We start from the raw sequence: 111,217 nt of genomic DNA on the forward strand, positions 1-111,217 counted from the left end.
CGTTGCAAGATGATATCGAGACGCGCGACGACGGCACGCCGATCGGCTTCGACGTCAGCTACGATGCGGCTTCGGGTGTGACGGTCGCGGGCAAGCTGCCCAAAGGTCTTGACCTTGCGCAGATCGGCGAAGCGCTTGGCGTGGACGCTGTTGCAGGTGATCCGAGCGTGGGCATCGAAGGCGATCCAGTTGCTGCGCTTGGAATTCTTAGCAAGCTAAAGGGCTGGCTGCCAGAGCTCGAAAGCGCCAAGCTGACGTTGCACTCTGGCCCGCCTGCGATCACCGGCTTTGCGGCACCAGGCGTGAATGCGGCGCTGGTGCAACAAAGCATGGCGCAGGATTTCGAAAGCGATCTGGAACTGTCCCTTGCTGGGCTGGGTACGCTGCCGCAAAGCGGGCAAGAGCGGATTAACGCGGCCACGGGTCAGGCCGAGCGGTTCGAGTTTGGTGCGTGGCTGCCCAAGATCGTCTTCACCCCGTCGCTTTCTACATGTGGGGCGCAAACTGAAAAACTTCTGGCAACTACGAAGATCAATTTCCTCAGTGGCTCTGCCGATTTGGGGCCGCGGGCTGTGCGCGCTATCAATGCGATGGCGAGCGTGCTGGGCCGCTGCGTGCGAGATGCCGGTTTGATCGCAGAACTTGGCGGACATACGGACAACACGGGTTCGGGTAATTTCGAGTTGAGCGCCGCGCGCGCGCAGGCCGTGCGCAACGCGATGATTGCGCGCGGTATCGACGGTGCTGCGCTTAGCGCGGTGGGGTATGGCGCGAGCAAACCGATTGCGGACAATGCGAGCGAAGAAGGCCGCGCAGCAAATCGTAGGACCACAGTGCGCTGGGCGCAGCAGTAACAAGTTTGAAAGGAAGACATAATGTTTCGTGAATGGGGCTTTTTGATAAGTGAAATGGTCATCCTGATCATATTGGCTACGCTTTTGGGCTTGATGGTGGGATGGTTGGTTTGGGGACGACGCAGCGAAGCGGCGGTTGACACGGGCGAAGTGGCTCGCTTGCGCCGTGATCTGGAAGCGTGCCAAGCCAAACACACAGAAAAAGACGCGCGCATTGCCGCGTTAAAGGCTGAAGCGGCGAGAGCGATCGCACCCGCAGTGGCAGAAGCATCTGTGGATGCGGCATCGATCGATTACGACGGTGACGGTGTGATCGAGGGCGCAAATGAAGGCGTAAAGCCTGAAGCCCTGACCGAAGCGCGCGGCGGGGTTGCCGATGATCTCAAGCAAATCAAAGGGATCGGACCAAAGTTGGAGAAACTGTGCAACAGCTTGGGTTTCTATCATTTTGACCAGATCGCCAATTGGACCCCTGACGAAGAGGCCTGGGTTGACGCCAACCTTGAGGGTTTCAAAGGCCGCGTCAGCCGCGATACGTGGATCGCTCAGGCAAAGGTGCTTGCAACGGGTGAGGAGACAGAATTCTCCAAACGCGTTGAGGGCGGCGACGTTTACTAAAGCTACTGGCAATACTCTCTGCGCGGCAAGCCTCGCAGAGAGCGAAACGATTAGGTCGCTTGTTTGTGGGAAACCTCGAACGCGGCTTTTTGCGCATCTGACGCATCGCTCTGAAACTGATCACGCCACTCACTAAATGGCATGCCGTAAAAGGTGCTCCGCGCGTCTTCCTTGCTCATTTCGATGTCGCGTTCGTTCGCGGCCTCCTGATACCAGCGCGACAGGCAATTGCGGCAAAAGCCCGTCAGGTTCATCATGTCGATATTCTGAACATCCGTGCGTGCGGCGAGGTGGTCGCGCAAGCGGCGAAAGGCGGCGGCTTCCAGTTCCAGTTGTGTCTGTGCGTCCATGTCGGGCTCCTGTTTAGTGTTTTTTATAGGTTGGTCTGTGCCAGCGCCTTTTCAAGCAGCGGAGCCAGGCGTTTTGCCCAGAAAAGCTGCTGCGCTTCGGTTTCAATCAGATCATTGCGCAGCTCGATCAGCACATTCAGATGCCCGCTCGCCAGTGCATGCCTGTCTACCGCGTCGCCCGGCAAATGCCCTGCGTAGGGTTCGTTGTTACCGACCGTCAAATCGCCCTCCTGCGCAAGAAGCTGCATCAGAGGCGCGGCAAGGCGGGTGTCATGGGCATATAGCACGCCAATTTCCCAAGGCCGCTTGGGGCGTCCTCTTAATTGCGGCGTGAATGAATGGATCGACAGCAGCACAGGGCGCTCATGGCGCTGCATTAACGCGCCAAGAGCGGCGTGATAGGGGTGGTAGCAAGCCTGCATGCGCCGCTCCAGATCTGCTGCATCGGCGTTGCGATTGGCGGGAATGATCGTGCCGTCATAAAGCTTCATCAACAATGTTGGATCATTCGCGCCGCGATTGGGATCGATCACAAGGCGCGAGAAGTTCGAGCAGATCACAGGGCTGTCCAGCTGCGCGCCTAAAGCCTGTGCGAGTCCGCACGCGCCGATGTCATAGGCGATGTGCCGGTTCATATCGCTGGCTGCGATGCCCAGATCGCTGCCGTTGACGAAGGCCGGCACGGTGTTGGCTGCATGATCGCAGCTTACGACCCAGCGCCCCTTGCGTTGGTCGGTGAATTCAAAGAAAGGCTGGTATGTCACGTATCTGTTTCCTAGGTTTGCCGCAGCAATAGTGCAGTTGCCGCGCAATTGGAAATGCGCAATAAGCGACCGAGCGTGTTAGCGATAACATGAGATGCTTGCCGATCCGGCTGAACCGAGACGAGGACGAATTATGAGACGCAACCGCAATGTGAAAATCGTGGCCACGCTGGGGCCAGCCTCCAGCGATTACAAAATGATCCGCGCTTTGCATGAAGCGGGGGCCGATGTGTTCCGTCTCAACATGAGCCATGGCAGCCACGAGAAAATTGGCGAGCTGCATGCGATCATTCGCAAGGTTGAGGAAGATCTCGACAGTCCAATCGGCATTCTGGCAGACCTTCAGGGACCAAAGCTGCGTGTAGGCGAATTTGCCAAAGGCTCTGAAGAGTTGATCGTGGGTGCAGATTTCCGCCTTGATCTGGACGAGGCGGAGGGCGACTCCGCGCGTGTGCGCTTGCCCCATCCTGAAATTTTCGCAGCGCTGGAGCCGGGGGCGTCCCTTCTTGTGAACGACGGTAAAATCCGCCTCAAGGTCAAAGACTGCGGCGCTGATTTCGCCAATTGCAAAGTGATCATTGGTGGTACGATTTCCAACCGCAAGGGGGTGAACGTACCTGACGTGGTTCTGCCGCTTGCGGCTTTGTCAGAAAAAGACCTTGCCGATCTGGAATTCGTTTGCGAGCTGGGCGTTGATTGGCTCGCGCTGTCCTTTGTGCAGCGTGCCAAGGACGTGTGGGATGCGCGCGATCTGATCAAGGGGCGTGCGGCGGTTTTGTCCAAGATTGAAAAACCCTCTGCCGTTGCCAGCTTTGACGAAATTCTCGATGCCTCCGATGGCATCATGGTCGCGCGCGGTGATCTGGGTGTGGAACTGCCCGTGCAAAACGTGCCGCCGATCCAGAAGCGCCTTGTGCGCAAATGCCGTGCGGCAGCAAAACCGGTGATCGTGGCGACGCAAATGCTCGAGAGCATGATCGAAAGCCCGATGCCGACGCGCGCTGAGGTTTCGGACGTGGCGACGGCGATCTATGAAGGCGCGGATGCGATCATGCTGAGTGCGGAAAGTGCGGCAGGAGACTATCCCATCGAGGCGGTGACCACGATGGACAATGTCGCGCGCGAAGTGGAAAGCGATCCGACCTACACCGAAATCATCGAAGCCTCGCGCACCGCGAGCCGCACGACCGTCGCAGACGGCATCGTCGCCGCCGCGCGTGAAATTGCGGAAACTACTGAAATCAAGGCGATTTGCTGCTTTACCCAAAGCGGTACAACGGCGCTTCTTACTGCGCGCGAACGCCCGCGTGTGCCGATCATCGCCATGACCTCGCAGCGCCGCACTGCGCGACGGCTGGCGCTGACTTGGGGCACGTACTGCGTGATGACCGGTGAATTGGAACGCTTCAAAAGCGCTGTCGTTTCAGCGGCGCGCGCGGCGCGTTCCAGCGGATTGGCCATTGAAACGGATCAGATTGTCGTTACCGCGGGGGTCCCGTTCAATATTCCGGGCACGACAAACATCCTTAGGGTTGCGCCTTGCGAGGAAAGATTGATTTACGCCTCCGATCCAGAGTAGCCTTTGCAAAAGTACACGATCAAAGGGTGCCGTTATGAGTTACGATCTGGGTTTGGTGCTTGGCATGGTGATTGCGGGATTTGCGATACCCGCAATCGTTTCGGCGTTTTCGGATAGCCGGACGCCGCGCGCAGCATCCCTGATGGTGATGATCGGCGGTGGGCTGATTGCGTGGGCGGTCATGGGCAAACCGGGTGGCTACACGCTGGATCAAATCCCCGAAGTCTTTGTCAAAGTCACACGGGATTTGATTGGCTAACTTATCTCTTGCGGAATCCGCAGGCCTGTCCTAAACGGCCCTTTCTATACGTGCGTCCGGCCGAAAGTGGCATGCCGAGTGCGCGCGTTTCTACCGACCTTAAAAAGGAGACGGAAATGCCCAAGATGAAGACGAAGTCGAGCTGCAAAAAGCGGTTCAAAACAACGGCGAGCGGCCGTGTTGTGGCGGCACAAGCCGGCAAGCAGCACGGGATGATCAAGCGCTCTAACAAATTCCTTCGCAATGCACGTGGTACGACCACACTCGCGGCTGCTGACGAGAAAATCGTCAAGTCGATGATGCCCTACGCTCGTTAAGGAGATTTGAAAGATGTCACGCGTTAAAGGTGGTACAGTAACCCACGCCCGTCACCGTAAAGTCGTCAAAGCAGCCAAAGGCTACTATGGACGCCGTAAAAATACATTCAAAGTTGCAGCACAGGCCGTTGATAAAGCGAACCAGTACGCAACGCGCGACCGCAAGAATCGTAAGCGTAGCTTCCGTGCATTGTGGATTCAGCGGATCAACGCAGCTGTGCGTAGCCATGACGAGGCTCTGACATACAGCCGCTTCATCAATGGTTTGATGCTGGCCGGTATCGAAGTGGACCGTAAGGTTCTCTCCGATCTTGCAGTCAACGAGCCAGATGCGTTCACAGCGATTGTCGAGCAAGCGAAAGCAGCATTGGCCGCTTAAGTGAGTAGCGTTTGAAATTGTAAAAGGCCTCGAGCGATTGCTCGGGGCCTTTTTCGTTGCTCGTTTAGGCCTCTAGCCTTGAAGCATGCTGGCGCAAGCCGAGGTCGCATTGCGTCCGCCAATATGATGCGGGTTTTGAATAAGCATCCACATGACCGGTTGGCCAGGCGCTTGCGTGCGGCTGTACGAGCAGCCGTTCGGTGCGGTGTACCACTGGCCGGTCTGCGTAAATACAGGGTTCGGATTATAGAGCGTGTCTTGCGCAAGGGCAGGCAGGGCGCAAGGCAAGGACAAAGTGGCAGCAACGAGGATCGTTTTCATTGTGAAGTCTCCAGCAGGGATGACCCGGCAGCGGGCCTTGCGCCTATAAGTTGCTGAAACCGGACCTGCCCTGCGGCAGGATCGTGGCAAAATTGGGCAGAAAGCCGATGATTTTATTAAAGTGTGGTCCCAGTTAGCCTGCAGCGATCCTTGCACGCAAAGGGCCAAGCGGGTAACTCGGGGCAACTGAATACGCGAGGCCGCCCATGGATGATCTAAGAGAGAAATACGTCAGCTTGATCGCTGCCGCCGCTGATGAAACCACGCTGGAAGACTTGCGCGTGCAGGCGGTTGGTAAAAAGGGAGAAATCAGCCTGCAAATGCGCTCGCTTGGCAAGATGAGCGCTGAGGAGCGTCAGCTCGCAGGTCCAAAGCTGAATGCTTTGAAGGACGAAATCAACTCGGCGCTGGCTGCGAAGAAGACCGCGCTTGGCGATGCGGCGCTTGATGAGCGTTTGCGCGGTGAATGGCTCGACGTTACTTTGCCCGCGCGTCAGCGCGCTATGGGGTCTATTCATCCGATTTCGCAGGTGACGGAGGAAGTCACTGCAATCCTTGCCGATCTTGGTTTCTCCGTTGCTGAAGGTCCGCAGATTGAAAGCGATTGGTATAACTTTGATGCGTTGAACATCCCCGGCCATCACCCCGCGCGCGCGGAAATGGACACGTTCTATACGCACCGCGCAGAGGGCGACGAACGCCCCCCGCATGTCTTGCGCACGCACACATCCCCCGTGCAAATCCGCCATATGGAAGCGCATGGCGCGCCCTGCCGCATCATTTGCCCCGGCCGCGTGTACCGCGCGGATTATGATCAGACGCACACGCCCATGTTTAACCAAGTCGAGGGCCTCGCCATCGACAAGGACATCTCCATGGCGAACTTGAAATGGACGCTGGAGGAATTCTTCACCGCCTTCTTTGGCACGAACGTCAAAACCCGTTTCCGCGCCTCGCATTTCCCGTTCACTGAACCCTCCGCCGAGGTGGATATCCAGTGCCAGTGGAAAGACGGCTCTGTGGTTGTGGGCGAGGGGGATGATTGGCTTGAAGTCCTCGGCTCTGGCATGGTGCATCCCAAGGTGCTGCAAGCGGGCGGTATTGATCCGGCTGAGTGGCAGGGTTTTGCCTTCGGCATGGGGATCGACCGCATGGCGATGCTGAAATACGGCATCCCCGATCTGCGCGCGTTCTTTGATTCTGATTTGCGTTGGCTGCGCCACTACGGGTTCGCGAGCTTGGACCAGCCGAATTTGGCGGCGGGGCTATAATGGCCATTCCCCAAGCCTTTGAGGCCTTCATCGACGAAATGCGCGACGAGGCACCTAGCCTTGAGGTCATGCAGATGTTCGGCAAGCCCTGTGCAAAGCTGGGCGGGGGCAAACCTGTGTTGTCGTTCTATCAAGACTCCATGGTGTTCAAGCTGGGCGTCACCCGCGTCCAAGAGATTTTCGCGACCCACCTTGAGGCCGTGCCGTTTGACCCATCAGGCAAAGGCAGGCCGTTCAAGGATTGGGTACAGGTGCCCGAAGGCATCGACACAGATTGGCATGCGCTCGCCCGCGAAGCGCTCGGCCTTAAGTAACAGGAAGATACGACATGAAATTCACACTATCCTGGTTGAAAAAGCACCTCGAAACAGACGCGTCCTTGGATGACATTCTCTACGCTTTGACCGATCTGGGTCTGGAAGTGGAAGAGGTGAGCAACCCTGCCGATGCGCTCAAGGCGTTCACATTGGCGAAGGTAAAGTCAGCCGAGCAGCATCCCGACGCCGATCGTTTGCGCGTGTGCCAGGTGGAGACCAACGAAGGCTTGCAACAGATCGTATGCGGTGCGCCGAACGCGCGCGAGGGGATCACGGTGGTTCTGTGCAAGCCGGGCGACTATGTGCCGGGCATTGATGTGACGCTGTCCGTGGGCAACATTCGCGGCGTTGAAAGCCACGGAATGATGGCATCCGAGCGCGAGTTGGAACTGTCTGAAGAGCATGATGGTATTATCGAGCTGCCCTCTGGCGAGGTTGGTCAGACGTTTGTTGATTGGCTGGCTCAAAATGACCCGAGCAAGGTTGATCCCGTCATCGAAATCGCGATTACGCCGAACCGCCCTGATGCGCTTGGTGTTCGCGGGATCGCGCGTGACTTGGCCGCGCGTGGGCTTGGGACGCTCAAGGCTTGCGATGTTGAACCAGTCGCGGCTAGTTTTAAGGCTGATGTTGATGTAAGCATTGACGCGGATACGCTTGATGGTTGTCCTGTGTTTTGCGGTCGTGTGATCAAAGGTGTGAAGAACGGTCCGTCCCCCGCATGGATGCAAGACGCCTTGCGCGCGATTGGGCTGCGTCCGATTAGCTTCCTTGTCGATGTGACCAACTTTTTCACATATGATCAGAACCGTCCTTTGCATGTCTTCGACATGGATAAGGTCAAAGGCAATCTGCGCGTTCACCGCGCAGCGGGCGGCGAAACCTTGGTGGCGCTGGATGACAAGGAATACACGCTGCAAGCGGGACAGATGGTCATTTCCGACGATACCGGCCCTGAAAGCATTGCGGGTGTGATGGGTGGTCTGTCCACCGGTTGCACTGACGAGACGGTGAATGTCTTCGTGGAAAGCGCTTATTGGGATCCGATCCAGATTGCCTACACGGGGCGTGCGTTGAAGATCAATTCTGATGCGCGTTATCGCTTCGAGCGCGGCGTTGATCCTGCGTTTACGCCTGTTGGTTTGGAGCATGCGGTGCGCATGATCGTGGACCACGCAGGCGGCGAGGTCTCTGAGGTGATTGTCGCTGGCGAAGTGCCTGACGTGTCGCGAAGCTATAAGCTGGACACGGATCGGGTTCAGTCTTTGGTTGGCATGGATATTCCGGCGGAGCGTCAACGCGCAATTCTGGAAACGCTCGGCTTTGTGATGGACGGCGATATGGCGCAGGTCCCTAGCTGGCGTCCTGACGTTTTGGGCGAGGCGGATCTGGTCGAGGAAGTGGCACGCATTGAATCGCTGACGGGCCTTGTGGGCAAGCCGTTGCCGCGTCTGCACGATGGCGTCACCCGTGCGATCCTGTCGCCAATGCAACTGCGCGAGCGCACAGCACGGCGCACGGCGGCGGCGCTCGGGTATAATGAATGCGTGACATATAGCTTTATTGATCAGCCCTCTGCCGCGCTCTTTGGTGGTGGCACGGACGCGACGATGCTGGCCAATCCGATCAGCAGCGAAATGAGCCATATGCGTCCCGCTTTACTACCCGGTTTGCTGCAAGCCGCTGCACGTAATCAGGCGCGGGGTTTTGCGGATCAGGCTTTGTTCGAAGTAGGCACTGCGTTTCATGGCGGCGAGCCAGGCGAGCAGCACGTTCAGGTCTCTGGTTTGATCGTCGGGCGTACGGGTCCAAAGGATGTGCACGGTGCATCGCGCGCCGTGGATGTGTTTGACGTGAAAGCGGACGCCGAAGCTATTTTGGCCGCCATTGGTGCGCCTGCAAAGGCGCAAATTCTGCGCGGCGCTGAGGAATGGTGGCATCCGGGTCGTCATGGCAAGATTTGTCTTGGCCCGAAGAAAGTCATGGGCGTTTTTGGCGAAATCCATCCCAAGGTCTTGGCCACTATGAATGTGAAAGGCCCTGCGATGGGCTTTACGATCTGGCCTGCAGAGGTGCCTTTGCCGAAGAAGCAAACATCGACGCGCGCGGCCTTGGTCTTGCGTGATCTGCAAGCAGTCGAGCGCGACTTTGCCTTTGTCGTTGATGCAGATGTTGAGGCGCTGACCTTGGTCAACGCTGCGGCTGGTGCGGATAAGGCGCTGATTGATGGTGTTCGCGTGTTTGATGAGTTCATCGGCGGCTCGCTTGGTGAGGGGAAGAAGTCCATCGCGGTGACGGTGCGTTTGCAGCCCTTGGAAGCGACGTTGAAAGAGGCGGATATCGAAGCTGTGTCTGTCAAGATCATTGAAAAAGTGTCCAAGGCCACAGGCGGTGTTCTGCGGGGGTAGCCGATTTTTCTGCGAAAAATCAGGGCCTCCGGCGGCGATACTTTTAGAAAGAGGAAAACGTTATGGTAAATGTTTACTTGTCAGGTGAAATTCACACGGATTGGCGCGAGCAGATTATTGCTGCCTGCCAAGGGCTTGATGTGTCTTTCTCTGCGCCTGTAACGGACCACGGCGCGAGCGATGATTGCGGAGTGGCGATACTTGGGGCGGAGCCGAAGAAGTTTTGGCACGACAATAAGGGCGCAAAGGTAAATGCTATCCGCACCCGCAAGGGGATTACGGATGCGGATGTTGTGGTTGTGCGTTTTGGTGAGAAATACAAACAGTGGAATGCTGCGTTTGATGCGGGCTACGCCGCAGCGCTGGGTAAATCGCTGATTATTCTGCATCAAGACGAGCATCAGCATGCGCTTAAAGAAGTGGATGCTGCGGCCCTTGCCGTGTGCAAAGAGCCGCAACAGGTTGCTGAAATCCTGCGCTATGTCATGACAGGCACGTTGCCAGCCTAATCGCGTGCGGGGGTCACGAGGCCCTTTTGCACGGCGGGGCGTTCCAAGAAACGCTCTAGATAGGCGACTGCGTTTTTGTGATCAGCCCAACCTGTGATTTCACGTGTGCCATAGAAATCGAGTGCGCGCAGCCATGGGGCGATTGCGATGTCGGCGATGGAGTACTCTCCTGCGATCCAGTCTTGGCCCTCCAACTGCTTGTCCACGACAGCCAAAAGACGTTTCGATTCATTGATGTAGCGCTCGCGGGGGCGGGGGTCTTCAATTTCGGCACCCGCGAATTTATAGAAGAAACCAAGCTGACCAAGCATCGGGCCGAGGCCGCCCATCTGGAACATGAGCCACTGGGTCACACGTGCTTTGTCGACTGCGGTGGCACCGATCAGCTTTCCCGTCTTTTCCGCAAGATAGAGCAGGATTGCTCCGCTTTCGAATAGTGCCAAAGGCGCGCCGTCGGGCCCATCGGGGTCAATGATCGCGGGAATTTTGTTGTTCGGATTGAGCGACAGAAATTCGGGACTTTTCACGTCGGTATCTGACAGGGTCACCAGATGCGGCTCGTAGGGGATGCCCATTTCTTCCAAGGCGATGGAGGCCTTCACACCGTTGGGTGTTGGAAAGGAATAGAGTTGCAAGATAGATGGCTCTTGGGCGGGCCAGCGTCTGGTGACGTGGAATTGGCTTAGATCGGTCATATGAAAGCTCCTTTACGGCTAGGGGGAACCTAAGCGTCTTTTCCCATTAAAACAGTGACAAACATGTGCGATTTCGCGATAACGCGCGTGCGCAAATGCAATATAAAAACAAGCGCGCGTAGTAGGTTTAAGGAACTTAGGGGACTAATATGATTAAGGAATTCAAAGACTTCATCGCTAAAGGCAATGTCATGGACATGGCTGTCGGCATCATCATCGGCGCAGCGTTTACTGCGATTGTTACATCGCTTGTGGGCGATTTGATCAACCCGATTATCAGCCTGTTCATGGGCGGCGTTGATTTCGCGGGGCAGTATGTCTTGCTTGGTGATGGTGAATTTGCATCCATCGGCGAAGCAGAAGAAGCAGGCGCAGCCGTGTTTGCGTTTGGTCGCTTTATCATGGCGATCATCAATTTTGTGATCATCGCGTTTGTCGTATTCATGCTGGTGAAGGCTGTGAACAAGACAAAGAAAACGGAAGAAGCAAAACCGGCGGCACCTGCAGGTCCGACGGAGATGGACGTACTGATGGAAATCCGCGACGCGCTCAAGAAGTAAGCGTTTCGATTCCAGATCAAGGAAAGGGCGGCTCTGATCCAGAGGCCGCCCTTTTTCGTGTTATTTGATCACCAATTGAGGCGAGGTCACATCGATCCCCAGCGCCTTGCCGACAGCGAAATAAGTCAACTGACCTGCATGCACGTTCAAACCTTCAAGCAGATGGGGATCATCGGCGCAGGCCTTTTTCCAGCCCTTGTTCGCAATTGCGAGCATGAAGGGCATGGTGGCATTGCCAAGCGCGATGGTTGACGTGCGCGCGACAGCGCCGGGCATGTTCGCAACGCAGTAGTGCATGATGCCGTCGACATCATAGATCGGATCTTGGTGCGTCGTGGCTTTTGATGTCTCAAAGCAGCCGCCTTGATCGATTGCGACGTCCACGATGGCAGCCCCCGGTTTCATTGTCGAGAGTTGCTCGCGGGTGATCAGCTTGGGGGCGGCTGCGCCGGGGACCAGAACCGCGCCGATGACCAAATCCGCTTGGGCCACCCAATCAGCGGTATTTCCTTTGCTTGCAAAGCTGGTGTTGAACGCGCCGCCGTAAATATCGTCAAGATAACTCATCCGCGGTAAGGAGCGGTCCAGAACCATGACCTCGGCGCCCATGCCCGCCGCCACGCGTGCGGCTTGGGTTCCGACGACGCCGCCGCCAATAACCACGACACGGGCAGGGCCAACGCCCGGAACACCGCCCAAGAGAACGCCGCGCCCGCCATTGGCTTTTTGCAAGGTCCATGCTCCGACCTGCGGTGCGAGTTTGCCAGCAACTTCTGACATAGGGGCAAGCAAGGGCAGGCCCCCATTGCGATCCGTGACCGTCTCATAGGCGATGGCAGTACAGCCGGAGGCTATCAGGTCTTCGGTCTGCGCGCGATCGGGCGCGAGGTGCAGGTAGGTAAAGAGAACTTGACCTTCGCGCAGCATCTTTCGCTCGCCTGCCTGCGGCTCTTTCACTTTGACGATCATGTCGGCTTTTTCGAAAACTTCCTGCGCGCTTGCGGCCATGACGGCACCTGCCGCGATATAGTCCTCGTCGGAGAATCCCGAACCGATGCCAGCGCCGCTTTGGATAAGGACGTCATGACCATGTGCGACGGCCTCTTGCGCAGCATTCGGCGTCATACCGACGCGAAATTCCTGTGGTTTGATCTCTGTGGGGCACCCAATTTTCATGTCGCATTTCCTCCCTTGCGATTTTAAGGCACCCTCGCAAAAGGCCTGTGCAAGTGTTGTGAAATATCGCTCGCCTTTGAGAGGGATTCTGCAATAATCTTCGAAGAAGTTATAAATTTGAGCACGAAAAGAAGCGCAATGAGCCTTGATGCAACAGATAAGCGTATTTTGACGGCCCTGCAAAAGCGTGGTCGGATGTCTAATGCGGAACTTTCGGAAAAGGCGAATCTTTCGCCCTCGGCCTGCCATCGGCGTGTGCAGCGGCTTGAGGCCGATGGCTATATTCGCGACTATGTTGCGTTGCTTGATGCACGTAAAATGGGGGTCCCAACGACTGTTTTCGTGGAAATCACTCTGCGTGCGCAGGCAGATGATGTGCTGGATGCTTTTGAAAAATCGGTCTCGCGCATACCGGATGTGCTTGAATGCCACCTGATGGCGGGTACGGCGGACTACCTGCTTAAGGTTGTGGCTGAGAACACCGAGGACTTTGCACGTATCCATCGCCAGTATCTCGCGCGGCTTCCGGGCGTGGCGCAGATGCAAAGCTCATTTGCCCTGCGCACAGTGTTCAAGACGACGGCTCTGCCGATTTCTTGAACCTTCGCCAAATTCGCGTCACTTTTCCTTGCTAGCGCTCTTTCATTGATGGATCGAAAGAAGGATGACCAAATGATCGTGCGCAATTTGAAAGATGTCGAGCAAACGCCGCACTTTGTAAATTACGGAAATGGCACCAGTCATAGGTTGCTGACCTCAGCGGATGGCATGGGATTTACGGTGTGCCACACTGTTGTGAAGGCGGGAACGGAATCGCATCTTCAATATGTAAATCATTTGGAATCTTGTTATTGCATTGCTGGCGCTGGCGAGATCGAGACAGCCGCCGGGCAAATCTATCCGATTGAAGTGGGCACATTATATGCGCTCAATGAGCACGACAGACACTACATGCGGGCGAATTCGGGCGCTGATATGGTTCTGGTCAGCGTGTTTAGTCCGGCATTTTCGGGGACGGAAATTCACAACCTTAGCAGCGAATCCGCTTCTGGATATTAGGGATTTGGTGGCTTCGATCCGGGTCTGCAACGCGGCGGAATTGACACAGGCAGCTTGCTCCGAGCTTGCACCGTCTGGCCGGGTGCCGGCAAAACGCGTTAACTAAAGATGTATTGGGCGAAAAATGGATTACACAAAATGAACCGATTTCAGAGCGCCCTCAAAGCGGCCATCCTTGGTTCAATTTTTGCGATGCCTTTGCCTTTAAGCGCGCAAGAAATCGTGCAGCTTGGCTACGGACGTTTGATAAATAACGACTTTTTGGGCGACCTAAAGGATCGCGGCCAGACTGGTTCTTATGTGTCCAGTCGAATTTTTGGTAAAGCATGGGCGGCTCGCCTTCCGGCGCACGCAGGTGAAATTCTTGAATTTCGCCTTCAGGCTGATATCAAATCTCCCGATAATCTGGTCGCGCCGGCGGTCGGTGACCGCCCCTTTGCCGGATCGGTCAGCGCAGGACTTCATACGCACTATCAGCAGGCCGGTTATGAAATTGCCATGGGCGCAGAATTGGTCGCGACAGGACCTCAAACGCGGCTCGATCAGTTGCAGACAGCATTGCATGATGGCTTGGGAGTTTCCCCACCTTCGGGTGCGACGCGTTCGGCGCAAATCGGTGACAAGATACATCCTGGTGTAATTGTTGAAATGGGCCGTCCCTTCAGGCTTGGCGCGCGCAGCCAGGTACGTCCGTTCTTCGAGGCACGCGCCGGTGTGGAAACACTGGTTCGGGCGGGAATGGACTTTGAGATTGGAAAATTAGGCGGCTCCGATGTGATGGTGCGCGATGGCATTACCGGACAGCGCTACCGGACAATCTTATTGGGGGAGGGCGGTGTGTCCTTCATTGTGGGAGCTGATACGGCGATCGTTTCGCAAAGCGCCTACCTGCCGCTCAATCGCGGGTTCGCATTGACGGATCGACGTGATCGCGCGCGCGCGGGCGTGTATTGGCAAGGAAAGAACAGTCACGGATTTTTTGGCGTGACCTATCTTGGCCGCGAATACACTACGCAGGCAAGCGAGCAAGTCGTCGGTTCAATCCGCCTCGCTCTCAAATTCTGAGGCTTTCTAGCCACAATCCCTAGGTGCACGGTTTATAAAACTTCCCAGCCTTAACTTCGTTTGTTAACCTTTTGGTAATAATAAAAGAAGAACGAGGCAGAGCTAGAGTATGAAAACGGGCTTTAAGGGCACGTTTGTCATATCTTGGTCGCAAACAAAGTTAGATGGTATGGGGGCTGTTCCACTGCAGTCTCTGGATGTGGGTACGGCATGGGCCTGGACCGGGGACGCCATTCGCGTCGACGGGCCGGCGGAATTGTTGCGATTGGATGAGGCAGACGGCGATGCGAGTATTCGCAAACGCGCAGCGAAAATGGTGCGCAAACTTGTTGGCGCAGCGTTGACGGACGTAAAGAACTTGGACGACGTCGAGGTAGATCACCCGATCCGCGACAGCAGTTTCGTGGTGACGGATGGTGCGCAAAGCTACACGATCACGGTGATCGAAGTGGCGGGCAGTAAGGCACCTTTGTTGATGTTCCTTGATGAAATGCCGCCAAAAGATATTGATCTTTGGGTTGTGCATCACACGATTGATATTCGCAGTCATGATATGGTGTCGGTGTCCTCGGGCGGCGTGATTTGTTTCACGCCTGGCACGATGATTGAAACGCCTGATGGCGCATGCGCCGTCGAGGATTTGCGTGAAGGCGATCGTTTGCAAACCCGCGATAGCGGCGCGCAGGACATCCAGTGGATAGGTGCGCGGCGCATGACGGGCGCGCGTTTGTTTGCGATGCCAGAGCTGCGGCCCATTCGTATTCGTTCGGGCGCGTTCGGGCTCGAAACGCCGGACCAGGAATTTCTGGTTTCGCCCAATCACCGGATGTTGGTGCGCGGTGCTGTGGCACGTGATTTGTTCAATACGCCAGAGGTTTTGGTTGCTGCGAAGGATTTGGTGAACGGATCGACAGTGACGCGCGATACGCAGGTGAAGGAAGTGACTTATATTCATCTGATGTTGCCGAGTCATCAGATCGTGATCGCCAATGGTGTCGAGACGGAAAGTTTTCATCCGGCTTCAACTGCGCTCTCGACGATCCCGCAAGAGGATCGCGCGCGTTTGGCGCAGGTAAATGATCGCATCGAGGCGGACCCGAATTGTTACGGTGGCTATGCGCGGCGGATTTTGTCAAAATCCGAAGCCGCGATTTTGACACACGAAGCGGCATGAATTGGCGGCATGAATTGATTGTGCGCCCCAAGGGGCGCGCAGTTTTTATTCACCCCATGGGGGTGAACGGATTGAGGCTCTGCCTCAAACTCCGAAGTTTATTTTGAAAGATGAAGGATCATTTTTGGCTAATGAGAGCGCGCAGGATTTCCTTAGCGTTGTCTGAGGCCCAATCCGCATCACCGCGCAGGCGGGCGATTTCTTGACCATCGCGATCCAGGATCACGGTAATTGGCAGGCCAAGTACACCCATGTCGCGCGCGATTTTCTGTTTGGGGTCGCGGTGCAGGGGCAGGTTGTCGACGCCGATCTCTTTGAGAAACTTTTTCATGGCGGGTGGCGCATTGCGGCCTGTGGCGATGGTGACGACTTCGAAATTGTCGCCGCCGAGTTCCGTTTGCAACTCTGACAGCATCGGCATTTCCTTGCGGCACGGGGCGCACCATGTGGCCCAGAAGTTCAAAAGTATGATTTTCCCAGTGTGATCGGCAAGCGTCCCTTCGCTTCCATCGTCCTTTATGTAGGGTTGGGTAGAAGTTGCTTTCGCGTCTGAATGGAAGTTCAGCTTGCCCATATCGCCGCTGCGCATCGCAGCAATTTCGCTCAGATCGGCAGTAGCACCGTTTGCACACATCAAAAGAGCGGTATACATCAGCGCAGCAACTAGTTTTCTCATTTTCCCTCCAAGGGTAGGCATATGACCAAATCTTCTTCGAACCAGATGTGGGGCGGCCGTTTCGCTGCCGGACCCGATGCAATCATGGAGGCAATTAACGCCTCGATCGGGTTTGACAAGCGAATGGCGCGTCAGGACATCGACGGCTCTCGCGCGCACGCAAGCATGCTCGCGGCTCAAGGTATCATTACAGATACTGATGCTGGCGTCATTCGGGAAGGGCTGCTCACGGTCTTGTCAGAAATTGAAGCAGGAACCTTTGAGTATTCCGCCGCTTTGGAAGACATTCACATGAATGTGGAAGCGCGCCTTAAGGAAATTGTAGGAGAGCCTGCGGGTCGTTTGCATACGGCACGTTCGCGCAATGATCAGGTTGCGACGGATTTCAAGCTATGGGTGCGCGATCAGTTTGATGCTGCCGAAGGTGCGATCTTGTCTTTGATTGCTGGTTTACTGGAGCAGGCAGAGGCTGGCGCGGATTGGGTGATGCCCGGATTTACCCATTTGCAGACTGCGCAGCCGGTGACTTGGGGGCATCACATGATGGCCTATGTGGAAATGCTGGGCCGCGATTTGTCGCGTGTGCGCGATGCGCGCAAGCGGATGAACGAGTGTCCGTTGGGCGCCGCTGCGCTAGCGGGCACGTCTTTTCCGATTGACCGAGATGCAACGGCGCAGGCGCTTGGGTTTGATCGCCCATCGGCCAATTCACTGGACGCGGTGAGCGATCGTGATTTTGCTTTGGAATTTTTGAGCACTGCCAGCATGTCCGCGATGCACTTGAGCCGTTTGGCAGAAGAGTTGGTAATCTGGTCCTCTGCGCAGTTTCGTTTTGTGACGCTTTCGGACCGTTTTTCCACAGGCTCGTCGATCATGCCGCAAAAGAAGAACCCCGACGCAGCGGAGTTGATCCGCGCAAAGATCGGGCGGATTTTTGGTGCGAACACCGCCTTGATGATGGTGATGAAGGGGCTGCCGCTGGCCTATTCCAAGGACATGCAGGAAGACAAAGAACAGGTCTTCGATGCCGCTGACAACTGGATGTTGGCGCTGGCGGCGATGGACGGGATGGTGCGCGATATGACGGCGAACCGTGAGAGTTTGGCGGCGGCGGCGGGGTCCGGTTTCTCGACAGCGACGGATTTGGCGGATTGGTGTGTGCGCGCGCTCAACATGCCGTTTCGCGAGGCACATCACGTGACGGGGTCCTTGGTGGCCTTGGCGGAGAAAGAGGGCTGCGATTTGCCTGATTTGTTGCTGACACAGTTGCAATCGGTCCACGGCGGGATAACTGAAGATGTCTATTCGGTTCTGACGGTCGAGGCGTCGGTGGCGTCGCGGACATCATACGGTGGCACTGCGCCAAGCCAAGTGCGTGCGCAAGTTGCGCGCTGGCGCGAGACCCTCGCATGATGCGGTTTATCTGCCTGGTGAGCACGCTGGCGTTCCTGGCGTCTTGCGGCGCGGACGGGATGCCGAGCAAGCCGGAGCCCAAGGACGAAACGGCAGCGCCTGCTGCATCATAGTTAGGATACGCGATGTCACCTTTGCGCATGATCTACCTCGCCCTCGCGATCTGGGGGACAATCCATCCAATGTATTATTTCATCCAGTGGTTTCAGGCCGAGGGCTGGGACATCATGAGAATGGTTGATGCGTGGCATGTGAATACGGCCAGCTCAGGTTTGGTCTGGGATTTGACCATCGCGGCGGTCACGCTGACCATTTGGATCATTGCGGAAGTGGCAACGCGGCACAACTGGGGCGCACTGGTCGCTATCCCAGCGACGTTTTGCATCGGGGTGAGTTGCGGTTTGCCTCTATATCTATTTCTGCGCTCTAAACCCGTCAGCTAGGCCGATTGAGCGGTATTTTGGAAACAAACTCGTAAATTTGCAGGTATTTTCCCAATTTTGGCTGCTGTTTGCCCAAGTTTGGGCGCAATTGACGCCCAAATTCCTTTGCAGCAGGCAATTAACGCAGAGGAAAACCCCATGAGCAGCATCGACGCATCCCAGATTCATTCACAAAAAGCCCTTTTGGCAGCGCCTGAAAAGGCTACGATGCCTGCCTCCAAGATGATCGTCGAGGTCGCGCGCCAGTTTGGTGTCAGCCCGATCAAGCAAATGCGCGAGATGTTCAAGCTGGATCGAAAAGCCGGAATTTCTTTTGGCGAATACTACGCCGCGCAGCACTATCGCACGGATTTGACGGCTGAGGAGAAACTGCAATTCGTTGGTGAAAAGGGCAGCTATAAGTTGAACCTGCGGCTGTCCCCTGCGAAACTTGGCGATAAGCGTTCGTTTATCCGCGACAAGGTTTTGTATACTACGATGCTGAAAGGCATGGACCTGCCGACGACACAAACGCAGGCCGTCGCGCACGGTGAACGCGGGTTTGGCGCGATCAAGACATTGCGCACGCCTGCGGATGTGGCACGTTTCCTGACATCCGAAGCGGTTTATCCGGTTTTCGCCAAGCCATTGGAGGGTTCCAAATCAGTCGGCTCCGCGCTTTTGACGGGGTTCAACGCCGAAAAGGGCCTGATCGAAATGGGCAATGGCAAGGCCTTTGATATCGACGCATTCGCGGCGGAAGTGGTCAATGATTATCCCGAAGGCTTCACGTTCCAAAGCGCCGTGCAGCAGCATAAATCGGTGAGCGCGCTTGCGGGCCAGGCTGTCGGCACCATGCGGGTTGTGACCGTGATCGAGGATAGCGTGCCACGTGTGCTTTATGCGGTATGGAAAATCCCGTCCCCCAAGGCCATGTCGGATAATTTCTGGCAGTCCGGCTCAATGCTGGGCGCGGTCGATGCGGAAAATGGCAAGGTGAGCCATGCAATTACCGGCGCAGGACTTGATCGTGAGATCATCGAGCAGCATCCGGTGTCCGGCAAGAGCTTTGCAGGGTTCCAGGTGCCCCATTGGGACAAAGTGAAAGAGGTTGCGCAGCAAGGTCATAGCCTTTTCCCTGAATTCGGTGTGTTCGGCTGGGATATTGCGATTGGCGAGGATGGTCCGGTGATTATCGAATGCAACGCCAACCCATTCCACACGCTTTATCAATTGCCTCATGATCGCGGCATCAATAATCCTGATTTCGCGCCTGTGTTCGACAAGGTCGAAGCGCGTACGCAAGCGATCTTGGAAACCCGCACGGAGCAGATGAAGAAAATCCGCAAAGACCAGCGGATTTGACAGGGGCTCTGCCCCCGTCTCAGCAAAGCTGAGCCTCCCCCGAAGTTTATCTGGAAAGATGAAGGTGTAGGGTTGGTTATAAAGATTGTGCGCGCGCAGGATTGCCCTTATCCACGCGCGCATGGATCATTTTCTTTATCGCGACGGCGCGCTTTACGCCGAGGATGTGCCGCTGAGCGAGATCGCCGCAAGCGTGGGTACGCCGTTCTATGTTTACTCTACAGCGACGCTTGAGCGGCATTTCAAGCTATTTGATGACGCGCTCGAGGGCATAGACCATCTTGTGTGCTACGCTATGAAAGCGGCCTCCAATCAGGCGATTCTCAAGACACTGGCAGCGCTTGGCGCGGGGATGGATGTTGTGTCCGGCGGCGAATACGCGCGTGCGAAAGCCGCGGGTTTGACTGGTGATCGCATCGTGTTTTCAGGCATCGGCAAGACCCGCGACGAGGTGCGCATGGCGCTAACCGGGGGCATTCGCCAATTCAATGTGGAGAGCGAACCGGAGATGCAGGTCATTTCCGAGATCGCCACAGAGCTTGGCGCGATTGCACCGATCACCATCCGCGTGAACCCAGATGTGGACGCGAAAACCCATGCCAAGATCGCAACGGGCAAGTCCGAGAACAAGTTCGGTATTCCGATCAGCCGCGCGCGCGAAGTCTATGCGCTGGCGGCGTCGCTGCCAGGGCTCAAGGTGATTGGCATAGACGTACATATCGGCAGTCAATTGACTGATCTTGCACCGTTTGAAGCTGCTTACTTGAAGGTCGCGGAACTTACCGAGCAACTTCGCGCCGACGGTCATGAGATATCGCGCCTAGACCTTGGGGGCGGCCTTGGCATTCCTTATGAGCGCTCTAACGAGGCACCGCCGCTGCCAGCCGATTACGGCGCGCTCATCAAAAAATGCGTCGGCCATCTAGGCTGCGAGATCGAGATCGAGCCAGGGCGGCTCATTTCAGGCAATGCGGGCCTGATGGTCAGCGAAGTGATCTACGTTAAATCAGGTGAGGACCGTGAATTTCTCATTATTGACGGGGCAATGAACGATTTGATCCGCCCTGCGATGTATGATGCGTATCACGATATTGTCCCTGTCATCGAACCGGCTGCGGGCACGCTGAGACAGCCCTATGATATCGTTGGTCCGGTTTGTGAAAGCGGCGATACCTTTGCCAAAGGACGTGACATGCCACCGCTGAAAGCGGGTGATCTGGTCGCCTTCCGCTCGGCCGGGGCGTATGGCGCTGTGATGTCCTCGGAGTACAACACCCGCCCTCTCATTCCTGAAGTTTTGGTGAAAGGTGATCAATTCGCTGTCATTCGGGCGCGTCCGACCTTTGACGAAATGATAAATCGAGATACCATCCCTGAATGGCTTTGACGCGCATCCCGTGCGTCTAGGCTCGGAGCATGTGATGGCGAGTGACAAACCACGGCATTCCAAGACCCTCGCGCGATTGCGCGTGCCTTTGGCGTTAACCTGGCTTGGGATAAGCGCAGAGCGTGCGGCCCGGGCGCTTTGGCCGCTTTGGAGCCTGATCATCGCGGTGCTTGGCACGCTTATGTTGGGCCTGCACGACGCCTTTGCGATCGAAGCGGTTTGGGCGCTGGCGGTGATATCCTGCAGCGCTGGCGTCTATTTCCTGCTGCGCGGATTTCAGAAATTTCGCTTGCCAAGCCGTCTTGACGCGCTTGCGCGCCTTGACGCGAGCCTGCCCGGACGGCCTATTCAAGCGCTTATGGACAGTCAGGCGATCGGTCCGCAAGACGCAGCATCGGCAGCCGTTTGGCACGCCCATCAAGAGCGCATGGCGTCGCGCGCGTCCCTTGCAAGGGCGGTCAAGCCACAGGTGCGCCTTGCCTCGGGCGATCCGTTCGCGCTGCGCTATGTGGCGGCTTTGCTGCTTGGGGTCGCTTTGCTTTTTGGCTCGCTCTGGCGCGTGGCCACAGTTACGGACATTGCTCAGGGAAATACCGGTTTGGCTGGTGGTCCTGTCTGGGAGGGCTGGGTTGAACCACCCGCATATACAGGTAAGCCGAGCCTTTACTTGAGCGATCAAGAGGGCCGTTTCGAGGTGCCCGAAGGCAGCCGGATCAGTCTACGACTTTACGGTGAAATTGGTGCGTTGACGGTGGCGGAGACACTTTCTGGCCGTGTCGAGGAGACAGGCAGCGCCGCGGATCCCGAACAGAATTTCATAGCCAGCAAAAGCGGCACGCTTGAAGTTGCAGGCCCCAATGGGCGCATATGGCAAATTGCCGTCACCCCGGACAGCGTGCCGCGCGTCGAAGTGACGGGCGCGCCGGAACGCTCAGCCGAGGGGCTGATGAGCCTGCCGTTCGAGGCGTCGGACGACTACGATGTCATCGGCGGGCGGGCACAGATCACGCTTGATCTGGCGGCGGTGACGCGCCGCTACGGGCTAAGCGTTGATCCTGAACCGCAAGACGCGATCGAGCTTGATTTGCCCCTGCCGATTTCCGGCGATCGCAGTGATTTCGCAGAAACCCTGTTCGGTGATTTCTCCCGGCATCCTTTCGCCAATCTGCCGGTTTCGCTGAGTATGACGGTGGAGGATGCCAAAGGGCAGTCCTCTGCGCCGAATATCACCCATATGATTCTGCCGGGCCGGCGCTTTTTCGACCCGCTGGCAAGCGCGCTTATCGAGCAGCGCCAATGGCTTTTGTGGTCGGTTGAAAACGGCGTGCGCACTGCGCAAATGCTGCGTGCGATATCGCATCTCCCCGACGACATCTTTCGCGAGGAAACAGTGTACTTGCGACTGCGCGTGATTCTGCGGCGGATTGAAACGCAGATCGGTTTCGGCAGTTTTTCAGGGGAAGCACGCGACGAGGCGGCAGAAGCCCTTTGGGATCTGGCGCTTTTGGTTGAGGACGGCGACGTTCAGGATGCACTCGAGCGTATGCGCCGCGCGCAGGAACGTCTCTCCGAGGCGATGAAAAACGGGGCGAGTGATGATGAAATTGCGGAATTGATGGATGAACTGCGCCGCGCCAACGAAAATTATATCCAACAACTGCAGCGCGAAACCGCGCGAAATGGCGAAAACTCCGAACGGCCACCGGGTGCGCAGGACGATGCGATGCAGATGACACAAGACGATTTGCAGGCGATGATGGACCGCATTCAAGAACTGATGGAAGAGGGGCGCATGGCCGAGGCCGAGCAGGCCCTGCAAGAGCTTCAGGAAATGATGGAAAACATGCAGATTGCCGAGGGCCAGCAGGGCCAAGGGGAGCCATCGGAAGGCCAGCAGGCGATGGAAGGCCTTGCTGATACGCTGCGCGATCAACAGGGCCTGTCCGATCAGGCGTTTCGTGATTTGCAGGAGCAATTCAACCCGAATGCTCAGACTGGCGAGAACCAAGGCAATGAGGGCCGCAATGGTGGGCAGGGCCGGGGTCAATCCCATGACAATCGCTCCGGCGAGGGCCAAGGACAGGGCGAGGGGCAATCCGAGCAGGGCCAGGAAGGCCAACAAGCAGAGAATGGTGGTGCGGGTCTCGCGCAGCGACAAGAGGATTTGCGCGCAGAGCTAGAGCGTCAGCGTGGCTCATTGCCGGGCGCAGGCAGCGAAGCGGGTGACGCCGCGCGCGATGCGCTGCGGCGGGCCGAAGAGGCGATGCGCGGAGCGGGCGATGCGTTGCGGCGCGATGATCTGGCCGAGGCGATAGATCGTCAGGCCGAGGCGATGGATGCTTTGCGCGATGGCATGCGCAACCTTGGCGAGGCTTTGGCGGAGACGGAGCAGAACCAGGGCCAGCAAGGCACGGCAGAGGGTCGCCAAGGCGGCGAGCAGCGTGATCCGCTTGGGCGTAGCCCGGGCGCGAACGGGCAGGCCGGTACGGATGAGGGCTTGTTGCAGGGCGAGGATGTTTACCGCCGTGCGCGCGAATTACTTGATGAAATTCGCAAGCGCAGCGGCGAAAACGCACGCCCCGAAGGAGAGCGTGATTACTTGCGCAGGTTGTTGGATCGCTTCTAAATCAGAGACTTAGAGGTTTTCCGAAGCCATTTGATCAAGCCAGCTAAGGCCCTTTTGCAATGATGTGCCGAGCCAGTTGCGTGCGCCTTCGACAGCCGTAGTATACTGCGCGACGGCAGGTTCGGCGGTGGGCACCATGGCGCTGATCTTCGGACCGTAGACATAGGCTGCAAGCGCGATTGCGGCCAGAAGGGTCACTGTCAAAAAGCTGCGTCGAAAGCCACGCCCTTTTCGCTCCATGCGTGGCGCGGTGCCACGCAGGTCTGCATCGGCCGCCTCGGCGGGACGGCGACGCTCGCCCGAAGAGCGTAGGGTCGAGTTGATTTCTTCAATATCGGGCAGCAGATCGCGGCGCGATCCGGCAGCAGCAGTCGCGTTAGCGACGGCGACCTGCGCCGGAACCGGCTCACCGCGCATCCGTGCCATGCGTTCACGGGCTTCGCGGGCGCGCCGAGCGCTCTCATCCTCTGCAACAGCATCAAGGCCCAGATCCGGCTGGCTTTCCAACGGCGCGCCATGTTCTGCGGCGCGCGCTGCTGCCTCGAATTCGGCCTCTTCGCGTAAAAGCTCGGAGACGTGTGGATCAAGCTCACGCTTGGCCACTTTGGGCATGGATTGAGGTTCTTCGATAGGGTCGGGCTGCTCTTCTGGCTCCTGTTCAGGGGCTTCGACACGGGGCGCGTCGGGCGGCGGCGGTGCAACAGGCTCCACACTTGGCGCATCTCCCTCGTCCGCGAGGCCGTGATCATGATCGGGATGGTCTTGAAACCATGTGTTCGAGCAGGCCGAGCACTGCACATCACGACCTTCGGTCGGGATGACCTCGGTGGGCACCTCATATTGAGCCCCGCAATTCGGGCAAATCAAACGCATATTCTCACCCTACCTTATCGGCATAGTCCCAAGGCCTGCAAAGCCCATTGTTCGCATCACCTTATGACGACATGCTGCTATGGTAAATCCCATTCGCTCGCTTGCACGTCGCAGTGATTGAATCCACCTGCGCGCTCAGGCACAACGGGGAAACGCTTGCCGAAAAGGCGGGCAACAGGAAAGGTCGCTCTGTGATCGAGTTTGAGACAGTTGCCCATAGCTATAGTGGCGGAGAGCTTTTAAGCGATGTTTCGCTGCGCCTTGCGCCCGGGTCATTTCATTTTCTGACCGGACCTTCCGGTTCTGGCAAAACCACGTTCTTAAAGCTGTGCTACGGCGCTTTGGTGCCCACATCTGGCAGCGTGCGCCTGTTTGGCGAAGATGTGCGCACGATGAACCGCGATGATATCGCGCTGGCACGTCGCCGTGTCGGGGTGGTGCATCAAGATTGCCAGTTCCTTGATCATCTGAGTTTACGCGAAAATCTGGCGTTGCCCCTGACAGTCAGCGGGCAAGAAGCGCTGGATGATGACGCCAATCTCAAGGAACTGATGGGCTGGGTGGGTCTGACTGCGCGCGCCGAGGCGATGCCGCCGGAGCTTTCTGGTGGAGAGCGACAACGCGCCGCGCTTGCCCGCGCGATCATCATGTCACCCGAAGTGATTCTTGCGGACGAGCCGACGGGCAATGTGGATTGGGAAATGTCGCAGCGCCTTTTGACGCTGCTGATCGAGCTTAACCGCATGGGCAAGACGATCATGATCGCGACGCATGATCTGGGGCTAATTCGCGCTGCAAAGAATCAGGTGCAAGCGAGAGTGTTGCGCATTTCGGGTAGGCGGCTGCAACTTGCGGGGGCGGATTTGTGAGTGCGTTTCAATCCATACTGGACTTCGCCATCGGCGATGCGCAGGCCGAACGCGCAGTGCCGCCCACGGGTTTCACGGTTCGCCTGACCGTGTTTAGCGCGGGCGCCATGGCGTTTTTAGTGGTGTTTGCACTGGCGCTGTCACTTGCCGCTGGGCGGCTTGCCGATCGTTGGAGCGACGAGTTGGCGCGCAGCGCGACTGTGCGCATTTCCGCGCCGAGCGAGCAGATGGCGGCCCAAACCGAAGCCGCATTGAATGTGCTGCGCACCACGCAGGGCGTGCAATCGGCGCGCGCACTTAACTTGCAGGAACAGCGTGACTTGCTTGCACCCTGGTTCGGGCCAGAGCTCGCGCTGGAAACGCTGCCTTTGCCGCAGATGATCGAAGTGATCGAAACCGCCCAAGGTTTTGACGGGGACGGGCTGCGCCTGCGCCTTGCAGGGGAGGTTCCAGGCGCGGTTCTTGACAATCATGCACGTTGGCGCGCACCTTTGGTCGCTGCCGCAGGCTCGCTGCGCTTGCTGGGATGGCTGTCGATCCTGTTGATCGTGCTGGCCACTGGTGCGATGATTACGCTTGCGGCCAATGCTGCGCTTGCTGCGAACGCGCAGGTGATCGCAGTGATGCGCCTTGTGGGTGCTCGCGACAGCTATATCGCGCAAGCTTTTATGCGCCGCTTTACGCTGCGCGCGCTTGGGGGAGCTGGTGTAGGCACATTGCTTGGCGCGCTGGCGCTCATGCTGCTGCCAAGCGCTTCGCAGGAGGGCGGTTTTCTGACGGGGCTCGGGTTTCAAGGGGCGCATTGGCTTCTGCTTCTGCTAATCCCTGTTCTTGCGGGCGTCGTTGCCTTTATCGCCACGCGCCTTGCGGCGCGCAACACATTGCGGAGCCTGACATGAATGAAACGAAAAATCCGGTTCAATGGCTGCGCTCGCTGCTATTTGTCGGGCAAATCTATTTCATGATGCCGATTATTGGCCTCGCTTTTGCGCCTTGGGCGTTGTTCTCCAAGCGCGGCGCGCGCGCGTGTTGCAAGAGCTATAGCCGTTGGGTGTTCTGGACGGCCCGTTGGATGGTCGGCCTTAAGGTGGAAGTGCGCGGCACTCCGCCCTCCGAGCCGGGCTTGGTTGCGGCTAAACACCAGAGCTTTCTGGACATAATGATGATTTTCACGGCAATTCCATCCGGTAAATTCATCATGAAAAAGTCAATTTTATGGACGCCCGTCGTCGGACAATATGCCAAACTGTTGAACTGTATCGCCGTAGATCGCGGCAAGCGCGGGGCAGCGATCGAAAAAATGGTGTCCGATGTTAAAGCGGGCGCGCTCGAGCCGGGTCAATTGATTATTTACAGCCAAGGTACGCGCGTCGCGCCCGGGGCGATAAAGCCATATAAGGTGGGTACGGGCGTTTTATACGAGCAGTTGGGTCAGACCTGTTTTCCGGTCGCAACCAATGTTGGGGTGTTTTGGCCACGCACAGGGATCTACCGTAAACCGGGTGTGGCCGTGGTTGAGTTTCTGGAGCCGATCGAGCCGGGATTACCACGTGATAAGTTTATGGCCCTGCTGGAAGAGCGGGTGGAAACCCGCTCCAACGCCTTGATGCGTGAAGCGGGTTTCGAGATTTAGTACACTCAACTTTTGAAAAATTGAGCTTGGATCAAGCGTGGATCGCGCCGTCGCCACAGGCGAGGGCCGCTTCGCGCACAGCTTCCGAATAGGTCGGGTGGGCGTGGCATGTCATAGCAAGGTCCTCGGCAGAGGCTCCGAATTCCATCGCAACGCAGACCTCATGGATCAAATCGCCAGCGCTTGGGCCGATGATATGCGCACCCAAAATACGGTCCGTGTCCTTGTCTGCAAGAATCTTGACGAAACCGTCAGCGGCAAAATTCGCCTTAGCGCGGCCATTACCCATAAAGGAAAACTTGCCGGCCTTGTAATTTACGCCTGCTTCTTTCAATTCCTGCTCCGTCTTACCGACATTGGCGACTTCTGGATGCGTGTAAATCACGCCCGGAATAACGCCGTAATTCACATGGCCGTGTTTACCTGCGATCTGCGCGGCAGCGGCCATGCCCTCATCCTCGGCCTTGTGCGCTAGCATTGGACCAGAGATCGCATCGCCGATGGCGTAGATGCCTTTGACGTTGGTCTGCCAGTCCGCGCCTGTCTTGATCTGGCCGCGCTCGGACATCTCGACGCCGAGCGCTTCGAGGCCAAGACCGTCGGTGTAGGGGCGGCGGCCTGTCGCTACGAGAACCGTGTCCGCGTCGATCACATGCTCGCTGTCGTCCTTGCGCAGTTTGTAGGCGACTTTCGCTTTGGTTTTGGTGGTTTCCACGCCTTGCACGGCGGCCCCCATGATGAAGTTCAAGCCTTGTTTGGAAAGTATGCGCTGGAAGGTTTTTTGCACCTCGGCGTCCATACCTGGTGTGATGGCGTCAAGAAACTCGACGACGGTCACTTCGGAGCCGAGACGGGAATAGACCGAACCAAGCTCAAGACCGATCACGCCTGCGCCAATCACAACCATTTTTTTGGGGATTTTGCCTAGTTCCAGCGCACCTGTGGAGGTGACGACAATTTTCTCATCCACCTCGATGCCGGGCAGGGAGGATGGCTCTGAGCCGGAGGCTACGATAATGTTCTTGGCTGTGTGAACCTCGTCGCCGACTTTGACTTTGCCTGCCTCGGGAATGGAACCCCAGCCTTTGAGCCAGTCGATCTTGTTTTTCTTGAACAAGAATTCGATACCCTTGGTGTTACCCTCGATCACCTCGTCCTTATAGGTGAGCATTTGGGTCCAATCGACCGAGGGACTTTTGCCCTTGAGGCCCATTTTGGCAAAGTTATGCTCTGCCTCATGGAGCTGATGCGAAGCGTGCAGCAAGGCTTTGGAGGGTATGCAGCCAACATTGAGGCACGTACCGCCGAGCGTATCGCGCCCCTCTACGCAGGCTGTTTTCAGACCCAATTGCGCGCAACGAATGGCGCAGACATAGCCGCCGGGGCCGGAACCGATGATGATGACGTCATAGTCAGACATGATGTATCCTTTTGGTGAGAACGGGGAGGGGGCGTTGCCCCCGCCTCGGCAAGCCGAGACCCCCCAGAGTTTATAGGCAAGATGAAGTCAAAAGAGGGCGGCGAGCAGCATGATAACCGTTGCAAGCAGGCCGACTAACCAGATGAGCGAACGCCAGGGCGTTAGGGCGAAAACATAAGCGGGCACGTAGAGGATGCGTGCACCAAGATAGGTGAAGGCGCAGAGCATGGTAATCGCGCTGGTTTGATCCGAGTAAGTCACGACGAGCACGGCAATAGTGAACAGGATTAACCCCTCGAAGTGGTTGTTCATCGCACGTTGCAAGCGCCCTGCGGTGCCGGTGAGCTGGATGTGCTTGTCGCGCGGGCCGGCGGCTTTGTGCATGCCAACCTGGCGGATGGAGACTGCGGAGTAAGCGAAAAATTGCAAAACTTGCAGCAAGGCTGCGAGCGTGAGAGCGGTGAGTTCGGGTGTCATGCGGGTGTATCCCTTGCTTGTGGCTTGGACCATTTGCGGATTTGTTCAGGTGTCAGGAGCGCCGCGCTTCGGGCTGTGAGCCACGCTTTGCAGCGGGTTTCTGCGGCATTGATGTCTGGTTGTGCACGCAAACGGGCCATTTCGTTTTGCACGGCACCGAGATGGCGCTGGATGGATAGATTTTGGCGCGTATTCTGGTTTGCGATCTGATGCCAGCGCGATCCGAGCATGTATTTGTCGCTGCGCGTTGCCTGGCCATCGCCGCGATCATTCTTCATCAGAAAAACATCGCGCGACGGGACAGCGTAATGGTTGACGCAGGCGGCCTGAGGCTGGATCGAGCGATCAAACGGGCGGTATTTTGAACGCTCTGGCGTGTTCAATATGGTTGCATTCAAGCCTTTGCCCTCGACGCTGCGCACTTTGGTGTTGTCCTTTTTCGGCCCGATTGGACGATGATCGCTCGCGTGCTCGAAGTCGCGAAAGCGGAACATGGATTTGAACTTGCAGCGCTCGGGTATGGGGTGCTCTTCGGCGTAGGTGAAATGTTCAAGCACTGAGCCGGGCCAATGCTTGTGTCCGCTATCGCCAAACGCCCACCAAGGCAGCGCGATCACATCACCGCCACCCGCGCGCGCAAGCAAATCACTGATGTGGCCATCGCCAAGGCCGATATTGAGAAATTCATCCGCATCGATATGAGCGATCCATTCGATGTCCGTCGGGTCCAGATGGGCGAAAGCGGCGCGCATGCCGCTGTCTTGTGGCGCTGTTTCTGGTGGCACTGTATTGCGCAGGTGATCTATGGCACCAAATTGCGCAAGCCGGTCCAAAAGCGTATCGGACCCATCGGTGCAATCGTTCGAGCAGATCACGATCCGATCAAAGCCGATCACGCGGTGATAGGCGACCCATTCAACGATAAACAGCCCCTCGTTGCGCATGCAGGCGACAAGGGCGGCGTTTGCATAGTTGCTCATGGCACGGTCCCTCCGCATTTCGGGCAAGTCAGCGTATCGCTCTTTTCGCTAGCGCGCAGAAACGCACCTGTTTTGTGTAGCTTGCGATAGGGCGCTTTGTCCGGTGCACTGTTTGGACCGACCCCGACTACCCACCTGACCTCAGAGCGGAAACCGCACTTAGGGCAGGTGAGCGTTGCGGGCTTCAGGTAGGCCATTTGCGTCGATCAGAGATCCATGAGCAGGCGGCGGGGATCTTCCAGCGCCTCTTTGACGCGCACGAGGAAGGTGACCGCGCCTTTGCCATCGACGATGCGGTGATCGTAGGACAGTGCAAGATACATCATCGGGCGGATCACGACCTGGCCGTTAATGGCCATCGGGCGGTCCTGAATTTTGTGCATGCCGAGGATGCCGGACTGCGGCGGGTTCAGGATCGGCGAGGACATGAGCGAGCCGTAGACGCCGCCGTTGGAAATGGTGAAGGTGCCACCCTGCATTTCCGCCATCGACAGCTTACCGTCGCGCGCACGCTTGCCCTTTTCGGCAATCGCCTTTTCAATATCAGAGAATGACATTGCATCCGCGTCGCGGATCACAGGCACCACAAGGCCGGAGGGCGTACCTGCGGCGATGCCCATGTGCACGAAGTTCTTGTAAACCACATCAGTGCCGTCGATTTCCGCGTTCACCTCGGGCACTTCGCGCAGGGCATGGCAGCAAGCCTTGGTGAAGAAGGACATGAACCCGAGCTTGGTGCCGTGTTTCTTCTCGAAGAGGTCTTTGTACTCTTTGCGCAGCGCCATCACCTCGGTCATGTCAACCTCGTTATAGGTGGTGAGCATCGCGGCGGTGTTCTGGCTTTCCTTCAGGCGTTTGGCGATAGTTTGGCGCAGGCGCGTCATCTTTACACGCTCCTCGCGCGAGGCATCATCTGCGCTGACGGGTGCGCGCGGCGCGGCGACAGGTGCGACGGAGGCTGCGGGGACAGACGCGAGCGCCTTGGCTACGTCTTCCTTCATGATGCGGCCATCGCGGCCCGAGCCTGTAACGGCGTCGCGGCTGATGCCGGCTTCGGCCATCGCCTTTTTGGCGGAGGGCGCATCCTCGACGTCTTTGCCGCCTGTGGATACGACAGGGGCAGCAGCGGCTGGCGCGGTACCGGCTGGTGCGCTTGCGCCGCCAATTACGGCGAGCTTGGCCGACGCATCAACGGTGGAGCCTTCAGGTGCAGTGATTTCCGACAGTACACCTGCAGCGGGCGAGGGCACTTCGACGGATACTTTGTCGGTTTCCAGCTCGCAGAGCATTTCGTCCTGAGCGACGGTGTCGCCGACCTTTTTGAACCATGTGCTGACGGTCGCTTCGGTGACGGATTCGCCGAGCGTCGGAACCATGACATTGATGCTTTTGTCGCCTGCGGGCGCGGTGGCAGGCGCAGCTTTTGCTGGCGCTCCTCCCGCGCGGGAGCCCTCAACGATGGTGGCCAAAAGCGCATCGACGCCAACCGTGTCGCCCTCGGCTGCGACGATTTCGCCCATGACGCCAGCGGCGGTCGCCGGGACCTCGACAGTGACTTTGTCGGTTTCCAACTCGCAAAGCATTTCATCGACCGCCACGGCATCGCCGGGCTTTTTGAACCATGTTGCAACGGTGGCCTCGGTGACCGATTCGCCCAATGTGGGGACGCGAATTTCAGTGCTCATGGGTTATTTCCCTTCCAGTGTCAGCGCGTCGTCGATCAGCGCCGTTTGTTGTGCTTTGTGCATGCTTGCAAGGCCCGTCGCGGGCGATGCGGATGCCGAACGGCCCGCGAAAACGGGGCGCTGATGTTTCGCGTCGATGCGGCTAAGCACCCATTCTAGGTTCGGCTCCATGAAGGTCCAGCCGCCCTGATTCTTGGGCTCTTCCTGGCACCAGACCATTTCGGCGTTTTTGAAGCGCTCCAACTCGTTCACCGCGGAATTGGCGGGGAAGGGATAGAATTGCTCGAACCGCATCAGGTAGATATCGTCGATGCCGCGCGCGTCGCGCTCTTCGAGCAGGTCGTAGTAAACCTTGCCCGAGCACATCACGACGCGTTTGATCTTGTCGTCTGCGACCAGCTTGGTGTCCGAATTGCCGTATTGGGCATCGTCCCAGAGCACGCGGTGGAAGCTGGAACCGGTGGTGAATTCTTCAGCGCGGCTGACCGCCAGCTTGTGACGCAGCAAGGATTTGGGCGTCATCAAAATGAGTGGCTTACGGAAGCTGCGGTGCAACTGGCGGCGCAGAATGTGGAAATAGTTCGCAGGAGTCGTGCAGTTTGCGACGATCCAGTTGTCTTGGCCGCACATCTGCAAGAACCGCTCGAGGCGGGCAGAAGAGTGTTCGGGGCCTTGGCCCTCGTAGCCATGAGGCAACAGAACGACGAGGCCGGACATGCGCAGCCATTTGCTTTCGCCCGAGCTTATGAACTGGTCGAACATGATCTGTGCGCCGTTGGCGAAATCGCCGAATTGTGCTTCCCAAAGGGTAAGCGCATTGGGCTCGGCCATGGAATAGCCGTACTCGAACCCAAGCACCGCATATTCCGAGAGCATCGAGTCGATGACCTCGTAGCGCGCTTGCCCTTCGCGGATGGTGTTCAGGGGATAAAAACGCTCTTCGGTGTCTTGATTGATCAAGGCGGAGTGGCGCTGCGAAAAGGTTCCGCGAGCGCTGTCCTGACCCGAGAGGCGCACGGCCATTCCCTCAGTGAGTAGCGAGCCGAAGGCGATGGCTTCGCCTGTGGCCCAATCGAAACCCGTGCCGCTGTCGAACATCTTTTTCTTTGCGTCGAGCAAACGCCCGACAGTTTTGTGAAGCGGGAAGCCTTCTGGCGCACGCGTCAGCGCTGTTCCGACATCAGCCAGCGTTTCTGGCGAAATCGATGTTTCACCGCGCTGGTAATCTTCTTTGTTGCGATCCAGATGCGACCACTTGCCGTCAAGCCAATCGGCCTTGTTCGGCTTGTAATCCTTACCCGCTTCGAACTCATCATTCAGATGCGCCTGAAACGCGGTTTTCATGTCCTCGATCTCGCCCTCGGGGATCAGACCGTCTTTGATCAAACGCTCCGTGTAGAGGCTGAGGGTGGTCTTGTGGGTCTTGATCTTCTTATACATGACCGGATTGGTGAACATGGGCTCATCGCCCTCGTTGTGACCGAAGCGGCGGTAGCAAATGATGTCGATCACCACGTCCTTGTGGAACTTCTGGCGGAATTCGGTTGCGACTTTTGCCGCGTGAACAACCGCCTCGGGATCGTCGCCGTTGACGTGGAAAATCGGGCTTTCCACGACGAGCGCATTGTCCGTTGGATAGGGCGAGGAGCGCGAGAAATGTGGCGCGGTGGTGAAACCGATCTGGTTGTTCACCACGATGTGCATGGTGCCGCCGGTCTTATGACCACGCAGGCCGGAGAGCGCGAAACACTCGGCAACGACGCCTTGACCCGCGAAGGCCGCATCGCCGTGCAGCAGGATCGGCATGACCTTTGTACGCTCTGTATCGTTAAGCTGGTCCTGTTTGGCGCGCACCTTTCCGATGACGACGGGGTTTACAGCCTCTAGGTGAGAGGGGTTGGCCGTTAGCGACAAATGCACCGAGTTGCCGTCAAATTCACGGTCGGAACTGGCACCAAGGTGATATTTCACGTCGCCAGAGCCATCCACATCTTCGGGTTTGAAGCTGCCACCCTGAAATTCGTTGAAAATGGCGCGATATGGCTTGCTCATTACGTTGGCCAGAACCGATAGACGGCCACGATGTGGCATGCCGATCACGATGTCCTGCACACCCAAAGCGCCGCCGCGTTTGATGATTTGTTCCATCGCGGGGATCAGGCTTTCGCCGCCATCAAGGCCAAAACGCTTGGTGCCCATGTACTTGACGTGGAGAAATTTTTCGAAGCCCTCGGCCTCGACCATCTTGTTCAGGATCGCCTTGCGCCCCTCGCGCGAGAACTGGATTTCCTTGCCGAGGCCCTCGATGCGCTCTTTCAGCCAACTTGCTTCTTCGGGGTCGGAAATGTGCATGTATTGCAGAGCAAACGTGCCACAATAGGTGCGCTTTACGATATCCAAAATCTGCCGCATGGAGGCGATTTGCAGGCCCAGAACATTATCGATGAAGATCGGGCGGTCCATGTCGGCGTCGGTAAAACCGTAGGACTTAGCATCAAGCTCGGGGTGGCGCGAGGCTTCGCGCATGCCGAGCGGATCGAGGTCGGCGGCGAGGTGGCCGCGGATACGGTAGGCACGGATGATCATCAGCGCACGGATGGAATCGAGCACGGCGCGTTTGATCGCCTCGTCGCTGACCTCTACACCCGCGTTTGCTGCTTTGGCTTTGATCTTATCGCCCGCCGCCTTGGTTTCCACCTGCGCAGGCCACTGGCCATCAAGCGCCGCGGTCAGATCATCATTCGGCATAGGGGGCCAATCGGCGCGCGCCCAAGAGGGGCCCGCTGCCTCGGCCTTTACATCCAGATCAGCGTCGCCAAGCTGGGAGAAGAAGTCCTGCCACGCCGCATCGACCGCGTTCGGATCATTCGCATATTGCGCATATAGCTGCTCCAGATACTCGGCGTTATGGCCTTGCATGAAGGAGGAGGCGTGGAACTGGTCGTTTGGGCTTTGCTCGGTCATTCTGCTCTCCCGAAAGGGGCTTTTTCTGAATGCAGCCCTTGGCAGGGCCAAAATGTTTAAAGGGTTTGGGCCATTAGGCCCAAACCGATGATTGTGCGGACTTTACCCGATCGCTTCGATCACGGCTTCGCCCAGCGTCGCGGGGCTATCGGCCACCACAATTCCTGCGGAGCGCATTGCTTCGATCTTGTCCTCTGCGCCGCCTTTGCCGCCAGCGACAATCGCGCCAGCGTGGCCCATGCGGCGACCGGGAGGGGCGGTGCGGCCTGCGATGAATCCGGCAGTTGGTTTCCAACGGCCTTTCTTTTTCTCATCCGCAAGGAACTGCGCGGCTTCCTCTTCGGCAGAGCCGCCGATTTCACCGATCATGATGATCGACTGCGTCTCTGGATCGGCGAGGAACAGCTCCAGCACGTCGATATGCTCGGTTCCTTTGATTGGATCGCCTCCGATGCCGACCGCAGTGGACTGGCCAAGGCCTAGGTCTGTGGTTTGCTTGACCGCTTCATAGGTCAGAGTGCCGGAGCGCGAAACGACACCACAAGAGCCGCGTTTGTGGATGTGACCGGGCATAATGCCGATCTTGCACGCATCAGGTGTGATCACGCCGGGGCAGTTGGGGCCGATCAGGCGGCTTTTGCTACCCTCAAGGGCGCGCTTGACCTTCATCATGTCGAGCACAGGAATGCCCTCGGTGATGCAGATGATCAACTCCATCTCGGCGTCGATTGCCTCAAGGATTGAATCTGCCGCAAAGGGGGGCGGGACGTAGATCACGGAGGCGTTCGCTTCGGTAACGTGGCGCGCTTCGTGCACGGAGTTGAAGACGGGCAGGTCGAGGTGCGTTGTGCCGCCTTTGCCGGGGGTCACGCCGCCGACCATTTTCGTGCCGTATGCAATCGCTTGCTCGGAGTGGAACGTGCCTTGCGAGCCGGTGAGGCCCTGGCAAATTACTTTGGTGTTTTCGTCAACGAGAACTGCCATGGTGTGTGGTCCTTCTAGTGCAATCGTATTACCGCAAGACGGCTATTTTGTTTCAATGACGGCAAGGCGATACTGCGCCCCGCGTGTTGTGCTTTGATCCCGGGAGGTGAAGATCACGCGCTTGCGCACGCCCTCTTCGACCCAGACGTTTTCTGCGCCCTCGACCAGTGACGGGCTTGCAACCTTGGCGTTCGGAAACAGCCGTGGAAAGGCATTCGCGACGCGCTGCGTTTGACCCGTGCGCGCGATTGCCATAACGGCGCAGGCACGATGATCGTTTCGCTCGCGGATCAACACCGCAGGGCGGCGATCATCCACGATATATGCCCGGTACCCGCGTGCATTGGCACGGCGGGTGGGAACATAGCTCGCATTTCTGAGCGTTGGCTCAAATGCGCTGCCCGAATTCAAAGGATGCAGGCACATCTGCTCGAAGGTCGAAACGAAGGAGGTGGGGCTGCTTTTGGGGACGACATGCGCCGGGCGTATGTTCGACAACTCAACCTTGTCAGGCGCGCTGTCAAAGCATCCCGAAAGCGAAACGGTCATGAGGACCGCTCCGGCAATTCGTGTTCCTGGCGCAGGCCGTTGTATCACCCTTTGACCGCTTTCACGATCTTCTGCGCACCATCCTTGAGGTCGTCCGCCGCAATTACGTCAACGTCGGAATTGTTGATGATCGCTTTGCCTTCTTCCACATTCGTGCCCTCTAGGCGCACAACCAGCGGAACTTTCAGGCCGACTTCCTTAACCGCAGCGACAACGCCCTCGGCGATGACATCGCAGCGCATGATTCCGCCAAAGATGTTCACGAGGATGCCTTTGACCTGTGGATCAGAGGTGATGATCTTGAACGCTTCGGTCACCTTCTCTTTGGTCGCGCCGCCGCCTACGTCGAGGAAGTTGGCAGGCTCTGCGCCGTAAAGTTTGATGATGTCCATTGTCGCCATGGCAAGGCCCGCGCCGTTGACCATGCAGCCGATTTCACCGTCCAGCGCGATGTAGTTGAGATCGTACTTGGATGCTTCAAGCTCTTTGCTGTCTTCTTCGGTCTCATCGCGTAGAGCCATGATGTCGGCGTGGCGATAAAGTGCGTTGCCGTCAAAACCGACTTTCGCGTCGAGCACTTTGAGATCGCCAGAGCCTTCTAGAACGATCAGGGGGTTGATTTCCAACTGCTCCATATCTTTTTCAACGAAGGCTTGATAGAGTTGACCCATCAACGTGACGCACTGTTTGACCTGATGGCCTTTGAGGCCGAGTTCGAATGCGATGCGACGGCCATGGAACGCCTGATAACCTGTCGCCGGATCAACGGAAAAGCTGATAATTTTCTCGGGGGTCGAGGCTGCGACCTCTTCGATGTCCATGCCACCCTCTGTGGAGCACACGAACGAGATGCGCGATGTTTGGCGATCAACGAGAAGCGCGAGGTAGAGTTCCGCCTCGATGTCCGAGCCATCTTCAATATAGATGCGGTTGACCTGCTTGCCTGCCGGACCAGTTTGATGCGTGACTAATGTACGCCCAAGCATTTTTTTGGCTTCTTCGGCGGCTTCGGTCGCAGAGAATGCAAGGCGCACGCCGCCCTTTTCGCCTGCGTCGGCTTCCTTGAAGGAGCCCTTTCCGCGTCCACCCGCGTGGATCTGTGCTTTGACAACCCAGAGGGGACCGTCCAGTTCGCCAGCGGCTGTTTTGGCGTTTTCTGCCTTCAGAACGGCGCGGCCGTCTGAAACAGGCGCGCCATAGCTTTTGAGCAGCGCTTTGGCCTGGTATTCGTGGATGTTCATTAGAAACTGTCCCGTCTTGCTTCGATTACTAGCCCCTATAGTGTGTTTATTAAGGGCAGATTAAACGATAAAGTGACGCAGGCAGGATAATTCCGACATTTGTGATCACACATTTTAATCGTGTGATCACAAATCTTTGCGACGCAAGGTCATTTCTCTTGATTCGGGCGTTACTTGAACAAAATTGCAAATAGCATCGCGTTACCGTCCGTGAGCGTTTGAGGGCTCCGCCTTTGATACAGACGATAGGATTAAAAGGGGGGGGGGCAGGGTCGTGCCAAATGCTCGCCCCGCTCTGCCGTGTGGAAGTATCGATGCACTTGGCTCGCCTGACTGTGGCAAGGGGCGTGCGGTCTGTTTGTTCGAAATAAATCAGTGCAGTAAGAAAAGGGCTGAAATAGAATATTAAGGTGCGATATATCCGAAAAAAAACGCGCAAGCGAGGTGCTTGCGCGTCTGATTTGAAGCTCACTTGAAGGAAGCGATCACGCCAGCGAGGGATCAATTTCCTTGCATGCGGAAACGAGGCCTTTGACAGCATCGACAGATTTGTCAAACATCGCTTGCTCGTCCTTGTTCATGTTGATCGCGACCACGCGCTCGACGCCGCCAGCGCCGATCACTGTAGGAACGCCGACGTAGAAACCATCAAGGCCGTAAGCGCCGTCAACATAAGCAGCACAAGGCAGGACACGCTTTTGGTCTTTGAGGAAGGCTTCTGCCATTTCGATCGCGGACGTTGCTGGTGCGTAGAAGGCGGAGCCGGTCTTTAGCAGGCCAACGATCTCTGCGCCGCCATCGCGCGTGCGCTGGATGATCGCGTCGAGCTTGTCTTGTGTAGTCCAGCCCATGTCGACCAGATCAGGCAAAGGAATGCCCGCAACTGTCGAATAGCGCTCCAGTGGAACCATCGTGTCGCCGTGACCGCCCAGAACAAAGGCCGTGACGTCGCGCATGGAGACGTTGAATTCGACCGAAAGGAAATGACGGAAGCGCGCGCTATCCAGAACACCCGCCATGCCGCAGACTTTTTCATGGGGCAGGCCGGAAAATTCGCGCAGCGCCCAAACCATCGCATCAAGCGGGTTGGTGATGCAGATCACGAACGCGTCTGGCGCGTGATCGCGGATGCCTTCACCGACGGATTTCATCACTTTGAGGTTGATGCCAAGCAGGTCATCGCGGCTCATCCCGGGCTTGCGCGGAACGCCTGCAGTCACGATGCACACGTCTGCGCCTGCGATATCCTCATAGGATTGGGTGCCGGACATGATAGCATCAAAACCCTCGGAGGGGCCGGATTCCGCGATGTCGAGGGCTTTACCCTCAGGCGTACCTTCGGAAATGTCGAAGAGGACGATATCGCCCAGTTCTTTCAGCGCTGCGAGGTGAGCAAGCGTGCCACCGATTTGTCCTGCACCAATAAGGGCGATTTTAGGTCTGGCCATGGATCTCTCTCCGGTCCGATTGAATTTGGCGCATGGCTAGTGCGCTTTGCGCGCTGGCGCAAGTGTGCTGCACTGCGGCGCAGTTGTGTGCCGTGCTGGAAATGCGCGTTCAAGCAGGCTAAAGCCGTATCAAATCAGGCAAAATAAGAGACGACGCCGTGCTTTGGGATTTTTCCTTTTTCGCCATCGCAGTGCCTGCGGTGATCTTCGCGGGCATCTCCAAGGGGGGATTTGGCTCTGGTGCGGCCTTTGCATCTGCGTCGATTCTCGCGCTTGTGATGACGCCGGGACAGGCTTTGGCTTTGATGCTGCCGCTTTTGATGTTGATCGATGTGGCGACGCTTCGCCCGTTCTGGGGTAAATGGCACTGGCCCTCTGCGCGGTTGCTAATCTTGGGAGGTATTCCGGGGGTGCTGATCGGTGCGCTGCTCTACCGCGCGGTCGATGATGATGTGATCCGTTTTCTGATTGGCGCTATGTCAGTGCTTTTCGTGCTCTGGCAGATCGTGCAGCGGCGTGGCTGGATAAGCCTGTCCACGCGCGCATTATCAGACAAAGTAGGCTTTTTCGCAGGCACCGCAGCGGGGTTCACCAGTTTCGTCAGCCATGCAGGGGGGCCGCCCTCGGCGATCTATTTGCTCTCGCTCGGGCTAAGCAAGACGCAGTATCAGGCCAACACGGTCCTTGTGTTCTGGATCGTCAACCTGCTCAAAGCGGCGGCCTACGCCTTTCTGGGTATTTTCACGCTCGATCTATTGGAACTTAATCTTGTCCTTGCCCCCTTTGCCTTGCTGGGCGCGTGGATCGGGGTGAAAGCGCATTGTATGGTGCCCGAGCGCGTGTTCTTCGCCATCACCTATGTTTTGTTGAGCGTGACGGGCACCAAATTGATTTACGACGCAGTGAGTTAGGCGTCGTTGCCTTTGGCTGGCAGCACCTCTGCCAAGGTTTCGAAATTCTGCCCGGAGGCGACGAGGCAGGTCTGCCCGTTCGCCATGGTCACCGTGATCGTCCATGTGCCCGTTTCGCCGGCGGCGAATATTTCGACCACCGAATTATTTGCACCAAGGCCGATCGACTGGCGCGCTTCGCCGTATTTTTCGGCAAGGCGTTCCACCACCACGTCGCGAGGTGCGCAGTTGCGCGCGTTTTGCGCAAAGCCCGTGGTGGCAGCAAGGGCGAGAATGCCAAATCCCATTGCACCGATCATCATCCGCTTGTTCATAGGGTCATTCCTTCACATAACAGCGCGCTCTGGCCTGTCCGGCTTTGCCGGCATCACGCGCCTTCAGGTTCCTTTGCTCGGACGGTGCTTTTCCCGATGAGCAGGCGGCCTGCCGCTCGTCCCTCCCGTGGTGTCCGATGACGCAGACCTTGCAGCGCGAGCGGTAACTATAGGGTTAACCCCGCGCGCGTTGCGCGGCGGTGAATCGGATTTTAGCGATATTTGCTGCATCGCGGCATTTTACGCTTGAACAAAATGGCAATAAATGCCCATCTGCGCGCAACTTTATTACAAGGAGACGCTCATGGACATGCGCCAACGCCCCTACCGCTCGGTTCTTTATATTCCTGGTTCCAAACCGCGTGCGCTGGACAAGGCGCGTTCCTTGCCTGTGGATGCGATCATCTTCGATCTCGAAGATGCGGTGTCGCTTGAGGAAAAAGAGACGGCGCGCGACACCTTGAAGGCGGCGCTGGCGCAGGGTGGCTATGGCGCACGTTTCAAGATCGTGCGTATCAACGGGCTCGACACGAAATGGGGCGTGGCGGACGCGCAAGCGGTCATAAAAATGGATGCGGACGCTGTTTTATTGCCCAAGGTCGCAAGCCCCGCCGATCTTGACGCATTGGCAGCGATCACTGGTGATCTACCAATTTGGGCGATGATGGAAAGCCCGCGCGGCATGCTGAACGCGGCAGACATTGCCGCGCATCCCAAACTCGCGGGCATGGTCATGGGCACCAATGATCTAGCCAAGGAATTGCAAAGCCGCTTTCGCGCAGATCGCTTGCCGATGCTGACGTCGCTGCAGCTATGCCTGCTTGCCGCCAAAGCCGAAGGGCTGATCATTGTCGATGGCGTTTACAATGCCTTCAAGGACAACGAGGGCCTGAAGTTCGAATGCGCGCAAGGCCGCGATATGGGTTTCGACGGCAAAACCCTGATCCATCCTGCGCAAATCGAGGTGGCCAATACGGCCTTCGCGCCCAGCACTGAGGAAGTCGATCTCGCCAAGCGCCAGATCGCGGCCTTCGAGGAGGCGGAAGCAGGTGGTCAGGGCGTCGCGGTCGTGGACGGGCGCATCGTTGAAAATCTTCACGTTGCCACCGCACGTGAAACTCTGGCAAAAGCGACAGCAATAGACGCCCTTGCTGCGGAGTAAACAGCCATGACCCTACTGATCGCCGGACTTATCCTTTGGACCGTCACCCATTATTTCAAGCGCCTGATGCCTGCGCAGCGTGCCGCGATGGGTGCTAAGGGGCGAGGGCCGATTGCGATTTTGATTGTGGTGAGCCTGTTGATGATGATCTTCGGTTATCGCTGGGCAGAGTTCATCAGTGTTTGGTCGCCCCCGTCCTTTTTTACCCATATCAACAACCTGCTGATGTTAATTGCGTTCTTTGTCTTTGGAATGAGCGCCACGACGGGCCGTCTACGCGGCAAAATGCGCCATCCGATGCTTTTGGCCGTTAAAATCTGGGCCGTGGCGCATTTGCTGGTAAATGGCGATCTAGCCTCAATCATCCTGTTCGGTGGCATGCTCGCTTGGGCGGTCGGTTCGGTCATTCTGATCAACCGCTCTGAAGAGTGGAACCGTCCGGCACCCGGTGACGCCAAGAAGGACAAATTGCTTGTTATTATCACGCTGGTTACTTTCACGATTACCGCGCTGATCCACTACGCTTTGGGCGTTTCGCCCTTTGGAGGATAACCCATGAGCAAGATTTACCGCTTCCTTAGCGAAGATGATACATCCGCCTTTTGCCATAAGGTGTCCGATGCCTTGGCAAAGGGTTGGGAGCTTTACGGCTCGCCCACGCAAACGTTTGATCCTGTCAAAGGGATCATGCGGTGCGGGCAATCGGTGGTGAAAGACGTGGATGCAGACTACACGCCTGATATGAAACTGGGGGCGCAGTAATGCTCAAGACCAACGCGGGCCGCTTCTTCGAGGACTACAGCATTGGCGATGTGATCCATCATGCGGTGCCGCGCACGGTATCGGGCGGTGAACGCGCGCTTTATCATGCGCTGTATCCTGCGCGCCATGCTTTGTATTCCTCGGACGAGTTTGCCCGAGCGTCTGGTCTGCCTGAATCGCCAATAGATGATCTGGCGGCGTTCCATGTGGTTTTTGGCAAATCCGTGCCTGACATATCGCTCAATGCGGTTGCGAACCTCGGCTATGGCGAAGGACGCTGGCTCAAGCCTGTCTATGCAGGGGATACGCTGCGCTCGCGCTCTGAAGTGATTGGTCTCAAGCAAAATTCCAATGGCAAGACCGGCGTGGTCTATGTGCGCACGTCAGGACTGAACCAGCGCGATGAAGTTGTGATGGAGTTCGTGCGCTGGGTCATGGTGCGCAAACGTGATGTTGATGCGCCCGCGCCCGAGACGGTTGTTCCAGAGCTAAAAAACGTGCTCGAAATTGGCGATTTGACCATTCCCGAAGGTCTGGATTTCAGCAATTACGACACCACGCAATCGGGCGAGTCGCATCGCTGGAGCGATTATGCGATTGGCGAGACGATTGATCATGTGGACGGTGTGACGATCGAAGAAGCCGAACACATGATGGCCACGCGCCTGTGGCAGAATACGGCTAAGGTCCACTTCGATGCGACCCACCGCGATGACGGGCAGCGCTTGATTTACGGCGGGCACATCATCTCGATGGCGCGTGCGCTCTCGTTCAACGGGCTTGCCAATGCGCAGATGATCGTCGGCCTCAACGGCGGCGCGCATGCCAATCCGTGCTTTAGTGGGGATACGGTGCGCGCGTGGTCCGAAGTGCTGGACAAGGCCGACACAGATGCGCCCGGCATAGGCGCGATCCGTTTGCGGCTGGTGGCCTACAAGGGCGATGCCGCCTTCGAGACCAAGGGCGAGAATGGCAAATATTTGCCGCAGGTTCTGCTCGATCTCGATTACTGGGCTTTGATGCCGAAATGATGCACGCGGCGGGAGTCGCCTTGGCACTTTTTCCTGTTCCGGCTTTCACTGAAAACAACCTATTGGCGATTTTTTATCACGAGCTTGGCCATGCAGTGATCGATCAGATGCAAGTGCCGATCTTTGGGCAGGAAGAGGATGCGGCAGATACTTTGTCGATCCTGTTGATCGACGCGCTTTATGATAACGAGAGTGCAGAGGCGATGGCCTACGACAGCGCTGCGCTGTTTTGGGCTGAATCGCAAAGCACGCCTGCCTTTTGGGACACGCATGGGCCAGACGCGCAGCGGTTTTATAAGACGGTCTGTCTGTTTTACGGTGCGAACCCCGACGCGCGCGAAGCCTTTGCGCAAGAGTTGGACCTGCCCGTCGAGCGCGCAGAGACGTGCGAGGATGAATATGCGCTGGCAGTGGATAGCTGGAACGCAGTCTTGGACGAGATGAGTGAAAATGCCGGATTTAGCGGTGCATTGATCTTGCGCGCTCAGGGCGCGATGCCGGTGATCGCGCGCGAGATCACAGCGCTCAATATCGAGTTCAAATGGCCACGCGATATTGTGGTCAAGGTGATGCCCTGCGATGAAGCCAACGCGTTTTATGATCTTGAGGCGCAAAGCATTACGATGTGCAATGAGTTGACGGGATGGCTGTCTGGCATTGCTGAAGCGGAGGGCTGGAATTAGACGTGTGATCACAAGCGTCGGCGTGCGACTCTGCGCTTGCGCGAAACGCCCTTTTGGCCTCGCCGTTGAGGGGGGCTTTATAACGAATTCCATTTTGTGATCACGCGCCGCATATGTGTGATCACATACCTTGCAAAACTTTGCCCCTTGCGCCAAAAAACCGCGCCTGTGGGAGGCCCCATCAGGTGACAGCCAAGATTTTTGCGTTAGAACAAAGCCAAGTGAACCGAAAGGAACTGCATATGGCTGATGTGAACAGGGGCAATCGCCCGCTCTCGCCGCATCTATCGATCTACCGGCCCCAACTGACCTCCATGACTTCGATCCTGACGCGCATCACCGGCAATGCCATGCTGGTCGCGGCATTGCTGATTGTGTGGTGGTTTCTGGCTGCTGCAACTTCAGAGAGCTATTTTGCTGTCGCCAACGGATTCCTAACCAGCTGGTTCGGTGATCTGATCCTGTTCCTGTCGCTTTGGGGAATGTGGTATCACACGCTTGCAGGTGTGCGTCACCTGATCTGGGACAATGCCATCGGGCTTGATCTCGATACGGCTTACAAGTTGGGCTATGCCGTCATCGGTGGCTCGGTCTTGCTGACGCTCATCACCGTCATCATCATTTAAGGGAGCGCGAAACATGGCATTTTTAACGGACCGCAAACGCGCAACCGGAATGGGCAGCGCAAAAAGTGGCACCCATCACTTCTGGTCGATGAAAGTCAGCTCGGTTGCGCTGCTGTTCCTCGTACCAGTCTTCATCTTTACGTTTGGTGGTATTCTCGGGTCTACATACGCCGAGGTCACAGAATATTTCGCGCGGCCCTTCCCCGCGATCGTGGCGGCGCTTACGCTGCTTGTAGGCTTCAAACACTTCAACGATGGCGCACAAGTGCTGATCGAGGATTACGTGCATGGCCTTATGCAGAAAGTCCTGATCATTCTTCTTACATGCCTCAGCTACGGCGCAGCGGCGGTCGGCGTTTTCGCCATCGCCAAGTTGGCCCTATAATTTTTCGGAGCGTCCCAATGGCAGCTTATGAATATGAAACCCACGACTATGATGTTGTGGTGGTTGGCGCTGGCGGCGCTGGTTTGCGTGCAACGCTCGGCATGGCTGAACAAGGCCTGCGCACAGCGTGTATCACCAAGGTTTTCCCAACCCGTTCGCACACAGTTGCGGCGCAGGGCGGCATCGCGGCGTCCCTGAGCAACATGGGCCCCGATAACTGGCAGTGGCATATGTATGACACGGTCAAAGGCTCTGACTGGCTCGGTGACACAGACGCGATGGAATATCTTGCGCGTGAAGCCCCCAAAGCGGTTTACGAGCTAGAGCATTACGGCGTGCCATTCTCGCGCACTGAAGAGGGCAAGATTTATCAACGCCCATTTGGCGGTCATACTACAGAATTTGGCGAAGGCCCCGCTGTTCAGCGCACATGCGCCGCGGCAGACCGCACGGGTCACGCGATCCTGCACACGCTTTATGGTCAGTCCCTCAAGAATAACGCGGAATTCTACATCGAATACTTCGCAATTGATTTGATCATGTCCGATGATGGCGTCTGCCAAGGCGTTGTTTGCTGGAAACTCGACGATGGCACGATGCACGTCTTTAACGCCAAGACCGTTGTTCTGGCGACAGGCGGCTACGGACGCGCCTATTTCTCGGCTACCTCTGCGCACACTTGCACAGGGGATGGCGGCGGCATGGTCGCGCGGCAAGGCCTTGCGCTTCAGGATATGGAGTTCGTGCAATTTCACCCGACTGGCATCTACGGCTCAGGCTGCCTGATTACCGAGGGCGCGCGCGGGGAGGGTGGTTATCTCACCAACTCCGAGGGCGAGCGTTTCATGGAGCGTTATGCGCCCAATTACAAAGACCTCGCGCCGCGCGACTATGTCTCGCGTTGCATGACGATGGAAATCCGCGAAGGTCGCGGTGTTGGGGCGGGGGCGGATCACATTCACCTCAACCTCTCGCACCTGCCTGCCGAAGCCTTGGCGGAACGTCTTCCGGGTATCTCGGAAAGCGCAAAAGTCTTTGCCGGGGTGAACGTCAACAAAGAGCCAATTCCGGTTCTGCCGACGGTCCACTATAATATGGGCGGTATTCCAACGAACTACTTCGGTGAAGTTCTAAACCCCACCGCGAAAGACCCGAACGCGGTTGTTCCGGGCCTTATGGCCGTCGGCGAAGCCGGCTGTGCTTCGGTTCACGGCGCGAACCGTCTTGGTTCCAACTCGCTCATCGACCTTGTGGTCTTTGGCCGCGCCGCCGCGATCCGCGCAGGCAAGATCGTTGATCCCGAGGCTGCGAATGGATCCTTGAACCAATCCTCTGTTGATGCGGCCTTTGATCGCTTCGACGGGTTGCGTTATGCGGACGGCGGCACGACCACCGCCGAATTGCGCCTTGAAATGCAGAAAACCATGCAGGCCGACGCAGCTGTGTTCCGCACCGACAAAACCCTCAAAGAGGGCGTCGAGAAAATGACGAATGTTGCGGGCAAAGTTGCTGATCTGAAAGTCACGGATCGCTCACTTGTGTGGAACTCTGATCTGATGGAAACGCTGGAGTTGACGAACTTGATGCCGAATGCTTTGGCAACAATCGTTGGCGCTGAAGCGCGCAAGGAATCCCGCGGCGCGCACGCCCATGAGGATTACGCCGCGCGCGACGATGAAAATTGGCGCGTGCACACGATCTCCCGCGTGGATGGCAACAAGGTCGCGCTGAGCCATCGCCCCGTCGTGACCGACCCGCTGACGACAGAGGCGGATGGCGGCATCAACCTCGACAAGATTGCTCCGAAAGAGCGGACATTCTAATGCGTTTGATGGCTTTGCCTTTGATCCTTGCCCTTGGGGGATGCGCTGTCGCAAGTGATACCGCAGACACAGTTGCGCGCAAAAGCGCCAAGGGCGTGGTCAATGGTGTTGTGGCGCAGCAATTCCCTGGCGTGAACGCCGCGCCGATCACCGATTGTGTGATCGACAACGCGACCCGCTTCGAGATTTTTGACATCGCCAAAGCCGGCGCGACGGGTGTAACCCAGAGCACTGTCGAGGCCGTAACGACTATTGCGCAGCGCCCTGAAACGGTAAACTGCATTTCAAAAAACGGCCTCGGCCTGTTTCTATAAAGGAGTGAGAGCATGGTACAACTGACCCTCCCCAAGAATTCGCGCATGACGACTGGCAAGACATGGCCAAAGCCGAGCGGCGCGAACAATATCCGCAAATTCCAGATTTATCGCTGGAACCCGGATGACGGGAAAAACCCGTCAATCGACACCTATTGGGTCGATATGGACAATTGTGGTCCGATGGTTTTGGACGCGCTGATCAAGATCAAGAATGAGATTGATCCGACGCTGACCTTCCGACGCTCGTGCCGTGAAGGTATTTGCGGCTCCTGTGCGATGAATATTGACGGCATCAACACGCTAGCCTGCATCTATGGCATGGACGAGGTCAAAGGCGACGTTAAGATTTATCCGCTGCCGCATATGCCCGTAATCAAAGATTTGATCCCCGACCTGACACATTTCTACGCGCAGCACGCGTCGATCATGCCGTGGCTTGAGACGAAGACGAACCGCCCTGCGAAAGAGTGGAAGCAGTCCATCGGTGATCGCAAGAAACTCGATGGTCTCTATGAGTGCGTTATGTGCGCGTGTTGTTCCACGTCCTGCCCGAGCTATTGGTGGAACGGCGATCGCTATCTTGGACCTGCAGCGCTTTTGCACGCGTATCGCTGGATTATCGATAGCCGTGATGAGGCGACAGGCGAGCGTTTGGACGAGTTGGAAGACCCCTTCAAGCTCTACCGTTGCCACACGATTATGAACTGCGCGAAAACCTGCCCCAAAGGTCTTAACCCGGCGCTGGCCATCGCAGAAATCAAGAAAATGATGGTTGAACGCACGGTTTAAGCGCGTCCGACCTTCGAGGTAAATCTAACCCCGTTGCATCTGTTGCAGCGGGGTTTCTTTTTAGGATGAATGGGAATTGTGCAAAGCGCGTTTCAAAGCGATAGTTGCGCTAACCAACAAGGATTGCCAATGACACATGCCCCGAAAGACGCCGATGCGCGTCGCGCGATTACACCTGTGATCTGCTATCCTGTTGCGGGACTGCCAATGCCTGACCTCGCGCTCTATGCGCAGGCGCGCATCAGTGCAAAGAAAATTGGCGAGGTCTTCGCACCGGCACGCGATGCCGCTTGTTTTGAGGTGCCTGCGGGGAGTTTCTTTCGAATTTCCTGCCCGGAAGGGCCGCAGGTCGGTGACCTTAACATCTGGAACAAGAACGATCTGAGCGAGCGGTTTTACTCTGGCAAAACCCGCGCCTTTCACGGAACACACCTCAGTGCGGGTGAGAGTATGTGGAGCAGTTTCCCTTCACTGCGCCCGATGGCAGTGATCACCACCGACACGCTCGAATGGTACGGCATTGATGCGTTCGGTGGCTCAGTTCATGATGTGATTGGCACGCGCTGCGACCCCTACACGGGTAATCTGCTCTCGGGCACGCAGTACCATCATTGCTGCCATTCCAACCTGACCCGCGCGCTTGCGGATCATCTCGACATTCCCCTCAGAGAAGCTGAGCCGCATGTGCACGACGTGCTGAACGTGTTTATGTGTACGGGCTTTACGCGCGACACGGGGCAGTATTTCATGAAAGCCAGCCCCGTGCGGCAAGGCGATTATCTGGAATTTTTTGCCGAAATCGACCTGCTTGGCGCGCTGAGTGCGTGCCCCGGCGGTGATTGTTCGTCCGAGCACTCCAGCGATACGGCTGAATGCCACCCGCTGCTGATCGAAGTTTTCAAACCGCAATCTGGCACTCTTGGAGCTTGGGCATCACCCAGAAAGAATGGATACGACGCAAGCCACGGCAGATAGCCCCTTGTTTCTCTGGTCCAAAAATACCTCGGGGTCTGGGGCTGGCCCCAGTCCGCCCTAACCTGAAAAAGCCGCCTCCAATGCGATTTCGACCATATCGCCAAAACTGCTTTCGCGCTCGGACGCGGGCAGGGCTTCGCCTGTTTGCAAATGGTCCGAGACAGTGAGTACCGCCAAAGCACGCGCGCCGTAGCGTGCGGCGAGTGTGTAGAGTTCCGCCGCCTCCATTTCGACGCCCAGGATACCGTGGCGGACCATTTGCTCGTTCAGATCAGGACGCTCGTCGTAGAATACGTCCGAGGAGTATATCCCGCCCACATGGGTTTTGGTGCCTTTCGCTTCGGCGGCATTAACGGCGGCGCGCAACAGGCTCCAATCGGCGCAGGGGGCAAAATTCAGCTCTTTGAAAAAACCACGCGAGGGCGAGGTCAATGTCGAGGCCGTCATCGCGACGATTACGTCGCGAATGCTCACATGGGGCTGCATGCCGCCGCAAGAGCCGATGCGGATCAAAGTCTTTGCGCCGTAATTCTTTAGCAGCTCGTTGGCGTAGATCGAAAGCGATGGCATGCCCATGCCGCTGCCTTGGATCGTGACGCGATTGCCCTTCCATGTGCCTGTATAGCCAAGCATGCCGCGCACTTCGTTCACCAGCTCTGCGTCGTCCAGAAAGGTCTCCGCTGCCCATTTCGCACGGTAGGGATCGCCGGGCATCAGAACAGTTTCAGCGATTTGCTCAGGCTTGGCACCGATGTGGATGGTCATTGTCGTATCCTTTGACTTAGCGATTGTAGCGTATGAAGGGGGTCAGTGTCGCGATGCGATCATAAAGCATACGGGCCTCTGCGTTGAAATCCTGCGTTAGCCAATAAACGCCGGGCGTGCCGTTTTGATCGCCGAAAGCATAGACATATTCTATAAGCGCCCGGCCAACCCCGGCCCCGCGCGAGCTCACGTCTGTGTAAAGATCCTGCAAGTACACCACATCTTCCAGCTTCCAATTGTGGGGATGCACGATGTAATGCACAAGACCAACCGGAACGCCGTTTTTCAGCGCAATAGCCGCATTCTGGCTGGTGTTCGCGGGGTCGATCAGACGCTCAAACGTGCCTTTATAGACATGCTCGGGTACGGAGGTTTCATAAAAATCCAGATAAGCCGTCCAAAGGCGGCGCCAATCGGATTCTTCACCGCGTGCAAGGGTGCGGATTTCTAATTCATTGCTCATAAGGCGAGACGTTAGAACTGCCGCACGATTGCGTCAATCACTCAGCGGCGACTGCGGCAGGGTCTGCGAGCGTCACGATATCTTGCATGATCGTGTTCAACTCAAAGTCCTTCGGCGTATAAACGCGCGCAACCCCCATCGCCAGTAATCGTTTGGCATCGTCATCAGGAATAATGCCGCCGACGATAACCGGCGTGTCGCCTAGACCGGCCTCGCGCATGCGGGTCATCATTTCCTCAACAAGGGGAATATGACTGCCCGAAAGGATCGAAAGACCGACCACATGCGCCTTGGTTTCCAGCGCGGAAGCGACCAGTTCCTCGGGCGTCATGCGGATGCCATCGTAGGAGATATCCATGCCGCAATCGCGCGCGCGAAAGGCGATCTGCTCGGAGCCGTTGGAGTGCCCATCAAGGCCCGGTTTTCCGACAAGGAATTTGAGACGGCGGCCTAGCTTGTCGCTGACCACATTCACCGCATCGCGGATGTCATCAAGGCCTTCGGTCTTGTTCGATACGGCGGCAGACACGCCTGTTGGTCCGCGATATTCGCCATGAACGCTGCGCATTTGTGCGGCCCATTCGCCTGTTGTGACGCCAGCCTTCGCAGCGGCAATCGACGCGGGCATGATGTTTTCACCCTTTGCAGCGGCGTCGCGCAGCGCAGTGAGGGCGGTGTTGACTGCGCTTGCATTCCGGCTGCTGCGCCACTGATCAAGGCGGCCGATTTGTTCAGCTTCTACAGCGGGGTCCACAACCATGATGCCGCCGTCAGCAGTTTGCAATGGCGAGGGTTCGCTCGTGGTGTATTTATTCACGCCGACCACAACGGTTTCATTGCGCTCGATCCGGTTCAGGCGCTCTGCGTTGCTGTCCACAAGGCGGGATTTCATGTAGTCGATCGCATCAATCGCGCCGCCCATGCTATCGAGGTTCGCCAATTCAGCGCGCGCGCCTTTCTTAAGTTCTTCCACCTTGCGATCAACGGCGGGGTTGCCATCGAAGAGGTCGTCGAATTCCAGCAGGTCGGTTTCAAACGCGAGGATTTGCTGCATGCGCATTGACCATTGCTGATCCCATGGGCGCGGCAGGCCGAGCGCTTCGTTCCATGCAGGCAATTGCACAGCCCGGGCGCGGGCGTTTTTGGACAAGGTCACGGCCAGCATTTCGATAAGTATACGGTAGACGTTATTTTCGGGCTGCTGCTCTGTTAAGCCGAGCGAGTTGACCTGCACACCATAGCGAAAACGGCGCATCTTGGGATCGCTGACGCCATAGCGCGTTTCGCAAATTTCATCCCATAGATCGACGAAGCCGCGCATTTTGCACATTTCGGTGACGAAACGGATGCCTGCGTTCACAAAGAAGGAGATACGACCGACGAGGACCGGAAAATCTTCTGCAGGGACGCGCGGGCGCAGCTCGTCCAGAACGGCGGTGGCTGTGGCAAGGGCAAAGGCAAGCTCTTGCTCTGGCGTCGCACCGGCCTCTTGCAGATGGTAGGAACATACGTTCATCGGGTTCCATTTGGGGATGTTCGTGTAGCAATATTCGGCTACGTCCGCGATCATCTTGAGGGAGGGTTTTGGCGGGCAGATATAAGTGCCGCGCGACAGGTATTCCTTGATCAAATCGTTCTGGACCGTGCCTTGCAGCTTGCTCACATCTGCGCCTTGCTCTTCGGCAGCGGCGACGTAGAGAGCCAGCAGCCAAGGGGCAGTTGCGTTGATGGTCATGGAGGTGTTCATGTCTTCTAGCGGGATATCGTCAAACAATTGCCGCATATCGCCAAGGTGGCATATAGGTACGCCGACCTTGCCAACTTCGCCGCGCGCAAGCACGTGATCGCTGTCATAGCCGGTTTGCGTGGGCAGATCGAAAGCCACTGAAAGACCTGTCTGACCCTTAGCCAGATTGCCGCGATAGAGGGCGTTGGAGGCCTTGGCCGTCGAGTGCCCTGCGTAGGTGCGAATAAGCCATGGGCGATCTTTTTTCACGGGTGCTTGTGTGTCGGGCATGGCGGACCTCTTTGAATGGTGTGCGTAATTTTATTGCGTTTGAGCATGTATATGTGGAATTTTGCGCAACTGTCAATTCGCCGCGTTGCGGCATTATCGCGAATGCGGCTGCAGCGTGGCGCGCATTTCCGTGGCGCTAGAAAAGCCGAACAGGTATTTGAGCGGCCCGAGGCGCTGGACCTTGCCTGCGACAAAGCCTTCACGCTCGTACAGCGCACGGGCGCGGGGGTTGGTGTCGATCACGTCCAGGCGTACTTCGCTGCAACCACGGGCCATGGCGTCTTGCTTGATCGCGCGCAGCAGGGCGGTTCCGACGCCCTTGCCGCGCGCTGCCTGTGTGGTGAATATCCCGTCCATAAGAAGCGAGCCGCCTTGCAGATCACGCTCTAGCAGCGAAAGCAATAGACCACGCCAAGCGGCACCGAACGTGCCGTAGATCGCGCTTAAGTCTGCGAAGCCGCCACCGATCAATGCTCCTTCGCTGGTTTTGAACCCTGCGATGCCAAGTAGCGCGCCATCGTCGTCGCGCGCACAAAGGGCAAAATCGGGGTTTGCAACGCGCGCCAGAAACGCCTTGGCCTTGCTCTCGGGGCCAAGGCCTAGTGCGAGCTTGTTGCCAAATGCCTCCCAATACAGTTCTGCGGCAAGCGTGCGTTCAGCGTTGCTAAAACCGGGGGTGATGCGAAAGTCAGTCATTTGCGCGATATCCATGCAAGAGGGTCAAGAAACTTATTTACCCGCGGGCTGCCTTGCTGCAAGGGTCAACCCATGATGCAAACCGTGGAACTGCCTATTTGGCTTTTTGTGCTGATCCTGCTTTTCGCGGTCGTTACTTTTGCGTCCCATTTTCTATTCCCCTCTGTGCGCTGGTTTTTCAGGCGGCGCATGGAGCGTGTCGTCAAGCGCGTGAACGAGCGTCTCGAGCGGCCAATCGAGCCGTTCAAATTGGCGCGGCGCTACGATATGATCCAGCGCTTGATTTATGATCCCGAGGTCAGTCAGGCGATTGCCGATCATGCCAAGCGCAATGGCGTGCCTGAAAACGTCGCCTTCGAGCAGGCCCGGCGCTATGCGCGCGAAATCGTACCCTCGTTCAGCGCAACCGCCTATTTCGGCTTTGCCATCCGTATCGCGCGCGGCCTGAGCAACGCGCTTTATCGTGTGCGCCTTGGCTATCACGATGGTGCGGGGCTTAGTGGTCTCGACAAGGATGCGACGGTGGTTTTCGTGATCAATCACCGCTCCAATATGGATTACGTGTTGGTCACTTACCTTGCTGCCGAGCGCTCCGCGCTAGCCTATGCCGTAGGCGAGTGGGCGCGGGTTTGGCCGCTCAGCCGGCTCATCAAAGCGATGGGGGCCTATTTCATTCGCCGTAAATCGCGCGGTGATCTGTATCGCCGTGTTTTGGCGCGCTACGTCCATCTTGCCACGCAAGCGGGCGTGACGCAGGCAATGTTTCCCGAGGGCGGGCTTTCGCTGGATGGTAAGCTGGCCAAGCCAAAGTTGGGTCTGCTGAAATATATCGCCGACGGATATCAGGAGGGTGGGCGCGACGTTCTCTTTGTGCCTGTGGCGCTGAATTATGACCGGGTGCTCGAGGATCGTATCTTGATGGAGGCAAACGCCTCAGGCACGCGCCGGTTTCGCGCTCGCATCAGCGTGATCGCCGGTTTTTTTATGAAGCAGATCTGGCTGCGTATGACCGGGCGGTTTCATCGCTTTGGCTATGCCGCTGTCAGCTTTGGCCGCCCCGTATCTTTGCGCGCGCACGCGGAAACGCTGGGGGTGCCCGATGCAGAGCATTTGGCGGATGAGTTGATGGAGCGCATCGCTGAGGTGGTACCTGTGGTGCCCGTGCCCTTGTTGGCGAGCGTGATGTTGGAGCAGCCTGTGGTGTTGAAATCTGAATTGGCAGTTTTGATGCAGGGATTGATCGCGCGTATGAACACGGCCTATGTTCATATGCCGCGCGATGATCTGGGCTATGCGGCTGAAATTGCTCTGAAACATCTTTGCGAACGCCGCATTTTGCGTGTTGAGGGCGACAAGGTTCTTGCCGATGAAGATCAACGTCCTGCACTTACCTATTATGCCAATTCGATCGTACACCTGATCAAGTGACGCTGCTACTGCAGCATTAATGCTGCGGTCGCTGGGTTATAAAATTACAAAAAATGACTTTCATGTGTTGCATTATTGCGCAGTGCTCTCTACTTCCTGTGTGCAAGTAACGATTCTGCGTTGCGGCAAACGGAAAATAGCAGGAGGCCAACATGGCTCTGGATACAGAAACCGGAATTGTGGCGTATGATGCGCCTGAAAAAGACCTCTACGAAATGGGTGAAATGCCGCCTTTGGGCTATGTCCCGAAGAAGATGTACGCGTGGACGATCCGCCGCGAACGTCATGGCGAACCTGATACAGCTATGCAGCAAGAAGTGGTGGATGTGCCGGTTCTGGACAGCCACGAAGTGCTGGTCCTCGTGATGGCTGCCGGCGTTAATTATAACGGTGTTTGGGCCGCTTTGGGCCAGCCGATTTCGCCCTTTGATGGTCACAAGCAGCCCTACCATATCGCAGGCTCCGATGCGTCCGGCATCGTATGGGCGGTTGGTGATAAGGTGAAGCGCTGGAAAATCGGTGATGAGGTGGTGATCCACTGCAATCAGGATGACGGCGACGACGAGCACTGCAATGGCGGCGATCCGATGTACTCCCCGTCCCAGCGGATTTGGGGTTACGAGACGCCTGATGGCTCTTTCGCGCAGTTCACCAATGTGCAGGCGCAGCAACTTATGCCGCGCCCCAAGCATCTGACGTGGGAAGAGGCGGCGTGCTATACGCTGACACTCGCCACTGCATATCGCATGCTGTTCGGCCATGAACCACATGATTTGAAGCCCGGTCAGAATGTTCTGGTCTGGGGTGCATCGGGCGGCCTTGGCTCTTATGCGATCCAGTTGATCAACACGGCCGGAGCGAATGCGATCGGTGTAATCTCGGACGAGGACAAGCGTGATTTCGTCATGGGCCTTGGTGCCAAGGGCGTGCTGAACCGCAAGGATTTCAACTGTTGGGGTCAACTCCCTACTGTGAACACGCCTGAATATGCGGAGTGGTTCAAAGAAGCGCGTAAGTTTGGCAAGGCGATCTGGGATATCACCGGCAAGGGCAACAATGTTGATATGGTCTTTGAACACCCCGGTGAAGCGACGTTCCCCGTGTCCACGTTTGTGTGTAAACAGGGCGGTATGGTCGTGATTTGCGCGGGTACCACCGGCTTCAACCTGACGTTCGACGTGCGCTATATGTGGATGCACCAAAAGCGCCTTCAGGGCAGCCATTTCGCGCATCTTGCGCAGGCGTCCGCTGCGAACAACCTGATGGTCGAACGTCGCCTCGATCCGTGCATGTCCGAAGTTTTCGAATGGGGTGATCTGCCGGCGGCGCATATGAAGATGCTGCGCAACGAGCATAAGCCGGGCAACATGTCGGTGTTAGTGCAGGCTCCGAAAACTGGCCTACGCACATTTGAGGATACTCTTTCAGCCCGTTAATATCTGACTGTTTCCGATCGCGAAACAATAGGCCTGCGAATCATGAAAGTGATCGCGGGCCTTTCATATTTTGCTGGGCTGGTTTGTGCAAAGCCAGAGGCTTGGTTGGTGGCCCCTCCCTATTTTTGGGGAGTTGTTTTTCGTGAATACCGAAAATTAACTCGCTCGTGCTATAGTTGTGTTAACCTTTCATTAACAACTGATAGCGAGAGTCTTATGAAACACACTTGGATACTCGACGTTCTTACGGATCTGAAAACTTTTGCGGCGCTCAACGATCTTCCAACTCTTGCGGCGCAATTGGACGAAACCCACCGCATTGCTGCGGCTGAGCTCGAGGACCTGACCGAAAGGCAATCTATTGGCTCAAATTGTGAACCATGCGGACGTGGACCGCAGCCTGGCCGACTTGGAACACGCTTCCGAGCTTGAAGACCTGCAGGCGGTCATCATCAAACTGCGTGATACTTACTGCATCGACCACTTGGTTTATCATTGGGTTAACAGTCAAGGGGATCAATATGGCTGCGGCACCTATGCGCCTGCCTGGGTCGACCGGTATATTGAAAAGGATTATCTTCGGATCGATCCTGTAGTTCTGGGGTGCTATCAGCGGTTTCATCCGGTGGATTGGAAGCGGCTTGATTGGTCGTCTAAAGCGGCGCGAAGTTTCAGACGCGAAGCGATCGAGTTCGGTGTTGGCAATCAGGGGTTTTCCATTCCGATCCGGGGGCCAAACGGGCAATATGCACTGTTCACGGCGTCGCATAATTGCAGTGATACGGATTGGGACGAGTTTACTAAAACCAACCGTAGGCCGCTAATATTGCTTGCTCATTTCTTTAATCAAAAAGCGCTCGAGTTTGAGCCGGACCGCCTTCCAGAAGCATCTCGTGCGCTATCGCCGCGCGAAACCGATGCGATGACATTTCTTGCCATGGGTCTGAACCGCGCACAGGCGGCTGACACGATGGCGATCTCTGAACATACGCTGCGCGTCTACATTGAATCGGCGCGCTTCAAACTGGGGGCGATCAACACGACCCATGCCGTTGCACGCGCGATGAGCCGTGGATTAATCGTTGTTTAACCATTTTGCGTGATAGCGCGCGTAGTGTTCACCAAGGTTTCATTCCCTCGCGCCACTCTTCCCCGTCATGGAAATGGGGAGTTCGAGTATGATCCGATATCTTTATGGCGACCAGTTAAGCAAAATGCCCAAGCTGGAAGAGGCGATGTTTCTTGATCGCGCCGATCAATTCAAGATGCGGCTTGGCTGGGACGTCGAAGTCGACGGCGCGGGCCGTGAGCGTGATCAATACGACGCCATGAACCCGCTCTACGTAATTTATGAAAAGCCGGATGGCACACACGGCGGCTCTATGCGGCTCTTGCCCAGCACGGGGCGCACCATGGTTAACGAACATTTTGCCGATATCCTTGGCGGCGGCGAAGTGCGCAGCCCGTTGATTTGGGAATGCACCCGTTTCTGTCTCTCGCGCGGTGCAGAGCCGCGCACCGCCGCCGCTCTGATGCTTGCCGGCGGGGAAGTGATGGAAAACTTCGGCGTTAAACATTTCGTCGGCGTCTTTGACGCGCGCATGGTGCGCATCTATCGCAGGATCGGCGCTAGCCCGGAAATCTTGGGTGCGATGGGTGCAGGTAAAGAGAAAATCAGCATCGGGCTTTGGTCCTTCAGCGAGCAAGCACGCGCGCGCGTCGGGGCCAAAGCTGGAATTTCTGCATCTTTGTCGCGCCAGTGGTTCGCACGCGCCTTCGGTGCCGGTCACCCGCCGCTGGCACAATCGGCATAAGGGCGCAAACCAGCGCTGGCACTCGCTTCGGGGCGCGGATAGTCTGCCCTTCATGAAACTCCCCGCCGTGACCCTCTCTGATGATCAAGCCGCCGCCTTTGATGCCGTGGCCCAAATGCTGCGCCATGCCGGCATTGATCTGGAGGATTCTCTGCTCATGCCGCCGCGCGGCAAAGAGCAAAGCGTCATGGCGCTGATCGGCAAGGCGGGATCGGGCAAAACACTATTGCTCGCAGAGCTTTACAAAGCGCTGGAGGGCGCAGGCGTCGATATCGTTTCCGGTGATTTCGAGAGCCGCAAGAAGAAAGACAAACGCACGCTAGCGATCCTTGCGCCGACGAACAAAGCGGCGTCAGTTCTGCGCATGCGCGGCGTACCTGCGACGACGATCCACCGCATTTTATACACGCCGGTCTATGATCCCGAGTATGAGAAAGTCGCTGAGTGGCTTGCTGGAAACGGCGAGAGGCCTGTGATTGAGGGCTTGACGGACCTCGCCCTCGATCGCGCGCTTGCCTTTTACCAAACCAACAAATCTGTCCCTGGCGCGTTGGCGACCGCGGGCCTTCGCGGCTCCGATTTCATCACAGGCTGGAAGCGGCGCGAAGACCCGCTTGATATTGGGTTTGTTGATGAATCATCCATGCTGGACGACAAGCAATTCAATGATCTCAAAGAGATTTTTCCGACGCTTGTGCTGTTTGGCGATCCAGCCCAACTTGCGCCTGTCAATCAATCCGGGACGATGGTTTTTGACGGGCTGACGGGGCCAAATAAGTTGGAACTCAGCCGCATTCACCGGCAGGATGCGGATAATCCGATCCTTGATCTCGCGCATGCGCTGGCGGATCCACAACTGCAATTTCAAGATTTCGAGTGCATGATAGAAGAGGCTGCGCGTAAAGATGAACGCGTAATTTGGGGCCAGCGGGTCGAGGCCGATTTGATGGCGCGCTCGCCGGTTCTCGTCTGGCGCAACGCAACGCGTATCCGCCTGATCAACGCGTTCCGCGCGGTCCACGGCGCGCCCGAAGATGCACTTCTCGAGGGCGAGCCGCTGATCTGTGACGGCATCGAATTGCCTTTGAAGCACCGCAAAAAGCGCCTCGATCTTGAAGCGCGTGGATTAATCAAAGGAGCGCAGGTTATCTACCTTGGACATGGCCGCAAACCGGGGTTTTCGCGCCTTCATGTCATGGGCGCAGAAGATCCGCAGGTCTCGGCCGCCTCGATTGTAAAGATTGAAAAACCGGATGAGGAAGAGCCATTCATCCCTTTCGCCGCGCGCATGGGCGCAACGTTTTTGCACGGTGCGGCGGTCACGATCCACAAGGCGCAGGGCAGCCAGTGGGATACGGTGCAAGTGTTCTCGCCTGATTTGTTTGTTGCGGCGCGTATGGGGCGGGTCGAAGCGGGCCAACCCCTTTGGAAACGGCTCGCCTATGTCGCAATCACGCGCGCCCAAGAACGCCTGATCTGGGTGACGCGCAATCGCCTTTCGCGCCCCACGGGCGCGCTACGGGTCGATGATTTGCGCGCAGCGCCTGCTGCGACGCTAACGCTGGAGAGCGAAGAAATATGAAAAGTATTCTGATCACGGGCGCGAGTTCCGGCATCGGGCGCGCCACAGCTGAGTTGTTTCTGAGCGAGGGTTGGCGCGTCGGTCTGGTTGCGCGCCGCGCGGACATGCTCGAAGATATTGCAGCGCGCTATGACACAGCCGTTGCATGCCCCGCTGATGTGACGGACCCCGGTGCGATGAGCGCAGCGGTGCAAGGATTTGTGCAGGAGGCTGGCCGACTGGATGTTTTGTTCAACAACGCGGGCATGTTCGGCGCACAGGGCGAGATTGACGCGATCAGCTACGCGGACTGGCGCGCTGTGGTCGATGTAAATTTGAACGGTATGTTTTTGGCAGCACAGGCGTCCTATGCCCAAATGAAAGCCCAAAATCCCAAGGGTGGGCGCATTATCAACAATGGCTCCATTTCGGCGCATAGCCCGCGTGAGATGTCGGTTGGTTACACGACCACCAAACACGCGATTACGGGATTGACCAAGACGCTTTCGCTAGACGGACGGGCCCATGATATTGCCTGCGGTCAGATTGACATCGGCAATGCACGCACCGAGATGGTGCTTGATCTGGAAAAACGTCGTGCCGTTGAAGGCTTGCCCGCGTTGCCTGCGATGGATGTTGAAAATGCCGCGCGCGCTGTGCTTCATATGGCAGGTCTGCCAGCTGAAGCGAACGTGCAATTTATGACAGTGATGGCGAGCAAAATGCCCTTCATCGGGCGTGGATAATCGCTTCTAGTTTCTGCGAAGAACCGTAAAGATTGCCGACGCGCCCCAGCCTGCGATGATCGCGATGGCAAGAGAGAGCAGTCCATAGAGTAGTGGCTGTTGACGCGAGAGGGTGAACAACCACCGCTCAAGCCCGACCTTGCTCACTTCGATTTCGGTCTCGTACTCCGACACGACCTTGCCGCTACGCGTCAGGAAGATGCGTGTGCTATATACGCCTTCTGTGAGGTTTGCAGGCATTGCGATCGAGGTGCGAAACAAGGTTTCCTCGTTGAACTCGATAGTGCCTTCATGCACCTGAAACAGATCGTTTGCCTTACGAATACGAATGACCGCGTCCGTGAAACTTTGTGAATCTGCCACCTCCATCGGTGCCCCGACAGAGCGGATCGCGCGCGGAATGGAAATCTTGTAACGCAGGTCTTCCGTCGCGCTCAGGACATCGGCGAAAGGCGCGCTGGTTGCGACCGCGTAAAAGCTGGGCGCTGCGTCCACTTCGACGGCTTCTGTGTTGATCCAGATGCCATAGCGTTTTTCCTTGCGCCGCACCGTCAGTGGCTCGGACGGTCCTTGGATCGCGATGATCACTTGCAGGGGATCGCCCGTCGGAATTTCGGTTTCGCGTTTGACGGCTCCAAAGATGAAAATTTCCGAACCGTCGAAATTCGTCGTGATCGAAACTTTTGTTTGCGATAGGCCAAGCACCACCTCTTCGGCGGAGGCAGGCAGCGCAAGGGTGATCAAAAGGGCGAGGGCGCGCAGCATCTAATGGCCGCCCGATGCGCCGAGCGAATACAGCTCGGAGGGCATTAACAGCAAATCGAACGCCAGTTTGCCGCATACGGCAAGCACCATGATCGCGAGCAAAATACGCAATTGCTCCGCCTTGAGACGGGTGCCGATCCGCGTGCCGACCTGCGCACCGATCACACCACCGACAAGCAGCAGAACGGCAAGCACCATATCGACAGTGAAGTTTGTTGTTGCGTGCAAAAGCGTGGTGAAAGCGGTCACAAAGATAATCTGGAAGAGCGAGGTTCCAACGACCACTTTGGTTGGCATGCCTAGCAGATAGATCATGGCAGGAACCATTACGAAGCCGCCGCCAACACCCATAATTGCCGCCAGAATACCGACAGCGACGCCGACGATCAGGGGTGGAATGACCGAAATATAAAGACCCGATGTGCGAAAACGCATCTTGAAGGGCAGGGCGTGAATCCAGCCACGCTGCTTACGCTTTGGTGCGCCGCCGGGCTTTTTTGATTTTCGGATCGCGTTCAGGCTTTCGACGAACATCAAAGCGCCGATGATGCCAAGGAAGACGACGTAACAGAGCTTGACCAGAAGATCGACCTGCCCAAGGCTCTTGAGATAATTAAAGACTAGAACGCCTAATGCTGCTCCGACAAGTCCGCCGATTAGCAGCACCGTTCCCATCCTGAAATCGACCGATTTCCGTTTGACGTGGGCTAAAACACCCGAGAAGGACGAGGCGACAATTTGGTTCGCTTCCGTGGCAACCGCGACCGCAGGGGGGATGCCGATGAAGAATAAGAGCGGCGTCATTAAAAAGCCGCCGCCGACCCCGAACATGCCTGACAAAACACCCACAAGCCCACCCAACCCCAACAGGAGGAAGGCGTTTACCGAAACTTCGGCGATGGGAAGGTAGATTTGCATAGACACTCCTAAACCGCGACTGGTCTAGCGCGCAAGGTCTGGCACGAAATTTTGCCAAACTGGTTTGAAGCGGTGGCGCAAACTGGCTATACTCCCTGCTATCTTTCTTTCACGTAAGGCTCGCCCCCGGCGCGCGGTGGAATGGCCTTTCCAACAAATCCGGCAAGGATCACAACGGTCAGGATATAGGGCAAAGCATCCATCACTTGAACCGGCACGGTGAAGGCCCAAAGATCGATGTTCTGATAGCGCAGCGCGATGGCCTGCAAGAAGCCGAAGAGCAGGCAAGCACTAAGTGCATACCACGGACGCCACTTGGCAAAAATAAGCGCAGCAAGCGCGATAAAGCCGCGACCCGCCGTCATATCCTTGACGAAACCCGCTTGCAGGCCCGTGGCAAGATACGCGCCAGCAACGCCGCAAAGCACGCCGCAAATGGCGACAGCGGCAAAGCGCAGACCGACGACGGACACGCCGGCGGTATCGACCGCGGCAGGATTTTCGCCGACCGCGCGCAAACGCAGACCAAACCGCGTGCGATAGAGCAGCCACCAGGTTGCAGGAACAGCTGCCAAAGCGACATAGACCAGAATGGTGTGGCCTGAAATCAGTTCTGAATAGATTGGCCCAAGATAGGGGACACCGCTGAGCGCTTCTGCAAATGGCAATTCTATTGGATTGAAGCGCCCACCGCCCATAAGCGAAGGCGTGCGTCCGCCTTGGCTAAACCAGCTCTGTGCGATCAAAACGGTCATTCCCGCGGCAAGAAAATTGATGGCGACGCCGGAAATAAGCTGGTTGCCGCGAAAGGTGATCGAGGCAAGTCCGTGAATACCCGCAAGCACCAAAGATGCGGCGATACCGGCAAGCAAACCAAGCCAGACAGAGCCTGTCATCGCTGCAATGGCGGCGGAAAAGAAGGCGGCGGCCAACATCTTGCCTTCAAGGCCGATGTCGAAAATGCCCGCGCGTTCGGAAAACAGACCGGCAAGGCAGGCCAGAAGTAGCGGCGTGGCAAGGCGCATCGTACTATCGAGCACCTGGATCATCGAGAGGAAATCCATCATGCGTCTCCCTTGCGAAACATCAAGAACAGCTTTTCGAGCGGAATGCGTACCATGTTATCCAGCGCTCCGGTGAACAGGATCACGAGCGCTTGGATTACCACGATCAATTCTCTTGGGATCGAGGTCCAAAGCGCCAGTTCCGCGCCGCCTTGGTAAAGAAAGCCAAAGAGGATCGCTGCGAGGAACACGCCCAGCGGATGCGAGCGGCCCATTAGAGCGACGGCAATGCCGATGAAGCCTGCGCCCTCGGTCGAGTTCATGATCAATCGCTCGCTCTCGCCCATGACGTTGTTGATCGCCATCATGCCGGCTAGGCCACCCGAGATCAGCATTGCGATAACCGTAATTTTTACAGGGCTGATGCCTGCATATTTCGCCCCGGATTCAGAGTGCCCGAAAGCGCGGATTTCATAGCCGAGTCGTGTGCGCCAGATCAGGAAGTAGACCGCAACGCAGGCCAGCATGGCGACGAGGAGCGAGACGTTCGCAGGTGCCGCTTTAGAAAAAGCGATACCGAAGGGGGCAAGCATATCGTGCAGCGTCGGCAGATGTGTGGCCTCGGGAAACTTGGCCGTGGCCGGGTCCATCGCGCCTGCGGGGCGCATCACGTTAACCAAAAGATAGTTCAGTAAAGCCGCGGCTATGAAGTTGAACATGATCGTCGTGATCACGATGTGACTGCCGCGTTTTGCTTGCAGGTATGCTGGCAAAAACGCCCATGCGGCGCCGAATACAGCCGACGACAGCGTCGCGAAAATAAGGGCCAGCGACCAATGGGGCCAAGGCATGTAAAGGCAGATAACCGCCACGCCGAGGCCCCCGAGCATCGCCTGACCTTCGCCGCCAATATTGAACATGCGCGCATGAAAGGCGACAGAAACAGCGAGCCCTGTGAACATGAAGTTGGTCGCGTAATACAGTGTATAACCCCAGCCATATGTGCTGCCGAGCGAGCCGGAGACCATCATTTTGACGGCGGCAACAGGGTCTTCGCCAATTCCGAGGATGACCAGCGCTGACAGGATCGCCGCGAGGAGGAGCGAGATAAGCGGAACGAGGACCGCGTCGGCCCATGCTGGCATCTTTTCCATTACGCGGCTTCCTCTTCAACAACGCCGGCCATCATCAGCCCCAGCTCTTTTTCATCTGTTTTGCTAGGATCACGGACCCCCATGATCTGCCCGTCGAACATCACTGCGATACGATCCGAGAGCGCGAATATTTCATCGAGCTCGACAGAAACCAGCAGGATCGCTTTTCCCTGATCGCGCAAGGAGACGATCTGTTGGTGAATAAACTCGATCGCACCGATGTCGACACCGCGTGTGGGCTGACCGATAAGCAGCAGATCAGGATTTCGCTCGATCTCGCGCGCCAGAACAATCTTTTGCTGGTTGCCACCCGAAAAATTCTTGGCCGAAAGTTTGGGATTTGGCGGGCGCACATCGAAGCGCTCCATCTTTTCTTCGGTATCTTTGCGAATCGCTGCGTTGTTCATAAAAATACCAGATTGATAGGCGGGGTCGCGATGATAGCCAAAGGCGGTGTTTTCCCAGGCCATATAATCCATAATGAGGCCCTCGCGCTGGCGATCTTCGGGCACATGGGCAATGCCGCGCGCGCGCCGTGACTGGCCGTCGGAAAACTTGCCAGAGACATCAATGTCTTCTCCGTTGATACGGATAATTCCTGTCCCCGACGCAATGCCGCCAAGCACTTCAAGCAGTTCGGACTGCCCGTTGCCCGCAACGCCCGCGATGCCCAGAATTTCGCCCGCTTTCACCTCGAGCGAGATACCCTTGAGCCGCTCGACCCCTTTTTCATCTGTAACGCGCAGGTTTTCGACCTCGAGCACTGTTGCGCCGGGCTTGGCCGGGGTTTTATCTACTTGCAGCAAGACTTTACGCCCGACCATCAACTCCGCGAGACCCGCAGGGGAGGTCTCTGACGTTTTCACCGTAGCGGTCATTTCACCGCGTCGCATGACGCTGACCGTATCGGTCGTATCCATGATCTCACGCAGTTTGTGAGTGATCAGGATGATCGTCTTTCCCTCTTCGCGCAGGCGATTGAGAATGCGAAACAGCTGGTCTGCTTCGGCGGGGGTCAACACGCCTGTGGGTTCATCAAGGATCAGAATATCGGCTTGGCGGTAGAGCGCTTTGAGGATTTCGACACGCTGCTGGTGCCCCACGCTCAGGTTCTCGACGATGGCGTCCGGATCTACGTCCAACCCGTATTCTGCCGCAAGATCGGTCAGGGATTGACGGGCTTTGGCCAAGGACGGGCGCAACATTGGTCCGTCTTCAGCGCCAAGGATGATGTTTTCTAGTACCGAAAAATTCTCGACCAGCTTGAAATGCTGGAACACCATGCCGATGCCCGCTGCGATCGCGGCTTGGCTGTCAGGGATCTGGGTCTTTTTGCCACTGATGAAAATTTCCCCTTTGTCGGCTTTGTAGAACCCGTAGAGAATTGACATCAAAGTGGATTTTCCCGCACCATTTTCACCAATAATCCCATGGATCGTACCGGGCATGACGCGGATTGAAATATCCTTGTTCGCTTGGACCGGGCCGAAGGCTTTGGAAATACCTTTGAGTTCGATTGCTGGCTCAATGCTAGGGGCCGTCGTCATTATGCTGGTGCTCCCGTTCCGGCGAAACCGATCATGCGGGCGATTCTGTCACCGTCCATATCCGCGAAGTATTGGCCATGCTGCACCATTTCGGTGCCATCCGGCCCAGTGCCGCCAAAGGCGACAGTGACACGGTGGCAGTTTGCACTGACGCTGTCATCGACGACTTTGGCGCTCCAACCGGGGGCGTTGGCACTGAACATATTCACATACTCTGCGATCGCTGCGTGGCCGAGCAAAGGTTCGGGAGAGCGCGGATCAGCGTAGGACGCGCCGTCCGCGAAGCAGGGCTTGATCGCGCGCGCGCGCGCAGCATCGTCCGCCATGCCCCAAGCGTCGAAAAAAGTGGTTATGCTATCGCTCATGTCGTTTCTCCCGCAGAGTGCTGAAATCAAAAAGGCCGCGCCACTTTCGCTGCGCGGCCTTTTCTATTTGATCAAAACCAGCGCGTCTTAGAAGCTCAGCGCGGGGCAGCTGTCGTCGGACATGTAGTCATGGACTGTCAACGCGCCGGACGCGATATTGGCAGACGCCTCATCGACCGCCGCTTGCATGTCGGCAGATACGAGCGCTGCGTTATGCTCGTCCATCGCGTAGCCAACGCCGCCGTTGGCGATACCCATCACGTTAAAGCCGGTTTCCATGTCGACGCCGTCCGTCATCGCTTGATAAACCGCATTATCGACGCGCTTCATCATGGATGTCAGGACCTGGCCGGAGTGCAGGTAGTTTTGGTTGCTGTCCACGCCGATGGACAAAACGCCCTCGTCCGCTGCGGTTTGCAGAACGCCAACGCCCGTGCCGCCAGCGGCTGCATAGACGACGTCCGCGCCTTGGCTGATCTGTGCCTTGGTCAACTCGGAGCCTTTGACCGGGTCATTCCAGGCCGCTGGTGTCGTGCCTGTCATGTTGGCGACAACCGTTGCGTCCGCGTTCACTGCCTTGACGCCCTGGGCGTAGCCACATGCAAACTTGCGGATGAGCGGAATGTCCATGCCGCCAATGAAACCGACTGTGCCAGACTTGGATGCCATCGCGGCCATCATGCCCACAAGGTAGGAACCCTCATGCTCGTTGAATACGACAGAGCGCACGTTTGGCTGATCGACGACCATGTCGATGATCGCGAATTTCGTGTCTGGATAATCGGGTGCAACTTCGGTCAGCACGTTGCCGAAGGCAAAACCCGTCATGACGATCGGGTTTGCACCGGCTTCGGCGAAGCGGCGCAGAGCCTGCTCACGCTGGGCTTCGGACTGAAGCTCGATCTCGCGGAAGGTGCCGCCTGTTTCTTCGGCCCAGCGCGTCGCGCCAGCGAAGGCGGATTCGTTGAATGATTTGTCGAATTTGCCGCCCAAATCGAAGATCATGGCAGGCTCGGCAACCAAGGCACCGGCGCTTAGCGCAACAGCAGCCGCGCCACCGAGGAATTTTTGCATTACAGACATAAGTGTCTCCCAGTTTGTTTCGGATGATCGGTCCGTCTGGCGCTAAGACGCAGATTAAAACCGCGCGCGAGCATCCGCGCGTCCATGCGTGATTAGGGCGCAGGGACGGGGCGGGGTCAACCGATTCTTGTCAAAATACCTCTCCTGCACTTGTCGGCCTGTATTTACTTTGCGTCAGCGCTACAGTCGCGCAAGTATTTGGGATCAGAGGTCTTTTGATAGAAGAAGTGCATCTTCGCGCGTGCCATTTGCATATCTATAGTAGCCTTTGCGCTGTCCGTCCAAAATCCAACCTGCGGATGTGTAAAGCGCGATTGCAGAGGCGTTGCCCTGCGCGACTTCAAGGAATGCGCGGGTGCAGTTGAGGGCTTTGGCCTGTGCCTCGAAGGCGCTCAGAATATGCTGGCCATGGCCCTGCTTTTGGTAAACTGGATCGGTCGCGATTTGCAGCAGCTCCACCTCTTCCAGAACGGCGCGGCCGATCGCAAAGGCACGGTGCGTATGCACGTAGAGCGCGCCGGTTTGCGCCAGTTGAGAGGCAAAACTCCGGGCGTTCCAAGGGGATGCGCTTGCGCGTGCATGAAGCGCTGCGAGGTCTTCGGGCGTCATGGAACAATGAGCGGCGGCGCATCGCGGGGCGGGGCTGCATCAGCCGCCTTGATGTAGAGCGGCGCAGGGCGCGGTTGATCAACGCCAAAGCGTGCAGCTGCAATTTGGGCGATTGTGATAGCCGGGTTGAGGTCTTTGGTCTCAAAGACGAGAGGGCGGCTTAGCGTGTCAGCTTCATCGCGGGTCAGCATTTTCGCCTCTGCACCGTGCTTTTGCACATAGAATTTGCCCTGCGGAGCAGGCACGCATGGATAGCCTTGTCCGGGTGTCGTGGCTGCGATGATATCAAACCTGTTCACGCCTATCGCAGGGATACCAAGCCCCAAGGCCAAGCCGCGCGCAGCGCTGACGGAAATCCGGATGCCTGTGAAATTACCTGGCCCGATGCCTACGCCGATTGCGCTGAGACCACCCCAAGCGGTGCTTTGCTCTTGCAGTATGTCTTCGAGCAAAACCATGATCCGCTCTGCTTGACCGCGTGCCATTTCCTCGCGCCGCTCAGCGATGATGGTGCTGCCGCACAGCAAAGCGGCCGCACAATGTGCGGCCGATGTATCAAATGCCAGAACGATTGGGTCAGACTGCAACGGGGCGCACTTCGGTGACTTCGGGAATGTAGTGGCGCAGCAGGTTCTCGATACCCATCTTCAGCGTCAAAGTGGACGAAGGACAACCAGCGCATGCACCTTGCATGTGCAGGTAAACGACGCCGCGATCAAAACCGTGGAAGGTGATATCGCCGCCGTCTTGCGCAACGGCAGGACGCACACGGCTGTCGAGCAATTCTTTGATCTGCCCGACGATTTCACCATGCTCGCCCGTGTGCTCCGCATGGCCCGAATTGGGCTGGGCCGCGTCACCTGCCATGATGGGAGAGCCGGATTGGAAATGCTCCATGATCGCGCCAAGGATCGCAGGTTTGATGTGATCCCATTCGACTGCGTCATCCTTGGTCACTGTGATGAAATCCGTGCCGAAGAAGACGCCCGTGGTGCCATCGACGCCAAAAATGCGCGCGGCGAGGGGGGAAACTTCCGCGCCTACGGAATTCGGGAAATCAGCTGTGCCCATTTCAAGCACGGTCTGGCCGGGCAGGAATTTCAGGGTCGCAGGGTTTGGCGTGGATTCGGTTTGAATAAACATGATGTGTCTCTCCAGCAGGGTGAGATTGATATGTGTGGCGCGCGTCGTTTTGTCAATATTTAGAAGCATTCTAAACTAGGTGGCAAGTCGCAGCAAGTCCCAACGATTGCTGCGAATGCGCCGATGTACTGCGTTATGCCTTAAGTGATCGCCTCGAGGCGTTCTTTGGACAACTCGCCCGGAACGATGGTGATCGGAATATCAAGGCTGCCCGAACTGCGCGTGAGCTGTGTGACCAGCGGACCAGGGCCTTTCTTGTCCGAGCTGGCACCAAGAACCAGCACACCGACTTCGTCGTCATCATTGCACTGGGCAAGAATTTGCTCGACCGGATCGCCTTCGCGGATCACAAGTTCCGGGTCCACTCCTTGCTTGTCGCGCATCCATTTGGCGAATACCTCGAAATGGGCATGAATCCTCTCGCGCGCCTCTTCGCGCATGATATCGCCGACGCCGATCCAGTGGTTGAATTCATCCGGAGGAATCACAGAAAGAATTTCCACGCCGCCGCCCGTGTTCGCAGCGCGCATCGCGGCGAACCGCATCGCGTTCAGGCATTCGCGGCTATCGTCCAACACAACCAGAAATTTCCGCATATCTTCGCTCCTTGCAGGCCACTTTCGAGCATGGCGCAACGCACAGGTCGGCGCAACGGTTTTCGCGGTTTCAAAATGTGCCTGCTGCGCAGGCGCAGGTTTGTTTGATTTTGGGGCTCTGCCCCGTCGATCGAAGATCGATTCCCCGCGATATTTTTGGAAAGAGAAAGATCAAAGTGGTTGCGACGCAGCCCAATCCCAATACATCTCGCGCACGCGGCGAGTGACGGGGCCGATTTGGTATTGGCGTTCGTCAAAGGCGGTGACGGGGGTTACTTTGCTCATGTTGCCAGAAAGAAAAACTTCGTCCGCATTTTTGAAATCATCGAAACTCAGCACGGTTTCATGCACTTTTGTGCCATCCAGCGCGAGGTTGGACATGTGGCGCGCGCGGGTGATGCCCGCCAAGAACGTTCCGTTGGGGATGGGCGTGAACACCTCACCGTCCTTGACCATGAATACGTTGGCGGAGGCGGTTTCGGCGACGTTGCCCATGGCATCCGCCACCAGCGCATTGCCGAAGCCTTTGCGGCGCGCCTCGGCCAACATGCGTGCGTTGTTCGGATAGAGGCAACCGGCTTTGGCATTGACGACGTTGTCCTCCATCACGGGGCGGCGAAAGCGGGTGGTGGTCAATGTCGTCGCAGCCTCGGGAGGGGCCATCGGGATGAGCTCGAGCGAGATCGCGAAGCCTGTGGCGCCGGGGCGTGGAACGATGCCCATCTCATCGCCCTCGAGCGCCCAGTACATAGGGCGGATATAGACCGCATCGCCGGGGCCGTAGGATTTAAGACCTTCGCGCACGATATCGAGCATGTCGCTCGTGGCGACGTTGGGGGTGATCATCAGCGCTTCGGCAGAGCGGTTGACGCGGGCGAGGTGGCGCTCAAGATCAGGTGCCTTGCCGTTCACGAAACGCGCGCCGTCGAACACCGTGGTGCCGAGCCATGCGCCATGATCGGCCGCTTTCATGACGCTGATGTCCGCATCATGCCAGCGTCCTTCGAAGTAGGTTTTGATGTTCGTTCCGGTCGCCATAATCGTCCCCCCGTTGGTTCGGGGCAATCTAGGAGGCTTGGCGGTGCAGGTCTAGTTGGATCATGTGTAATGCGCCTCGTGTTTAGGACCTGTGGCTAGAACGTCAGTGCGCCGAGCAGTTGCGCTTCGTGTTTGCGCAGGCACAGGCGGGCGGTGGCATCGAAGTCGCCGCGCGCGTGCCTTGCCAGTTCGGGAAAGAGCGAGAGCACCTCGCTGCGCGCGCGCAGGTCCAATGCGTCGAGCGCGGCGTCGCCGGGGAAGAAACTTTCGCTTGGGGCGCCGTTGGCGAAAACGATCTCGTGACGCTCGAAAAGCATGTGGATATAGGTGACCGCGCCGCCATAAACACGGGTTATCCCGGGGTTCGTACACAAATGTTTGGCGCTGACCAGCACCTCGTGCTCTGCGAAGAGAATATCTGCGGAGGCGGCTTCGACCAGCATGCGATGGTTCGGGGACACAAGCAGATCGCGGGTGTTGCCGAGCCTGTCCGCTGCGATGCGCACCGGGGCGAGTTTGCCGCGTGCAAGGACGGTTTTTGCGCCGATCCAGCGCAGGGGCTGATAGCCGTTGTCGCGGGTGGCGACGCGATCGCCGACGCGAAGGGTTTCTATCGCTCTAGGGCCCTTGTCGGTCAGGATATCGGTGCCGGCGGTGAAACAGACCACCAAGCTCGAGTAGTCGATCTGGCCGCGATAATTGCCCGAGGACAAGGTGATCGAATCGCCCGGCGAAACGGGAATGTCGAAAGCGTTGTAATAGTCGCCATCTTGCCCGCCGCGCGCGGCAGGATCGGTGCCGGTATAGATGCGGATGAGGTAGGCATTGCCGGTTTCGCCCGTGGTATTGTTCGTTACCGTGTAGCGATAGACGGATTGCACCACTTGCCCCGCGCCGTAGGATCCATCGAAGGGCGTGGCCAGGGTTTGCTGGCTAAAATCGACGGTTTGGCCGCCACCCCCGCTTTCATCATCGAAAACGCCGTCATCATCGAGAACTTGCATGGTCGAGGGCGTGCCACTAGCGGTAAACGTACCTGTAGAAATAGAGCCAGATGAGCGACCAAGGTCGGTGTTCGAATAGGCCATTAAGGAATAAACAGGCATCACTTACACTCCGAAAGCGGATGCGCTGAAATATGCGCAAAGCTCTGAAAACCGAGTTAACGCTGACAGGAGTATCGTAAAAATTTGGCGCAACTTTGTCGAATTTTGCGCGAAGGCGTGACAGCTTGTGGATGATTGGTTGGCGATAGCCACCTGAGGCGCGAAAAAAAAGGGCGCACCCGAAGATACGCCCTTTGAATTTAGTGAACCCGGTGCCCGATCAGGAGCGGATCATGCCGACGATATCATAGGTTTTTTCCAGAATCGGATTGGCGATTTTACGCGCGCGCGCAGAGCCTTGCCCGAGAATGCGATCGATTTCCGCAGGATCGCCCATGAGGCGGGCCATTTCTGCGCTGATCGGCGAGAGCTTTTCGACCGCAAGATCGACGAGCATCGGCTTGAACTCGGAGAACTGCTTGCCGCCTACATCGGCCAGAACCGCATCGGCGGATTGATCGCTGAGGGCCGCGAAGATGTTCACGAGATTGCGCGCTTCTGGACGATCCTCAAGGCCTTTGGCCTCGGAGGGCAAGGCATCCGGATCCGTCTTGGCTTTGCGAATTTTCTTGGCGATCGTATCCGCGTCATCGGTCATATTAATGCGCGCGGCATCGGAGGGATCGGATTTGGACATCTTTTTGGTGCCATCGCGCAAGGACATCACACGCGTCGCTGCGCCCTCGATCACAGGTTCGGTCATTGGAAAGAAATCCACGCCAAAATCATGATTGAATTTAGCCGCGACATCGCGGGTCAGCTCTAGATGTTGCTTTTGATCTTCACCTACAGGCACGTGCGTCGAGTGGTAGATCAAGATATCAGCGGCCATGAGCGCAGGATAACCGAACAAACCAAGCGAGGCGTTTTCGGCGTTCTTGCCGGCCTTGTCCTTGAACTGGGTCATCCGCTTCATCCAGCCCATACGGGCGACGCAGCTGAAGAGCCAACCAAGCTCGGCATGGGCCGAGACCTGGGATTGATTGAACAAGATGGATTTCGCAGGATCGAGGCCAGCTGCGATGTAGCCAGCGGCCAATTCGCGCGTGTTGTGGCGCAAGTCTGCAGGGTCTTGCCAGACGGTAATGGCGTGCAGGTCGACCATGCAATAAAGCGTTTCAATGCCGCTTTCCTGCATATCGACGAAACGCTTGATCGCGCCGAGATAGTTGCCAAGGGTCAGGCCGCCCGAAGGCTGGATGCCTGAAAAGACACGGGGTGTGTGGACCACCTCTGTCATGGGAAATCTCCATCTGGATTGTTGAGTCCGGCTGATCTACCCATGGGTGTCCGTATCGTCAAGCAAAGCAGGCCAAACACAATGTCACAAGATCCAGACCGCACGCCCGAAACGATCAGCCCTGTCAATCCGTTGCCCCCTGTCGTGGTGGCGATGTTCCTGATGGTGATCGGGATCGAGGCGACAGTATCTTTGGCAGCGCGAGGGATCATCGGGGGGCCTGCGGGGATCGGATGGCGCTTGGAAGCGGTGCAGAGTTATGCATTTTCGGGGCTGATTTTCGATTGGATGTGGGACAACGGGCAATGGCCCGCAGAGCATTTGATCCGCTTCGTGAGTTATCTTTTTGTGCACACAAGTTTCACTCATGCGCTGTTCGTCTGCGTGATGCTTCTGGCGCTGGGCAAGATGGTGGGAGAGGTCTTTACGGGTCTTGCGACCCTCAGCGTTTTCGTGCTGTCCGGGGCGATCGGTGCCTTGGCCTATGCGGTGCTGCTGGATGATCAAGCCCCGTTGGTGGGGGGATTTCCAGGCGTTTACGGGCTTATCGGGGCGTTTACCTATCTATTATGGCTCAAGCTTGGGGAGCTTGGGGCGCAGCAGGTGAGGGCGTTTACGCTGATCGGATTCCTGATGGGGATACAGTTGGTGTTCGGGCTGATCTTTGGTGTGCAGAGTGATTGGGTCGCGGATGTGGTCGGGTTTGCAACAGGGTTCTGCATGTCTTTCATCGTGAGCCCCGGAGGATTTTCGCGGCTTCGGGAAAAGATGAAGCGTGACTGAAAAAAAGGGGGCCAGCCCCCGTCTGCATGTGCAGACTCCCCCGAAGTTTATTTTGGAAAATGAAGGGGTTAATGACCGCGCCGCATCGCGCCTTTGAGTTCCGAGAGGCGTATCGCTCCAGTCAGCTGTGCGAGCGCAAAATAGCTGGCCATGCCGATCGCCACCAGAATGAATAGCGCCAGATAGCGCCAGCCGTCCATCCCGAGGAAAGTAGACATGGAGGCGCTTGCGCTCCAGAGGATGCCGCCCATTGATGCGGAGGCGAGGCAAATGCGCCAGATGCGGCGGCGCAGTTGCGCGTCAAAGCGTGCGACTTCGCCCATGGGGCGCGTACCGATCGCGAGGCAGAGCACCATGATCCAGCCCGCGAGTGTCGTGGCGATGGCAGGCGCGATCCAGCCGATAAACGGCGCGAGGCCAAACGCGAGTGCTGCGTTGACGGCCATGGCGACAAGCGCGTAGCGGAAAGGGGATTTCGTGTCCTCGCGTGCGTAGAATAGTGGCTGCAGGGTCTTTTGCAGCACGAATGCAGGCAGACCTAGGCCGTAGATCGCCACGGCCACGGCGATGGCGGCGCTGTCATCGGAGGTCATCGCGCCGCGCTCGAACAAAACGGTGACCAGCGGCAGCGGGATTACCATCAGCGCGACCGAAGCGGGAATGGTGAGCGCGAGCGAAATTTCCGTAGCGCGCGAAAAGGCGGCGCGCGCGCCCCTGTCATCGCCCGATTGCAAGCGGCGCGACAGGTCTGGCAAGAGCACGATGCCAACGGCGATGCCGACCACGCCGAGCGGTAGTTGATAGAGGCGATCAGCGGCAAAGAGCCAGCCCACCGCGCGATCAAAGTAGCTGGCGACCTGCTGGCCCACGAGCAGGTTGATCTGCATGACGCCGCCCGCCATAGCGGCGGGGACGGCGATCTTTACCAGATGGCGCATGTCGGGGGTAAAGCGCGGGCGTTGAAGGCGTAGCATGATGCCTGCGCGCTTGGCAGCGATCCAGACCAGAACCAGTTGCGCGAAGCCTGCAAGCGGGATCATCCAGATCAGCGCGCGCGCCACATCGCGCCCTGTGTAGGCGGCAAAGAGGATAGCGCTAACCAAGAGGATGTTCAGCAAAACAGGTGCAGCGGCAGCGGCGGCAAAGCGGCCCGCAGCGTTGAGTACGCCAGAGGCAAGTGCGGCTAGCGAGATGAACAGGATATAGGGAAAGGCGATGCGCCCGAATTCGACTGAAAGGTCGAAGGTTTCCGTGCCTGCAAAGCCGCTCGCGAGTGCATAGATGAGCCAGGGCATTGCCACCTGCGCGGCGATAGTGAAAACGATCAGGATGCTCGCCAGCCCCGAGAACGCCTCGTTCGCGAAGGCATTGGGTTGATCATTCGCCTCCAACCGCTTGGAGAACATTGGCACGAAGGCGAGATTGAATGCCCCTTCGGCAAAGAAACGGCGAAACATGTTGGGCAGGCGAAAGGCGACCACGAAGGCTTGATAGGCCGGGCCGGTGCCAAGGTAGGACAGGATCAGCGCATCGCGCACGAAGCCGAGCACGCGGCTCAGTAAGGTCCACATTCCAACGGTGAACACGCCTGAAATCATCCGCACCGGGCTGCTCATGACAGGCGCGCGCGCTCTGCGCCCTCGCTGATCGCGTCGCGCAATTTCTTTTCAAGCGTTCGCTGTTTGGAGGCGGTGTAGAATTTCAAACCGAACATATCCTTGACGTAGAAGGTATCGACCACCTGTTCGCCATATGTGGCGATAACGGCGGAAGAAATATAGACGTTCATGCTCGCCATGCAGCGGGTCAGATCATAGAGCAGGCCGGGGCGGTCGCGCGTGTCTACTTCGATGATCGTGTAGATCTCGGAGCCTTCATTGTCGAAGGTAATATGGGTCGGTACGCGAAACGCGCGTTCGCGTTTCTTGATTTTGTCGCGGTTTTTGATCGCCTCTGTCGCGACGACTTCGCCGCTGAGGGTCTTGTCGATCATTTGCTTGAGGCGTGCGATGCGCGTGTCCTCATAGGGACTGCCTTCGCCGTCCTGAATCCAGAATGCGGCGGTGGCATAGCCGTCCTTGGAGGTGAAGGTACGGGCATCGACAACATTGGCACCGACCAGCGCCAAAGCGCCGGCAAGGCGCGAAAAGATGCCGGGATGATCGGCAAGCGCAAAGCACACGCGCGTGGCGTCACGGTCCTCGTCGGGGTGAATGTCGAAGGCGATCTTGTCGTCCTCGATGTCGCGCAGAAGATTGGCGAAAATCACATGCGCGGTGACGTGAAAGCCTTGCCAATAAGGCGGATAATGCCGCGCCGTTTCCGCCTTGAGCGCCTTCTTGCTCCAATCCGCCAGCGCCTCGCGCAGCGCGCGTTTGGCGTCCGTACCGCGCTGTTCGCGGTTGAGATCCTCAAGGCCGTTTTCCAGCGCATAACGCGTCTGGCGATAGAGCGCGCGGATCAGCACCGCTTTCCAGTTGTTCCATGTGTTCGGCCCGACGCCGCGAATATCGCAAACTGTCAGCACCGTCAGCAGATCGAGCCGCTTGACGTTCTGTACCGCTTTGGCGAAATCGCGCACCGTGCGCGGATCGGAGATATCGCGCTTTTGCGCCATGTCGGACATTAGCAAATGATAGCGCACCAGCCAGTCGACGGTCTCGGTCTCAGCCTTGCTCAGGCCAAGGCGCGGCGCGACCTTGCGCGCGATCTGCGCTCCGAGGATAGAGTGATCCTCGGGGCGTCCCTTGCCGATATCATGCAAGAGCATTGCGACGTAGAGCACCTTGCGGTTGATGTCCTTGGTCAGGATTTCCGTGGAAATCGGCAATTCGTCTTCCAATTCGCCGCGTTCGATCTGCGCGAGATTGCGGATGCACTGGATCGTATGTTCGTCCACCGTGTAGTGGTGATACATATTAAATTGCATCATCGCTACGATCGGTTCGAATTCGGGAATGAAGGCGGACAAGACCCCTAGCTCGTTCATCCGGCGCAGCGCGCGTTCGGGGTTGCCGTGCTTGAGCATCAGATCGAGGAAGATGCGGCGCGCTTCTGGATCATTGCGCATGGCATCATCAATCAGATCAAGATTGGCCTTCACCAAAAGCATCGCGTCGGGATGGATCAACATGCCTGTGCGCAGCCCTTCCTCGAACAGGCGCAGGATGTTGAGCTTGTCTTGCAGAAACACGTCCGGATCGGTGAGCGCAAGGCGCCCGTGGACCACTTGATAGCCCTGCTTCATGCGCGGGCGGCGGCGGAAGATACGTTCGAGCAGAGGTTCGCTTTTGACGTGGATTGCTTCGAGCTTGGTCAGGAATATGCGCGTCAGATCACCTACGGCGGTGGCGTGGCGAAAGAAATCCTGCATGAAGATTTCCACGGCGCGTCGTCCCCGTGCGTCGACATAGCCCATTTGCGCGGCCACTTCGACCTGTAGATCGAATGTCAGTTGCTCCATTGGGCGGCGCGCGATCAGATGCAGATGGCCGCGCACGGCCCAGAGGAAACTCTCGGCGTCCTCGAACGTGGCGAAATCCTCGTCGGTGAACACGCCTACGGTGACCAGATCGGCGACGTCCTGCACGCCGTGGACATATTTCGCAATCCAGAACAGCGATTGCAGATCGCGCAAGCCGCCCTTGCCTTCCTTGACGTTCGGCTCGACTACATAGCGTTGTCCGCCCTGCTTTTCATGGCGCAAATCGCGCTCTTCGAGCTTGGCCTCGATGAACTCGCGCGAGGATCCGGCGAACAGCTCGTCCCACAGGCGCGCTTCCAGCGCTTCGGCAAGGGGTTTGTCACCGCTTAGAAAACGGTGCTCCAGCATTGCGGTGCGAATGGTGAAGTCTTCGCCACCAAGGCGGATGCACTCGCGGATCGTGCGCGTGGCCTGTCCGACTTTCAGGCGCAGATCCCAAAGGATATAGAGCATGGATTCAATCACGCTCTCGGCCCAGGGGGTCACTTTGTAAGGCGTCAGAAACAGCAAATCAACGTCGCTTTGAGGGGCCATTTCGCCGCGTCCATAGCCGCCTACGGCGATTACTGCTATGCGTTCCTGCTCGGTTGGATTGGGCAGCGGATGCAGGATGCGGGTCGCGACCAGAAACGCGGTCTCGATCAGGCAATCCGTCAGGTAGGTATAGGAGCGCGTCATTGGCCGGGCTGCGAAAGGCGCGGCGCGCAGCGCGTCTGCAATCACGTCCATTCCCGCCTCGCGCGCCGCACCCAAATGGGTGACGACGGCTTTGCGGATCGCCATCGCGTCGCGGGTGCCTTCGATATCATGCTCAATCGCGCCAAGCACTTCGGCGCGATCAAAGATGCCTTGCGCGGGGGCGATCAGATCTTCGCGTGCAAGGAGGGATAATTGCAGCTTGGGCTCAGAAGCCTGCGCCGGAGAATTTGGATGGGGCAGGGTCAATGATTACCACCTGTTTGTCGCGCACCATTGCTACAGCGAGAGCACGTTCGTTCGTTCCGTTGGGACGCAGGCGGAATGCGCCGGAAACGCCTTGAAAACCAGCGCCCTGCGTCAAGGCTCCTGCGGTGAGTGCCTTGCTATTGCCTGCCTCCACAAGAGCGCCGATTGCCGCAATGCCGTCATAGGCCAATCCGGCCAGTTGATGCGGCGCATTGCCGTAGGCTTGGGTGTAGCGCGTCTGGAAATTCTGGATCATGGCCTGATCCGGCATCGCAAACCAGCCGTTCTGCAAGCCCGGTAGGTCGAGCGTTTGCGCTGGCACGTCCCAGCGACCAAGGCCGATGTATTGGATGTTCGCCGGGCTCACGCCTGCTTCTGGCAGCATCTGCGCGAGGATTGGCAGCGCCCCTGCGGAGTTGGAGGTCAAAACCAACGTGTCTGCGCCGGTGCTGTCCATTGCCGATTTGATCTGCGGCACGGCGGCGACGACGCCCTGCTGGCTGAACTCGAACCCGTTGACCGAGGCGACGGCAATTCCGTTTCGCGACGCGGCCTGTTGCACTGCGTTACGGCCGAACTGCCCCTCGACGTTGTTGGGATGTGCGATCAGCACTTTGGTTTTCCCCTGGCGCGCGGCAAAGCTCATCAAGCGGTTTGCCGTGTTCTCGAAGGTAGGGCCAAGCACGAAGACGTTGCCACCCGCGATGGAGGCGTTGTTTGAAAAGCTCAGGATATTCACATTCTGATTGGCCACGGCGACGCCTGCGGCGTTCGCGGCATCAGCAAAGAGCGGGCCAAGAATGATCTGCGCGCCGTCTGCAACAGCCTGTTGGGCCAGAGTCGCAGCTTGCTCGGTCGAGCCGCCCGTATCATAGACACGAAGATCGATTTTGACGTTGGTCAGGTCAGCTATTGCAAGGCGCGCTGCGTTCTCGAGTGCGGTGGCGACGCCGCCGGCACCCTCGCTGGATTTTGGAATCAGCAAAGCGACGGGAACCGGCGCCGATGTATCAATCGTTGGCCCTGCGCCGCCGCCCGCGCTCGTGCCGCCACCAACGGTGATCGGTTGACAAGCTGCCACTGCAAGCGCAGCAGAGACAAAGACGGCGCGTGTCAGCGCCTTGCGGGTCGAAGACAAAAAAGCAAACATAAAAATATATACCCCCTGATGGACGGTCGCTTTTGGCACCGCCGGTCAAGGCTTCATAATAAACGTCATGAAAGGCGGGTCCAGAGGTGAATGCAAAGACAGTGAAATTGGATGGCGGATTGTACTTTGTCGCAACGCCCATTGGCACCGCGCGCGATATTACACTGCGCGCTCTGGATATTTTTGCCTCTGCGGATGTTCTGGCGGCGGAGGACACGCGCTCGCTGCGCCGTTTGATGGATATTCACGGCATCGCACTGGGGGATCGTCCTTTGCTCTCATATCACGATCACAACGGTGCACGTGTGCGGCCCAAACTTATGCAATACTTGGCTGAGGGACGCTCGATCGCCTACGCAAGCGAGGCGGGAACGCCCCTGATCGCTGATCCTGGGTATGATCTGTCCAAAGAAGTGGCAGAACAGGGGTATCTCGTGACTTCGGCCCCCGGTCCCACGGCTGTGGCAACGGCGCTGACGCTTGCGGGGCTGCCCACGGACAAGTTTCTGTTTGCCGGATTCCTGCCCAACTCCAAAGCTGCGCGGATTTCCGCAATCGAGGCACTGCGGGACGTGCCCGCAACACTAGTTTTCTACGAATCGCCCAAGCGCATCGGCGCAATGCTGGCCGATTGCGCAGCCACTTTGGGGGATCGGCGCGCTGCGATGTGCCGTGAGTTAACTAAAAAGTTTGAAGAGATTAGGCGCGGTACTTTGAATGAGCTATGCTTGTCCGTGAAGGATGCGCCGCCGAAAGGTGAAATTGTCGTTGTGATTGATCGTGCGGGTCAATCGGTTGTTAACGTCTCTGATCTAGAAGCGGACTTGCGCGATGCACTGGGGCGTATGTCGGTGCGCGATGCCTCTGAAATGGTGGCGGGCGCGCATGGGATGGCGCGGCGCAAGGTGTATCAAATGGCCTTGGGACTGGATCGAGCGGATGAAGACGGATGAATAAATCACTCACGGGAACCATAGCCAACCTTGCAGGGCAAAGCGCCGAAATGCAGGTAGCTGCAGATTATGAGCGCCGTGGGCATCATTTGGCGGCGCGGCGCTGGCGCGGCAAAGCGGGCGAGGTTGATCTGATTTTTAATTCTGGCTCCGAGGTCGTTTTCGTCGAAGTAAAGAAAGCGCGACATTTTTCCGATGCAGCGCTGCGTATTTCATCGCGCCAGCAACAGCGCATTTGCCTTGCGGCAGAGGAATATCTGGGAACCCAGCCCAACGGGTTACTGACCCCGATGCGCGTCGACGCGGCCTTTGTGAACGGGCATGGCGAAGTGCAGGTTCTGGAAAACGCCATCGGCCATTTCTGACGCGCCAGCCATTGCGCCCGCCGCGACCCTGCGCCATGTAAGCAGGGAAATCTGGAGAAGCGCACATGAAAATCGCATTTCAAATGGACCCGATCGAACACGTTAATATCGACGCTGATAGTTCTTTTCGACTGGCGGAAGAGGCCCAAGCGCGCGGCCATTCGTTGTTTTATTACGCACCTGATATGCTGGCTTATGAAGAGGGCCGCGTCACGGCGCGCGGTCATGATTTTACGGTGCAGCGCATTCAGGGCGATCACGTCGATTTAGGGCCCGAGCGCGTGATAGATCTACGCGAAATGGATGTGGTCTGGCTGCGTCAGGACCCGCCGTTCGACATGAACTACATTACATCAACGCATATTCTGGACCGTATTCACCGCGAAACGCTGGTCGTCAACGATCCGTTTTGGGTGCGAAATTACCCTGAAAAGCTGCTGGTTCTGGATTTCCCTGATCTCACGCCGCCCACCACAATCGCGCGCGATCTCGAGACGATCAAGGCGTTCAAGGCAAAGCATCAGGACGTGATTCTGAAGCCGCTCTACGGCAATGGTGGTGCCGGAGTATTCCGCTTAGATGCGAATGATCGCAATCTGACGTCGCTGCATGAGCTTTTCACGGGATTTAGTCGCGAACCGTTGATCGTGCAAAAATTTCTGCCTGACGTGTCCAACGGCGACAAGCGGGTCATTCTTGTGGATGGCGAGCCAGTGGGTGCGATTAACCGCGTGCCCGCCAAGGGGGAAACTCGCTCGAACATGCACGTTGGCGGACGTCCGGAGAAGATTGGCCTGACCGAGCGTGATCTTGAGATCTGCGCGCGCATCGGTCCGCTTTTGCGTGAAAAAGGGCAGGTTTTCGTCGGGATTGATGTGATCGGTGACTATCTGACCGAAATAAACGTGACCTCCCCCACAGGAATTCAGGAGCTTGAGCGTTTTGACGGCGTAAACATTGCCGAAAAGATCTGGCAGGCGATCGAAGCAAAGCGCGCTTGATCAGATACCTTCAGGGCCGGACAATCTGAAACTCAGGGCTTCGGCGACATGGCTGGGCGCTATATCTTGTGCGCCCTCGAGATCGGCGACGGTGCGCGCAACGCGCAAAATGCGGTGATAGCCGCGCGCGCTTAATCCGAAGCGTTCTGCCCCATTGGTGAGCATCTTCTTGCCCTCGCTGCAGAGCATTGTGATGTCTTTCAACGCCTCCCCTTCGGCGTCCGCATTGGTGCGCATCCAGTCGTGATCTGCAAAGCGCCTGTCCTGAACCGCGCGCGCAGCGGCGACGCGCCCTGCGACGGTTTCACTGCTTTCGCCGTTGGCGGGCAGATCGAGATCGGTGAAGTGTACGGGTGGCACTTCGACCCGTAGATCGAAGCGATCCATCAAAGGCCCGGAAATGCGGCCCATGTAATCCTGGGCGCAAAGCGGCATTTTCGAACAGGCTCGCGCAGGATCAAAGGCATAGCCGCAACGGCAGGGGTTGGCGGCGGCCACCAGCATGAAGCGACAGGGATATTTCACATGGGCATTGGCGCGGGCGATCATCACTTCGCCTGTTTCGATCGGTTGGCGCAGGGTTTCCAAGACCTGTCGCGGAAATTCGGGAAACTCGTCCATGAAGAGCACACCATTATGCGCCAGCGACACTTCTCCCGGTTTGGCCGTGCGTCCGCCGCCGATGATAGCAGCCATGGAGGCGGTGTGATGGGGTTCGCGAAACGGTCGCGTTCGCGAAATGCCGCCCTCGTCCAGCAGGCCGGACAGGGAATGGATCATCGAGGTTTCTAGCGCTTCCATGGCGCTGAGGGGGGGTAGAAGGCTTGGCAGGCGCGCCGCCAGCATGGATTTACCAGAGCCGGGCGTGCCTACTAGAAGGATGTGGTGACGCCCGGCAGCGGCGATTTCCAGCGCACGTTTGGCGCGTTCCTGCCCTTTGACATCGCGGATATCCTTGTCGCTCCGGGCGCTCTGAACGGTGCCGGGTTCAGCAGGCGCAATCGCGCTTTGACCGGTGAAATGGCGCACCACATCACCAAGGGTTTTCGCGGCGATCACTTCGGCAGCGCCGACCCATGCGGCCTCCGCGCCCGAGGCGGCAGGGCACAAAAGCGAGCGATCTTCGCGCGCTGCGGCCATGGCGGCAGGCAATGCGCCGACCACGGGAACGAGGGTACCGTCCAAGGAGAGTTCGCCCAAAGAAATCGTTTGCTCGATTTCATCGGCAGGGACAATGTCGAGCGCCGCGAGCAAAGAGAGTGCGATGGGCAGATCGAAATGTGAGCCTTCCTTGGGCAAATCCGCCGGTGAGAGGTTAATCGTGATCCGCTTCGACGGCAGTGCAATGGACATGGCCGAGAGCGCGGCGCGCACGCGATCGCGCGCTTCCGACACCGCCTTGTCCGGCAGACCGACGATGGAAAACGCAGGCAATCCCGGGGTTACGGCGCATTGAACCTCGACGCTGCGCGCGCTGACGCCCTCGAAGGCAACTGTATAGGCATGCGCGACCATTGGGTTTCTCCTGTTAACCATACTGGCCTAGCGGAGAAACCCTTTAAGAAAGGTAAACGCGGATCAAACGAGTGCCATAAACGCGGGCCACGCTTCTGGATCGGCGACGGTCTTGTTACGGCAAAACGGGTTGCAGAAGCCAAAGATGCGCCCGTCCATTTGCATCACATGCGTGATTGCTTTGCCCGAATAGGGGCAGGCTTCGTTTTCTGGTGTGCCTGTCGCAATGGCTTTTGCGGCGCGCGGGGCAGGGCCGTTCCAGTCGCGGGTCGGGTAGTCCTTGCGATACCAGGGTAAATCGGGTCCATGAACCAGCCCCATTGCGCGCCAGCGGCGAAAGGCAGGATCGGTCAAATGGGCGGCAACATAGGCCGCGGCATCCTTCGCCACAGGCAATGAATACCCTGCGATGCGCGCGGCTACGGGTGCAAAAAAGGCATCGGCTGCAGAGTATTCGCCCAAAAGCCAAGGCCCGTCAGTCGTGCGCTGTGCGCGGGCATAGGCCCAAATCGTTTCCAAACGCGCTAAATCGGCACGAACTTCATCACTTGGGGCACTGTCACGATAGCACACCCGAAGGTTCATCGGGCATTCGGAGCGCAACGCGGTGAACCCCGTGGCCATCTCGGCGACCAAGGTCCGCGCAATCGCGCGCGCCCTAGGATCGGCGGCCCAGATGCCTGCCTCTGGATGACGCGTTGCCAGTTCTTCGGCGATGGCGGCGGATTCGGAAATCACCGCGCCGTCATCCGTAACCAGCGTCGGCACCGTGCGCGCTGCGCCGATATCGGCCATTTGCCGCGCGACATCGCGCTCCACAAAAGGGACCATTTTGCTTCGCGCCGATAGCCCGAAACGGTTCACGAGCAGCCAGCCACGCAGCGACCAACTCGAATAGGCGTAATCGCCGATATATAGATCATAACCCATGACACCAAACCTAGGCCGATGCCGCACTTTGGCACAAATGTTGATTTGTTCGCAGGTCTATCAAGGACGGTGATTGATCGCGCCTGGACGCCAGCGGCCTGCTTCGATGATCGCTTCGGTTACGGAGAGGTTGTCGATGCGCTGGGCAAAGGTTTGATAGCTCTCCAGCCCGCTCGCGCGTTGCAGCTGGCTGAGCACCACGCCGAAATGGCACACGACGATCAGATCGCTGGTGCAGCTTTGAAGCAACGTATCGACGGCGCCGGAAACGCGGGCGCACAGCGCATTCCAGCTTTCGCCGTTTGGCGGAGCGATATCGCCAGGTTGCTCGTAAAAAGCGCGCACATGATCTGGGGCCTCGGTGGAGACATCTTTAAAGCCGCGGTTTTCCCAATCGCCAAAATTGAATTCGCGCAAGGCCGGATTGTGGGGCAGTCGGGTGCGCGCACTCATGATTGCATTGGCGGTGTCTACGGTGCGGATAAGGTCGGAGGAAACCACGCGCGCCTGATCGGGAAGATATTTATCAAGCCTCTCAAGGGCACCTGTGTCGGAAAGGTCGGCAGGCAGGTCGGTCCAGCCGATCATGCCCTTGGCGTGGGTCGGGCCGTGGCGCACAAGGAAAAGCCGCTGCATGTCAAAGTACCCCTTTGAGGATTTGTGGCAGGCCTGCGATCACGTTGACGACCGCATTTGCCTGCGCTGCGAGACGCTGGTTCAACTCGCCCTGGGCCTGGCGAAAACGGCGCGAAAGCGGATCGGCGGGCACTATCCCAAGGCCAAGTTCGTTGGTGACTACGACCACATCAGCGCGGCAGTCTGCGATCCCCTGCAGCAAATCTGCTTCGGCTTTTTCCATGTCGCTTTCGTCCATCAGGTGGTTCATCAGCCACATCGTCGCGCAATCGAGGAGCACGCATTCATCGGCTTTTCGTGCGCTCAATACTTGCTCGGGCGCTATCGGTGCCTCGCGCGTGTCCCAACCTGCGCCGCGCATGTTCTTGTGTCGCTCGACCTTGCGCTCCATTTCGCGATCTAGCACGCGGGCGGTCGCGACGTAGACGCGGGCCTTTCCTGTGCGCACGAGCAAATTCTCTGCGTAGGCGGATTTGCCAGAGGCAGCGCCGCCGATCACCAATGTTAGGGTTCCAGACATTTTCGGCGCTCCAAGTGATCCGTTTTGCGCTGACCTGCGTAACTTTATTATAGCGCGATGAAAACCTCATGCGCTGTGGTCGATGACAAATAAAGTCGTAAGGGGAAGAACATGGCACTGGATAATGTTGGTGACGCGAAGTTCTCACGCAGGGCAATGAAGGCGGAAATGCTGGATGCGGAGACCGAATTGAAATTGGCCTATGCTTGGCGGGACGAGCGGGACGAGGCGGCGCTGCACCGCTTGATCACAGCTTACATGCGCCTTGCGATTTCCATGGCCTCCAAGTTTCGTCGCTACGGCGCGCCGATGAATGATCTTATCCAAGAGGCGGGATTGGGGTTGATGAAAGCGGCGGACAAGTTTGACCCAGACCGCGGCGTGCGTTTTTCAACCTACGCCGTGTGGTGGATCAAAGCCTCGATCCAGGATCATGTGATGCGCAACTGGTCGATGGTGCGGACTGGTTCAACATCCTCCCAAAAGTCCTTGTTTTTCAACATGCGTCGCGTGCAGGCGCGCCTTGAGCGCGAAGCAATGCAGCGTGGCGAAGAGCTTGATCGTCATCAACTGCACCAGATGATCTCGACAGAGATTGGCGTGCCGATGAACGATGTGGAAATGATGCACGGACGGTTGTCCGGGTCGGATTTTTCGCTCAATGCGACGCAATCTGTTGAGGATGAGGGGCGTGAGTGGATCGACGCACTTGAAGACGATACCGCGCAGGCCGAAGAGATCGTGGAAAATTCTCACGATACGGAGCAACTGCGCGCGTGGCTGCTTAATGCGATGAATGCGCTGAACGAGCGCGAGCGCTTTATCGTGCGTGAGCGCAAGTTGCTCGACACGCCGCGCACCTTGGAAAGCCTCGGCAACGAGCTTGGCCTGTCCAAAGAGCGGGTGCGCCAGTTAGAAGCCGCGGCGTTTCAAAAGATGCGCAAGACGCTCGAAGCGCAAAGCAGCGAGGTGCATGCGTTTCTAGCCTAGGGTGCAAGAGCTTGTGCCTTGAGCGCGCCCCGCATAGCTTGTGGTGAAACAGCTTTGGGGCGCTTTCGCATGCTACAGTCCAAACATATCCTTTTGATTATCGGCGGCGGGATCGCTGCCTACAAGTCACTCGACCTTATCCGCCGTTTGCGTGAGCGGGGGGCGTCTGTAACGCCAGTCTTGACACGTGCAGGGGGTGAATTTGTGACGCCCTTGTCTGTGTCTGCGCTGGCCGGCGCCGAAGTGCACCGCGACTTGTTCGATCTGACCAAAGAGGCGGAGATGGGGCACATTCAATTGTCGCGCTCTGCAGATTTGCTGGTGGTGGCCCCGGGCACGGCTGATTTGATGGCTAAGATGGCGCAGGGGCGGGCGGATGATCTAGCGTCAACGCTGCTTCTTGCTACAGATACTCCGATGCTCCTCGCGCCCTCGATGAACGTGCGCATGTGGGATCATCCGGCGACGCAGCGCAATGTCGCGACCTTGAAAGGGGACGGTGTTTCATTTGTCGGCCCCAATGAGGGCGACATGGCCTGCGGTGAATTCGGGCCGGGGCGCATGGCAGAGCCGATGGAAATTGTCGCAGCGATTGAGGCGGCTTTTGCGCAAGGGCCGTTGAAGGGCAAGCGTGTGCTTGTGACCTCAGGGCCAACGCATGAGCCGATTGATCCGGTGCGTTACATCGCGAACCGATCCTCTGGCGCGCAGGGTACGGCGATTGGCGCGGCTTTGGCGCGGCTCGGGGCCGAGGTTATTTTTGTGACAGGGCCTGCGGATGTTGCACCGCCAAGCGGTGTTGAGGTGGTGCAAGTGCAAAGTGCGGCTGAAATGCTGTCTGCTGTCGAGGCAGCTTTGCCCGTGGACGCAGGTGTGTTTGCAGCGGCGGTAGCGGATTGGCGGGTGGCCTCTTCGAGTGCCTCAAAAATTAAGAAAAAGGACGGCAAACTGCCGGTTCTGGAGTTTGCAGAGAACCCCGATATTTTGGCGAAGGTGAGCCAGATGGAGGTCGGTCGGCCAAAGCTGATTGTTGGATTTGCTGCAGAAACGGACGATGTGCTGGCCAATGCGGCGGCCAAGCGCAAGCGCAAGGGCTGTGATTGGATCGTGGCCAATGATGTCTCGCCCGAGACAGGGATCATGGGTGGCCCTGAGAATCATGTGGTGCTGATTACCGAGGGTGGTTCCGAGGATTGGCCGCGTATGGGTAAGGATGCGGTGGCCGAGAGGTTGGCGCTTAAAATTGCCGATGCTTTGAATGGTTGAGAGCCTTGGATTTGAGTTTATTTGGCAATGAAGTGGATGGGCTGTGCGCATAGAAGTCATTTGGGAGATCGGTGCGGATCAAAGTCTGGGACTGCCGTTTTATGCGAGCGCTGGTGCTGCTGGCGCAGATTTGCGTGCGAATTTCGCGGATCAAGGCGAGGTGGTATTGCAAGCAGGCGGGCGCGTTTTGGTGCCAACGGGTTTGAGGATTGCCATTCCAGAGGGTTTCGAGGTGCAGCTGCGTCCGCGCTCTGGTCTGGCGTTGAAGCATGGGATTACCTTGGCCAATAGTCCGGGTACAATTGACAGTGATTATCGCGGCCCGCTTGGGGTGATTGTGATGAACGCGGGGACGGGGGCGTTTGTGATTTCGCACGGTATGCGCATTGCGCAAATGGTGGTGGCCCCTGTTGTGCGGGGGCGTTTTGATCTGGTGCAAGCCTTGAGCGAGACTGCGCGCGGTGTGGGTGGTTTCGGTTCGACGGGGCGCGGCTGATGTTTTTGGTCTTAACCGTAGCAGCGGGTATTTACGCGCTGGGCGCATTGATGGGCGCACCAAAGGCGCAGCGCTGGGTGTTGATAGGCGTGTTGATCGTGGCGGTCATCGGCGTGCTGTTCGTTTTTCCCGAAGAGCACGCGCTTAGGGCGGCATTTGGCGGCACGCCTGCGCCCTATCTTTTGTTGCTCGGATTTGCGGGTTTGGTGGCCCTCTATCGGTTTGCGCTGAGTGCCTTGCGCAGTAAAGCCGTTGGTGAAGAGGCTGCGCGGGAGGTTCCGAAGACAGGCAGTTTCGGGCCAGAGGAATTAGAGCGCTATGCGCGTCACATCGTGTTGCGCGAAATCGGCGGTCCGGGTCAGAAGAAGTTGAAGAACGCCAAGGTTCTGGTGATTGGTGCGGGTGGGCTTGGCGCGCCTGCGCTTCAATATCTTGCAGCGGCGGGGGTAGGCATGATCGGGGTGATTGACGATGATGTCGTCGAGAACGCCAACTTGCAAAGGCAGGTCATCCACCGCGATCAGGACATTGGGACACCCAAAGTTTTCTCGGCGCAAAACGCGATGCTGGCGCAGAACCCCTATGTCATGGTGCGTCCTTATCATCGCCGATTGGGCGAGGATATCGCGCGTGAATTGTTCAGCGAATATGATTTGGTCCTCGACGGCACCGACAATTTCGAAACACGCTACCTTGCGAACCGCACAGCCGCCGCACTTGGCAAGCCGTTGATTTCAGGGGCGCTGAGCCAATGGGAGGGGCAGCTTAGCGTGTTCGATCCGGCCAATGGAACACCCTGTTATCAATGTATTTTCCCTGAGGCCCCCGCTGACGGGCTTGCGCCGCCTTGCTCGGAGGCGGGTGTCGTGGGGCCCCTGCCCGGTGTGATCGGCGCAATGATGGCGCAAGAGGCGATCAAGCTGATCACGGGGGCGGGCAGTGTGCTGCGCAGTGAAATGCTGATCTATGACGGGCTTTATGGTGAGACCCGAAAAATGACGCTGAAGCCACGCGAAAATTGTCCGGTCTGTGGTTAACTCTCTGCGCTCGCGCAATGTCAAAATAGATAATCTTGCGATTTCAAAACTCTGCGCCATAGTGATCGCAATCAACATAGGGAGAGACCTGATGAAATTGACAACAACCCTCGCCGCCCTTGGTTTTGCTGCGTTGGCGAGCGTCGCAACTGCGGGCGGGCACTTGCCCGACCTTGACGGGCGCGAAGTCGTCGTGGTGACGGAAAACGCCTATCCGCCGCTGCAGTTCATTGAGCCGGGCACAGGTAACGCGATTGGCTGGGAATATGACGCGGTGGCAGAGATCGCCAAACGCATCAACATCACCGTCGCTTATGAGAATATCTCGTGGGATGCGATGATCGCAGCAGTCAGCCAGGGCCAGTTCGACATGGGCATGACTGGGATTACGATCCGCGAGGACCGTAAGGAAAAGGTGGATTTTTCGGATAAATACATGACCTCTGAAATGGTCATGCTGGTGCGCGGCGACGAGGAGCGTTTTGACGATGCCAAGAGCTTTGCCGCCAATGCCGATCTGATGATGGCGGCGCAGCCCGGCACGACGCCTTTCTACGTCGGCGTTTATGACGTGCTCGATGGTGATGAAGCCAATCCGCGCATTCAACTGATGGAGACCTTTGGCGCGACGGTACAAGCCCTGCGCACGGGCGACGTCGATCTGGTGTTGACCGATGGTACGGCTGGTAACGGCTATGTCGAGGCGTCGGATGGCGGTCTCAAGATCATCGGTGAAAAGCTGGGCACGGAAGACTTCGGGTTCATCTTTCCCAAAGGTAGTGATCTGGTCGAGGCGATGAACGCGGCAATCGCGGATATGACCGCAGATGGCACGATCGAGGCGCTGAACAAAAAATGGTTCCTTGATTATAAATTGGGTGGTTGATCAACCACTTACAAAGGCGCCCTTGATCTGGGCGCCTTTTTTACGGATTGCGCGGCGCTGATGATACCCTCCCCACAACAAGACAAGGATTTCCCGTGGTGGCTGGTTGTGGCTGGCGCGATCGGGGCGTTTTTCCTCTACCGCATTGTCACGGATGATCTGCATGCACAAATCCTTGGAACGCTGAGCAAAGGGGTCAGGGTCACGATCTTCGTGACGCTGGTCGGCTTTGCCCTGGCCTCAGTGCTAGGGCTATTGCTCGCCCTCGGTGCCATGTCGAAATTTCTGGTGGTGCGGCAAATCACGCGGTTCTACGTAGAAATTGTGCGTGGCATTCCGATGATGGTTTTGCTGCTTTACGTGGCCTTCGTTCTGGCCCCTGCGCTGGTGGCTTTTCGCAATTATCTTGGGGATTTCATTGGCCTCGATGCGATCCGCATGCGTGATTTTCCGCTGCTGTGGCGGGCGATAATTGCGCTGATGATCGGCTACTCCGCCTTTATTGCAGAGGTGTTTCGCGCAGGTCTGCAAGCGGTGGATCCCGGCCAGATCGAGGCGGCCAATGCGCTGGGCCTCAGCCGCTGGCAGCGGTTTCGCCTTGTGGTGTTGCCCCAAGCAATCCGCATGATTCTGCCGCCACTGGGCAATGATTTCATCGCAATGATTAAGGATAGCTCGCTCGTGTCGGTGCTTGGCGTGCTAGATGTAACACAGCTTGGCAAAGTCACCGCTGCAGGCAATTTTCGCTATTTCGAAACCTATAATGTGGTTGCGCTGGTCTATTTGTTCATGACCATCGGTCTGTCGCTGCTGCTGCGCCGTCTTGAGGCGCATTTGCGCTCCAAGCAGGGCTAGAAACTCGCCTGCACGCAGCTTAAGTCTAGCGCAAAGGAGAGCTAAATGACCAATCCCCTGCTCCAAGACTGGACGACCCCGTTTCAAATCGCGCCTTTCGCCGAGATAGAGGACGAGCATTTCGCCCCTGCGCTTGACGCGGCACTCAGCGCGCATCTGGCCGAGATCGAGGTGATTGCATCACGCGTGGATGCGCCGACGTTCGATAATACCATCGAGGCGCTTGAGGGCGCGGGTGCGGCGCTCGACAAGGTGCTCTCTGTCTTCTTTTCGCTCGCAGGCGCGGATAGCACGCCCAAGCGTCAGGAATTGCAGCGTGATTTCTCGCCGCTGCTTTCTGCGCATAGCTCGGCGATCTACGCCAATATCGCGCTGTTCCAGCGGATCGAAACGCTCTGGGATGCGCGCGACACGCTCGATCTGAACGACGAACAGGCGCGCGTTTTGATGCTCACGCGGCGCAGCTTCATTCGTGCTGGCTCTGCTTTGACGGGGGCTGAGGCGGATGAAATGAAAGAGGTTAAATCGCGTCTCGCTGTTCTGGGAACGCAGTTCGTCCAGAACTTGCTCAAGGATGAATCCGTATGGTTCATGCCATTGTCGGACGAAGCTTTGACAGAATTGCCCGACTTCGTGCAAGACGCCGCGCGCGCCGCTGGTGAGGAAAAGAACGCAGGCGGCGCGGTGGTCACGCTCTCGCGCTCGTTGATCGTGCCGTTCTTGCAGTTCAGCCCACGGCGCGATTTGCGCGAAAAGGCTTATAATGCTTGGGCCGCGCGCGGGGCCAATGGCGGGGAAACCGACAATCGGGGGATTGCAGGCGAGACGCTGAAACTGCGCGAGACGCGCGCAAAGCTGCTCGGCTATCCCGATTTCGCCCATTACAAGCTCGAAACCGAAATGGCAGGCACGCCTGATGCGGCGCGTGATTTGCTTATGCAAGTCTGGCAACCCGCCAAGCAACACGCGCAAAAGGATGCCGCCATCTTGGAGGAAATGCTCCATGCCGATGGCATCAAGGGGCTGCTGGAGCCTTGGGATTGGCGTTATTATTCAGAGCAACGCCGCAAGGCAGAGCATGATCTGGACGAGGCAGAGTTAAAGCCGTACCTGCAACTCGACCGGATGATCGAGGCGAGCTTTTCCTGCGCCACGCGCCTGTTCGGCCTTGAATTTGCGCCGCTGGATTTACCACTTTACCATAACGATTGCCGCGCTTGGGAGGTCATGAGAGACGGTACGCATGTTGCGGTCTTCATTGGCGATTACTTTGCGCGTGGCTCCAAACGCTCTGGCGCGTGGTGCTCTGCGATGCGCGGGCAGGCGAAGAAACCCGCCAAACAAACCCCGATCGTCATAAATGTGTGCAACTTCGCCAAACCCTCCAGCGGAAAACCCGCGCTGCTCAGCTATGACGACGCACGCACGCTGTTCCACGAATTTGGGCATGCGCTGCACCAGATGCTCTCTGATGTGGACTACGAGAGCGTGTCGGGCACCTGCGTCGCGCGCGATTTCGTCGAATTGCCCAGTCAACTCTACGAGCACTGGTTAGAAGTCCCCGAGGTGCTCGCTGAATTTGCCACGCACGCACAAACGGGCGAGCCGATGCCGCAGGCGCTGCTCGACAAAGTGCTCGGTGCGGCGACCTATGATATGGGCTTTTCTACCGTTGAATACGTCGCTTCTGCGCTGGTCGATCTGGCCTTCCACGAGGGCAATGCGCCTGACGATCCGATGCAGAAACAGGCGGAAGTCCTTGCCAAAATCGGGATGCCCCGCGCCATCGGCATGCGCCACGCGACGCCGCAATTTGCGCATGTCTTCGCGGGGGACGGTTATTCCAGCGGGTACTACAGCTATATGTGGTCCGAAGTGATGGACGCGGACGCCTTCGAGGCGTTCGAGGAGGCGGGCGATCCGTTTGACAGCGCCACCGCCAAGCGCCTTGCGGATACCGTCTTAAGTTCTGGTGGCTCTAAGGATGCGACAGAGCTTTATCTGGCCTTTCGCGGACGCATGCCCGGGGTTGAGGCATTGCTCAAAGGGCGCGGCCTAGCCGCCTGACCAACGCGCGTTAACCCTAACAGCGATTAAGGTTAACGCGCCACGCTCCGCTTCATCTTGCCCTTTAAACTCAAATCCCGCAGCCTCAAAACGGCAAACGCTCCAAGGTAAATCCCTCCGCCTCAAGTAGTGCCAAAACACCCGCTTCACCAGCGAGATGTCCTGCGCCTGCTGCGATTGTGATCTGCCGGTGCCCCTCAAGCGCGTCCAAAATCACAGGTATCCACGCCACATTGCGCGCGATCAGCAGGTCTTCCTCCATTTGCGCAAACAACTCCCGCAGCCGCTCTGCCGGCTTGCTCTTAATCTGCATCACCGCATGGCGCGACATTTCCCAAGCCTGTGCATGGCTTTCATCGTAATAAGCCGCGATCACCGTTTGCATCATATCGAGGCTCTGATCCTGAGTTTCCAAGCCTAGAAGCATCACGTCGATCTGATCTTCGATTGGCTCGTCCCCGAAAAGGGTAAACAAGGTGTCATGCGGCTCGAGTCCGCGCACAGGCACACCCGCGCCGAGGGCGATATCACGAAGCCGATTGTCGAGACCCAAAGCACCATCGCCCATCAATTGCTCCGCAAGGCACGGCGGCATGCCAAGCATTACCGACAGATACCAAGGTTGGAACCGCGAAGCGATCATGGGCGGTACGCCGCGTGCTTTCATAGCGGCGGCAAGATCTTGCCAATCCGCTTCGGAAAGCAGCGCGGGCAAGGTTTGTTCTTGCAGGAACAACAGCTCTGGACGACCTACCATATCCGACTTCAGGGCTTCTTCTTCCTCTGGCCCCATTTCTAGTAACAATAGATCGGAGGCCTCGATGACGCCGCGCAACCGCTCTGTGATCGGATCAAGCCGCGCATCGTTCAGATGGATGGTTCCAATCAGGTGAATAACCTGCCCGCCGCGCACAGCGCGCCAGTGATTGCCGCTAGCATAGGGCGTCGCGGCGATCTTTGCATCGATGGCCATGCGCTCCTGTGGGTTCAATCCTGCGCGCAGGTCGGTGCCCTCGCAGCTAGCTGAAGCGGTGCTCGTCAGCGTGGCAAATGTAGCGAGAGTGATCGCCAATCTCGTGATTTTTCGCCAGATTTGCATAATGTTCCCTTCGCACTTTGTCTGCTTGCAGCTTGGCCTGAACGGGCGCGCACGAAAAGAAAAAAACTTTGAAAGAGGCCTGTTGACTCGGCTCGGTGAGCTACTTACCTAAGCTATGTTGTCACTCACTCCGTATGAGTGCTAACGCCCCACGAAAAACCTCAGGGTTTGGGGACGAAATTGTAACCATTTGAGCTTAAGGAGCTGCAAAGATGGCATTGAAACCACTTCACGATCGCGTGTTGGTTCGTCGTACAGAAGGCGAAGAGAAAACTGCTGGCGGATTGATCATTCCCGATAGCGCAAAAGAAAAGCCTGCTGAGGGCGTTATCGTCGCTTGCGGCGAAGGCGCGCGCAAGGACAGCGGCGAGCTGATCGAAATGGCAGTCAAAGACGGCGATCGTGTTCTGTTCGGCAAATGGTCCGGCACAGAAGTCACCGTCGACGGCGAAGAGCTGTTGATGATGAAAGAGAGCGACGTTCTGGGCATTCTGTCCTAAGCGCGCACGCCCTTTCATTCCTTCAAATTCAAATAAAGTGGAGCATTCATAATGGCTGCTAAAGAAGTAAAATTCGACACGGACGCACGGACAAAGATGCTGAAAGGCGTCAACATTCTTGCGGACGCTGTCAAAGTCACACTCGGCCCCAAAGGCCGTAACGTCCTTCTGGACAAGTCTTTCGGCGCGCCGCGCATCACGAAAGACGGCGTTTCTGTTGCCAAAGAGATCGAGCTTGAAGACAAGTTCGAGAACATGGGCGCACAGATGGTCAAAGAAGTCGCTTCGCGTACCAATGACGAAGCTGGCGACGGTACAACGACTGCAACAGTTCTGGCACAAGCGATCGTTCGCGAAGGCCTGAAGTCAGTAGCAGCTGGCATGAACCCGATGGACCTCAAGCGCGGTATCGACCTTGCAACAGCGAAAGTTGTTGAAGCGATCAAAGCGGCTGCACGTCCCGTCAACGATTCCGACGAAGTTGCTCAGGTTGGCACAATCTCTGCAAACGGCGAAGCGGAAATCGGTCGTCAGATCGCAGACGCGATGCAGAAAGTCGGTAACGAAGGCGTTATCACTGTTGAAGAGAACAAAGGCCTCGAGACAGAGACAGACGTTGTTGAAGGCATGCAGTTCGACCGTGGCTACCTGTCCCCTTACTTTGTCACAAATGCTGACAAAATGACGGCAGAGCTGGAAGATTGCATGATCTTGCTGCACGAGAAGAAGCTTTCTTCTTTGCAAGCAATGGTTCCACTGCTTGAGTCCGTGATCCAGTCGCAAAAGCCGCTTCTGATCATCGCAGAAGATGTCGAGGGCGAAGCCCTTGCAACGCTCGTGGTTAACAAACTGCGCGGCGGTCTGAAAATCGCAGCAGTCAAAGCACCTGGTTTCGGCGATCGCCGCAAAGCCATGTTGCAGGACATCGCGATCCTTACAGGCGGTCAGGTGATCTCCGAAGATCTCGGCATGAAGCTCGAGAACGTGACGATGGATATGCTTGGTACAGCCAAGAAGATCCAGATCACCAAAGACGAGACAACCATCGTTGACGGCGCTGGCTCTAAGGCCGAGATCGAAGCCCGCGTATCCCAGATCCGTGGCCAGATCGAAGAGACGTCTTCTGATTACGACAAAGAGAAGCTGCAAGAGCGCGTTGCGAAACTCGCAGGCGGCGTTGCGGTTATCCGCGTTGGCGGCATGTCCGAGACAGAAGTCAAAGAGCGTAAAGACCGTGTTGACGATGCACTGAACGCGACCCGCGCTGCGGTTCAAGAAGGTGTTGTCGTTGGCGGTGGTGTTGCTCTGGTTCAGGCTGGTAAGCACCTTGAGGGTCTCAAGGGCGCGAACAGCGACCAAGACGTGGGCATTTCCATCATTCGCAAAGCAATCGAAGCGCCTCTGCGCCAGATCGCCGAGAATGCTGGTGTTGACGGTGCGGTTGTTGCGGGCAAGATCCGTGAAAGCTCTGATCTCACGTTCGGCTTCAACGCGCAGACCGAAGAGTATGGCGACATGTTCAAGTTCGGCGTGATTGACCCTGCCAAAGTTGTGCGTACAGCGCTTCAGGACGCGGCATCCGTTGCATCCTTGCTGATCACAACCGAAGCCATGGTTGCCGACAAGCCTGAGAAGGGCGGCGCCGGCGGCGGCGGCATGCCTGACATGGGCGGAATGGGCGGCATGGGCGGCATGATGTAAACACCCCGGCATTTGCCGGGATGTGATCATGTATCCATTCTACCAAGACCAAGATTGGGGTCGCTATCTAGCGGCCCCTTTTTGTTTGGTGAGTTCAGGCCAACCCGCTTGCCTTGCACAGATGATCGCCGAACGGATTGTCGATCACCATCAGCCACGTGCCATCCCCTTGCTTGCGCAGCACTACGGTTGAAAATCCACTCTGCTCGATCGGATGACCATCGGGGGTCTTGCCGCTCATCTTCCAAGTCGAGGAATGCAGCGCGATATCGCCTGCTTGAATGACCTCATGATCGATTACGCTGATTTGCGGGTTGATCGCCATAAACCCTGCAAAGGCTTCGCGCAGCGCTAGTGCACCTTGGGCGAGTTGCCCGGGCTGACCGACGAGAGCGCCGTTTTCCTCGAACGTGGCGAGGATTGCGTCCATGTCACCCTTGCCGACGGCGGCGTTGTTTGCGTTGATAACCGCGTTGATTAGCTCGTTTTCCATTGTCTGACATCCTATCTGTCCGGTTTTCTGAAACCTGAATAGCGAAGGGCAGTGTCAGAAAGTGGCAGTAGTCTACTTGTGTGGAAATTTGCGAGATTCCAAAGCGCGCCAATCCTTGATCAGATCATGGCGGCGACGCGGATAGCGGGTTGGCATTTCTGTGAGTGACACCATGCGATCCGTGCGAAAATGGCGAATGCTTTCGCGCAATTCGCACCATGCGGAAATCATCCGTGCACCGTCCAGATAACTGATGAAGAACGGCCAGATGACACGTTCGGATGCTTTGCCTGCGGCATCGGTGTAGGTTACGCTAATCTTGCGTTCATGATGAATCGCGCTGCGTATCGCAGCCATGTCGATGCTTTCATGCTCGCCATGATGACCGGGGGTGACGTCCAGATATTTGGCCTCCGTGCGATCGGAAAGCTCGACGGGCATCACAGCGGTGAGGCGCGCCATAGCCTTGCGCGCCGCTTCGGCCATGGGCCTGTCCGCCTTGTCTGCCACCCAGAGCGATCCTAGGACGAGCGCATCCACCTCTTCGACGGTGAACATAATGGGTGGCAACATAAAGCCCGAATTGAGCACATAACCGACACCCGGTTCACCCTCTATATCTGCGCCTAGCGCGCGCAAAGAGGCGATATCACGGTAGAGCGTGCGAATGGAAACGCCTAGGTTTTGCGCTAAATCTGTCCCCGAAACAGGGCGGCGATGGGTGCGAAATTCGTCCATCAAACTTAAAAGGCGTTCAGCGCGCGACATGGAATCTCTTGGGTTTTGAATCTCTTGAAAGGGAAGGCGGGTTAGTGCGCCAGATAGAAGGCAATCGGGATCGGCGCAATCGCGAGGGCCATAGCAAGGGCAAAGTGATGCCATTTGAACAGCCCCGAACACCCTGCCATGAGAGCGATGCCGCCGCCGCCGCCGATCAGCGAATTGCCGGGTGTGTTGACCAGTATCAGCACGGCAAGATAGCGGTAGCGCAGCAAAAGCGGCACGAAACGGCTGGGCGCGGCTTCGAGGAGGCTGTTCAACCGTTCCTGCGGCGTCAGTTCTGCGGCGCGCTCCAGCAAGGCTTGCGTTTTCCGTAGATTGAGCCAGCCAAATCCGCGGCTTAGCAGTGTGAGCGGCACCCATTGACCGACGCTAAAGGCCAGCATCAGCGCGAAAAGCATACAAAGATAGACCAGCGGCGCGTAGGCCCCGCCAAGCAGCATGAGCATGCCAAGCCCGATCTCCGCCCCCGGTACGAACGGTAGGGCGGAGGTGAGCGCGAAGATCAGCGCGGAGGCGATGACAATCACTTGCAAGCTGGGTGCGTGGATGGTGCCAAATTCAGCGCCCGCCAGATTGCGGATTACGCTTGCGATGTAGCCGCCCCCGATCAGCAATGCGACATAGAAAGCGGTGATCAACGCGATGCGGAACGCAAAATTCCAGCGTGGTTTCGGCGCTGTGGGTGCGCTTGGATCTGGCGGGCAGTGTAGTGGCAAGCAGACCTCCAAAGCGATCCTTTGCTCAGGGGTGCGCTAGTGTGAGTAAGGAGAATATATTGCGCGAAAGGGGTGCCGCCCGCAAGCAGATACGGGTGGTATCAAAAGTTTGCGTTCGCGGTTTGGATTTTTCGACGCTGTTAACAGCGTCGAAATACATCCGCTTTAAGCTGAAAACAGGTCAAGTTGCCGCGATCAAGCAATTGCCGACTTGCTTAGTTAACGCATTGCTGTATCGCAAGGCGGAGAAATAAAAACGAGCAGGCTATGACAACCGACCCAAGAACGCAAAATTTCAATGACGCGCGCGAGTGGGTCTCTGTGTTGGCCAAGTACCGCGAACCCGATACGCTGCGCAGCAGTTTCGAGCTTGGGGTCAGTGTCATCCCTTTCATCGCGCTGTGGGCTTTTGCCTGCTGGATGGCCTCTTTCAGTTATACCGCTGCTTTTGTAATTGCTGTTCTGAACGGCGGCTTTTTGCTGCGCATGTTCTGCATTCAACATGATTGTGGCCATGGTTCGTTTTACGACAACCGCACGCTTAGTGATTGGGTTGGCCGCACCATTGGGGTGTTTACCTTGACGCCCTATGATGTGTGGCGGCGCACACATTCGATCCATCATAGCCATGCGGGTGATCTTGATCATCGTGGGATTGGTGATGTAATGACCTTGACGGTCGAAGAATACAACGCGCGTACGCCGTTTGGGCGCTTCCTGTACCGGCTTTATCGCCACCCAGCGGTGTTGTTTGGCCTTGGACCTACATATTTGTTCATCTTTCAGAACCGCCTGCCACTTGGCTTGATGAAGCAGGGAAAGAAATACTGGATTTCTGCGATGGGTACCAATTTTGCTGCCGCCGTGATCGCGATCGCGATCGTGTATTTCATCGGCTGGCAAGCGTTGGTTTTGGTCACACTACCGACGATCCTGATCGCTGCATCAATCGGTGTATGGCTGTTTTACGTGCAGCACCAGTTTGAGGACACGCACTGGAAAACCCATGAGGACTGGCAGCTTCACGAGGCGGCGCTGCACGGCAGCTCACATTATGATCTGCCCCCGGTGCTACGTTGGTTCACGGCCAATATCGGCATTCACCACGTTCATCACCTGTATAGCCGCATTCCGTTCTATCGCCTTGGCGACGTGCTGCGCGATCATGAAGAACTGGTGGAGTGCGGCCGCATGACATTGATGCAAAGCTTCAAATGCGCGCGGCTCGATCTGTGGGACGGTGAGCGAAACAAACTGGTGTCTTTCAAAGAAGCGAAAACGTAAGCCGCCCCTGCGCGCAGTCCTGGAATGTCTCTGTCGCTGCCGTGCAACTTTTTCACTGCCAAGGGGTCAGGAAACGCTCCGCGAGGCCTCGGCCAAAGTTTTGTGTCCTTGTTCCCCCAGCGCAAGGATGCGGCATGACCGCTCCAAACACCATCGCCTTTGAGCAGCTTGACGCGCGTTATCGTTGGGCGTGCGAAGCGCATGACTATGATGCGCATCCCGGTGCAAAGGCAGGCACAAAGGTGGGTGCGGTTTGACACCTTTTCCGGAACTTCTGCGCAGCTTTGGCAAGATTGGTTGCCTGTCCTTCGGCGGCCCTGCTGCGCAGATTGCGCTCATGCACAAGGAGTTGGTGGAAGAGCGTAAGTGGTTGAACGAGAAGGAATTTTTGTCAGGTCTGTCGTTCTGCATGCTGCTACCCGGACCTGAAGCGATGCAGCTTGCGACCTATTCGGGCTGGCGTCTGCGCGGCACGCTTGGCGGGTTGATCGCGGGGCTGCTGTTCGTGCTGCCCGGTGCCGCGGTAATCCTTGCGCTGGCGATGATCTACGTCAGCTACGGCGACGTGCCGCTGGTGCAAACCCTGTTCCTTGGGGTCAAGGCGGCGGTTCTGGCGATCGTGCTCGAAGCATTGATCAAAGTGGCCAGGCGTGCGTTCAATGCACCGCTGCACTGGGGCTTGGCGCTGGCAAGTTTCATCGCCATCTTCGTGTTTGCGTTGCCCTTTCCTGCGGTTATCGGCGCGGCGGCGCTGATCGGATATATCACGACGCCCAAGGCTGCCTATGTGCCGGTGCCGCGCGTTCCGATCATACAAACCCTCACGACGATCGCGATCTGGGGTGCGCTGTGGTGGGCTCCGATCCTGTTTCTTGGCTTCGTCTTTGGCCAGGATTTCTTATTTCAGCTTGCCGTGTTCTTCTCCAAACTTGCCACCGTCACTTTTGGCGGAGCCTATGCTGTGCTGGCTTTTATGGGGCAGGAGGTGGTGCAAAGCCTAGGCTGGATCAGCGCGGGCGAGATGATCGACGGCTTGGGCCTCGCGGAAACGACGCCGGGTCCGTTGATCCTCGTCACTGAATTCGTCGGCTTTCTTGCGGGCTATAACGCTGGCGGTTTTGGCCTTGGCATTTTGGCGGCGCTGGTCACGCTTTGGGTGACGTTCGTGCCTTGTTTCTTGTGGATCTTCGCGGGCGCGCCGTATCTGGAGTGGGTTTCGGCGCAGCCACGCCTGAACGGCGCGTTGTCGGCGATCACGGCGGCTGTCGTAGGTGTGATCGCCAACCTCTCGATCTGGTTCGCGCTCAATGTTATGTTCGCCAGTGTCGAGCGCGGGATGTTGGGCTGGGCACCTGACTTGGCCACGCTGGACTGGCGCGCTTTGACGTTAAGCGTGATCGCAGCCTATCTGCTGTTACGCCTGCATTTGAGGCTGCTGACGGTCTTGGGCTTCTCGGCAATTCTGGCATTGGGGCTATCGCTGATATGAAACTATTCTGGCTGATCGCTGCTGTGATGACCGCCTTTGCGTCCAACTCTATCCTTAACCGGCTCGCGCTTGCGACGGATGGCTCGGGTGCGATGGAAATAGGCGATATGGAAACGGGGCCGGCCAGCTATGCGATGATACGGCTGATCGCAGGTGCGGTGACGCTTGCGCTTCTTGTCTTGATGCGAGGCGGTGCGCGACCCAAGTTCAGCACTCATGCGCTCTGGAGCGCGGGCATGCTGCTCTTGTATGCGCTGGGTTTCTCCTATGCCTACATCACTCTGCCCACAGGCCCCGGCGCGTTGATCCTGTTTGGTGCAGTGCAGGTTATGTCCTTTGCGATCACGCTGGCGCGGGGGCACTCGATCGGCGCGCTCAGTTGGATGGGGGCTGCGCTGGCCTTTGGTGGGCTGTGCTATCTGCTCTGGCCTGATGGCGCTGACCCGATCGACAAGATCGGCGCAGGGCTGATGTTGCTCGCTGCCGTTGGCTGGACGCTTTATACGCTTGCGGGCGCGCGCGGGGGCGATCCGCTCGGGGCGACGGCACTGGCGTTTATTTTGGCTGCGCCAGTTGCGGTGATCGCCTGGATATTGCTGCCCGATAGTACAAGCTTGCGCGGGGCGCTGCTGGCCATACTCTCGGGGGCAGTTACGTCGGGCATGGGCTATGCGCTTTGGTATCGCGTGCTCCCGCAGATCAGCTTGCCGAGCGCAGCGGTGGCGCAATTGACTGTGCCTGTGATCGCGGCGCTTGGTGGCGCGCTTTTTCTGGGCGAGGCGCTCACGTTGCGCTTTGCCGTTGCAACCTGCGCCGTGCTCTGCGGGGTTGGCCTGACGATCTACAGCCAGAGTATGCGAAAATAGCGCGCGCGTAGATCGGCGAGCCGCCGCGCATCGCGACAAAGCCCTTTTGTCCGCAGGGTAAAGGGCTTACTTGATTCACATGATACGCTTTGCTCTTGCTTTTGCCTTGATGCCTGTCAGCGCCGCCGCCGAGTGCGCCGTGCTGCTGCACGGGCTTGCGCGCACCGAAACGTCCTTCGCGCTGATGGAAGAAGTCCTGCGCGAACGGGGTTTTGATGTGGTGCGCCCGGGCTATCCCTCGACCAAGGCGACGGTGCAGACGCTGGTCGATATCACCCTGCCCGAAGCGGTCGCGAAATGCGGCGCGCAGAAGATTCATTTTGTCACGCATTCCATGGGCGGTATTCTGCTGCGTGAATGGCTGCGTGACCATCGCCCGCCTAATCTGGGCCGTGTCGTCATGCTCGCTCCGCCCAATCAAGGTAGCCAAATCGTTGATATTTTTGGTGACTTTGATGCCTTCGGGTGGCTCAACGGCCCTGCGGGCATGCAGCTTGGCACAGGTACGGATAGTCTGCCGCGCCGTTTGCCGCCAGCGGATTACGAGCTTGGGATCATCGCAGGGGACCAATCGCTCAGTCCGTTTTTCTCTGCTTTGATCGATGGGCCGGACGATGGCAAAGTGTCGGTGGCATCGACCAAATTGCAAGGTATGAAAGCGCATATAACGCTGCCTGTGACCCATACGTTCATGATGAATAATTTTCGTGTGATCGGCGAGACGGTGTTGTTTCTGGAAAACGGTGCCTTTGATCCCGATCTGGATTGGCGCGACGTTGTCGAGACAGTGATAGACGAGTTGACAAATGACAAACAGCGCCGTTGATCTGAGTTTTGAGGGTGGCGAGGTTTTGCTCGCCGATGGCTCTCTTGGTGATCGCCTGACACTCTCGCAGGGGCGCATCAGTGATGGGGGCGGCACTGGTGCACGGCGCGTAGATGCGCGTGGTTTTCGCTTTTTGCCGGGTATCGTGGATATCCATGGGGACGGGTTCGAGCGGCATCTGGCACCGCGCCGCGGCGCGATGACCGATATGCGCGCGGGCATTGCCTCGGCGGAGGCGGATCTGGCCAGCAACGGGATTACTACCGCCGTGATGGCGCAGTTCTACAGTTGGGAGGGTGGTTTGCGTGCGCCGGAATTTGCGCGCAAATTCCTTGATGCGCTTGACGTGACGCGCGCAGATCAGCTGATCGACATGCGTGCGCAATTACGCGTGGAAACCCATATGATTGACGATTACGCTGATATGCTGGCGCTAATCGAGGCGCATGGCATCGGTTATGTGGTGCTCAACGATCACATTCCGCATAAACGTCTGGACGAGGGGCGCAAGCCTGCACGCCTGACCGGCACGGCGTTAAAAAGTGGGCGCAGCCCAGAGGCGCATCTCGCATTGATGCAGGCGCTTCATGCGCGACGCGGCGACGTGCCCTGTGCGCTTGCGGAGTTTGCGCAGCGCTTGATCGAGGCGGGTTGCCTCATCGGCAGCCACGATGATCACAGCGCCGTGCAGCGCGCGCAGTTTCGCGCAATGGGCGCACAAATTTCCGAGTTCCCGGAAACGCGAGAGGCGGCAGAGGCTGCGCGCAGCGGCGGTGGGCATATCATTCTGGGTGCGCCCAATGTGATGCGCGGGGGCAGCCACGCGGGTAATGTTTCGGCGGTGGATCTGATCCGCGAGGGGCTTTGCGATGCGCTGGCCTCTGATTATCACTACCCCGCGCTGCGCCAATCTGTCGGCAAGCTGGTGGCTGCGGGCGCATGTGATTTCCCCCGCGCCTGGGCGCTTTTATCAAGCGGCCCTGCGGCGATACTAGGCCTGCACGATCGCGGCACACTGAGCGCAGGTTTGCGCGCGGATGTGCTGGTAGAGGACTGCTCTACGGGGCGCATTGCTGCGAGTTTTGCATCGGGGCGAGTCACTTATCTTCAGGGCGCGTTCGCTGCGCGAATGCTGAACGGTTAGCGCGGCGCGGCGGCGCGGCCGAGGCGATCGTTGATCGCGGCACCAAGTCCGGTCTGCGGGATCGGGGCAACTGCGATTTGCGCACCGTCCATTGCGTCGAGCAAATGAAGATGCCCGAAAAGATTGGCCGCCGCTTCGAGCAGATCGGCGCTTTCCGAGAGGTTCAGATCACATTCCATCTGTCCAAAGCCTAGGGTCAGTTCGCCCTCGCGCCAATCCTTTGCATCAAGGCGCATGCGCGCGTTTGGCGCATAGTGCGAGGCGAGTTGACCAGGTGCTGAAATCATACTGCTTTCTGGATGAGCGAGCGCAAAGCCCAGCTGCGCTTCGATCGCTTCGCGCGGCACGCCGCCTGCACGCAAAAGCGTCGGCACCGCACCTGTCAGGCCGATGATCGTCGATTCAAGTCCGACGCCGCAGGCCCCGCCATCGAGAATTGCGTCTATTCTGCCCTCCAGCCCCGCAAGCACATGCGCCGCCGTTGTCGGGCTGATGCGGCCTGATGGATTGGCGGAGGGTGCTGCAATAGGACCGTCGAAAGCGCGCAGCAAATCCTGCGCAAGATCGCCCGCAGGCACACGTATCGCGACACTTTGCAGGCCGGCCGTGACCAAATCGCTCAGGCCCGCATCTTTGCGCAGGGGCAGGACAAGGGATAAAGGACCGGGCCAGAACGCATCAGCAAGCGCTTGCGCTGCATCGCTCCATTTCCCGAGTGCGCGCGCGCGCTGGGCATCTGCCACATGCACGATCAGAGGGTTGAAGCTGGGCCTTCCCTTGGCGGCATAAATACGCGCCACCGCGCGCCCGTCGCGGGCATCCGCGCCAAGGCCATAGACCGTTTCTGTTGGAAAAGCGATCAGCCCTTGTGCGCGCAAAATGGCAGCAGCTCGCGCAATATCGGCGTGGGATGAAGTAAGCCGTTCCGTCACGTGATGTGATCCTTTGATTGACGCTGCGTTTTCGTTGCGGGGCCTGCACCGCGATTTGTAGAGTGGCCGGAGTTTTGCGCAGGCATACTTGCCTGTGCGTTCCATGCCAAGCGCCGCGTAACAGCCGATGGCTGTGTGCGCGCCTTAAAAAAGAGAGGCACTTCTATGCCCTACCGCGCCCCGCTTGCCGATTTTCAGTTTTTATTTGATCACGTGGTCGATTTTGCGTCGATCGCAGGGCAAGACCGCTTTGCGGATGCCAGCGATGATGTGGTCACCGCGATCCTGAGCGAAGCGGCAAATCTGAGCGAAGAGGTTCTTGTACCGCTCAATCGCGTCAGTGACACGGCACCCGCGCGTTTGGAAAACGGAGTTGTGCGTACGCCTCCTGGCTTTATCGAGGGCTACCGCGCGATCGCTGATGGCGGCTGGGTTGGCATTTCCGCAGATCCGGAGCACGGCGGCATGGGTCTCCCCATGAGCATAACGACGGTTGTGAACGAAATGATGGCGGGTGCGTGCCTGTCGCTACAACTTGCACCGATGATGACACAAGGGCAGATCGAAGCGCTTGAATGTCACGGGTCTGATGCGCTCAAGGCAGTGTATTTGCCCAAGCTGATTTCGGGTGAATGGACTGGCACGATGAACCTGACAGAAGGGCATGCGGGCAGCGACGTGGGGGCATTGAGCAGCAAGGCTGTGCCAAATGATGACGGCAGTTACAGCGTGACGGGTCAGAAGATTTACATCACTTGGGGTGATCATGACGTGGCCGCGAACGTGTGCCATTTGGTGTTGGCACGTTTGCCGGGCAGCGTGGCAGGGACCAAGGGGATCAGCCTGTTCCTGGTGCCCAAGTACCTGCCCGACAGCGCTGGTAACCCCGGTGTTGCTAACACGCTCAAAGTGGTCAGTCTCGAGCATAAGCTGGGAATCCACGGCAGCCCGACAGCGGTGATGCAATACGACGGTGCGCAGGGATGGCTGGTGGGGCACGAAGGCGGCGGAATGCGCGCCATGTTCACCATGATGAACAACGCACGCCTTGGCGTCGGCGTACAAGGGGTTGGCGTGGCCGAAGCGGCTATGCAAAAAGCGCTGGAATACGCGCGCGAGCGCAAGCAAGGACGCAGCCCGATCGAGGGGGGCAGCGGCACGATTATGGATCATGCCGACGTGCGACGCATGCTGAGTGTGATGAAGGCTGATGTCTTTGCCGCGCGCGCAATCGCGCTGATGTGCGCCGCCGCGATCGATATGGAAACCGCGACGGGACAAGCGGAGTGGGCGACACGCGCCGCTGTTCTGACTCCGATTGCCAAGGTCTTTGGCACGGCCACGGGCATGCGCGTTGCAGAAATGGGCGTGCAGGTGCATGGCGGCATGGGTTTCATTGAAGAAACCGGGGCTGCGCAGTTCAGCCGCGACGTACGCATCACGGCGATCTATGAGGGTACCAATGGCATTCAGGCCATGGACCTTGTCGCACGCAAATTGATGGACGGCGGTGAGGGCGCTTTTGCGCTGCTCGACGAGATCGAGAGCTTTACCGAAAGCGCACGCGAGATTTGCCCGACGCTGGCGGAGCCGCTTTGGAACGCCACGGAAAGTCTGCGCGAGTGTACCGAGTGGATGCTGGCGCAAGAGAACTTGAATACGCGGTTCGCGGGCGCAGCACCTTTCCTGATGGCCTTCGCGCGTGTGCTTGGCGGCTTTGCCCATCTCAAGGCGGCCATGGCCGAGCAAGGTAAGGGTGCGCGCACGAAACTGGCGAAGATCTACATGACGCGGTTGTTGCCCGAGCACTTGGGCCTGTTGCTCGAGGCACAGGTTGGCGAGAGTGATCTTTATGCGCTGAGTGTTGATGAACTGGCGAGCGTGTGAAGGATTTGGGGGGCACGATCCGCTATCCTTGGGAGCAACCTCCCGAGGGGGCGGGTGCAATAGAAGTTGCGCCAGGTGTGCTTTGGATGCGCCTGCCTTTGCCGATGAAACTGGATCACGTGAACGTCTATGCGCTGGACGAGGGCGAGAGCTGGACAATTATCGACACAGGTTTCGCCAGCCGTAAATCTCGCGCGATCTGGGCGGATATTCTGGCCGGTCCTTTGGGCGGCAAACCGGTCTCACGGGTGTTGGTGACGCATCATCACCCCGATCATATCGGCCTCGCCGGCTGGTTCCAGAGCGAGCACGGCGCAGAACTTTGGACGACGCGCACAGCTTGGCTCATGGGGCGCATGTTGCAACTGGACGAGCAGGCGATGCCGACCCACGAGACGCTGGAATTCTGGCGCAGCGCGGGCATGGCGGATGATGTTCTGGCAGAGCGCGCGGCTGAGCGGCCGTTCAATTTCTCTGATGTGGTTGCGCCTTTGCCGCTGGGATACCGGCGCATCAAGCAGGGCGATACGATCCGCGCGGGCGGGCGGACCTGGGATGTGCATATGGGCAATGGCCACGCGCCCGAGCACGCAACGCTGTGGTCGCGCGATGACAATCTGGTGATCGCGGGGGATCAAATTCTGCCCTCGATCAGCTCTAACATCGGGGTCTACGCGACCGAGCCGGATGCGGATCCTGTTGGCGACTGGCTTGAGGCATGCGAGCGGTTAAACATGCTGGCGCGCGCCGATCACCTTGTTTTGGGGGGGCACAAGCTGCCGTTCACCGGCCTGCCCGCGCGCATGCGCCAGTTGATCGACAATCACCACGGCGCTTTGAAACGCCTTGAGGCGCATCTGGAAACGCCTTCAACGGCGGGTGAATGTTTCGCGCCGCTGTTCAAGCGCAAGATCGGCCCTGCGGAATACGGGCTCGCGCTGGTTGAATCTATCGCACATGTGCAGCACCTTTGGATCGAGGGCCGCGTTGCGCGTGAAAAACGCGCGGACGGGGCTTGGGTCTATCGCCGCATCGCTTAGGGGCGCGGCCTTGCAGGAGAGAGCTAAAATGGGCGATCAGATTATGACTTCGGCAGAGGCGGCGGAGGCCGACGCGCTGCCGCGGCGCTTTGAAGCGCATACCGAAGACGGCAAGTGCCGCGACGAGCGCACGGAAGGCTTGGGCAGCAAGCCGGCCAAGGCGAAAAGCCCGGCAGAATGGGCCTATGAGCGGTTGATCTTGTATATCCAGAATTTTGAGGAGCAGCTCGATAACGAACATGAGGTCGCTATGGGGTTTACCGGCGGTGACGCCGGCGTGCTCAAGATCGAGGGAATGGGGTATTTTGACCCCGATATCGTAACCTTCTACGGCTCTGATGCGGCGGCCGGTAAAACGCAGCTTGTGCAGCATGTAAGCCAGTTGAACGTCATGCTGCGCGCACTGCCCAAAGAGATCGAAACGGAAGAGCCCAATCGCATCGGTTTCAAACTTGCGCGTGATTTGACATGAATTAAGCTGGTATAGCAGGGGTGCGCGCTCAGGTCATAGGTGACAGCGCATCTGGAATCGGCTAACCAGCGCCAAGTTTAACAACGTCTCATCGAGGAGAAGATAAATGGCTGAGCATAAGCACGGTGAAATGGATACATCCGTTCAGGAAAAGACCTTCGAAGGTTTTATTAAATATACCACTTGGGGCGCAGCCGTTGCGATTGGCATTCTTTTGTTTGCAGCGCTGGTAAACGGCTAAAATTTTTGGGCGCGTGGCGGAACTTCTGCGCGCGCCTTGTTGCCGGGGGCGATCTTGATGCGCAAATTAATTCTGTGTCTGCTTTTGCCTTTGGTCCTGATGGGGTGCGGTGCGAAATCCGAATGGGCCTCTGACGAAATCGTCACGCGCATGGCGTATCGTGAACCCGGCCCTGCGACATTGACATTGGTGACGATGATCAACAATCGCTCTGGTGGCGGGGCGCATACGGCGCTGGTCATCAATGCCTCGCAACGGGTGATTTGGGATCCAGCCGGTTCGTTCGAGCATCCGCGCATTCCAGAGCGCAACGATGTGATTTATGGCGTGAATCCAGAGGTTTATAACGTCTACAAAAGTGCCCATGCGCGCGAAACGTTTCATGTGGTTCTGCAAGAAGTAGCGGTCTCACCCGAAGTCGCGGAAAAAGCCTTTGCCTTGGCGCGCCAGATGGGCCCGGTCGGACAGGCGCAATGTTCTGCATCTACGGCGAGCCTTTTGTCGCAGTTGCCGGGCTTCGAGACTATTGGCAGCCATTTTTTTCCGAAAAAGTTGATGGATGCCTTTGCGCGTTATCCCGGTGTGACGACGGATAAGCTTTTTGAAAATGATGCCGGAGATAAGGCAACAGCATTCAGCAACGCCGAAGCCTACCAGCCACAAACGTTCTGAGCGGGCGAAAACTTTTTCAAAAAGTTTTGGAAATTCCTGTGAAAGGAATTTTATTTCGGCCCTGGCGGGCCGAGAGTTTAATTGGCAAGATGAAGCTCAGAGCTTGCTTAGCAATGCAGGCGTGGGCCAGGCATCGGCAGGCATGCCCAGTTTTTGTTGAATATCCTGCACTGCAGCGCGGGTGTTTGCGCCAAGGATGCCATCCACTTTTCCCACATTATAACCAAGCGCCGCAAGTTTTCTTTGCAGGCTTTTCATTTGCCCATCGCTCAGTCCGGTGTCTGGATTGCCTGCGTTGTAGACTGCAGCCCCTTCCAGCCGGTTGGCAAAGTAGGCTGCGGTGAGCACATAGGTAAAGCTCTGGTTCCATTCGAAATAAACGCGGAAATTGGGATAGGCGATGAAGGCGGGGCCTTTGCGCCCTTGAGGTAGAATGATCGAAGCGGGCAGGCCGCCTGTAAGAGAGCCTTCACGTGCACGCACGCCCAACGATTGCCAATCCGCGCTTGTGGCAGAGTGGTTCAAGCCTGTTTTGGCCCAATCGAAATCGGAGGGGAGCGTCACCTCTTGCAGCCAAGGCTCGTCTTTGCGCCAGCCGAGGGCGTTTAGCATTTTGCCGCCCGACATCAGCGCATCAGGGGCGGAGGTTTTCAGATACACATGCCCATCGCCATCCCCGTCCACACCGTTTTCTAAGATGTCAGCGGGCAGCATTTGCACCATGCCGATTTCACCGGCCCAAGCGCCCGTTGTACGCGCAGGGTCAAAATCTCCGTGCTCGAACAATTCCAAGGCTGCGAAGATTTGTGGGCGGAACAGGTCGGGGCGGCGGCAGTCATGGGCGAGCGTGATCAACGCGTTGGCGGTGTTGAAATCACCCTGCACCGCGCCGTAATCGGTTTCGAACGCCCAAAAGGCCAGAAGGACGCCGCGCGAAATACCGTATTCCCGTTCGATTCGATCAAAGATCGCATCATAGGTTTTGGCCATGGAGCGGCCTTTGTTGATCCTGCCCTGGCTGATCAAGCGGCGTGAGAAATCGATGAAGGGCAGTTGAAACACGCCCTGCGAGCGGTCTGCCTTGAGCACGCCCGCGTCTTGGCGCGCCGAGGCGAAGAAGCGATCGACATTGGTAGGGGCATGGCCGCGCCGCACCGCTTCCTTTTTCAATTCCGAGACGAAGCTGGAAAAAGATCCGCCGCATTGTTGCGCGTATGCAGGAGCCGAAATGAGCATGGCAGCGAGCGCGAGAGCGCTGAGACGAGAGGGCATAATGGCTAAATCCTTGAGAAACATTAACCGAAGTCTAGAAACCCGAGAGTGTCAGCGCAAACACCAATGCTGCAAAAACGCCCCATGTGACCCAGAGCGCACGGACCGCGTCCTCGATCGCGCTTGCGCCGATGGATTTGCGTCCATTTACGTTGACGAATGCGAAGTCGCGCATCGCACCATCATAGCTGCGCGGACCTGACAGGGCGAGCCCGAGCGCGCGGGCCATGGCCGCTTCTGGCCAACCTGCGTTTGGGGATCGATGCTGGCGTGCTTCGCGCGCTATTTCACCAAGACGCCCAAACAGGCCGTAGGGCAGAGCAATGAGCAGCATGCTGAAGCGCGCAGGCACGAGATTGATCAGATCATCGAAACGCGCAGCCGCCCAGCCGAAATCTTGGTGGCGTGGAGTGCGATAACCGATCATGCTATCCGCAGTATTGGTGATTTTGTAGAGCAAAAGCCCTGGCAGTCCGGCGACGAGAAACCAGAGCGCAGGAGCGATGACGCCATCGGAGAAATTCTCCGCCGCACTTTCGATGGCGCTGCGCGCAATTGCAGGATCGTCCATATCGGCGGTATCGCGCCCAACAATCATTGCGACGGCGGTGCGGCCGTCACCTGTTGATTTACGCAAAGCGGCTGCGACGGCGGCGACGTGCTCTGCAAGGGATTTCTGTGCGATCAGAATAGCGGCGATTATGATTTCGACGACAGGGCCGAGCGTCGCGAGCAACAGCCCGAGCAGGATTGCGAAGAGTGCGAGTGCGGTCATGACCAACGCGCCTTTGACGCGCCTGAATTGCCCCGCGTTGAAGGTGCGATCGGCCCAGCCGATTAGCTTGCCCATAAGCACCGCAGGATGGGGCACGCGCGACCAGAGCCAGCGCGGTTCACCCATGAGGGCATCAAGCGCAAGTGCGCAGAGCAACATGCTCGCGCTGCTCATCTTTGTGCGCTAAGGGCTTTGCCGAGGCGCGCCCATTGATCCGGTGCCGGCAGGCCAAGGCGCAGCCATCGCGCCGAGTAGGGAAAGACGCGGGACCAGATATGCGCGCGCGCGAGGCGGGTTTGAAGGGCTTCTGCATCGCCCACATCGTAGAGGCGAAATAGGGGCGTTCCACCCACCAATGTGGCGCTTTGAGTGGCCATGAGCGCATCCAGGCGCGCAGCGTCGGCGCTCAGGCGCAGGCGCGTTTGCACGGCCCATGTTCGATCGCAAAGTGCGCGTGCGCCGATGCGCAGCGCCGGGCCGCTGACGGCCCAAGGGCCAGTGAAATCGCTTAGGTGCGTGATCAAGGCAGGATCGCCAATCGCAAAGCCAAGGCGCAGGCCTGCAAGGCCCCAAAACTTGCCGAAACTCTTGAGCAGGATCACGCCTTTGCGCTCGGCCAGATGGATCAGGCTGGCGTCGGGCGCGATGTCGCAAAAGCTCTCGTCGATGATGGTGAGGGGGGCAGAGGCGTCTGCGGCCCGCCAAAGCCGGCCATCGGGATTGTTGGGATGCACCAGCACCCGCGCGCTTGGCGCATGCGCGCTGATTTGCCAGCCCTGCGCGCCAAAGGCGGCGGCGTGTTCGTTATAGGTCGGCGCTGGAATATCGACGCGCGCTGAGGGCATCAGCGCGGGAATGCGCGCAATCAGGGCGGAGGCTCCGGGGGCGGGCAAAATTGCAGCGCCGCTTGGCACGTTCCAGAAGGTACGCGCAGCTGTATTCAGCCGATCGAGCGCGGCAGCATCCGGCAGGGCCGTCCAGTCCTGCGCACTGATTTCGCCGATGGGATAGGGCACGGGGTTGATGCCGGTCGATAGATCGATCCAGTCTGCGCGCGCGCCGCCGAACCGCTCTGCTGCTCCGTCAAGGCCGCCGCCGTGATCGCGGGGGGGAGAGGCGTTCATTCAGCCTCGGGCAAAGGTGGGTGGCGCGTGATGAAGTGTCCTTTGATCGTTTGCGGCCATTCG

General features: G+C 57.6%; 117 protein-coding genes (2 of these 117 cut by a window edge). 66 read left to right on the forward strand and 51 right to left on the reverse strand.

Annotated features, from left to right (window positions below; genetic code table 11):
- Nucleotides 1-854 carry the 3' portion of an OmpA family protein gene (locus B9P63_RS01985; protein WP_085306858.1) on the forward strand. 589 nt of this gene lie to the left of the window's left edge, so only the last 854 of its 1,443 coding nucleotides appear in the window; its start codon lies beyond the left edge, outside the window; the stop codon is at nt 852-854.
- A gap of 21 nt (nt 855-875) precedes the next feature.
- Complete coding sequence (locus B9P63_RS01990; protein ID WP_085306859.1) at nt 876-1,472, forward strand: hypothetical protein; 597 nt, start codon at nt 876-878, stop codon at nt 1,470-1,472.
- Nucleotides 1,473-1,522: 50 nt separating this feature from the next.
- On the opposite strand, the gene B9P63_RS01995 is transcribed toward B9P63_RS01990, so the two are convergent.
- Together B9P63_RS01995 and B9P63_RS02000 are read right to left on the reverse strand one after the other, a co-directional pair.
- Complete coding sequence (locus B9P63_RS01995) at nt 1,523-1,822, reverse strand: DUF1244 domain-containing protein (RefSeq protein ID WP_085306860.1); 300 nt, start codon at nt 1,820-1,822, stop codon at nt 1,523-1,525.
- Nucleotides 1,823-1,845: 23 nt separating this feature from the next.
- Entirely contained in the window at nt 1,846-2,586 is a 741-nt protein-coding gene (locus B9P63_RS02000) for an N-formylglutamate amidohydrolase (RefSeq protein WP_085306861.1), read from the reverse strand.
- 133 nt (nt 2,587-2,719) lie between these two features.
- Here B9P63_RS02000 and pyk point away from each other — a divergent pair, with 133 nt between their 5' ends.
- The 4 genes from pyk (at nt 2,720) to rplT (ending at nt 5,120) form a co-directional block, all read left to right on the forward strand.
- Nucleotides 2,720-4,165, forward strand: a complete 1,446-nt coding sequence (pyk, locus tag B9P63_RS02005; RefSeq protein WP_085306862.1) for a pyruvate kinase — start codon at nt 2,720-2,722, stop codon at nt 4,163-4,165.
- Nucleotides 4,166-4,199: 34 nt separating this feature from the next.
- Nucleotides 4,200-4,424, forward strand: a complete 225-nt coding sequence (locus tag B9P63_RS02010) for a hypothetical protein (protein WP_085306863.1) — start codon at nt 4,200-4,202, stop codon at nt 4,422-4,424.
- A gap of 116 nt (nt 4,425-4,540) precedes the next feature.
- Nucleotides 4,541-4,741 carry a 50S ribosomal protein L35 gene (gene rpmI / locus B9P63_RS02015; RefSeq protein WP_072632074.1) on the forward strand — a complete coding sequence of 67 codons (201 nt, stop codon included), beginning with the start codon at nt 4,541-4,543 and terminating at the stop codon, nt 4,739-4,741.
- A 13-nt stretch (nt 4,742-4,754) separates the two neighbouring features.
- Nucleotides 4,755-5,120, forward strand: a complete 366-nt coding sequence (gene rplT, locus B9P63_RS02020) for a 50S ribosomal protein L20 (protein WP_085306864.1) — start codon at nt 4,755-4,757, stop codon at nt 5,118-5,120.
- Nucleotides 5,121-5,192: 72 nt separating this feature from the next.
- Here the strand turns inward: rplT and B9P63_RS02025 are convergent, their stop codons facing one another.
- On the reverse strand, nt 5,193-5,441 hold the full coding sequence (locus B9P63_RS02025) for a hypothetical protein (protein ID WP_085306865.1): 249 nt from the start codon (nt 5,439-5,441) through the stop codon (nt 5,193-5,195).
- A gap of 206 nt (nt 5,442-5,647) precedes the next feature.
- Between B9P63_RS02025 and pheS the strand changes: the two genes are divergently transcribed.
- The 4 genes from pheS to B9P63_RS02045 all read left to right on the forward strand — a co-directional run bounded on the left by pheS (nt 5,648) and on the right by B9P63_RS02045 (nt 9,946).
- Nucleotides 5,648-6,712 (forward strand): phenylalanine--tRNA ligase subunit alpha, encoded by a 1,065-nt coding sequence (gene pheS, locus B9P63_RS02030; RefSeq protein WP_085306866.1) that lies wholly within the window; start codon nt 5,648-5,650, stop codon nt 6,710-6,712.
- Nucleotides 6,712-7,026: a hypothetical protein gene (locus B9P63_RS02035; RefSeq protein WP_085306867.1), complete on the forward strand. Its 315-nt coding sequence runs from the start codon at nt 6,712-6,714 to the stop codon at nt 7,024-7,026. The genes pheS and B9P63_RS02035 overlap by 1 nt, the downstream gene beginning before the upstream one ends.
- 14 nt (nt 7,027-7,040) lie before the next feature.
- Nucleotides 7,041-9,437, forward strand: a complete 2,397-nt coding sequence (gene pheT, locus B9P63_RS02040; protein ID WP_085306868.1) for a phenylalanine--tRNA ligase subunit beta — start codon at nt 7,041-7,043, stop codon at nt 9,435-9,437.
- Nucleotides 9,438-9,499: 62 nt separating this feature from the next.
- Nucleotides 9,500-9,946: a YtoQ family protein gene (locus B9P63_RS02045; RefSeq protein WP_085306869.1), complete on the forward strand. Its 447-nt coding sequence runs from the start codon at nt 9,500-9,502 to the stop codon at nt 9,944-9,946.
- Here the strand turns inward: B9P63_RS02045 and B9P63_RS02050 are convergent.
- Nucleotides 9,943-10,641, reverse strand: coding sequence for a glutathione S-transferase family protein (locus tag B9P63_RS02050; RefSeq protein WP_085306870.1), 699 nt, complete (start codon nt 10,639-10,641; stop codon nt 9,943-9,945). The two genes, B9P63_RS02045 and B9P63_RS02050, sit on opposite strands and share 4 nt — an antisense overlap.
- Nucleotides 10,642-10,790: 149 nt before the next feature.
- Here B9P63_RS02050 and mscL point away from each other — a divergent pair, with 149 nt between their 5' ends.
- Entirely contained in the window at nt 10,791-11,201 is a 411-nt protein-coding gene (gene mscL, locus B9P63_RS02055) for a large conductance mechanosensitive channel protein MscL (RefSeq protein ID WP_085306871.1), read from the forward strand.
- Between the two features lie 60 nt (nt 11,202-11,261).
- On the opposite strand, the gene ald is transcribed toward mscL, so the two are convergent.
- Nucleotides 11,262-12,377: an alanine dehydrogenase gene (gene ald / locus B9P63_RS02060; protein ID WP_085306872.1), complete on the reverse strand. Its 1,116-nt coding sequence runs from the start codon at nt 12,375-12,377 to the stop codon at nt 11,262-11,264.
- Between the two features lie 138 nt (nt 12,378-12,515).
- On the opposite strand from ald, the gene B9P63_RS02065 reads away from it, so the two are divergent.
- The 4 genes from B9P63_RS02065 to B9P63_RS02080 all read left to right on the forward strand — a co-directional run bounded on the left by B9P63_RS02065 (nt 12,516) and on the right by B9P63_RS02080 (nt 15,675).
- Complete coding sequence (locus B9P63_RS02065) at nt 12,516-12,977, forward strand: Lrp/AsnC family transcriptional regulator (RefSeq protein WP_085306873.1); 462 nt, start codon at nt 12,516-12,518, stop codon at nt 12,975-12,977.
- Nucleotides 12,978-13,049: 72 nt separating this feature from the next.
- Nucleotides 13,050-13,436: an ectoine synthase gene (locus B9P63_RS02070; RefSeq protein ID WP_085307057.1), complete on the forward strand. Its 387-nt coding sequence runs from the start codon at nt 13,050-13,052 to the stop codon at nt 13,434-13,436.
- A 138-nt stretch (nt 13,437-13,574) separates the two neighbouring features.
- A complete protein-coding gene (locus tag B9P63_RS02075; protein ID WP_085306874.1) occupies nt 13,575-14,501 on the forward strand; it encodes a lipid A-modifier LpxR family protein in 927 nt (308 codons plus the stop codon).
- A gap of 109 nt (nt 14,502-14,610) precedes the next feature.
- Nucleotides 14,611-15,675 (forward strand): Hint domain-containing protein, encoded by a 1,065-nt coding sequence (locus B9P63_RS02080; RefSeq protein WP_085306875.1) that lies wholly within the window; start codon nt 14,611-14,613, stop codon nt 15,673-15,675.
- Nucleotides 15,676-15,793: 118 nt separating this feature from the next.
- On the opposite strand, the gene B9P63_RS02085 is transcribed toward B9P63_RS02080, so the two are convergent.
- Nucleotides 15,794-16,351 carry a TlpA disulfide reductase family protein gene (locus tag B9P63_RS02085; protein WP_085306876.1) on the reverse strand — a complete coding sequence of 186 codons (558 nt, stop codon included), beginning with the start codon at nt 16,349-16,351 and terminating at the stop codon, nt 15,794-15,796.
- Nucleotides 16,352-16,372: 21 nt separating this feature from the next.
- Here B9P63_RS02085 and argH point away from each other — a divergent pair, with 21 nt between their 5' ends.
- From argH to B9P63_RS02110, 5 genes are all read left to right on the forward strand, one after another.
- Entirely contained in the window at nt 16,373-17,764 is a 1,392-nt protein-coding gene (argH, locus tag B9P63_RS02090) for an argininosuccinate lyase (protein WP_085306877.1), read from the forward strand.
- Between the two features lie 125 nt (nt 17,765-17,889).
- Nucleotides 17,890-18,207 (forward strand): DUF2834 domain-containing protein, encoded by a 318-nt coding sequence (locus B9P63_RS02095; RefSeq protein ID WP_085306878.1) that lies wholly within the window; start codon nt 17,890-17,892, stop codon nt 18,205-18,207.
- 138 nt (nt 18,208-18,345) lie between these two features.
- Entirely contained in the window at nt 18,346-19,551 is a 1,206-nt protein-coding gene (locus B9P63_RS02100; RefSeq protein WP_085307058.1) for a sugar-transfer associated ATP-grasp domain-containing protein, read from the forward strand.
- Between the two features lie 121 nt (nt 19,552-19,672).
- The gene (gene lysA, locus B9P63_RS02105) at nt 19,673-20,938 is read left to right on the forward strand and encodes a diaminopimelate decarboxylase (RefSeq protein ID WP_085306879.1); all 1,266 of its coding nucleotides are present in this window, start codon (nt 19,673-19,675) and stop codon (nt 20,936-20,938) included.
- 34 nt (nt 20,939-20,972) lie between these two features.
- Nucleotides 20,973-23,564 (forward strand): TIGR02302 family protein, encoded by a 2,592-nt coding sequence (locus tag B9P63_RS02110; protein ID WP_085306880.1) that lies wholly within the window; start codon nt 20,973-20,975, stop codon nt 23,562-23,564.
- A 9-nt stretch (nt 23,565-23,573) separates the two neighbouring features.
- Here the strand turns inward: B9P63_RS02110 and B9P63_RS02115 are convergent, their stop codons facing one another.
- Nucleotides 23,574-24,437 carry a zinc-ribbon domain-containing protein gene (locus B9P63_RS02115; protein WP_085306881.1) on the reverse strand — a complete coding sequence of 288 codons (864 nt, stop codon included), beginning with the start codon at nt 24,435-24,437 and terminating at the stop codon, nt 23,574-23,576.
- Between the two features lie 191 nt (nt 24,438-24,628).
- Here B9P63_RS02115 and B9P63_RS02120 point away from each other — a divergent pair, with 191 nt between their 5' ends.
- From B9P63_RS02120 to B9P63_RS02130, 3 genes are read left to right on the forward strand one after another with little or no spacing between them, the layout of a single operon-like run.
- Nucleotides 24,629-25,306: a cell division ATP-binding protein FtsE gene (locus tag B9P63_RS02120; RefSeq protein WP_085307059.1), complete on the forward strand. Its 678-nt coding sequence runs from the start codon at nt 24,629-24,631 to the stop codon at nt 25,304-25,306.
- The gene (locus B9P63_RS02125; RefSeq protein ID WP_085306882.1) at nt 25,303-26,205 is read left to right on the forward strand and encodes a cell division protein FtsX; all 903 of its coding nucleotides are present in this window, start codon (nt 25,303-25,305) and stop codon (nt 26,203-26,205) included. Before B9P63_RS02120 ends, B9P63_RS02125 begins: the two co-directional genes overlap by 4 nt.
- A complete protein-coding gene (locus B9P63_RS02130; RefSeq protein WP_085306883.1) occupies nt 26,202-26,939 on the forward strand; it encodes a lysophospholipid acyltransferase family protein in 738 nt (245 codons plus the stop codon). Before B9P63_RS02125 ends, B9P63_RS02130 begins: the two co-directional genes overlap by 4 nt.
- Nucleotides 26,940-26,970: 31 nt before the next feature.
- Here the strand turns inward: B9P63_RS02130 and lpdA are convergent, their stop codons facing one another.
- From lpdA to mdh, 9 genes are all read right to left on the reverse strand, one after another.
- The gene (lpdA, locus tag B9P63_RS02135) at nt 26,971-28,359 is read right to left on the reverse strand and encodes a dihydrolipoyl dehydrogenase (RefSeq protein ID WP_085306884.1); all 1,389 of its coding nucleotides are present in this window, start codon (nt 28,357-28,359) and stop codon (nt 26,971-26,973) included.
- Nucleotides 28,360-28,446: 87 nt separating this feature from the next.
- Entirely contained in the window at nt 28,447-28,836 is a 390-nt protein-coding gene (locus B9P63_RS02140) for an MAPEG family protein (protein WP_085306885.1), read from the reverse strand.
- Nucleotides 28,833-29,816 carry a glycosyltransferase family 2 protein gene (locus B9P63_RS02145; RefSeq protein WP_176219080.1) on the reverse strand — a complete coding sequence of 328 codons (984 nt, stop codon included), beginning with the start codon at nt 29,814-29,816 and terminating at the stop codon, nt 28,833-28,835. The genes B9P63_RS02140 and B9P63_RS02145 overlap by 4 nt, the downstream gene beginning before the upstream one ends.
- A 206-nt stretch (nt 29,817-30,022) precedes the next feature.
- A complete protein-coding gene (odhB, locus tag B9P63_RS02150) occupies nt 30,023-31,501 on the reverse strand; it encodes a 2-oxoglutarate dehydrogenase complex dihydrolipoyllysine-residue succinyltransferase (RefSeq protein WP_085306887.1) in 1,479 nt (492 codons plus the stop codon).
- A 3-nt stretch (nt 31,502-31,504) separates the two neighbouring features.
- Nucleotides 31,505-34,465 carry a 2-oxoglutarate dehydrogenase E1 component gene (locus tag B9P63_RS02155; RefSeq protein ID WP_085306888.1) on the reverse strand — a complete coding sequence of 987 codons (2,961 nt, stop codon included), beginning with the start codon at nt 34,463-34,465 and terminating at the stop codon, nt 31,505-31,507.
- Between the two features lie 102 nt (nt 34,466-34,567).
- Nucleotides 34,568-35,449, reverse strand: a complete 882-nt coding sequence (sucD, locus tag B9P63_RS02160) for a succinate--CoA ligase subunit alpha (protein ID WP_085306889.1) — start codon at nt 35,447-35,449, stop codon at nt 34,568-34,570.
- A 42-nt stretch (nt 35,450-35,491) separates the two neighbouring features.
- Nucleotides 35,492-35,998, reverse strand: a complete 507-nt coding sequence (locus B9P63_RS02165) for a hypothetical protein (RefSeq protein WP_085306890.1) — start codon at nt 35,996-35,998, stop codon at nt 35,492-35,494.
- Nucleotides 35,999-36,042: 44 nt separating this feature from the next.
- Entirely contained in the window at nt 36,043-37,239 is a 1,197-nt protein-coding gene (sucC, locus tag B9P63_RS02170) for an ADP-forming succinate--CoA ligase subunit beta (protein WP_085306891.1), read from the reverse strand.
- A 485-nt stretch (nt 37,240-37,724) separates the two neighbouring features.
- A complete protein-coding gene (gene mdh / locus B9P63_RS02175; protein WP_085306892.1) occupies nt 37,725-38,687 on the reverse strand; it encodes a malate dehydrogenase in 963 nt (320 codons plus the stop codon).
- A 158-nt stretch (nt 38,688-38,845) separates the two neighbouring features.
- Between mdh and B9P63_RS02180 the strand changes: the two genes are divergently transcribed.
- On the forward strand, nt 38,846-39,598 hold the full coding sequence (locus B9P63_RS02180) for a sulfite exporter TauE/SafE family protein (protein ID WP_245830523.1): 753 nt from the start codon (nt 38,846-38,848) through the stop codon (nt 39,596-39,598).
- On the opposite strand, the gene B9P63_RS02185 is transcribed toward B9P63_RS02180, so the two are convergent.
- Complete coding sequence (locus B9P63_RS02185; protein ID WP_425439725.1) at nt 39,595-39,912, reverse strand: hypothetical protein; 318 nt, start codon at nt 39,910-39,912, stop codon at nt 39,595-39,597. The two genes, B9P63_RS02180 and B9P63_RS02185, sit on opposite strands and share 4 nt — an antisense overlap.
- 304 nt (nt 39,913-40,216) lie before the next feature.
- Here B9P63_RS02185 and B9P63_RS02190 point away from each other — a divergent pair, with 304 nt between their 5' ends.
- From B9P63_RS02190 to B9P63_RS02240, 11 genes are all read left to right on the forward strand, one after another.
- Nucleotides 40,217-41,074, forward strand: coding sequence for an HpcH/HpaI aldolase/citrate lyase family protein (locus tag B9P63_RS02190; protein ID WP_085307061.1), 858 nt, complete (start codon nt 40,217-40,219; stop codon nt 41,072-41,074).
- A 6-nt stretch (nt 41,075-41,080) separates the two neighbouring features.
- Nucleotides 41,081-41,626 carry an NnrU family protein gene (locus B9P63_RS02195; RefSeq protein WP_085306894.1) on the forward strand — a complete coding sequence of 182 codons (546 nt, stop codon included), beginning with the start codon at nt 41,081-41,083 and terminating at the stop codon, nt 41,624-41,626.
- A gap of 3 nt (nt 41,627-41,629) precedes the next feature.
- The gene (locus B9P63_RS02200) at nt 41,630-41,836 is read left to right on the forward strand and encodes a DUF1737 domain-containing protein (protein WP_085306895.1); all 207 of its coding nucleotides are present in this window, start codon (nt 41,630-41,632) and stop codon (nt 41,834-41,836) included.
- Nucleotides 41,836-42,867, forward strand: coding sequence for a MaoC family dehydratase (locus B9P63_RS02205; protein WP_085306896.1), 1,032 nt, complete (start codon nt 41,836-41,838; stop codon nt 42,865-42,867). The genes B9P63_RS02200 and B9P63_RS02205 overlap by 1 nt, the downstream gene beginning before the upstream one ends.
- Nucleotides 42,868-42,887: 20 nt before the next feature.
- Nucleotides 42,888-43,550 carry a DUF4344 domain-containing metallopeptidase gene (locus B9P63_RS02210; RefSeq protein WP_245830525.1) on the forward strand — a complete coding sequence of 221 codons (663 nt, stop codon included), beginning with the start codon at nt 42,888-42,890 and terminating at the stop codon, nt 43,548-43,550.
- Between the two features lie 242 nt (nt 43,551-43,792).
- Entirely contained in the window at nt 43,793-44,176 is a 384-nt protein-coding gene (gene sdhC / locus B9P63_RS02215; RefSeq protein WP_085307062.1) for a succinate dehydrogenase, cytochrome b556 subunit, read from the forward strand.
- 13 nt (nt 44,177-44,189) lie between these two features.
- Entirely contained in the window at nt 44,190-44,561 is a 372-nt protein-coding gene (sdhD, locus tag B9P63_RS02220) for a succinate dehydrogenase, hydrophobic membrane anchor protein (RefSeq protein WP_085306898.1), read from the forward strand.
- 17 nt (nt 44,562-44,578) lie between these two features.
- On the forward strand, nt 44,579-46,384 hold the full coding sequence (gene sdhA, locus B9P63_RS02225; protein ID WP_085306899.1) for a succinate dehydrogenase flavoprotein subunit: 1,806 nt from the start codon (nt 44,579-44,581) through the stop codon (nt 46,382-46,384).
- A complete protein-coding gene (locus B9P63_RS02230) occupies nt 46,384-46,698 on the forward strand; it encodes a succinate dehydrogenase (protein ID WP_085306900.1) in 315 nt (104 codons plus the stop codon). Before sdhA ends, B9P63_RS02230 begins: the two co-directional genes overlap by 1 nt.
- A gap of 12 nt (nt 46,699-46,710) precedes the next feature.
- Nucleotides 46,711-47,490, forward strand: coding sequence for a succinate dehydrogenase iron-sulfur subunit (locus tag B9P63_RS02235; RefSeq protein WP_085306901.1), 780 nt, complete (start codon nt 46,711-46,713; stop codon nt 47,488-47,490).
- Between the two features lie 129 nt (nt 47,491-47,619).
- Nucleotides 47,620-48,465: an urea carboxylase-associated family protein gene (locus B9P63_RS02240; RefSeq protein ID WP_085307063.1), complete on the forward strand. Its 846-nt coding sequence runs from the start codon at nt 47,620-47,622 to the stop codon at nt 48,463-48,465.
- Between the two features lie 57 nt (nt 48,466-48,522).
- Here B9P63_RS02240 and deoD read toward each other — a convergent pair whose 3' ends face one another.
- From deoD to B9P63_RS02260, 4 genes are all read right to left on the reverse strand, one after another.
- Nucleotides 48,523-49,230: a purine-nucleoside phosphorylase gene (deoD, locus tag B9P63_RS02245; protein WP_085306902.1), complete on the reverse strand. Its 708-nt coding sequence runs from the start codon at nt 49,228-49,230 to the stop codon at nt 48,523-48,525.
- Between the two features lie 16 nt (nt 49,231-49,246).
- Nucleotides 49,247-49,693, reverse strand: coding sequence for a GNAT family N-acetyltransferase (locus tag B9P63_RS02250; protein WP_085306903.1), 447 nt, complete (start codon nt 49,691-49,693; stop codon nt 49,247-49,249).
- 37 nt (nt 49,694-49,730) lie between these two features.
- A complete protein-coding gene (locus B9P63_RS02255; RefSeq protein ID WP_085306904.1) occupies nt 49,731-51,710 on the reverse strand; it encodes a protein meaA in 1,980 nt (659 codons plus the stop codon).
- A 93-nt stretch (nt 51,711-51,803) separates the two neighbouring features.
- Nucleotides 51,804-52,406 (reverse strand): GNAT family N-acetyltransferase, encoded by a 603-nt coding sequence (locus B9P63_RS02260; RefSeq protein WP_085307064.1) that lies wholly within the window; start codon nt 52,404-52,406, stop codon nt 51,804-51,806.
- 72 nt (nt 52,407-52,478) lie between these two features.
- Here B9P63_RS02260 and B9P63_RS02265 point away from each other — a divergent pair, with 72 nt between their 5' ends.
- The 6 genes from B9P63_RS02265 to B9P63_RS02295 all read left to right on the forward strand — a co-directional run bounded on the left by B9P63_RS02265 (nt 52,479) and on the right by B9P63_RS02295 (nt 59,391).
- A complete protein-coding gene (locus B9P63_RS02265) occupies nt 52,479-53,834 on the forward strand; it encodes a 1-acyl-sn-glycerol-3-phosphate acyltransferase (RefSeq protein WP_085306905.1) in 1,356 nt (451 codons plus the stop codon).
- 152 nt (nt 53,835-53,986) lie between these two features.
- Nucleotides 53,987-55,270: a crotonyl-CoA carboxylase/reductase gene (ccrA, locus tag B9P63_RS02270; RefSeq protein WP_085306906.1), complete on the forward strand. Its 1,284-nt coding sequence runs from the start codon at nt 53,987-53,989 to the stop codon at nt 55,268-55,270.
- A 370-nt stretch (nt 55,271-55,640) separates the two neighbouring features.
- On the forward strand, nt 55,641-56,360 hold the full coding sequence (locus B9P63_RS02280; protein WP_245830537.1) for a helix-turn-helix transcriptional regulator: 720 nt from the start codon (nt 55,641-55,643) through the stop codon (nt 56,358-56,360).
- Nucleotides 56,361-56,448: 88 nt separating this feature from the next.
- The gene (locus tag B9P63_RS02285; RefSeq protein ID WP_085307066.1) at nt 56,449-57,084 is read left to right on the forward strand and encodes an acyl-homoserine-lactone synthase; all 636 of its coding nucleotides are present in this window, start codon (nt 56,449-56,451) and stop codon (nt 57,082-57,084) included.
- A 52-nt stretch (nt 57,085-57,136) separates the two neighbouring features.
- The gene (locus B9P63_RS02290) at nt 57,137-58,666 is read left to right on the forward strand and encodes an ATP-dependent DNA helicase (RefSeq protein ID WP_085307065.1); all 1,530 of its coding nucleotides are present in this window, start codon (nt 57,137-57,139) and stop codon (nt 58,664-58,666) included.
- Nucleotides 58,663-59,391, forward strand: coding sequence for an SDR family oxidoreductase (locus B9P63_RS02295; RefSeq protein WP_085306909.1), 729 nt, complete (start codon nt 58,663-58,665; stop codon nt 59,389-59,391). Before B9P63_RS02290 ends, B9P63_RS02295 begins: the two co-directional genes overlap by 4 nt.
- Before the next feature lie 6 nt (nt 59,392-59,397).
- Here the strand turns inward: B9P63_RS02295 and B9P63_RS02300 are convergent, their stop codons facing one another.
- The 14 genes from B9P63_RS02300 to trpS all read right to left on the reverse strand — a co-directional run bounded on the left by B9P63_RS02300 (nt 59,398) and on the right by trpS (nt 71,959).
- Nucleotides 59,398-60,156, reverse strand: a complete 759-nt coding sequence (locus B9P63_RS02300) for a TIGR02186 family protein (RefSeq protein ID WP_085306910.1) — start codon at nt 60,154-60,156, stop codon at nt 59,398-59,400.
- Nucleotides 60,157-61,074 carry a sulfite exporter TauE/SafE family protein gene (locus B9P63_RS02305; protein ID WP_085306911.1) on the reverse strand — a complete coding sequence of 306 codons (918 nt, stop codon included), beginning with the start codon at nt 61,072-61,074 and terminating at the stop codon, nt 60,157-60,159.
- Nucleotides 61,075-61,172: 98 nt separating this feature from the next.
- On the reverse strand, nt 61,173-62,138 hold the full coding sequence (locus B9P63_RS02310) for an ABC transporter permease (RefSeq protein WP_085307067.1): 966 nt from the start codon (nt 62,136-62,138) through the stop codon (nt 61,173-61,175).
- Nucleotides 62,138-63,232: an ABC transporter permease gene (locus tag B9P63_RS02315; RefSeq protein WP_085306912.1), complete on the reverse strand. Its 1,095-nt coding sequence runs from the start codon at nt 63,230-63,232 to the stop codon at nt 62,138-62,140. The genes B9P63_RS02310 and B9P63_RS02315 overlap by 1 nt, the downstream gene beginning before the upstream one ends.
- Nucleotides 63,232-64,779 carry an ABC transporter ATP-binding protein gene (locus B9P63_RS02320; RefSeq protein WP_085306913.1) on the reverse strand — a complete coding sequence of 516 codons (1,548 nt, stop codon included), beginning with the start codon at nt 64,777-64,779 and terminating at the stop codon, nt 63,232-63,234. The genes B9P63_RS02315 and B9P63_RS02320 overlap by 1 nt, the downstream gene beginning before the upstream one ends.
- Entirely contained in the window at nt 64,779-65,144 is a 366-nt protein-coding gene (locus B9P63_RS02325; protein ID WP_085306914.1) for a nuclear transport factor 2 family protein, read from the reverse strand. Before B9P63_RS02325 ends, B9P63_RS02320 begins: the two co-directional genes overlap by 1 nt.
- 87 nt (nt 65,145-65,231) lie before the next feature.
- Nucleotides 65,232-66,227, reverse strand: a complete 996-nt coding sequence (locus B9P63_RS02330) for a BMP family lipoprotein (RefSeq protein WP_085306915.1) — start codon at nt 66,225-66,227, stop codon at nt 65,232-65,234.
- Between the two features lie 204 nt (nt 66,228-66,431).
- Nucleotides 66,432-66,836 carry a GNAT family N-acetyltransferase gene (locus B9P63_RS02335; RefSeq protein WP_085306916.1) on the reverse strand — a complete coding sequence of 135 codons (405 nt, stop codon included), beginning with the start codon at nt 66,834-66,836 and terminating at the stop codon, nt 66,432-66,434.
- On the reverse strand, nt 66,833-67,423 hold the full coding sequence (gene tsaB / locus B9P63_RS02340; protein WP_085306917.1) for a tRNA (adenosine(37)-N6)-threonylcarbamoyltransferase complex dimerization subunit type 1 TsaB: 591 nt from the start codon (nt 67,421-67,423) through the stop codon (nt 66,833-66,835). The genes B9P63_RS02335 and tsaB overlap by 4 nt, the downstream gene beginning before the upstream one ends.
- Nucleotides 67,413-67,979, reverse strand: a complete 567-nt coding sequence (locus tag B9P63_RS02345) for a NifU family protein (protein WP_085307068.1) — start codon at nt 67,977-67,979, stop codon at nt 67,413-67,415. Before B9P63_RS02345 ends, tsaB begins: the two co-directional genes overlap by 11 nt.
- 140 nt (nt 67,980-68,119) lie before the next feature.
- Nucleotides 68,120-68,575 (reverse strand): universal stress protein, encoded by a 456-nt coding sequence (locus tag B9P63_RS02350; RefSeq protein WP_085306918.1) that lies wholly within the window; start codon nt 68,573-68,575, stop codon nt 68,120-68,122.
- A gap of 171 nt (nt 68,576-68,746) precedes the next feature.
- Nucleotides 68,747-69,613 (reverse strand): branched-chain amino acid aminotransferase, encoded by an 867-nt coding sequence (locus tag B9P63_RS02355; protein ID WP_085306919.1) that lies wholly within the window; start codon nt 69,611-69,613, stop codon nt 68,747-68,749.
- A 95-nt stretch (nt 69,614-69,708) separates the two neighbouring features.
- Nucleotides 69,709-70,719 (reverse strand): Hint domain-containing protein, encoded by a 1,011-nt coding sequence (locus B9P63_RS02360; protein ID WP_085306920.1) that lies wholly within the window; start codon nt 70,717-70,719, stop codon nt 69,709-69,711.
- A gap of 220 nt (nt 70,720-70,939) precedes the next feature.
- Nucleotides 70,940-71,959 (reverse strand): tryptophan--tRNA ligase, encoded by a 1,020-nt coding sequence (gene trpS / locus B9P63_RS02365; RefSeq protein ID WP_085306921.1) that lies wholly within the window; start codon nt 71,957-71,959, stop codon nt 70,940-70,942.
- An 81-nt stretch (nt 71,960-72,040) separates the two neighbouring features.
- Between trpS and B9P63_RS02370 the strand changes: the two genes are divergently transcribed.
- The gene (locus B9P63_RS02370; protein WP_085307069.1) at nt 72,041-72,742 is read left to right on the forward strand and encodes a rhomboid family intramembrane serine protease; all 702 of its coding nucleotides are present in this window, start codon (nt 72,041-72,043) and stop codon (nt 72,740-72,742) included.
- A gap of 68 nt (nt 72,743-72,810) precedes the next feature.
- On the opposite strand, the gene murJ is transcribed toward B9P63_RS02370, so the two are convergent.
- Genes murJ through B9P63_RS02385 form a run of 3 tightly spaced genes read right to left on the reverse strand, consistent with a single transcriptional unit; the run spans nt 72,811 to nt 78,321 of the window.
- A complete protein-coding gene (gene murJ, locus B9P63_RS02375; RefSeq protein WP_085306922.1) occupies nt 72,811-74,358 on the reverse strand; it encodes a murein biosynthesis integral membrane protein MurJ in 1,548 nt (515 codons plus the stop codon).
- Nucleotides 74,355-77,171, reverse strand: a complete 2,817-nt coding sequence (locus B9P63_RS02380; protein WP_085306923.1) for a [protein-PII] uridylyltransferase — start codon at nt 77,169-77,171, stop codon at nt 74,355-74,357. Before B9P63_RS02380 ends, murJ begins: the two co-directional genes overlap by 4 nt.
- On the reverse strand, nt 77,131-78,321 hold the full coding sequence (locus B9P63_RS02385; protein ID WP_085306924.1) for a penicillin-binding protein activator: 1,191 nt from the start codon (nt 78,319-78,321) through the stop codon (nt 77,131-77,133). Before B9P63_RS02385 ends, B9P63_RS02380 begins: the two co-directional genes overlap by 41 nt.
- Before the next feature lie 86 nt (nt 78,322-78,407).
- Between B9P63_RS02385 and rsmI the strand changes: the two genes are divergently transcribed.
- The 3 genes from rsmI to gshB all read left to right on the forward strand — a co-directional run bounded on the left by rsmI (nt 78,408) and on the right by gshB (nt 80,640).
- On the forward strand, nt 78,408-79,274 hold the full coding sequence (gene rsmI, locus B9P63_RS02390; protein WP_085306925.1) for a 16S rRNA (cytidine(1402)-2'-O)-methyltransferase: 867 nt from the start codon (nt 78,408-78,410) through the stop codon (nt 79,272-79,274).
- On the forward strand, nt 79,271-79,639 hold the full coding sequence (locus B9P63_RS02395; RefSeq protein WP_085306926.1) for a YraN family protein: 369 nt from the start codon (nt 79,271-79,273) through the stop codon (nt 79,637-79,639). The genes rsmI and B9P63_RS02395 overlap by 4 nt, the downstream gene beginning before the upstream one ends.
- Nucleotides 79,640-79,704: 65 nt before the next feature.
- Complete coding sequence (gshB, locus tag B9P63_RS02400) at nt 79,705-80,640, forward strand: glutathione synthase (protein WP_085306927.1); 936 nt, start codon at nt 79,705-79,707, stop codon at nt 80,638-80,640.
- Here gshB and B9P63_RS02405 read toward each other — a convergent pair whose 3' ends face one another.
- From B9P63_RS02405 to cobU, 4 genes are all read right to left on the reverse strand, one after another.
- The gene (locus tag B9P63_RS02405; protein WP_085306928.1) at nt 80,641-82,155 is read right to left on the reverse strand and encodes a YifB family Mg chelatase-like AAA ATPase; all 1,515 of its coding nucleotides are present in this window, start codon (nt 82,153-82,155) and stop codon (nt 80,641-80,643) included.
- 63 nt (nt 82,156-82,218) lie between these two features.
- Nucleotides 82,219-83,085, reverse strand: coding sequence for a glutathione S-transferase (locus tag B9P63_RS02410; protein WP_085306929.1), 867 nt, complete (start codon nt 83,083-83,085; stop codon nt 82,219-82,221).
- A gap of 60 nt (nt 83,086-83,145) precedes the next feature.
- Nucleotides 83,146-83,721, reverse strand: a complete 576-nt coding sequence (locus tag B9P63_RS02415) for a histidine phosphatase family protein (RefSeq protein ID WP_085306930.1) — start codon at nt 83,719-83,721, stop codon at nt 83,146-83,148.
- 1 nt (nt 83,722) lies between these two features.
- The gene (gene cobU, locus B9P63_RS02420) at nt 83,723-84,241 is read right to left on the reverse strand and encodes a bifunctional adenosylcobinamide kinase/adenosylcobinamide-phosphate guanylyltransferase (protein ID WP_085306931.1); all 519 of its coding nucleotides are present in this window, start codon (nt 84,239-84,241) and stop codon (nt 83,723-83,725) included.
- A gap of 111 nt (nt 84,242-84,352) precedes the next feature.
- On the opposite strand from cobU, the gene B9P63_RS02425 reads away from it, so the two are divergent.
- From B9P63_RS02425 to B9P63_RS02455, 7 genes are all read left to right on the forward strand, one after another.
- Nucleotides 84,353-85,231, forward strand: coding sequence for an RNA polymerase factor sigma-32 (locus tag B9P63_RS02425; RefSeq protein ID WP_085306932.1), 879 nt, complete (start codon nt 84,353-84,355; stop codon nt 85,229-85,231).
- Between the two features lie 69 nt (nt 85,232-85,300).
- Nucleotides 85,301-86,497 (forward strand): bifunctional phosphopantothenoylcysteine decarboxylase/phosphopantothenate--cysteine ligase CoaBC, encoded by a 1,197-nt coding sequence (gene coaBC, locus B9P63_RS02430; protein ID WP_085306933.1) that lies wholly within the window; start codon nt 85,301-85,303, stop codon nt 86,495-86,497.
- Nucleotides 86,498-86,540: 43 nt separating this feature from the next.
- Nucleotides 86,541-86,993, forward strand: coding sequence for a dUTP diphosphatase (gene dut / locus B9P63_RS02435; RefSeq protein WP_085306934.1), 453 nt, complete (start codon nt 86,541-86,543; stop codon nt 86,991-86,993).
- Nucleotides 86,993-88,030 carry a HesA/MoeB/ThiF family protein gene (locus B9P63_RS02440; protein ID WP_085306935.1) on the forward strand — a complete coding sequence of 346 codons (1,038 nt, stop codon included), beginning with the start codon at nt 86,993-86,995 and terminating at the stop codon, nt 88,028-88,030. The genes dut and B9P63_RS02440 overlap by 1 nt, the downstream gene beginning before the upstream one ends.
- Nucleotides 88,031-88,121: 91 nt before the next feature.
- Nucleotides 88,122-88,916 carry a transporter substrate-binding domain-containing protein gene (locus B9P63_RS02445; RefSeq protein ID WP_085306936.1) on the forward strand — a complete coding sequence of 265 codons (795 nt, stop codon included), beginning with the start codon at nt 88,122-88,124 and terminating at the stop codon, nt 88,914-88,916.
- A gap of 60 nt (nt 88,917-88,976) precedes the next feature.
- The gene (locus B9P63_RS02450; protein WP_085306937.1) at nt 88,977-89,771 is read left to right on the forward strand and encodes an amino acid ABC transporter permease; all 795 of its coding nucleotides are present in this window, start codon (nt 88,977-88,979) and stop codon (nt 89,769-89,771) included.
- 45 nt (nt 89,772-89,816) lie between these two features.
- Entirely contained in the window at nt 89,817-91,838 is a 2,022-nt protein-coding gene (locus B9P63_RS02455) for a M3 family metallopeptidase (RefSeq protein WP_085306938.1), read from the forward strand.
- An 85-nt stretch (nt 91,839-91,923) separates the two neighbouring features.
- On the opposite strand, the gene B9P63_RS02460 is transcribed toward B9P63_RS02455, so the two are convergent.
- A complete protein-coding gene (locus tag B9P63_RS02460; protein ID WP_176219081.1) occupies nt 91,924-92,811 on the reverse strand; it encodes a TraB/GumN family protein in 888 nt (295 codons plus the stop codon).
- 338 nt (nt 92,812-93,149) lie between these two features.
- On the opposite strand from B9P63_RS02460, the gene B9P63_RS02465 reads away from it, so the two are divergent.
- A complete protein-coding gene (locus B9P63_RS02465) occupies nt 93,150-93,437 on the forward strand; it encodes a co-chaperone GroES (RefSeq protein WP_085306940.1) in 288 nt (95 codons plus the stop codon).
- Nucleotides 93,438-93,488: 51 nt separating this feature from the next.
- A complete protein-coding gene (gene groL / locus B9P63_RS02470; RefSeq protein WP_085306941.1) occupies nt 93,489-95,138 on the forward strand; it encodes a chaperonin GroEL in 1,650 nt (549 codons plus the stop codon).
- A 94-nt stretch (nt 95,139-95,232) separates the two neighbouring features.
- Here groL and B9P63_RS02475 read toward each other — a convergent pair whose 3' ends face one another.
- From B9P63_RS02475 to B9P63_RS02485, 3 genes are all read right to left on the reverse strand, one after another.
- Nucleotides 95,233-95,631 (reverse strand): YybH family protein, encoded by a 399-nt coding sequence (locus B9P63_RS02475; RefSeq protein WP_085306942.1) that lies wholly within the window; start codon nt 95,629-95,631, stop codon nt 95,233-95,235.
- Between the two features lie 72 nt (nt 95,632-95,703).
- Nucleotides 95,704-96,399 carry a helix-turn-helix transcriptional regulator gene (locus tag B9P63_RS02480; protein WP_085306943.1) on the reverse strand — a complete coding sequence of 232 codons (696 nt, stop codon included), beginning with the start codon at nt 96,397-96,399 and terminating at the stop codon, nt 95,704-95,706.
- 41 nt (nt 96,400-96,440) lie between these two features.
- Complete coding sequence (locus B9P63_RS02485) at nt 96,441-97,130, reverse strand: hypothetical protein (RefSeq protein WP_139816186.1); 690 nt, start codon at nt 97,128-97,130, stop codon at nt 96,441-96,443.
- 41 nt (nt 97,131-97,171) lie between these two features.
- Between B9P63_RS02485 and B9P63_RS02490 the strand changes: the two genes are divergently transcribed.
- The 7 genes from B9P63_RS02490 to B9P63_RS02515 all read left to right on the forward strand — a co-directional run bounded on the left by B9P63_RS02490 (nt 97,172) and on the right by B9P63_RS02515 (nt 102,739).
- Nucleotides 97,172-97,384 carry a hypothetical protein gene (locus B9P63_RS02490; protein ID WP_085306945.1) on the forward strand — a complete coding sequence of 71 codons (213 nt, stop codon included), beginning with the start codon at nt 97,172-97,174 and terminating at the stop codon, nt 97,382-97,384.
- Between the two features lie 13 nt (nt 97,385-97,397).
- Nucleotides 97,398-98,414, forward strand: coding sequence for a fatty acid desaturase (locus B9P63_RS02495; protein ID WP_085306946.1), 1,017 nt, complete (start codon nt 97,398-97,400; stop codon nt 98,412-98,414).
- A gap of 134 nt (nt 98,415-98,548) precedes the next feature.
- Nucleotides 98,549-98,671, forward strand: a complete 123-nt coding sequence (locus tag B9P63_RS19515) for a hypothetical protein (protein ID WP_281252285.1) — start codon at nt 98,549-98,551, stop codon at nt 98,669-98,671.
- A complete protein-coding gene (chrA, locus tag B9P63_RS02500) occupies nt 98,668-99,903 on the forward strand; it encodes a chromate efflux transporter (RefSeq protein ID WP_085306947.1) in 1,236 nt (411 codons plus the stop codon). The genes B9P63_RS19515 and chrA overlap by 4 nt, the downstream gene beginning before the upstream one ends.
- Nucleotides 99,900-100,769 (forward strand): DMT family transporter, encoded by an 870-nt coding sequence (locus B9P63_RS02505; RefSeq protein ID WP_085306948.1) that lies wholly within the window; start codon nt 99,900-99,902, stop codon nt 100,767-100,769. Before chrA ends, B9P63_RS02505 begins: the two co-directional genes overlap by 4 nt.
- Nucleotides 100,770-100,848: 79 nt before the next feature.
- Nucleotides 100,849-101,595, forward strand: a complete 747-nt coding sequence (locus tag B9P63_RS02510) for an esterase/lipase family protein (RefSeq protein WP_085306949.1) — start codon at nt 100,849-100,851, stop codon at nt 101,593-101,595.
- Complete coding sequence (locus B9P63_RS02515) at nt 101,576-102,739, forward strand: alpha-D-ribose 1-methylphosphonate 5-triphosphate diphosphatase (protein ID WP_085306950.1); 1,164 nt, start codon at nt 101,576-101,578, stop codon at nt 102,737-102,739. The genes B9P63_RS02510 and B9P63_RS02515 overlap by 20 nt, the downstream gene beginning before the upstream one ends.
- Here B9P63_RS02515 and B9P63_RS02520 read toward each other — a convergent pair.
- Nucleotides 102,736-103,671, reverse strand: coding sequence for an L-threonylcarbamoyladenylate synthase (locus B9P63_RS02520; RefSeq protein WP_245830526.1), 936 nt, complete (start codon nt 103,669-103,671; stop codon nt 102,736-102,738). The two genes, B9P63_RS02515 and B9P63_RS02520, sit on opposite strands and share 4 nt — an antisense overlap.
- Before the next feature lie 165 nt (nt 103,672-103,836).
- Here B9P63_RS02520 and B9P63_RS02525 point away from each other — a divergent pair, with 165 nt between their 5' ends.
- From B9P63_RS02525 to B9P63_RS02545, 5 genes are all read left to right on the forward strand, one after another.
- The gene (locus B9P63_RS02525; protein WP_085306952.1) at nt 103,837-105,558 is read left to right on the forward strand and encodes an acyl-CoA dehydrogenase; all 1,722 of its coding nucleotides are present in this window, start codon (nt 103,837-103,839) and stop codon (nt 105,556-105,558) included.
- Between the two features lie 5 nt (nt 105,559-105,563).
- Nucleotides 105,564-106,598: an MBL fold metallo-hydrolase gene (locus B9P63_RS02530; RefSeq protein WP_095532984.1), complete on the forward strand. Its 1,035-nt coding sequence runs from the start codon at nt 105,564-105,566 to the stop codon at nt 106,596-106,598.
- A 28-nt stretch (nt 106,599-106,626) separates the two neighbouring features.
- Nucleotides 106,627-107,070: a DUF6173 family protein gene (locus B9P63_RS02535; RefSeq protein WP_085306954.1), complete on the forward strand. Its 444-nt coding sequence runs from the start codon at nt 106,627-106,629 to the stop codon at nt 107,068-107,070.
- 106 nt (nt 107,071-107,176) lie between these two features.
- The gene (locus B9P63_RS02540; RefSeq protein WP_085306955.1) at nt 107,177-107,311 is read left to right on the forward strand and encodes an aa3-type cytochrome c oxidase subunit IV; all 135 of its coding nucleotides are present in this window, start codon (nt 107,177-107,179) and stop codon (nt 107,309-107,311) included.
- Between the two features lie 57 nt (nt 107,312-107,368).
- A complete protein-coding gene (locus B9P63_RS02545; protein WP_085307070.1) occupies nt 107,369-107,983 on the forward strand; it encodes a hypothetical protein in 615 nt (204 codons plus the stop codon).
- Nucleotides 107,984-108,079: 96 nt separating this feature from the next.
- Here B9P63_RS02545 and B9P63_RS02550 read toward each other — a convergent pair whose 3' ends face one another.
- The 4 genes in view from B9P63_RS02550 to B9P63_RS02565 are tightly spaced (at most 34 nt apart) and all read right to left on the reverse strand, a layout consistent with a single transcriptional unit that may run on beyond the window.
- The gene (locus tag B9P63_RS02550) at nt 108,080-109,255 is read right to left on the reverse strand and encodes a lytic murein transglycosylase (protein WP_085307071.1); all 1,176 of its coding nucleotides are present in this window, start codon (nt 109,253-109,255) and stop codon (nt 108,080-108,082) included.
- A gap of 34 nt (nt 109,256-109,289) precedes the next feature.
- Nucleotides 109,290-110,204, reverse strand: coding sequence for an adenosylcobinamide-phosphate synthase CbiB (gene cbiB, locus B9P63_RS02555; protein ID WP_085306956.1), 915 nt, complete (start codon nt 110,202-110,204; stop codon nt 109,290-109,292).
- A complete protein-coding gene (locus B9P63_RS02560) occupies nt 110,201-111,154 on the reverse strand; it encodes a threonine-phosphate decarboxylase (RefSeq protein WP_085306957.1) in 954 nt (317 codons plus the stop codon). The genes cbiB and B9P63_RS02560 overlap by 4 nt, the downstream gene beginning before the upstream one ends.
- Nucleotides 111,151-111,217, reverse strand: the 3' portion of a protein-coding gene (locus tag B9P63_RS02565) for a DUF1636 family protein (protein WP_085306958.1). The gene runs 305 nt beyond the window's last position; only the last 67 of its 372 coding nucleotides appear in the window; its start codon lies off the right edge, out of view — the gene reads right to left on this strand; the stop codon is at nt 111,151-111,153. Before B9P63_RS02565 ends, B9P63_RS02560 begins: the two co-directional genes overlap by 4 nt.

The organism is Planktotalea arctica (genome assembly GCF_002105285.1).
Lineage (GTDB): Bacteria > Pseudomonadota > Alphaproteobacteria > Rhodobacterales > Rhodobacteraceae > Planktotalea > Planktotalea arctica.

Bases quoted from the DNA above. Each gene is read 5' to 3' on its own strand.
- B9P63_RS01990 (WP_085306859.1), top strand. From the start codon at position 876: ATGTTTCGTGAATGGGGCTTTTTGATAAGTGAAATGGTCATCCTGATC.
- B9P63_RS01995 (WP_085306860.1), bottom strand. From the start codon at position 1,822: ATGGACGCACAGACACAACTGGAACTGGAAGCCGCCGCCTTTCGCCGC.
- pyk (WP_085306862.1), top strand. From the start codon at position 2,720: ATGAGACGCAACCGCAATGTGAAAATCGTGGCCACGCTGGGGCCAGCC.
- B9P63_RS02010 (WP_085306863.1), top strand. From the start codon at position 4,200: ATGAGTTACGATCTGGGTTTGGTGCTTGGCATGGTGATTGCGGGATTT.
- rpmI (WP_072632074.1), top strand. From the start codon at position 4,541: ATGCCCAAGATGAAGACGAAGTCGAGCTGCAAAAAGCGGTTCAAAACA.
- rplT (WP_085306864.1), top strand. From the start codon at position 4,755: ATGTCACGCGTTAAAGGTGGTACAGTAACCCACGCCCGTCACCGTAAA.
- B9P63_RS02025 (WP_085306865.1), bottom strand. From the start codon at position 5,441: ATGAAAACGATCCTCGTTGCTGCCACTTTGTCCTTGCCTTGCGCCCTG.
- pheS (WP_085306866.1), top strand. From the start codon at position 5,648: ATGGATGATCTAAGAGAGAAATACGTCAGCTTGATCGCTGCCGCCGCT.
- B9P63_RS02035 (WP_085306867.1), top strand. From the start codon at position 6,712: ATGGCCATTCCCCAAGCCTTTGAGGCCTTCATCGACGAAATGCGCGAC.
- pheT (WP_085306868.1), top strand. From the start codon at position 7,041: ATGAAATTCACACTATCCTGGTTGAAAAAGCACCTCGAAACAGACGCG.
- B9P63_RS02045 (WP_085306869.1), top strand. From the start codon at position 9,500: ATGGTAAATGTTTACTTGTCAGGTGAAATTCACACGGATTGGCGCGAG.
- B9P63_RS02050 (WP_085306870.1), bottom strand. From the start codon at position 10,641: ATGACCGATCTAAGCCAATTCCACGTCACCAGACGCTGGCCCGCCCAA.
- mscL (WP_085306871.1), top strand. From the start codon at position 10,791: ATGATTAAGGAATTCAAAGACTTCATCGCTAAAGGCAATGTCATGGAC.
- ald (WP_085306872.1), bottom strand. From the start codon at position 12,377: ATGAAAATTGGGTGCCCCACAGAGATCAAACCACAGGAATTTCGCGTC.
- B9P63_RS02065 (WP_085306873.1), top strand. From the start codon at position 12,516: ATGAGCCTTGATGCAACAGATAAGCGTATTTTGACGGCCCTGCAAAAG.
- B9P63_RS02070 (WP_085307057.1), top strand. From the start codon at position 13,050: ATGATCGTGCGCAATTTGAAAGATGTCGAGCAAACGCCGCACTTTGTA.
- B9P63_RS02075 (WP_085306874.1), top strand. From the start codon at position 13,575: ATGAACCGATTTCAGAGCGCCCTCAAAGCGGCCATCCTTGGTTCAATT.
- B9P63_RS02080 (WP_085306875.1), top strand. From the start codon at position 14,611: ATGAAAACGGGCTTTAAGGGCACGTTTGTCATATCTTGGTCGCAAACA.
- B9P63_RS02085 (WP_085306876.1), bottom strand. From the start codon at position 16,351: ATGAGAAAACTAGTTGCTGCGCTGATGTATACCGCTCTTTTGATGTGT.
- argH (WP_085306877.1), top strand. From the start codon at position 16,373: ATGACCAAATCTTCTTCGAACCAGATGTGGGGCGGCCGTTTCGCTGCC.
- B9P63_RS02095 (WP_085306878.1), top strand. From the start codon at position 17,890: ATGTCACCTTTGCGCATGATCTACCTCGCCCTCGCGATCTGGGGGACA.
- B9P63_RS02100 (WP_085307058.1), top strand. From the start codon at position 18,346: ATGAGCAGCATCGACGCATCCCAGATTCATTCACAAAAAGCCCTTTTG.
- lysA (WP_085306879.1), top strand. From the start codon at position 19,673: ATGGATCATTTTCTTTATCGCGACGGCGCGCTTTACGCCGAGGATGTG.
- B9P63_RS02110 (WP_085306880.1), top strand. From the start codon at position 20,973: ATGGCGAGTGACAAACCACGGCATTCCAAGACCCTCGCGCGATTGCGC.
- B9P63_RS02115 (WP_085306881.1), bottom strand. From the start codon at position 24,437: ATGCGTTTGATTTGCCCGAATTGCGGGGCTCAATATGAGGTGCCCACC.
- B9P63_RS02130 (WP_085306883.1), top strand. From the start codon at position 26,202: ATGAATGAAACGAAAAATCCGGTTCAATGGCTGCGCTCGCTGCTATTT.
- lpdA (WP_085306884.1), bottom strand. From the start codon at position 28,359: ATGTCTGACTATGACGTCATCATCATCGGTTCCGGCCCCGGCGGCTAT.
- B9P63_RS02140 (WP_085306885.1), bottom strand. From the start codon at position 28,836: ATGACACCCGAACTCACCGCTCTCACGCTCGCAGCCTTGCTGCAAGTT.
- B9P63_RS02145 (WP_176219080.1), bottom strand. From the start codon at position 29,816: ATGAGCAACTATGCAAACGCCGCCCTTGTCGCCTGCATGCGCAACGAG.
- odhB (WP_085306887.1), bottom strand. From the start codon at position 31,501: ATGAGCACTGAAATTCGCGTCCCCACATTGGGCGAATCGGTCACCGAG.
- B9P63_RS02155 (WP_085306888.1), bottom strand. From the start codon at position 34,465: ATGACCGAGCAAAGCCCAAACGACCAGTTCCACGCCTCCTCCTTCATG.
- sucD (WP_085306889.1), bottom strand. From the start codon at position 35,449: ATGGCAGTTCTCGTTGACGAAAACACCAAAGTAATTTGCCAGGGCCTC.
- B9P63_RS02165 (WP_085306890.1), bottom strand. From the start codon at position 35,998: ATGACCGTTTCGCTTTCGGGATGCTTTGACAGCGCGCCTGACAAGGTT.
- sucC (WP_085306891.1), bottom strand. From the start codon at position 37,239: ATGAACATCCACGAATACCAGGCCAAAGCGCTGCTCAAAAGCTATGGC.
- mdh (WP_085306892.1), bottom strand. From the start codon at position 38,687: ATGGCCAGACCTAAAATCGCCCTTATTGGTGCAGGACAAATCGGTGGC.
- B9P63_RS02185 (WP_425439725.1), bottom strand. From the start codon at position 39,912: ATGAACAAGCGGATGATGATCGGTGCAATGGGATTTGGCATTCTCGCC.
- B9P63_RS02190 (WP_085307061.1), top strand. From the start codon at position 40,217: ATGGACATGCGCCAACGCCCCTACCGCTCGGTTCTTTATATTCCTGGT.
- B9P63_RS02195 (WP_085306894.1), top strand. From the start codon at position 41,081: ATGACCCTACTGATCGCCGGACTTATCCTTTGGACCGTCACCCATTAT.
- B9P63_RS02200 (WP_085306895.1), top strand. From the start codon at position 41,630: ATGAGCAAGATTTACCGCTTCCTTAGCGAAGATGATACATCCGCCTTT.
- B9P63_RS02205 (WP_085306896.1), top strand. From the start codon at position 41,836: ATGCTCAAGACCAACGCGGGCCGCTTCTTCGAGGACTACAGCATTGGC.
- sdhC (WP_085307062.1), top strand. From the start codon at position 43,793: ATGGCTGATGTGAACAGGGGCAATCGCCCGCTCTCGCCGCATCTATCG.
- sdhD (WP_085306898.1), top strand. From the start codon at position 44,190: ATGGCATTTTTAACGGACCGCAAACGCGCAACCGGAATGGGCAGCGCA.
- sdhA (WP_085306899.1), top strand. From the start codon at position 44,579: ATGGCAGCTTATGAATATGAAACCCACGACTATGATGTTGTGGTGGTT.
- B9P63_RS02230 (WP_085306900.1), top strand. From the start codon at position 46,384: ATGCGTTTGATGGCTTTGCCTTTGATCCTTGCCCTTGGGGGATGCGCT.
- B9P63_RS02235 (WP_085306901.1), top strand. From the start codon at position 46,711: ATGGTACAACTGACCCTCCCCAAGAATTCGCGCATGACGACTGGCAAG.
- B9P63_RS02240 (WP_085307063.1), top strand. From the start codon at position 47,620: ATGACACATGCCCCGAAAGACGCCGATGCGCGTCGCGCGATTACACCT.
- deoD (WP_085306902.1), bottom strand. From the start codon at position 49,230: ATGACCATCCACATCGGTGCCAAGCCTGAGCAAATCGCTGAAACTGTT.
- B9P63_RS02250 (WP_085306903.1), bottom strand. From the start codon at position 49,693: ATGAGCAATGAATTAGAAATCCGCACCCTTGCACGCGGTGAAGAATCC.
- B9P63_RS02255 (WP_085306904.1), bottom strand. From the start codon at position 51,710: ATGCCCGACACACAAGCACCCGTGAAAAAAGATCGCCCATGGCTTATT.
- B9P63_RS02260 (WP_085307064.1), bottom strand. From the start codon at position 52,406: ATGACTGACTTTCGCATCACCCCCGGTTTTAGCAACGCTGAACGCACG.
- B9P63_RS02265 (WP_085306905.1), top strand. From the start codon at position 52,479: ATGATGCAAACCGTGGAACTGCCTATTTGGCTTTTTGTGCTGATCCTG.
- ccrA (WP_085306906.1), top strand. From the start codon at position 53,987: ATGGCTCTGGATACAGAAACCGGAATTGTGGCGTATGATGCGCCTGAA.
- B9P63_RS02285 (WP_085307066.1), top strand. From the start codon at position 56,449: ATGATCCGATATCTTTATGGCGACCAGTTAAGCAAAATGCCCAAGCTG.
- B9P63_RS02290 (WP_085307065.1), top strand. From the start codon at position 57,137: ATGAAACTCCCCGCCGTGACCCTCTCTGATGATCAAGCCGCCGCCTTT.
- B9P63_RS02295 (WP_085306909.1), top strand. From the start codon at position 58,663: ATGAAAAGTATTCTGATCACGGGCGCGAGTTCCGGCATCGGGCGCGCC.
- B9P63_RS02300 (WP_085306910.1), bottom strand. From the start codon at position 60,156: ATGCTGCGCGCCCTCGCCCTTTTGATCACCCTTGCGCTGCCTGCCTCC.
- B9P63_RS02305 (WP_085306911.1), bottom strand. From the start codon at position 61,074: ATGCAAATCTACCTTCCCATCGCCGAAGTTTCGGTAAACGCCTTCCTC.
- B9P63_RS02310 (WP_085307067.1), bottom strand. From the start codon at position 62,138: ATGGATTTCCTCTCGATGATCCAGGTGCTCGATAGTACGATGCGCCTT.
- B9P63_RS02315 (WP_085306912.1), bottom strand. From the start codon at position 63,232: ATGGAAAAGATGCCAGCATGGGCCGACGCGGTCCTCGTTCCGCTTATC.
- B9P63_RS02320 (WP_085306913.1), bottom strand. From the start codon at position 64,779: ATGACGACGGCCCCTAGCATTGAGCCAGCAATCGAACTCAAAGGTATT.
- B9P63_RS02325 (WP_085306914.1), bottom strand. From the start codon at position 65,144: ATGAGCGATAGCATAACCACTTTTTTCGACGCTTGGGGCATGGCGGAC.
- B9P63_RS02330 (WP_085306915.1), bottom strand. From the start codon at position 66,227: ATGTCTGTAATGCAAAAATTCCTCGGTGGCGCGGCTGCTGTTGCGCTA.
- B9P63_RS02335 (WP_085306916.1), bottom strand. From the start codon at position 66,836: ATGACGCCCGAAGACCTCGCAGCGCTTCATGCACGCGCAAGCGCATCC.
- B9P63_RS02345 (WP_085307068.1), bottom strand. From the start codon at position 67,979: ATGTTTATTCAAACCGAATCCACGCCAAACCCTGCGACCCTGAAATTC.
- B9P63_RS02350 (WP_085306918.1), bottom strand. From the start codon at position 68,575: ATGCGGAAATTTCTGGTTGTGTTGGACGATAGCCGCGAATGCCTGAAC.
- B9P63_RS02355 (WP_085306919.1), bottom strand. From the start codon at position 69,613: ATGGCGACCGGAACGAACATCAAAACCTACTTCGAAGGACGCTGGCAT.
- B9P63_RS02360 (WP_085306920.1), bottom strand. From the start codon at position 70,719: ATGCCTGTTTATTCCTTAATGGCCTATTCGAACACCGACCTTGGTCGC.
- trpS (WP_085306921.1), bottom strand. From the start codon at position 71,959: ATGACAGAGGTGGTCCACACACCCCGTGTCTTTTCAGGCATCCAGCCT.
- B9P63_RS02370 (WP_085307069.1), top strand. From the start codon at position 72,041: ATGTCACAAGATCCAGACCGCACGCCCGAAACGATCAGCCCTGTCAAT.
- murJ (WP_085306922.1), bottom strand. From the start codon at position 74,358: ATGAGCAGCCCGGTGCGGATGATTTCAGGCGTGTTCACCGTTGGAATG.
- B9P63_RS02385 (WP_085306924.1), bottom strand. From the start codon at position 78,321: ATGTTTGCTTTTTTGTCTTCGACCCGCAAGGCGCTGACACGCGCCGTC.
- B9P63_RS02395 (WP_085306926.1), top strand. From the start codon at position 79,271: ATGAATAAATCACTCACGGGAACCATAGCCAACCTTGCAGGGCAAAGC.
- gshB (WP_085306927.1), top strand. From the start codon at position 79,705: ATGAAAATCGCATTTCAAATGGACCCGATCGAACACGTTAATATCGAC.
- B9P63_RS02405 (WP_085306928.1), bottom strand. From the start codon at position 82,155: ATGGTCGCGCATGCCTATACAGTTGCCTTCGAGGGCGTCAGCGCGCGC.
- B9P63_RS02410 (WP_085306929.1), bottom strand. From the start codon at position 83,085: ATGGGTTATGATCTATATATCGGCGATTACGCCTATTCGAGTTGGTCG.
- B9P63_RS02415 (WP_085306930.1), bottom strand. From the start codon at position 83,721: ATGCAGCGGCTTTTCCTTGTGCGCCACGGCCCGACCCACGCCAAGGGC.
- cobU (WP_085306931.1), bottom strand. From the start codon at position 84,241: ATGTCTGGAACCCTAACATTGGTGATCGGCGGCGCTGCCTCTGGCAAA.
- B9P63_RS02425 (WP_085306932.1), top strand. From the start codon at position 84,353: ATGGCACTGGATAATGTTGGTGACGCGAAGTTCTCACGCAGGGCAATG.
- coaBC (WP_085306933.1), top strand. From the start codon at position 85,301: ATGCTACAGTCCAAACATATCCTTTTGATTATCGGCGGCGGGATCGCT.
- B9P63_RS02440 (WP_085306935.1), top strand. From the start codon at position 86,993: ATGTTTTTGGTCTTAACCGTAGCAGCGGGTATTTACGCGCTGGGCGCA.
- B9P63_RS02445 (WP_085306936.1), top strand. From the start codon at position 88,122: ATGAAATTGACAACAACCCTCGCCGCCCTTGGTTTTGCTGCGTTGGCG.
- B9P63_RS02450 (WP_085306937.1), top strand. From the start codon at position 88,977: ATGATACCCTCCCCACAACAAGACAAGGATTTCCCGTGGTGGCTGGTT.
- B9P63_RS02455 (WP_085306938.1), top strand. From the start codon at position 89,817: ATGACCAATCCCCTGCTCCAAGACTGGACGACCCCGTTTCAAATCGCG.
- B9P63_RS02460 (WP_176219081.1), bottom strand. From the start codon at position 92,811: ATGGCCATCGATGCAAAGATCGCCGCGACGCCCTATGCTAGCGGCAAT.
- B9P63_RS02465 (WP_085306940.1), top strand. From the start codon at position 93,150: ATGGCATTGAAACCACTTCACGATCGCGTGTTGGTTCGTCGTACAGAA.
- groL (WP_085306941.1), top strand. From the start codon at position 93,489: ATGGCTGCTAAAGAAGTAAAATTCGACACGGACGCACGGACAAAGATG.
- B9P63_RS02475 (WP_085306942.1), bottom strand. From the start codon at position 95,631: ATGGAAAACGAGCTAATCAACGCGGTTATCAACGCAAACAACGCCGCC.
- B9P63_RS02480 (WP_085306943.1), bottom strand. From the start codon at position 96,399: ATGTCGCGCGCTGAACGCCTTTTAAGTTTGATGGACGAATTTCGCACC.
- B9P63_RS02495 (WP_085306946.1), top strand. From the start codon at position 97,398: ATGACAACCGACCCAAGAACGCAAAATTTCAATGACGCGCGCGAGTGG.
- B9P63_RS19515 (WP_281252285.1), top strand. From the start codon at position 98,549: ATGACCGCTCCAAACACCATCGCCTTTGAGCAGCTTGACGCGCGTTAT.
- B9P63_RS02505 (WP_085306948.1), top strand. From the start codon at position 99,900: ATGAAACTATTCTGGCTGATCGCTGCTGTGATGACCGCCTTTGCGTCC.
- B9P63_RS02510 (WP_085306949.1), top strand. From the start codon at position 100,849: ATGATACGCTTTGCTCTTGCTTTTGCCTTGATGCCTGTCAGCGCCGCC.
- B9P63_RS02515 (WP_085306950.1), top strand. From the start codon at position 101,576: ATGACAAACAGCGCCGTTGATCTGAGTTTTGAGGGTGGCGAGGTTTTG.
- B9P63_RS02525 (WP_085306952.1), top strand. From the start codon at position 103,837: ATGCCCTACCGCGCCCCGCTTGCCGATTTTCAGTTTTTATTTGATCAC.
- B9P63_RS02535 (WP_085306954.1), top strand. From the start codon at position 106,627: ATGGGCGATCAGATTATGACTTCGGCAGAGGCGGCGGAGGCCGACGCG.
- B9P63_RS02540 (WP_085306955.1), top strand. From the start codon at position 107,177: ATGGCTGAGCATAAGCACGGTGAAATGGATACATCCGTTCAGGAAAAG.
- B9P63_RS02545 (WP_085307070.1), top strand. From the start codon at position 107,369: ATGCGCAAATTAATTCTGTGTCTGCTTTTGCCTTTGGTCCTGATGGGG.
- B9P63_RS02550 (WP_085307071.1), bottom strand. From the start codon at position 109,255: ATGCCCTCTCGTCTCAGCGCTCTCGCGCTCGCTGCCATGCTCATTTCG.
- cbiB (WP_085306956.1), bottom strand. From the start codon at position 110,204: ATGAGCAGCGCGAGCATGTTGCTCTGCGCACTTGCGCTTGATGCCCTC.
- B9P63_RS02560 (WP_085306957.1), bottom strand. From the start codon at position 111,154: ATGAACGCCTCTCCCCCCCGCGATCACGGCGGCGGCCTTGACGGAGCA.